This is a genomic window from Gammaproteobacteria bacterium (genome assembly GCA_013151035.1).
GTDB lineage: Bacteria > Pseudomonadota > Gammaproteobacteria > JAADJB01 > JAADJB01 > JAADJB01.
On sequence record JAADJB010000010.1, the window covers coordinates 1 to 92,238 of the forward strand.

Annotated in this window: 97 protein-coding genes; 48 read left to right on the top strand and 49 right to left on the bottom strand. The window is 46.7% G+C overall.

Annotated features, from left to right (window positions below; translation table 11 throughout):
* Positions 1–9: 9 nt before the first annotated feature.
* The 7 genes from GXP22_01810 to mnmA form a co-directional block, all read right to left on the bottom strand.
* Complete coding sequence (locus GXP22_01810; protein NOX08220.1) at positions 10–870, bottom strand: hypothetical protein; 861 nt, start codon at positions 868–870, stop codon at positions 10–12.
* Positions 840–3,812 carry a hypothetical protein gene (locus GXP22_01815; protein NOX08221.1) on the bottom strand — a complete coding sequence of 991 codons (2,973 nt, stop codon included), beginning with the start codon at positions 3,810–3,812 and terminating at the stop codon, positions 840–842. The genes GXP22_01810 and GXP22_01815 overlap by 31 nt, the downstream gene beginning before the upstream one ends.
* A 115-nt stretch (positions 3,813–3,927) precedes the next feature.
* The gene (locus tag GXP22_01820) at positions 3,928–4,353 is read right to left on the bottom strand and encodes a transposase (protein ID NOX08222.1); all 426 of its coding nucleotides are present in this window, start codon (positions 4,351–4,353) and stop codon (positions 3,928–3,930) included.
* A gap of 173 nt (positions 4,354–4,526) precedes the next feature.
* The gene (locus GXP22_01825) at positions 4,527–5,627 is read right to left on the bottom strand and encodes a hypothetical protein (protein NOX08223.1); all 1,101 of its coding nucleotides are present in this window, start codon (positions 5,625–5,627) and stop codon (positions 4,527–4,529) included.
* Positions 5,628–5,766: 139 nt separating this feature from the next.
* Positions 5,767–7,134, bottom strand: coding sequence for an adenylosuccinate lyase (purB, locus tag GXP22_01830; GenBank protein ID NOX08224.1), 1,368 nt, complete (start codon positions 7,132–7,134; stop codon positions 5,767–5,769).
* A 30-nt stretch (positions 7,135–7,164) separates the two neighbouring features.
* Positions 7,165–9,834, bottom strand: a complete 2,670-nt coding sequence (gene acnA / locus GXP22_01835; GenBank protein NOX08225.1) for an aconitate hydratase AcnA — start codon at positions 9,832–9,834, stop codon at positions 7,165–7,167.
* Positions 9,835–9,961: 127 nt separating this feature from the next.
* Complete coding sequence (gene mnmA, locus GXP22_01840) at positions 9,962–11,056, bottom strand: tRNA 2-thiouridine(34) synthase MnmA (protein ID NOX08226.1); 1,095 nt, start codon at positions 11,054–11,056, stop codon at positions 9,962–9,964.
* A 307-nt stretch (positions 11,057–11,363) separates the two neighbouring features.
* On the opposite strand from mnmA, the gene GXP22_01845 reads away from it, so the two are divergent.
* From GXP22_01845 to GXP22_01855, 3 genes are all read left to right on the top strand, one after another.
* On the top strand, positions 11,364–12,407 hold the full coding sequence (locus GXP22_01845) for a hypothetical protein (protein ID NOX08227.1): 1,044 nt from the start codon (positions 11,364–11,366) through the stop codon (positions 12,405–12,407).
* A gap of 147 nt (positions 12,408–12,554) precedes the next feature.
* A complete protein-coding gene (locus GXP22_01850) occupies positions 12,555–12,707 on the top strand; it encodes a hypothetical protein (protein ID NOX08228.1) in 153 nt (50 codons plus the stop codon).
* Entirely contained in the window at positions 12,700–12,993 is a 294-nt protein-coding gene (locus GXP22_01855) for a hypothetical protein (GenBank protein NOX08229.1), read from the top strand. Before GXP22_01850 ends, GXP22_01855 begins: the two co-directional genes overlap by 8 nt.
* A gap of 88 nt (positions 12,994–13,081) precedes the next feature.
* Here GXP22_01855 and GXP22_01860 read toward each other — a convergent pair whose 3' ends face one another.
* Positions 13,082–13,285, bottom strand: coding sequence for a cold-shock protein (locus tag GXP22_01860; protein ID NOX08230.1), 204 nt, complete (start codon positions 13,283–13,285; stop codon positions 13,082–13,084).
* Positions 13,286–13,522: 237 nt separating this feature from the next.
* Here GXP22_01860 and clpS point away from each other — a divergent pair, with 237 nt between their 5' ends.
* Entirely contained in the window at positions 13,523–13,849 is a 327-nt protein-coding gene (clpS, locus tag GXP22_01865; GenBank protein NOX08231.1) for an ATP-dependent Clp protease adapter ClpS, read from the top strand.
* A gap of 24 nt (positions 13,850–13,873) precedes the next feature.
* Positions 13,874–16,129, top strand: a complete 2,256-nt coding sequence (gene clpA, locus GXP22_01870) for an ATP-dependent Clp protease ATP-binding subunit ClpA (protein NOX08232.1) — start codon at positions 13,874–13,876, stop codon at positions 16,127–16,129.
* A 57-nt stretch (positions 16,130–16,186) separates the two neighbouring features.
* Here the strand turns inward: clpA and infA are convergent, their stop codons facing one another.
* The 3 genes from infA to GXP22_01885 all read right to left on the bottom strand — a co-directional run bounded on the left by infA (position 16,187) and on the right by GXP22_01885 (position 17,833).
* The gene (infA, locus tag GXP22_01875) at positions 16,187–16,405 is read right to left on the bottom strand and encodes a translation initiation factor IF-1 (GenBank protein NOX08233.1); all 219 of its coding nucleotides are present in this window, start codon (positions 16,403–16,405) and stop codon (positions 16,187–16,189) included.
* 191 nt (positions 16,406–16,596) lie between these two features.
* Positions 16,597–17,196 (bottom strand): hypothetical protein, encoded by a 600-nt coding sequence (locus GXP22_01880; GenBank protein NOX08234.1) that lies wholly within the window; start codon positions 17,194–17,196, stop codon positions 16,597–16,599.
* 406 nt (positions 17,197–17,602) lie between these two features.
* Positions 17,603–17,833 (bottom strand): hypothetical protein, encoded by a 231-nt coding sequence (locus GXP22_01885; GenBank protein ID NOX08235.1) that lies wholly within the window; start codon positions 17,831–17,833, stop codon positions 17,603–17,605.
* Between the two features lie 222 nt (positions 17,834–18,055).
* On the opposite strand from GXP22_01885, the gene GXP22_01890 reads away from it, so the two are divergent.
* Complete coding sequence (locus tag GXP22_01890) at positions 18,056–18,862, top strand: ABC transporter ATP-binding protein (protein ID NOX08236.1); 807 nt, start codon at positions 18,056–18,058, stop codon at positions 18,860–18,862.
* 29 nt (positions 18,863–18,891) lie between these two features.
* Here the strand turns inward: GXP22_01890 and GXP22_01895 are convergent, their stop codons facing one another.
* The 17 genes from GXP22_01895 to ccmB form a co-directional block, all read right to left on the bottom strand.
* Positions 18,892–19,491 carry an ABC transporter substrate-binding protein gene (locus GXP22_01895; GenBank protein ID NOX08237.1) on the bottom strand — a complete coding sequence of 200 codons (600 nt, stop codon included), beginning with the start codon at positions 19,489–19,491 and terminating at the stop codon, positions 18,892–18,894.
* Positions 19,492–19,494: 3 nt separating this feature from the next.
* On the bottom strand, positions 19,495–20,208 hold the full coding sequence (locus GXP22_01900; protein ID NOX08238.1) for a VacJ family lipoprotein: 714 nt from the start codon (positions 20,206–20,208) through the stop codon (positions 19,495–19,497).
* Positions 20,209–20,218: 10 nt separating this feature from the next.
* The gene (mlaD, locus tag GXP22_01905) at positions 20,219–20,665 is read right to left on the bottom strand and encodes an outer membrane lipid asymmetry maintenance protein MlaD (protein NOX08239.1); all 447 of its coding nucleotides are present in this window, start codon (positions 20,663–20,665) and stop codon (positions 20,219–20,221) included.
* A gap of 14 nt (positions 20,666–20,679) precedes the next feature.
* Positions 20,680–21,465 carry an ABC transporter permease gene (locus GXP22_01910; protein ID NOX08240.1) on the bottom strand — a complete coding sequence of 262 codons (786 nt, stop codon included), beginning with the start codon at positions 21,463–21,465 and terminating at the stop codon, positions 20,680–20,682.
* Positions 21,466–21,468: 3 nt separating this feature from the next.
* Positions 21,469–21,795: an STAS domain-containing protein gene (locus GXP22_01915; GenBank protein ID NOX08241.1), complete on the bottom strand. Its 327-nt coding sequence runs from the start codon at positions 21,793–21,795 to the stop codon at positions 21,469–21,471.
* Positions 21,773–22,234 carry an ATP-binding protein gene (locus GXP22_01920; protein NOX08242.1) on the bottom strand — a complete coding sequence of 154 codons (462 nt, stop codon included), beginning with the start codon at positions 22,232–22,234 and terminating at the stop codon, positions 21,773–21,775. Before GXP22_01920 ends, GXP22_01915 begins: the two co-directional genes overlap by 23 nt.
* Positions 22,224–23,534, bottom strand: a complete 1,311-nt coding sequence (locus GXP22_01925) for a SpoIIE family protein phosphatase (protein NOX08243.1) — start codon at positions 23,532–23,534, stop codon at positions 22,224–22,226. Before GXP22_01925 ends, GXP22_01920 begins: the two co-directional genes overlap by 11 nt.
* 41 nt (positions 23,535–23,575) lie before the next feature.
* On the bottom strand, positions 23,576–24,220 hold the full coding sequence (locus GXP22_01930; protein ID NOX08244.1) for a leucyl/phenylalanyl-tRNA--protein transferase: 645 nt from the start codon (positions 24,218–24,220) through the stop codon (positions 23,576–23,578).
* Between the two features lie 70 nt (positions 24,221–24,290).
* On the bottom strand, positions 24,291–25,247 hold the full coding sequence (gene trxB, locus GXP22_01935) for a thioredoxin-disulfide reductase (protein ID NOX08245.1): 957 nt from the start codon (positions 25,245–25,247) through the stop codon (positions 24,291–24,293).
* Positions 25,248–25,404: 157 nt separating this feature from the next.
* The gene (ccmI, locus tag GXP22_01940; protein NOX08246.1) at positions 25,405–26,661 is read right to left on the bottom strand and encodes a c-type cytochrome biogenesis protein CcmI; all 1,257 of its coding nucleotides are present in this window, start codon (positions 26,659–26,661) and stop codon (positions 25,405–25,407) included.
* Positions 26,658–27,095: a cytochrome c-type biogenesis protein CcmH gene (locus GXP22_01945; GenBank protein ID NOX08247.1), complete on the bottom strand. Its 438-nt coding sequence runs from the start codon at positions 27,093–27,095 to the stop codon at positions 26,658–26,660. Before GXP22_01945 ends, ccmI begins: the two co-directional genes overlap by 4 nt.
* Positions 27,096–27,139: 44 nt before the next feature.
* Positions 27,140–27,676, bottom strand: a complete 537-nt coding sequence (locus tag GXP22_01950; GenBank protein NOX08248.1) for a DsbE family thiol:disulfide interchange protein — start codon at positions 27,674–27,676, stop codon at positions 27,140–27,142.
* Positions 27,676–29,613 (bottom strand): heme lyase CcmF/NrfE family subunit, encoded by a 1,938-nt coding sequence (locus GXP22_01955; protein ID NOX08249.1) that lies wholly within the window; start codon positions 29,611–29,613, stop codon positions 27,676–27,678. Before GXP22_01955 ends, GXP22_01950 begins: the two co-directional genes overlap by 1 nt.
* Positions 29,610–30,047, bottom strand: a complete 438-nt coding sequence (ccmE, locus tag GXP22_01960) for a cytochrome c maturation protein CcmE (GenBank protein NOX08250.1) — start codon at positions 30,045–30,047, stop codon at positions 29,610–29,612. The genes GXP22_01955 and ccmE overlap by 4 nt, the downstream gene beginning before the upstream one ends.
* A 20-nt stretch (positions 30,048–30,067) precedes the next feature.
* The gene (gene ccmD / locus GXP22_01965; protein ID NOX08251.1) at positions 30,068–30,244 is read right to left on the bottom strand and encodes a heme exporter protein CcmD; all 177 of its coding nucleotides are present in this window, start codon (positions 30,242–30,244) and stop codon (positions 30,068–30,070) included.
* Positions 30,241–30,921: a cytochrome c biogenesis protein CcsA gene (gene ccsA, locus GXP22_01970; protein ID NOX08252.1), complete on the bottom strand. Its 681-nt coding sequence runs from the start codon at positions 30,919–30,921 to the stop codon at positions 30,241–30,243. The genes ccmD and ccsA overlap by 4 nt, the downstream gene beginning before the upstream one ends.
* A 79-nt stretch (positions 30,922–31,000) precedes the next feature.
* Positions 31,001–31,669 (bottom strand): heme exporter protein CcmB, encoded by a 669-nt coding sequence (gene ccmB, locus GXP22_01975; GenBank protein NOX08253.1) that lies wholly within the window; start codon positions 31,667–31,669, stop codon positions 31,001–31,003.
* A gap of 151 nt (positions 31,670–31,820) precedes the next feature.
* Between ccmB and GXP22_01980 the strand changes: the two genes are divergently transcribed.
* Complete coding sequence (locus GXP22_01980) at positions 31,821–32,627, top strand: EAL domain-containing protein (protein NOX08254.1); 807 nt, start codon at positions 31,821–31,823, stop codon at positions 32,625–32,627.
* A 5-nt stretch (positions 32,628–32,632) separates the two neighbouring features.
* On the opposite strand, the gene ccmA is transcribed toward GXP22_01980, so the two are convergent.
* The 10 genes from ccmA to dapD form a co-directional block, all read right to left on the bottom strand.
* The gene (gene ccmA / locus GXP22_01985) at positions 32,633–33,274 is read right to left on the bottom strand and encodes a cytochrome c biogenesis heme-transporting ATPase CcmA (protein NOX08255.1); all 642 of its coding nucleotides are present in this window, start codon (positions 33,272–33,274) and stop codon (positions 32,633–32,635) included.
* Positions 33,275–33,281: 7 nt separating this feature from the next.
* A complete protein-coding gene (locus tag GXP22_01990; protein NOX08256.1) occupies positions 33,282–34,544 on the bottom strand; it encodes a TRAP transporter large permease subunit in 1,263 nt (420 codons plus the stop codon).
* Positions 34,541–35,059 carry a TRAP transporter small permease gene (locus GXP22_01995; GenBank protein NOX08257.1) on the bottom strand — a complete coding sequence of 173 codons (519 nt, stop codon included), beginning with the start codon at positions 35,057–35,059 and terminating at the stop codon, positions 34,541–34,543. The genes GXP22_01990 and GXP22_01995 overlap by 4 nt, the downstream gene beginning before the upstream one ends.
* Entirely contained in the window at positions 35,056–36,099 is a 1,044-nt protein-coding gene (locus GXP22_02000; GenBank protein ID NOX08258.1) for an ABC transporter substrate-binding protein, read from the bottom strand. Before GXP22_02000 ends, GXP22_01995 begins: the two co-directional genes overlap by 4 nt.
* On the bottom strand, positions 36,099–36,983 hold the full coding sequence (locus GXP22_02005; GenBank protein NOX08259.1) for a hypothetical protein: 885 nt from the start codon (positions 36,981–36,983) through the stop codon (positions 36,099–36,101). The genes GXP22_02000 and GXP22_02005 overlap by 1 nt, the downstream gene beginning before the upstream one ends.
* 110 nt (positions 36,984–37,093) lie before the next feature.
* On the bottom strand, positions 37,094–37,810 hold the full coding sequence (locus GXP22_02010) for an SIMPL domain-containing protein (protein ID NOX08260.1): 717 nt from the start codon (positions 37,808–37,810) through the stop codon (positions 37,094–37,096).
* A complete protein-coding gene (locus GXP22_02015) occupies positions 37,797–38,261 on the bottom strand; it encodes a hypothetical protein (GenBank protein NOX08261.1) in 465 nt (154 codons plus the stop codon). Before GXP22_02015 ends, GXP22_02010 begins: the two co-directional genes overlap by 14 nt.
* A gap of 12 nt (positions 38,262–38,273) precedes the next feature.
* On the bottom strand, positions 38,274–39,401 hold the full coding sequence (gene dapE / locus GXP22_02020; protein NOX08262.1) for a succinyl-diaminopimelate desuccinylase: 1,128 nt from the start codon (positions 39,399–39,401) through the stop codon (positions 38,274–38,276).
* 2 nt (positions 39,402–39,403) lie between these two features.
* Positions 39,404–39,748: an arsenate reductase gene (locus GXP22_02025; GenBank protein NOX08263.1), complete on the bottom strand. Its 345-nt coding sequence runs from the start codon at positions 39,746–39,748 to the stop codon at positions 39,404–39,406.
* Positions 39,749–39,768: 20 nt separating this feature from the next.
* A complete protein-coding gene (gene dapD, locus GXP22_02030) occupies positions 39,769–40,590 on the bottom strand; it encodes a 2,3,4,5-tetrahydropyridine-2,6-dicarboxylate N-succinyltransferase (GenBank protein ID NOX08264.1) in 822 nt (273 codons plus the stop codon).
* 268 nt (positions 40,591–40,858) lie between these two features.
* On the opposite strand from dapD, the gene GXP22_02035 reads away from it, so the two are divergent.
* Positions 40,859–41,593, top strand: coding sequence for a serine/threonine-protein phosphatase (locus tag GXP22_02035; GenBank protein ID NOX08265.1), 735 nt, complete (start codon positions 40,859–40,861; stop codon positions 41,591–41,593).
* A gap of 47 nt (positions 41,594–41,640) precedes the next feature.
* Here the strand turns inward: GXP22_02035 and GXP22_02040 are convergent, their stop codons facing one another.
* The 5 genes from GXP22_02040 to map all read right to left on the bottom strand — a co-directional run bounded on the left by GXP22_02040 (position 41,641) and on the right by map (position 47,044).
* Positions 41,641–42,048, bottom strand: a complete 408-nt coding sequence (locus GXP22_02040) for a DUF1566 domain-containing protein (protein ID NOX08266.1) — start codon at positions 42,046–42,048, stop codon at positions 41,641–41,643.
* Positions 42,038–42,202, bottom strand: coding sequence for a hypothetical protein (locus GXP22_02045; protein ID NOX08267.1), 165 nt, complete (start codon positions 42,200–42,202; stop codon positions 42,038–42,040). Before GXP22_02045 ends, GXP22_02040 begins: the two co-directional genes overlap by 11 nt.
* 133 nt (positions 42,203–42,335) lie before the next feature.
* Positions 42,336–43,541: a succinyldiaminopimelate transaminase gene (gene dapC / locus GXP22_02050; protein ID NOX08268.1), complete on the bottom strand. Its 1,206-nt coding sequence runs from the start codon at positions 43,539–43,541 to the stop codon at positions 42,336–42,338.
* Positions 43,538–46,171, bottom strand: a complete 2,634-nt coding sequence (gene glnD / locus GXP22_02055; protein ID NOX08269.1) for a [protein-PII] uridylyltransferase — start codon at positions 46,169–46,171, stop codon at positions 43,538–43,540. Before glnD ends, dapC begins: the two co-directional genes overlap by 4 nt.
* A gap of 90 nt (positions 46,172–46,261) precedes the next feature.
* On the bottom strand, positions 46,262–47,044 hold the full coding sequence (gene map, locus GXP22_02060) for a type I methionyl aminopeptidase (protein ID NOX08270.1): 783 nt from the start codon (positions 47,042–47,044) through the stop codon (positions 46,262–46,264).
* A gap of 205 nt (positions 47,045–47,249) precedes the next feature.
* On the opposite strand from map, the gene rpsB reads away from it, so the two are divergent.
* From rpsB to rnhB, 15 genes are all read left to right on the top strand, one after another.
* A complete protein-coding gene (gene rpsB / locus GXP22_02065) occupies positions 47,250–48,086 on the top strand; it encodes a 30S ribosomal protein S2 (GenBank protein NOX08271.1) in 837 nt (278 codons plus the stop codon).
* 38 nt (positions 48,087–48,124) lie between these two features.
* Positions 48,125–48,994, top strand: coding sequence for an elongation factor Ts (locus GXP22_02070; protein ID NOX08272.1), 870 nt, complete (start codon positions 48,125–48,127; stop codon positions 48,992–48,994).
* A 116-nt stretch (positions 48,995–49,110) separates the two neighbouring features.
* The gene (gene pyrH, locus GXP22_02075; protein ID NOX08273.1) at positions 49,111–49,845 is read left to right on the top strand and encodes a UMP kinase; all 735 of its coding nucleotides are present in this window, start codon (positions 49,111–49,113) and stop codon (positions 49,843–49,845) included.
* The gene (frr, locus tag GXP22_02080) at positions 49,842–50,399 is read left to right on the top strand and encodes a ribosome recycling factor (protein NOX08274.1); all 558 of its coding nucleotides are present in this window, start codon (positions 49,842–49,844) and stop codon (positions 50,397–50,399) included. Before pyrH ends, frr begins: the two co-directional genes overlap by 4 nt.
* 62 nt (positions 50,400–50,461) lie before the next feature.
* The gene (gene uppS / locus GXP22_02085; GenBank protein NOX08275.1) at positions 50,462–51,184 is read left to right on the top strand and encodes a di-trans,poly-cis-decaprenylcistransferase; all 723 of its coding nucleotides are present in this window, start codon (positions 50,462–50,464) and stop codon (positions 51,182–51,184) included.
* The gene (locus GXP22_02090) at positions 51,177–51,998 is read left to right on the top strand and encodes a phosphatidate cytidylyltransferase (GenBank protein ID NOX08276.1); all 822 of its coding nucleotides are present in this window, start codon (positions 51,177–51,179) and stop codon (positions 51,996–51,998) included. The genes uppS and GXP22_02090 overlap by 8 nt, the downstream gene beginning before the upstream one ends.
* The gene (locus GXP22_02095) at positions 51,998–53,200 is read left to right on the top strand and encodes a 1-deoxy-D-xylulose-5-phosphate reductoisomerase (GenBank protein NOX08277.1); all 1,203 of its coding nucleotides are present in this window, start codon (positions 51,998–52,000) and stop codon (positions 53,198–53,200) included. The genes GXP22_02090 and GXP22_02095 overlap by 1 nt, the downstream gene beginning before the upstream one ends.
* Positions 53,201–53,205: 5 nt before the next feature.
* Positions 53,206–54,564 carry an RIP metalloprotease RseP gene (gene rseP / locus GXP22_02100; GenBank protein NOX08278.1) on the top strand — a complete coding sequence of 453 codons (1,359 nt, stop codon included), beginning with the start codon at positions 53,206–53,208 and terminating at the stop codon, positions 54,562–54,564.
* Between the two features lie 20 nt (positions 54,565–54,584).
* Positions 54,585–56,912: an outer membrane protein assembly factor BamA gene (gene bamA / locus GXP22_02105; protein ID NOX08279.1), complete on the top strand. Its 2,328-nt coding sequence runs from the start codon at positions 54,585–54,587 to the stop codon at positions 56,910–56,912.
* A gap of 38 nt (positions 56,913–56,950) precedes the next feature.
* Positions 56,951–57,469 carry an OmpH family outer membrane protein gene (locus tag GXP22_02110; protein ID NOX08280.1) on the top strand — a complete coding sequence of 173 codons (519 nt, stop codon included), beginning with the start codon at positions 56,951–56,953 and terminating at the stop codon, positions 57,467–57,469.
* Between the two features lie 11 nt (positions 57,470–57,480).
* Complete coding sequence (gene lpxD / locus GXP22_02115; protein ID NOX08281.1) at positions 57,481–58,485, top strand: UDP-3-O-(3-hydroxymyristoyl)glucosamine N-acyltransferase; 1,005 nt, start codon at positions 57,481–57,483, stop codon at positions 58,483–58,485.
* Positions 58,486–58,507: 22 nt separating this feature from the next.
* Positions 58,508–58,960 carry a 3-hydroxyacyl-ACP dehydratase FabZ gene (gene fabZ, locus GXP22_02120; protein NOX08282.1) on the top strand — a complete coding sequence of 151 codons (453 nt, stop codon included), beginning with the start codon at positions 58,508–58,510 and terminating at the stop codon, positions 58,958–58,960.
* On the top strand, positions 58,957–59,724 hold the full coding sequence (gene lpxA, locus GXP22_02125) for an acyl-ACP--UDP-N-acetylglucosamine O-acyltransferase (GenBank protein NOX08283.1): 768 nt from the start codon (positions 58,957–58,959) through the stop codon (positions 59,722–59,724). The genes fabZ and lpxA overlap by 4 nt, the downstream gene beginning before the upstream one ends.
* A gap of 152 nt (positions 59,725–59,876) precedes the next feature.
* A complete protein-coding gene (lpxB, locus tag GXP22_02130; GenBank protein NOX08284.1) occupies positions 59,877–61,016 on the top strand; it encodes a lipid-A-disaccharide synthase in 1,140 nt (379 codons plus the stop codon).
* A 77-nt stretch (positions 61,017–61,093) separates the two neighbouring features.
* A complete protein-coding gene (rnhB, locus tag GXP22_02135; GenBank protein ID NOX08285.1) occupies positions 61,094–61,693 on the top strand; it encodes a ribonuclease HII in 600 nt (199 codons plus the stop codon).
* Here rnhB and GXP22_02140 read toward each other — a convergent pair.
* From GXP22_02140 to GXP22_02150, 3 genes are read right to left on the bottom strand one after another with little or no spacing between them, the layout of a single operon-like run.
* A complete protein-coding gene (locus tag GXP22_02140) occupies positions 61,687–62,418 on the bottom strand; it encodes a hypothetical protein (GenBank protein ID NOX08286.1) in 732 nt (243 codons plus the stop codon). The two genes, rnhB and GXP22_02140, sit on opposite strands and share 7 nt — an antisense overlap.
* A 20-nt stretch (positions 62,419–62,438) precedes the next feature.
* Positions 62,439–62,900 carry a cyclic nucleotide-binding domain-containing protein gene (locus tag GXP22_02145; GenBank protein ID NOX08287.1) on the bottom strand — a complete coding sequence of 154 codons (462 nt, stop codon included), beginning with the start codon at positions 62,898–62,900 and terminating at the stop codon, positions 62,439–62,441.
* Positions 62,893–65,574 (bottom strand): hypothetical protein, encoded by a 2,682-nt coding sequence (locus GXP22_02150; GenBank protein ID NOX08288.1) that lies wholly within the window; start codon positions 65,572–65,574, stop codon positions 62,893–62,895. The genes GXP22_02145 and GXP22_02150 overlap by 8 nt, the downstream gene beginning before the upstream one ends.
* 108 nt (positions 65,575–65,682) lie before the next feature.
* Here GXP22_02150 and dnaE point away from each other — a divergent pair, with 108 nt between their 5' ends.
* The 9 genes from dnaE to ispD all read left to right on the top strand — a co-directional run bounded on the left by dnaE (position 65,683) and on the right by ispD (position 78,490).
* Positions 65,683–69,180 (top strand): DNA polymerase III subunit alpha, encoded by a 3,498-nt coding sequence (gene dnaE, locus GXP22_02155; GenBank protein NOX08289.1) that lies wholly within the window; start codon positions 65,683–65,685, stop codon positions 69,178–69,180.
* A 44-nt stretch (positions 69,181–69,224) separates the two neighbouring features.
* Positions 69,225–70,184 (top strand): acetyl-CoA carboxylase carboxyl transferase subunit alpha, encoded by a 960-nt coding sequence (gene accA / locus GXP22_02160; GenBank protein NOX08290.1) that lies wholly within the window; start codon positions 69,225–69,227, stop codon positions 70,182–70,184.
* Positions 70,185–70,195: 11 nt separating this feature from the next.
* Complete coding sequence (gene tilS, locus GXP22_02165) at positions 70,196–71,509, top strand: tRNA lysidine(34) synthetase TilS (protein NOX08291.1); 1,314 nt, start codon at positions 70,196–70,198, stop codon at positions 71,507–71,509.
* A gap of 155 nt (positions 71,510–71,664) precedes the next feature.
* Positions 71,665–73,245: a methyl-accepting chemotaxis protein gene (locus tag GXP22_02170; protein NOX08292.1), complete on the top strand. Its 1,581-nt coding sequence runs from the start codon at positions 71,665–71,667 to the stop codon at positions 73,243–73,245.
* 201 nt (positions 73,246–73,446) lie between these two features.
* Positions 73,447–75,075, top strand: a complete 1,629-nt coding sequence (locus GXP22_02175; protein NOX08293.1) for a CTP synthase — start codon at positions 73,447–73,449, stop codon at positions 75,073–75,075.
* Between the two features lie 26 nt (positions 75,076–75,101).
* Positions 75,102–75,935, top strand: a complete 834-nt coding sequence (gene kdsA, locus GXP22_02180) for a 3-deoxy-8-phosphooctulonate synthase (protein NOX08294.1) — start codon at positions 75,102–75,104, stop codon at positions 75,933–75,935.
* A 56-nt stretch (positions 75,936–75,991) separates the two neighbouring features.
* Positions 75,992–77,275: a phosphopyruvate hydratase gene (gene eno / locus GXP22_02185; GenBank protein NOX08295.1), complete on the top strand. Its 1,284-nt coding sequence runs from the start codon at positions 75,992–75,994 to the stop codon at positions 77,273–77,275.
* Between the two features lie 12 nt (positions 77,276–77,287).
* Complete coding sequence (gene ftsB / locus GXP22_02190) at positions 77,288–77,572, top strand: cell division protein FtsB (protein NOX08296.1); 285 nt, start codon at positions 77,288–77,290, stop codon at positions 77,570–77,572.
* Positions 77,573–77,764: 192 nt separating this feature from the next.
* Positions 77,765–78,490, top strand: coding sequence for a 2-C-methyl-D-erythritol 4-phosphate cytidylyltransferase (gene ispD, locus GXP22_02195; GenBank protein ID NOX08297.1), 726 nt, complete (start codon positions 77,765–77,767; stop codon positions 78,488–78,490).
* A 35-nt stretch (positions 78,491–78,525) separates the two neighbouring features.
* Here the strand turns inward: ispD and GXP22_02200 are convergent, their stop codons facing one another.
* Both GXP22_02200 and GXP22_02205 read right to left on the bottom strand, forming a co-directional pair.
* A complete protein-coding gene (locus GXP22_02200) occupies positions 78,526–78,915 on the bottom strand; it encodes a type II toxin-antitoxin system VapC family toxin (GenBank protein NOX08298.1) in 390 nt (129 codons plus the stop codon).
* On the bottom strand, positions 78,912–79,166 hold the full coding sequence (locus tag GXP22_02205; GenBank protein NOX08299.1) for an AbrB/MazE/SpoVT family DNA-binding domain-containing protein: 255 nt from the start codon (positions 79,164–79,166) through the stop codon (positions 78,912–78,914). Before GXP22_02205 ends, GXP22_02200 begins: the two co-directional genes overlap by 4 nt.
* A gap of 111 nt (positions 79,167–79,277) precedes the next feature.
* Here GXP22_02205 and GXP22_02210 point away from each other — a divergent pair, with 111 nt between their 5' ends.
* The 16 genes from GXP22_02210 (at position 79,278) to GXP22_02285 (ending at position 91,312) form a co-directional block, all read left to right on the top strand.
* On the top strand, positions 79,278–79,433 hold the full coding sequence (locus tag GXP22_02210) for a hypothetical protein (GenBank protein ID NOX08300.1): 156 nt from the start codon (positions 79,278–79,280) through the stop codon (positions 79,431–79,433).
* Positions 79,434–79,438: 5 nt separating this feature from the next.
* Positions 79,439–79,918 (top strand): 2-C-methyl-D-erythritol 2,4-cyclodiphosphate synthase, encoded by a 480-nt coding sequence (ispF, locus tag GXP22_02215; protein NOX08301.1) that lies wholly within the window; start codon positions 79,439–79,441, stop codon positions 79,916–79,918.
* The gene (truD, locus tag GXP22_02220; protein ID NOX08302.1) at positions 79,918–80,940 is read left to right on the top strand and encodes a tRNA pseudouridine(13) synthase TruD; all 1,023 of its coding nucleotides are present in this window, start codon (positions 79,918–79,920) and stop codon (positions 80,938–80,940) included. The genes ispF and truD overlap by 1 nt, the downstream gene beginning before the upstream one ends.
* A gap of 173 nt (positions 80,941–81,113) precedes the next feature.
* Positions 81,114–81,638: a hypothetical protein gene (locus GXP22_02225; protein NOX08303.1), complete on the top strand. Its 525-nt coding sequence runs from the start codon at positions 81,114–81,116 to the stop codon at positions 81,636–81,638.
* A 25-nt stretch (positions 81,639–81,663) separates the two neighbouring features.
* Positions 81,664–81,843: a 50S ribosomal protein L32 gene (gene rpmF / locus GXP22_02230; GenBank protein NOX08304.1), complete on the top strand. Its 180-nt coding sequence runs from the start codon at positions 81,664–81,666 to the stop codon at positions 81,841–81,843.
* Between the two features lie 66 nt (positions 81,844–81,909).
* The gene (gene plsX, locus GXP22_02235) at positions 81,910–82,941 is read left to right on the top strand and encodes a phosphate acyltransferase PlsX (GenBank protein NOX08305.1); all 1,032 of its coding nucleotides are present in this window, start codon (positions 81,910–81,912) and stop codon (positions 82,939–82,941) included.
* Positions 82,942–82,944: 3 nt separating this feature from the next.
* Entirely contained in the window at positions 82,945–83,910 is a 966-nt protein-coding gene (locus GXP22_02240; GenBank protein NOX08306.1) for a ketoacyl-ACP synthase III, read from the top strand.
* Positions 83,911–84,047: 137 nt separating this feature from the next.
* Positions 84,048–85,010, top strand: a complete 963-nt coding sequence (fabD, locus tag GXP22_02245; GenBank protein NOX08307.1) for an ACP S-malonyltransferase — start codon at positions 84,048–84,050, stop codon at positions 85,008–85,010.
* On the top strand, positions 85,007–85,750 hold the full coding sequence (gene fabG / locus GXP22_02250) for a 3-oxoacyl-ACP reductase FabG (GenBank protein ID NOX08308.1): 744 nt from the start codon (positions 85,007–85,009) through the stop codon (positions 85,748–85,750). Before fabD ends, fabG begins: the two co-directional genes overlap by 4 nt.
* 215 nt (positions 85,751–85,965) lie before the next feature.
* Positions 85,966–86,202 (top strand): acyl carrier protein, encoded by a 237-nt coding sequence (acpP, locus tag GXP22_02255; GenBank protein ID NOX08309.1) that lies wholly within the window; start codon positions 85,966–85,968, stop codon positions 86,200–86,202.
* Positions 86,203–86,290: 88 nt separating this feature from the next.
* Positions 86,291–87,544 carry a beta-ketoacyl-ACP synthase II gene (gene fabF / locus GXP22_02260; protein ID NOX08310.1) on the top strand — a complete coding sequence of 418 codons (1,254 nt, stop codon included), beginning with the start codon at positions 86,291–86,293 and terminating at the stop codon, positions 87,542–87,544.
* A gap of 10 nt (positions 87,545–87,554) precedes the next feature.
* Positions 87,555–88,943: an aminodeoxychorismate synthase component I gene (locus GXP22_02265; protein NOX08311.1), complete on the top strand. Its 1,389-nt coding sequence runs from the start codon at positions 87,555–87,557 to the stop codon at positions 88,941–88,943.
* A gap of 97 nt (positions 88,944–89,040) precedes the next feature.
* The gene (locus GXP22_02270) at positions 89,041–89,226 is read left to right on the top strand and encodes a DUF1778 domain-containing protein (GenBank protein NOX08312.1); all 186 of its coding nucleotides are present in this window, start codon (positions 89,041–89,043) and stop codon (positions 89,224–89,226) included.
* Positions 89,223–89,849: a GNAT family N-acetyltransferase gene (locus GXP22_02275; GenBank protein ID NOX08313.1), complete on the top strand. Its 627-nt coding sequence runs from the start codon at positions 89,223–89,225 to the stop codon at positions 89,847–89,849. The genes GXP22_02270 and GXP22_02275 overlap by 4 nt, the downstream gene beginning before the upstream one ends.
* Before the next feature lie 27 nt (positions 89,850–89,876).
* Positions 89,877–90,836: a paraslipin gene (locus tag GXP22_02280; protein NOX08314.1), complete on the top strand. Its 960-nt coding sequence runs from the start codon at positions 89,877–89,879 to the stop codon at positions 90,834–90,836.
* Positions 90,837–90,838: 2 nt separating this feature from the next.
* On the top strand, positions 90,839–91,312 hold the full coding sequence (locus GXP22_02285; GenBank protein NOX08315.1) for a hypothetical protein: 474 nt from the start codon (positions 90,839–90,841) through the stop codon (positions 91,310–91,312).
* A 121-nt stretch (positions 91,313–91,433) separates the two neighbouring features.
* Here the strand turns inward: GXP22_02285 and GXP22_02290 are convergent, their stop codons facing one another.
* Positions 91,434–92,123, bottom strand: coding sequence for a DUF1566 domain-containing protein (locus GXP22_02290; protein ID NOX08316.1), 690 nt, complete (start codon positions 92,121–92,123; stop codon positions 91,434–91,436).
* Positions 92,124–92,238: the final 115 nt, after the last annotated feature.

Consider the following 92,238-nt stretch of genomic DNA (forward strand, 5'->3'; position numbering starts at 1 on the left):
CCAAAAAAATCATTTCAAGAGTATTTTGAAGTCTGGGTCATTCTTTCGGAAAAAATGGTTTCCTCCCTTGTGGATAATCCCGCCATCTGAAATCGGGATGTTTTTTACGAGTTGGCGTGATTGGGAGATAGACCCCGAAAGATTGACCTGTCGAGTTTTCATGCCAAGCATTGCTTTACGGTTATAGCTCACCATTTCATCTGTAAATCGTTCCTTGTATGCGGGGATTCCAGTATCCATTTTGAGATCGTTAAACGCATTTAATCCATGACATCCAAAACAGTTTTTTCTAACAAGAATTGGAATGATTTTTTTGGCAAAAAACTTTTCATTTGATGTTAAAGGGCGTGGGGGTGTTTCTCTTCTGAATTCAATTTCTTCTTTAACCCAGGACAGCATTTTTTTGAAATCAGGATCATTTACAGAGGAAAATATTTCAGGATGTCGAACTCCTGAAAAGTTATTTGCCAGTGGCACCCTCAGAATGGGGCTGGCGAGATGGTCATTCCTGAATCCGAGAGGGGAGAATTTTCTCGATGATTTTTTATTCGTATATGTGAAGCGAGTATATGCGATTCTTTGTTGCGGTAATGTTTCGAGATCACCGCTGGCATTGACTTCCCATTTTGCAAAGGGAATTGTGTCCAGGTTTTTTTCGACTTGCTTGTATTTTTTCGTCTCAAGTGCATGGCAATTATTACATCGAACATTTAAAACAGGCACTATTTCGGAGCTAAATTGATTGAACAGGCGCTCTGTCCGGGTAATGGTTTTTTGTGGTGTACTATCATTGAAAAATAAATAGTTCCCGGCCACAAAAGTGAGTAATAAAATAGTGACTAGATAGACTGTATGAATTTTATAAGGCATTCGATTTCCCATACTGATAGATGTGAGGTTACTCCATGAATATCCGGTACTCCATTGAGTTCATTTAGCCCTGTCTCCATATTTCCCGGTCTGGACACATCCTTTCGTTCTGTAGCAAAATGTCTTAATGCGATGTGTTTAGGTGTGGTTATAACTTCGCGTAAACTTACTGCATGTCCATGGTGTAAAAATCGAGGGGGTCTTGCCCAGATGCCGCGTAAGGATGGGGCTACATAGAATCCTTCATGTTCCTCAACCCTGCCTTTATCCTGTTTATCCCACTCTCGAATATAACCATTTAAATAGTCAATTCGGTCGGCGCTTATGAGGGTGTGAATATTGTCACGCTTTGCAGGCGTAACAAGGGGAGGAAATGATTTATTCTGGTTGTAGACATTAATTTTATCTGTAAATGCTGGCGCAGGATGACAACCCGCACAACCAACCTTTGGGGAGTTAAATAATTCCTTGCCAATTTGAACCATTAAATCATTCTTATCCATGGGATTGGGTAAAAGGCGAGATGCGCCTGCTTGATAAACACCGATAAATTTTTGAAAATCACGAAATGAATAGGATGTTCCAAAATATTTTTTAGAGAGGGTTTCAAAGAATATCTCCCGTCGCTTTATAAGATCAGATAGATTTATTCCATTGAGTTTGAGAGCCGCAGTTGTGGCGACAACAATACTGTCAGCAGATTTCTGGTTTGTCGTGTCAGAAAATATATCCGTAAGGTCAGCAACAGGTGTTTTTTCTGAAAAATCGATTAATGGATTGTGTTCCATCATCATTGTTAATGGTTCATCAATAGAGAGTATGCCTTCCAGAAATAAGGGTATTTTTTGTGTCAGAATGCGAATATCGGGGATTTCACGACTACCGCCGGTTCGTTCTTTACCGTTGCGGGTTTGCCCCATTACCTGACTTACACTCCATGCCTTGCCATCTGATGTATCACGATAATGACAATGAACACAGCTTTGATCCTGATCAGCAGAAAAAATACTGGTTTGAACGAAAAATTCTCCCCGTTCAAACTCATTAGAGGGGAATTCGGGTGCGTCTTCTCTTAAAGAAATATTTGTTGATTCCCCGCTTTCCAGGTTAATAAATGTAATGGAGTCACTAAGTTGATTTAATACAATCAGATGACCATTAGCAAAGCTTATTCCGCCTGGTTTGAATTCGGTCTTGAAAATTCTTAGTGGATGGAGGTGTGAAGCTGTTTTTTCACTTCGATCGACTTCCCATTCCTGAACCTCAAACGTTCCGGACATTGATACGTAAATCCTGTTTTTTACGTTAACAATTTGTTCAGGAAATGCCCCTACGACTTTCATCAACTCTTTGTCGACATCTCCTTTTGTATCTCCCGCCATGGATTCAAATGAATCGGATGTATAGCGAGTAAACAATCTTGTTGTTTTATAGCTTGCGACATTGTCTGCATCTGGATGCAGGATAACCAGGTCATTTGTAATATCCCTGAATTTTTCCTGAGCCGTTCCATCAATATCATCAAATTCACCGAGTGGGACTTGCTGTTCTAAAGGGAGTGGTTTTCCGGTGTTCTTGTCTCGAAAAATAGAAAACTCCGTTTGTGGGTTATTTCGATCCAGGCTCTCACGTCCTGAATCATGTTGTTTTGGATGTCCTGAACCTACGCCAAGCGTGGCAATAATGATTCGTCCATCGACCCAAACCAGATCGTTAACCGGTGAGCGAGTAAAAATTCTTTTTGTTTCGCTCATTGTTTTAATATCAATCACTGAAATATCCAAAGATCCGGTATTCGCAACATAGAGCGTACTTCCGTCTGGAGATAACAGTAAATCCCGTGGTTTATTTCCGACTGCAATGCCTGGCCCTTCATCTCCATTTGCAATCCAGTCGGCTATCCTTTTGTAATCGGAATTATTTTCCAGATCCTCGAAAATAACGCCTTTTGGATGGTGGCGACCATCAACACCATCAGCCCATCCTCCATCTTTTGTGGAAATAACCGAAGCAAGAAGAGTAGCAGAATGAATAGCGGCGCTACGAAATGATTCCTCTTTATCATTACCCGCATAAAATCCGGCAGTGCGGTACATATGGCACTGCGTTGTCCCGCATGAGGCGCGTAAAATACTTCCGACGCCGGTTTTTTCGTGGATAATGGTTTCAATATCCTGGCTAACCATTTTATGGCCACACTGTTTACACTTTGTTTCGGTTTTGCTTCTCCATCCGCAGATTTCACAGACATGCCATTGTTCGGATTTTATTTTTTGCGATCCGAAAAAATCCACTCTATCGAAACCGAGGTGCCTGAGTTTTCCTGTTAATTTTTGATTTGATACATTTATATCAACAACGATAACCTGGTTTTTCCAGAAATTTGAAATGAATAGCATTTTGCCATTTTTTGAGAATACAAGATCATCGCAATAAAATGGCACAGGGATTTCAGCTTCTACCGTTTGATTTTCTGTATTGATGACTGAAAGGAAATTTGAAAACCGATTTGTTACGACCACCCATTTTCCAGAGGGATGAGACGCGATTCCATAAGGGGCAATGCCCACTTTTATTTTCGTCTCTATTGTTCTGGTTTTAGTATCAAGAAGGGCAACCTTTGATCCAGGGTAATTTTCAGTTCCAGGAAGTGTGATGTAGGCTTTTGTAGTGCCCTGAATATTAGCTATCCGATAAGGACGATTGCGAAAAGGGCGCGAAGATGTTCCGGGGTTATGGTCAACGACAGGCGTAAGGTTTTTACGTTCCCAGCTTTTTTCCAAACTTATTTCCTTTGGTGTTACTGTTGACTCAAGGGGATACTTTGTTTCCTTCATAATTGTTGTTGGAGAGAGAAACAAGCTAAGCGCGATAATGGTGATTGGCACAAAAAAAACAGCAGCATTCCTGATTTTCAGAAAATACCTTGTGATATGTTTCATTATGATAACCTGCATGTTAAAAGTGTGGATCCCATTACTGACACAATCAATTGCTTTTCTTAAGTGGTATCCCTGACATCTATTTCATGCAGCAATCGGTAGTCCCGAAGGTAGATCATAATATACCTGATCGGGTGTCATTCTGCCAAGGCCTGCATCCAGGGTATTTCTCAATCGCCATGACGCACCTTCCTGGAATTCCAGTCCATGATCGCGACCAGATATAGAAAATTTTTACGCATGGGGCACTATAAGTCAAATCGGTGCACCATACCTGATTCACCCGGTTAATATCCAGATCCCGCAACAAATAGGGGTAAACCTTATGCTGAAGGTTTGGCCGCGTTGTCTTCGCACCGGGATACAGTGCACGTATACCCATTATCCTCATCAACCGTTGTACACGCTTACGATTGATACACAGGTCATAAGTATCCCATAGATCGTCACATAAACGGCTGATATTCAGCACTTTACACTGCCGACTGATCGGTAGTTCATGTGATCGATTAATCTTTGTTTTGCGCTCAGCCGTATTCAACGCCCGAGCACTTTTGCTAAAAAATCATTCTCCAGCGTCAGCTCACCAATTTTAGCATGTAAATCCTTTAACTGACTTTCTTCCGCAGACTTGCGTTCCTGTTATCGTGGGGGAAAAGGGCGAGGCTCTGGGCTGATCAGGGATAAACTGGAAAACAGTATTCAATGGGCTGTTTAGAAGAGATCAATCTCGCCGCTATTTTCCTTGTTGGAGTTAGCCTGGGATCCATTCGACAGAATCTCCAGTTGCTCTCCCAATTTACCTAATTCCATACTCGATGCCTCCATCTGTTCTATATGGTCAACGGTTCGTTGACTGATATCCTTGATTTGTTCAAGTGTGTTGACGGTGTGGCTCGCTGTGTCCTGCTCGTTATGAGTGGATGAGGCCAGTGTTGTTCCCAGACGACTGACCTCGGACATGTAACCGACAATCTCGGAGTAGGAAATAATTACATTTTCTATCATCTCATCAGAGCTTCTGGCCAGATCAACACTGCTTTTAATTGCCTTAACAGCGATACTTACGTGTTCATGCAGGGTGTCAATGATAACTCTGATTTCTTCTGTTGAGTCATGGGTTTTATTGGCCAGTCCGCGTACCTCGTCAGCGACCACGGCAAAACCACGTCCATGCTCACCTGCCCGTGCTGCCTCAATGGCAGCATTCAGTGCCAGCAGGTTGGTTTGATCAGAGACATTACGGATGACGTTGACGATACCATTGATGGCCTCGCTATCCTCTCCCAGATGCTGGATAATCCTTTCCATACCATTGACCTCATCTGAAAGATTACTGATTTCACTCATTGCCTGGGTCATTACCAGTTTGCCACTATTGCCTTCCTGTTCGGAATTATTGGCTACCCTGACTGTTTCATCGGCGGTATTGCTGGCATGTTTAAACACATTATTTAAACCATCCAGTTGTTGTTTGGCAACCTGGATCATCTTGTCCTGCAAGGACATCTGCAAATGAATCTCTTCGGCATTTTTGGATAACTCATGGGCGTGGGATGCCAGTTGTTGTGATACATTGACAAATAATGATTTGTTAGCTGATACAGCATTAATTGTTTGATTAAAGAGATTGATGAATTCATTCGACGCATGGTCTGTACTAACCGCTTGATGGGGCGATTCTTTTGATTGTTGAATATCTTGCAGGCTGATAGTTATTTCTTCGATAAGTCGAATCTTGTTTTTCTTTTGGCTATAAAAAAGATAGGAAAAACACAGTAACAGAAGCACCTGGGCGATGAAGAACAGGGTCATTTGAGTGCTATTCAGATGTGTTTGAACTAATATCCCGCTGCCAATCATGATGACAAGGATAGTCGTCCATAATATATTATCGATGGATAAATATTTTTTGATAGCATCAACTCCTTAAATCTAAAACATCCGTGGTTTATTAAATGGATTTTGCCTGTTCTACGGCATTACCAATATAACTGGCGGGACTTAAATTGGCGAGCGCCTGTTTAGCCTCATCAGGTATCTCCAGGGTCTGGATAAACTGAGCCAGTTGTTCCTTATCAATACGGTGTCCACGCGTGAGATCCTTGAGCTTCTCGTAGGGGTTTTCGATACCATAGCGCCGCATTACGGTTTGTATTGCTTCAGCTAGAACCTCCTGATTGTTGTCCAGATCCTCCAATGTGCGTTGTGGATTAGCCTCTAGCTTGCTAATGCCGCGCAGGCAGGAGTTATAGGCAATGATGCTGTGACCAACGCCAGTGCCAAGATTGCGTAATACCGTTGAATCACTTAGATCCCGTTGCCAGCGTGAGATCGGTAGTTTGCTACCCAGGTGTGAGAATATAGCATTGGCAATACCAAGATTGCCTTCTGCATTTTCAAAATCAATCGGGTTGACCTTGTGCGGCATGGTCGATGAGCCGATCTCGCCCTTGACGGTTTTTTGTTTGAAATAACCTATTGAGATATAGCTCCAGATATCACGACAAAAATCGATAACGATGGTGTTGAAGCGAGCCGTGGTATCAAATAATTCAGCAATATAATCGTGTGGTTCTATCTGGGTGGTATAACGATTCCATTCCACGCCCAGACCTTCGACAAAGTTCTTTGCCACCTGCGGCCAGTCGATCTCCGGGTAGGCGATTAGATGGGCGTTATAGTTGCCTACCGCACCATTGATCTTGCCCAGTATGCTGACCTGTGCCAGTTGATCGCGTTGGCGTTGTAGACGATAGACGACATTAGCCATCTCTTTCCCCAGGGTGCTGGGGGATGCTGGTTGTCCATGCGTGCGTGATAGTAACGGGGTCTCTGCCTGCTCAATAGCGAGTTCACGGATGGCATTGATAACAGCATCCATATCGGGTAGTAGGGCTTGTTTACGCGCTTTGTCCAGCATCAGTGCATGGGATAGGTTATTAATGTCCTCAGAGGTGCAGGCAAAGTGAATAAACTCGCTAATGGCCTCAAGTTCCTTGTTGCCCTCAATCTTTTCCTTGAGGAAATACTCGACCGCCTTAACATCATGATTGGTCGTGGCCTCGATATTCTTGACCCGTTGTGCATCCTGTTCGTTAAAATTCTCAATAATCTCATTGAGGATTTTGTTGGCATGATCACTAAAGGCGGGCACCTCAGTGATCTGCTCATGTTGTGCCAACATCTGTAACCAGCGTATCTCAACGATGACACGATGATGGATCAGACCATATTCACTAAAGATGGGGCGCAGGGCACGGGTCTTGCTACCATAACGTCCGTCAATGGGGGATACTGCGGTGAGTGCTGTTAACTCCATGAGGTTTTCCTTTGTTATTCGAACGATTGTCTAGGCTGCTAGTTGGCGTAGCACATACTGCAGGATACCACCATGACGATAGTATTCAATTTCTTGCGGTGTGTCGATGCGGACGCGTACTGTTAACTTGATTTCAGTGCCATCAGCCTTGACTGCGCGGACTTCCAGACTCTTGACCGAGCCATCACCCAGGCCTTCAATGTGGAATACCTCGCTACCGTTGAGCCCCAGGCTAGCGGCTGAGTCACCTTTATTGAACTCTAACGGCAGGATACCCATACAGACCAGATTGGTGCGATGGATGCGTTCGTAGCTTTCGGCAATAACAGCGCGCACACCTAACAGGCGGGGGCCCTTAGCGGCCCAGTCGCGGGATGAACCGGAACCATATTCCTTTCCTGCCAGCACCACCAGTGGCGTATTGTCATCACGATATTTCATTGCCGCATCATAGATCGGCATCTCTTCATCCGATGGCTGGTGACGGGTAATGCCACCCTCTGTACCGGGCGCCATTAGATTGCGCAGACGAATGTTGGCAAAGGTACCGCGCATCATGACTTCATGGTTGCCACGGCGTGATCCCAGTGAATTAAAATCCTTTTGCTCGACACCTTGTTGTTGCAAATAAATGCCTGCCGGGCTATCAGGTTTGATGGCACCCGCCGGTGAGATATGGTCGGTGGTCACGGAGTCACCGAGCACAGCGAGTACCCGTGCATGGGTGATATCGGTGATGGTATCCGGCTCTTTGGGCATGTCATCAAAATAAGGGGGATACTGGATATAGGTTGAATCTGCATTCCAGCCAAATAGCTGACCCTCAGGGGCGTTTAATTCCTGCCAGCGTTTTTCACCTTGATAGATATCCTTATAGACCGTGGTAAAGTTGTCACGCTTCAGGGCACTATCAATGGCATTGTTGATCTCTGCCTGAGTGGGCCAGATGTCCTTGAGGAAGACATCCTTTCCATCCTGATCCTGTGCAATAGCATCGCTTGCCAGATCAATATCCATGGTGCCAGCGATGGCATAAGCGACGACCAGTGGTGGTGAGGCAAGATAATTCATGCGTACCTCAGCATGGACGCGCCCCTCAAAATTACGGTTGCCGGATAATACGGCACAAGCCGATAGATTGCCTTCAGCAATGGCAGCGGATACGGGTTCAGGTAGTGGGCCTGAGTTGCCGATACAGGTAGCGCAGCCATAGCCGACAACATTAAAGCCCATTGCCTCCAGTGCGGGCATCAGTCCGGCATTATTCAAATATTCGGTAACAACTAATGAGCCAGGGGCCAGTGAGGTCTTGACCCAGGGTTTAACCTTAAGGCCTTTTTCTATTGCCTTTTTTGCCACCAGTCCGGCACCTAACATGACGGAGGGGTTAGAAGTGTTGGTACAGGAAGTGATGGAGGCAATAACAATGCAGCCATCATTAAGGGTAATGGATTGACCATTAATTTCGCTACTGACAGGCTGACTAACCAGTTTGCGTTCTGCCTTCATCTCGCTCAGAGCCTGAGCAAAGTTATTCTTGCTCTGGCTTAACAGGATGCGATCCTGTGGGCGTTTAGGGCCGGAGATGCAAGGTTCAATGCTGGAAATGTCCAGTTCAACCATACTGGAGTATTCTGCCTCGGGCTGATCGTCCAGTAGGAACATACCCTGCGTCCTGGCGTAGGCCTCAACCAGGGCAATCTGTTCTTCGGCACGGCCTGACAGATTGAGGTAACGCAGGGTCTCTTCGTCAATCGGGAAGATGCCACAGGTGGCACCATATTCAGGTGCCATATTGGCCAGGGTGGCACGATCGGCCAGTGACAGGTGTTTAATGCCTTCACCACAAAACTCGACAAACTTGCCAACCACACCGTGTTTGCGCAGCACCTCAACAATAGTCAATACCAGATCGGTTGCGGTGGCACCTTCGGGTAATTCGCCATTCAGCCGACAGCCAACGACCTGTGGAATTAACATGGAGACCGGTTGTCCCAGCATGGCGGCCTCGGCTTCGATACCACCAACGCCCCAACCTAATACACCGAGCCCGTTGACCATCGTGGTATGAGAATCGGTGCCCACCAGGGTGTCGGGGTAAGCTTGTAATACACCGTTGTTTTCCTGAGCAAATACAGTGCGAGCCAGAAACTCCAGATTGATCTGATGGATGATGCCGGTATCCGGTGGAACCACGCGGAAATTGGAGAAGGCATTTTGTCCCCATTTGAGAAAGCTGTAACGTTCCTGGTTGCGCTGATATTCCATATTGGCATTGATGTCAGCAGCATCATTGTTACCAAAGGAGTCAATTTGCACCGAATGATCAATCACCAGTTCAGCCGGTTGCAATGGATTGATCTTGTCCGGGTCACCACCGAGTTTCTTCATGGCGTCACGCATGGCGGCCAGATCAACCAGTGCGGGTACCCCGGTAAAGTCCTGCATTAAGACACGGGCAGGGCGGTAGGCAATCTCTTTGCTCGGGGTTGCCTTGGGATCCCATTCAGCACAGGCGCGAATATCATCGGCAGTAACGGTGATGCCATCTTCATAACGTAACAGGTTTTCCAGCAGTATCTTTATAGAGTAGGGTAACCTGGATATGTGGTATTGTTCTTCCAGTGCATCCAGACGAAAGATTTCATATTGTTGTTGACCAACAGTTAATTGGCTACGTGAGGAAAAGCTATCGTTCATAGGTGCTCCGCTGATGATTTAATTCGATGACATACGATTATACGGATTCAGTCACCCATAGGCTACACCGAACCCGGGGTCAGAGCCGGTTTTTGGCTCTGGCCCCACGATAGAATGTACCACAAACCTAGCGGGTCGCATTAATAACCCCACCCCCCAGACACTCATCACCATCATAAAAGACAATAGACTGTCCGGCGGTAATCGCGCGTTGTGCCTGTGTAAATTCAACTTTACAGCTATCCCTATGTAAAGACACAATAGTACAGGCCTGATCCGCCTGTCGATGCCTGATTTTTGCCTGTAGTCTACAGGGGGCAGCGGGTGGATTACCACAGCTCCAGCGGAGTTGGCTGGCAGTTAAATGTCGGGTAAACAGCTCTGGATGATCGTGACCCTGGGCAACGCGCAATATATTATTCTCCTGTTCTTTACCAATAACATACCAGGGTTGACCTGAGCTTCCTTGTTGACCACCAATGCCCAACCCCTGACGTTGTCCGATAGTGTGATACATAAGCCCTTGATGTTGACCCATTAGTTGATTGTTACTGTCACGAATATCACCCGGTTGTGCGGGCAGATAACGTGACAGAAAGTCCTTGAACTTGCGTTCGCCGATAAAACAGATGCCAGTGCTATCCTTTTTATCCTTAACCGGGAGATTGATGTCGTGAGCAATTTCACGAACCTGTGTCTTGTGCAGGCCCCCAATGGGAAACAGAGTCTTGCTGAGAGGGTGCTGACCCAAAGTGTAGAGAAAATAGGTTTGATCTTTGCCATCATCGATGCCTTTTAACAGACGGTATTTTCCCTCCTGTCGCTTGATGCGGGCATAGTGTCCGGTAGCAATGCAATCGGCTCCTTGATCCAGTGCGTAATCAAGGAAGGCCTTGAATTTTATTTCCTGATTACAAAGGATGTCGGGGTTAGGAGTGCGTCCGGCACGGTATTCGTTGAGAAAATGCTCAAATACACGATCCCAGTATTCTGCGGAGAAGTTGATTGAGTGCAGGGGGATATCAAGCTGTTCGCAAACCGCTTGGGCATCCGCTAAATCCTCGGCAGCATGGCAGTATTCTTCGGTATCCTCTTCATCCCAGTTTTTCATAAACAGGGCCTCGACATGGTGTCCTTGTTGCTTTAACAGGTGGGCTGAAACTGCGGAATCAACACCGCCCGAGAGACCGATAGTAATCTTTAGCTTATTCTTTTTAGACATTTATTTCTTTATTTACCTTTGTTTTACAATCAATTAAATGATTATGTTAATGTGGTTGTTTATGTTAATCAGTACCCTGATGATAATGAATTTATAAAATTTATGCGAAAAGTTTGATTGATCTATCTTCTTGTTTCAATAGAAATAATACACGAATATGCCGTAATATTTATGATGAAATTAGTGGCTGATTTCTCTTCAGGGGTGGTACTTGCGTTCAATTTGGATATAATCACACTATTCATGGAGATGAATGTTTTTAGTTTTACTATTTTTATAAAAAAATCCAGTGTTGGAGGAGTATTAAATGAGAAGTCTATTGAAGAGCGCCCTAGTGGCGTGGGTGTTTCTGTTTGCCATGAGCTCGGCTCATGCAGATCAGGAATATGGTATTTTTGAACGTATCCTGGCAGCATCCGGTGATTATACCAGCACTGTTGCTGCTTTTGAAAAAGCTCTAGCGGCATCAAGTCTGACGTTGCATGCTAAACGTGACATCTATGTTCCTGAAGGCAAGCAGAGAGCGAAGATTTACATCGTTACCTCGCCTGCTTACATGGCAGCGGCAGCGGGTGAAGAAGCGAACACCGCTTCTGCTCAGATCCTGCGTATTGGTATCTACGAATATGGTCCAGGTAAGAAGACCTTTATCAATATGGCCAATCCGGTTGCTCATGCCCACGTATTCTATAGTGAAGGTGACAACCTTAACAAGATGTTAGCTGCGGCTAACAAGGTTGCTGCCGAGATTCGTGCTATTGCTGCACAGGTTCCTGGTACACCGGAACGTAAGCAGTTAGAGCCTATTCGTGAAGTGGATGCGCTGGAAGGCTTCAATGGTGATGGCCCTGCCAAGATGATGACTGGTTTCTCTGATTTTGAAGGCAATCAGAACCCAATGGTTGAAGACGAAGAAAACTTTGCTGAAGTTGTGGCCAAGGTTGAGAAGGCAATCAAGGCAGCGCCTGAGTCAGGTGATGTGGATGAGTCTTCAGGTTGGACATTGTTGACCAAGATTCAGGTTAATCCTAATGCCGTTTATTTTGGTATTATCAATGATTACACTCAGGATCGTACTCTGCGTATTAACTCTGATTTCCGTAGCGATGGCAAGACTGATGACGCTCCGATTCCTGGTGTTGATCACATCACAGCAATGCCTATGGAAGTATTGGTGCTGAATATGGATGGCGAAGTATCCGTTATTCAATATGGTGAGATGTGGCGTATGCAGTTGTATTTTTGGGATTCAGGTTACTTAGCCTTTACCAAGAATGCAATTATCCCTGCAATTATCGAGAGCGCAATCGAAGAAGCGGTTGGTGAAGATAGTGGTTTGTGGGATATGTAATGTTGGATAGCAAGGTGTGCTATGCATCTTGATACAGGAAACCCCGGCCTTGGTCGGGGTTTTTTTATGTCTGAAGAAGTAAATCTAAATCCGAGGCAGGGGTTACTCCTTTTTTCTGGGAACCTTGCTTCCGGTAAAGTTCGAGACATGCATCACTCTTCTCTAACAGAGACACGCCGTGAATACATCCGTGTAGGCTCCATGCCCGCGTCCATGCGGGCAAGGGTCTCTGTTAGAGAAGAGCAATTCCTGTCTCTTGAGTTAATTGTGTTGCAATGTGTGGGAATATATAATGTCTGAATCGACGGCGATTACTATGATCGAGTTATCTCCAACTCAGTCGGTGGTTGATTATAAGGAGGCGATGCAGTTGGCTGCTAATGAGGCTGAGGCACGATTGGGTGAATGTATGTTGATATCCTGGTATGACCGGGATCGGGATTTTGAATCACCACAGCATTCATCAGAATGTCATCAGGATAGTGCCATTCCGGGCTATGTTGATTATGCTATTAGTCATGGTGCTACCTTGAAGATTGATATTGAACAGGGGCGGTTTGTATTTTTTTATATGGATATTGCCTAGGTTCTCTGGCGAACTTAAATAAAAAGAGGCCAGCAATTATGCGGGCCTCTTTTTATTTGCGAGGTTTCCGTTAGAAAACCCAGACCACTTAACCTTCGGTTATCTTACTGGCCTGAAGCCCTTTAGGACCATCTTCAACTTCAAACTGAACCTTTTGCCCTTCAGTTAAAGAGCGGTATCCATCCATTTCAATCGCAGAAAAGTGTGCAAATACATCTTCTCCACCGTCATCGGGAGCGATGAAACCATAACCTTTGCTATTACTAAACCATTTTACCGTACCAGTGGCCATACTTCGTATACCTCTATTTCCCCGGGTTATCCCGGCTGTTATATCTTTACTGCCTCCCCCGGATGCCCTTTAACCGAGCGGGTGAAAACAAACCTTAATCAAATCAGATTTGATTAGTACCTAATTAGAATTCATCTTACAGAGCGAGTCAAGCTATTGGCTATAATTTAGGTGATATTCATGCCCGTGCGGGTTACTATTATGGTTGTTAAGTCTTTAGTGTGTGGATGTAGGTGTATGAACAGGTTTGAGGATCATTCAGGAGGAGATGAAGGGCTTGCCTTGCAGGAAGCACCGACGACCTTGAAACAACCGCCGCAGTATCAAGTGCTACTGTTGAATGATGATTACACACCAATGGAATTCGTGGTGGAGATACTGGAGCGTTTCTTTTCCATGAGCAGGGAACAGGCGACCCGTGTTATGTTGCAGGTGCATACCGAGGGTAAGGCGGTATGTGGGGTTTTTACTCGGGAGATTGCCGAGACTAAGGTCTCTCGTGTTAATGAATATGCACGTGGCTACCAGCATCCATTGTTGTGTAGTATGGATGTTATTGATTGATGTATGTATGGAGTAATGTGATTCATGTTGAGTAAAGAACTGGAGTTTACCCTGAACCTGGCATTCAGGAATGCGCGTGAGGATCGTCATGAGTTTATGACGGTTGAACATCTGTTGTTGGCGTTGCTTGATAATCCGGCTGCGGCACAGGCATTGAGAGCCTGTGGTGCGAATCTTGTGCAACTACGCGATGAGCTGATTCGGTTTCTTGATGAGTCCAGTCCACGTCTGTCATCGGATGATGACCGTGAAACACAGCCTACGTTGGCCTTTCAACGTGTATTGCAGCGCGCGGTATTTCAGGCGCAGTCCTCGGGTATCAAGGAGGTTAGCGGGGCGAATGTGTTGGTGGCAGTTTTTAGTGAGCAGGATTCACAATGCACCTATTTTTTGCAGAAACAGAATGTCAGTCGACTGGATATGACGAATTATATCTCACACGGTATTGAAAAGGATGAGCCGGAACTGAGTGAATCAGTCACACCTGGGACGGGGGTTGAGGCTGCTGAGGATAGTGCCGAACAGGCCTTGCATAACTTTTCCAGAAATCTGAATATAATGGCAAAAGAGGGTCGGATTGATCCTCTGATTGGTCGGGATCATGAGATTCAGCGCACCATACAAATTCTGTGTCGACGGCGTAAAAATAATCCCCTGTATGTTGGTGAGGCGGGTGTTGGTAAGACTGCGCTGGCCGAGGGTCTGGCCAAAATGATTGTCGATGAAGAGGTTCCTGAAGTGTTAAAGGATGCAGTGATTTATTCATTGGATATGGGCGCACTGGTTGCCGGCACCAAGTATCGGGGTGATTTTGAGAAACGCCTGAAACTGGTGCTGAAGCAGATTCATAAAGAACCGGGTGCGATACTCTTCATCGATGAGATTCATACTATTATTGGTGCCGGAGCAACCTCGGGTGGGGTGATGGATGCCTCTAACCTGATTAAACCTGTGCTAGCTTCGGGTGAGTTAAAATGTATCGGTTCGACCACCTATCAGGAATATCGCGGGGTCTTTGAAAAGGATCATGCCCTGGCTCGACGTTTTCAGAAGATTGATGTCGCCGAACCTAGTGTTGAACAGACGATAAAGATTCTGAAGGGTTTGAAGACGCGTTTTGAGGACCATCATCACATCAAGTATTCGCCTCGCGCTTTGCGTGTCGCTGCAGAGCTTTCAGAGCGTTATATTACCGACCGTCATTTACCGGATAAGGCCATTGATGTCATTGATGAGGCGGGAGCCAGTCAACAGTTATTACCGGCCTCCAAACGTAAAAAAACAGTGGGTGTGGCGGATATTGAACGCATCATATCCAATATTGCCCGTATCCCGGAAAGAAGTGTGTCATCCACGGACAAGGACAAGCTACGTACCCTGGAGCGCGATCTTAAATTAACGGTGTTTGGTCAGGAGGAGGCGATTATCTCTCTCGCCTCTGCCATTAAGATGTCACGCTCGGGTTTGAGGGATGAACGCAAACCTATTGGTTCATTCCTGTTTGCCGGGCCAACCGGTGTCGGCAAAACCGAGATTACGCGTCAATTGGCACTATCATTAGGGATTGAGCTGATTCGATTGGATATGTCCGAGTATATGGAGCGTCACACCGCCTCACGGCTGATTGGTGCGCCCCCCGGCTATGTTGGCTACGATCAGGGCGGTTTGTTAACAGAAGAGGTACTCAAGCATCCTCATGCAGTATTGTTGCTGGATGAGATAGAGAAGGCACATGCGGATGTCTTTAATCTCCTGTTGCAGGTGATGGATAATGGCACCCTGACCGATAGCAATGGTCGTAAGGTTGATTTTAGAAATGTCATCCTGGTCATGACGACTAATGCCGGTGCCCAGGAAATGGGTCGTGCTTCAATTGGCTTTTCGCAGCAGGATCATTCCTCCGATGGTATGGAGGCCATTAAACGCCTGTTTACTCCTGAGTTCCGTAACCGACTGGATGCCATTATTCAATTCAATGCGCTCGATTCTTCTGGTATTGCTCAGGTGGTTAACAAGTTTATTGATGAGTTGGAGTTGCAACTACAGGAAAAACATGTGGCATTGAAGGTTGATGATGAGGCGCGTCTATGGATTGCCGAGCATGGCTATGATAGCAAAATGGGTGCAAGACCGATGGCGCGTACGATACAGGAATATATCAAGAAGCCACTGGCGGACGAATTACTATTTGGCGATCTATCCAGTGGTGGCGAGGTTAGTGTGTTTGTGAATGAAGATAAGAAACTGGACTTTGAGGTGAAGGCTCTGGTCAAAGCCTAAGGGGTAAATACCGCACGATGCATTTGAGACGGTAGGTGCCCGCACTGCGCACCATAATTAACGCTCGCGATAAGTAATACGACCCTTGCTCAAATCATAAGGAGTCATCTCTACCGTTACTGTGTCACCGGTCAGGATGCGGATGTAATGCTTTCTCATCTTGCCTGATATGTGGGCGGTAACCACATGGTCATTTTCAAGCTTTACGCGAAACATAGTATTGGGTAATGTTTCCATTACGGTTCCACTCATCTCGATCTGATCTTCTTTTGCCATTGAAACTATCCTGCCTGTAAATAATATCCGGACAATTATACCCTATTTAAGTTCCGTTGTGCGAAACTATTTATCACAATGCAGGGGATGTATAGTCATCCTCGCGTATGCGGGGAGCTTTATTGACGTTTGCTTAATCGTAACAGTGCAATCAGACCACCAATCCCGCTTTTGGAACCGAAGAGCTATTATCACCTTTGGAACATATTACTTTTTCTGGCAAAACCAAACAACACAAGTAAGCCAGACCCCGTAAGGAAAAAGGTTGGCGGGAGTGGAACAGTTGATATTGTTCCCTGATATTCCCAATTATTAACAAAAGGAGGAAAAGAACCGCTACCACCGTAACCAACGGTAGTACTGATGCCAAAAATGTCATTCAATGGAGTATAATCAGTTAGAAGCGCAATACCCGGCGTCCAACCAAAAGTAAAATCAGTATCTCTAATCTCAATACCATTTATAGCCAACGAACCTGAAAAAAAACTAATATTTTCGGCTGGTGAAAACAAGCCAGGAACACTAAAAGCTCCTGCTTGCGGGCTACTGATTTCAAAAAAACTAACTATCGAAGAGTCATAGTTCCCCGACAATATATCTGTTTCTGTGGTATCCAGAACAAGACGTCCCTCCCAGTTGGTTATATATTGGAAAGGAAGATTACCGTTCGCAGGCGGCTGCGAAGCACGAGACCATGTGCCAGTATAGCTGTATAAAAGAGCGGCACTGGCGGTATTGATAGTAAAAAACATAAGAGCAAGCATTAAAAACATTGATTGAAGTGCTTTCATGAGAAACCTCCCTAACTTTGAGCACAATTAAAATATCAATTTGCGACTTATATGGCAATATGGAGAGCCACTAACAATTTAGACAAGCAATTTTCAGGCCAACATGATGATACTGTGAAATTAGTGGGCGTGGTCTGAAGCAATTAATAGAGGAGCTCTTAAGTGTAAGATTATCCGATGTAATAAAATCCTAGGGCAATAATGATATGCTATTTAACTATTTGTTAAACAATTGATTTTTATGTATTTTTCCGAGGGGATGGTGGGCAACTACTTTAATGTAAAAAAAGCCGGCATATTTTTATGTGATTAGCTCAGGTAATGCGGGAATTTATGGTGTTTATATAATGTTTACAAGGAGGTACACGCACCTGCGAATACAGAAAAAGTGTAAGGATTAAGGTATTTAGCTCGCAATGGAATGCTTCAATGGATTCCAGCCGACATGTGGATGTACCACAGTTCGATCCAGTAAAAGATCCATATCCAGATGTTTCAGGATACATGCGATATCCATATTCTGATCAAATGAGTCTTGTAGTTGTTGCAGATGTTGGGGGCTAAGATACAGTGTGTTGGGAAGGAAGCCATGATTCTTTTCAAAACTTTGATTTAGATTGTATATGAAACTTAGCATAATAAACTCCTTGATAAGGCTCGTTGCCTGGGTGCTGAGAAATAGCTTGTTTCCGATACTTGAATACGCTAACGACCTTGTTGGATTATTCTTTAATCTTGTTAAATGGTGCGCAGTGCGCACCCTACCGTGATCCGGGCGTGGGTGCATACCCTTCGGTAGGGTGCGCATTACGCACCATTGACATATAATCAAGCGAATAAAATAATTGCAGGATTGGACATGTCTGAAAACAAGCAAGACACAGTGATTGAAGTTCGTAATCTGGTGACGCATTACGGCGACAGAGAGATCCTGAGCGGGGTTGATCTGGATATTAATCGTGGTGAGATCCGGGTTATTATGGGCGGTAGTGGTTCGGGTAAAACAACATTGTTTCGGCATCTACTCGGTTTAAACAGACCCAGTTCCGGGGTTATTAAACTGTTAGGAAAAGATATTAATGCGATTAAGCGGTCTGAACTTTATCAGCTACGCAAGGAACTGGGCGTTGCTTTTCAGAATGGTGCCTTATTAGGTTCCTTATCGGTGGGTGAAAATATCCGCTTGCCATTAAAGCAACATACCGATCTGGATGACAACATCACGAATATTATGATGCGTCTGAAGCTAGAGTTGGTCAGCCTGTCCGGGTTTGAAGATCTGATGCCTTCAGAACTCTCAGGAGGTATGTTGAAACGTACGGCGCTGGCACGGGCGGTGATTATGGATCCGCAGTTATTGTTCTTTGACGAACCCTCAGCCGGGCTTGATCCGGTGGTATCAGCGGAGCTTGATGAGTTGATTCTGCGCCTGCGTGATTCTCTCAATATGACTATTGTGGTGGTGACGCATGAGCTGGATAGCGCATTCAAGATTGCCGACCGCATCACGGTTCTTGGTGCAGGTAAGGTGTTGACGACAGGAACTGTCGATGAGGTTAAAAATAGTGACAATGAACATATACAGAATATGCTGAACCGCCGACCAGGCGATGATGTGGTGAATGCCGAAGAATACTTACAGCGCCTGACCGGCGGTAAATGCTAATGGTAGGGTGCGTATCACGCACCACATAATCAGGGGTTTAACTCATTCACCTTATCGCGCATAGTGGCGAGCAGGCCATCAAAACCATTCTTTTTAATCAGTGACTGATAGGTGCTGCGATAGTTACTGATCAAGCTGATCTTTTCGATCTCCACATCATAAACCAGCCAGTTTCCATTCTTCTGTATCAATTTATACTTGATTGGAATATCAGCGCTCTTGGTAACGATCATAGTCTTGATGATGGCCTTTCTGCCCTTGGTCTTACTTTTTAGATAACGGACTTTTTCATCGGTATAGGCCTCAAGCCTGCCGATATAGGTGTTTTGTATCAGCTGCTGAAATAATTCAGTGAAATCTTTTTTCTGTTGCGGGTTGGCCTTTCTCCAATTGGTTGCCAGGGCGCGTTGTGACATGCCGGTAAAATCAAATGACTGGCTGATCCTGTCTATGATGACCTTACGTTTTTCCTGCTTGCTGATGGAATCATCTTTAAGGGTGGTGAGAATATGATCAATAGTGCCTCTGACCTGTTCCATCGGGGCTGATTCATTTGCCGCAAGAGGGCTGCTAATGCTGGCAATAATCAGGCTCAAAGAAAGTAGTATGTTTTTTAATAATAGAGTCATGTCTTACTCCTCAACCTTGCCCTGGCGATGTTGAGCATAGGCATCACGGATGAATAGATATGGATCCAGTTGTTCCTTTTTAATGGATTCGTAGGTGTCCTTGTCCAGCGATACTTCATTGATGATGATGCCTGTTTGAGCGATATAATAGTCTCTCTCTGGTGACAACAGGGATAATGGATCCATATAGTAATTAGCAACCAGACCAATACTATCCCTAAGGCTGGAAGGGCCAATAAAGGGAATCACTAGATAGAAGCCTTGTCCTACGCCATAATAGCCAAGGGTTTGACCGCTATCCTCATCCTTCTTGTAGATGTCCATCTCTCTGGCGGGATCAAAAAGCCCGAGGATACCAATGATGCTATTGATGGCAAAACGGCCACCTTCGGTGCCAGCATCACTGAATTTCCCCTGTAATAATGAATTAATGAAGCGTATCGGAGTGGTCAGGTTGGAGACGAAATTCTTGAGTGCGATGCGGGCGGGTTCCGGGATATAACGAACGGCTTTAGCAACAGGTTTCAGTGCGTAGGAATACAGTATGTCATTAAAGCCAAAAAAGGCGCGATTGATCGGCTCCAGAGGGTCGGCGATCTCGATGATCTCTTCATCATCAAATTCATCATCGAGGATACTTTGTTCCATGTTGGCTGCGAGCGACAGGGCAGGGAAGAGCATAAATAGTGGCAGCAGGATGTGGTATATTTTTTTCATGGGATGTCCTTTATTTGCTTTCAAAGATATATTTGCTAATGAGTTCTTCCAGACTAATGGCGGATTCTGTCTCTGTTATTTCGTCATTATTCGATAGATAGATATCTGAGCCCCCGGGTTTAATCACAATGTAACGATCACCAATAATGCCTGCGGTACGGATGGCAGCGATGCTGTCCTCCTGTAATTTCACCTGCTTACTAATGGACAGGGTAACAACGGCTTCATATTCCTCATTATCAAGAATAATGTCGGAGACCTTACCGATGTTGACACCCGCCAGTTCAATATTGGCACCTTCCTTTAATCCTGATATGGAGGTGAATCGACTCTGTAACTGGTAACTGTCATTATTAAGCAGGGCAATGTCCCCCATCTTGACAGCTAGATAGGCGAAACTTAAAAGCCCAACAATAATGAATAGGCCGACATTGAGTTCGATATTTTTTTTGTTCATGGTGTTGTATAACCTTATAACAGAAGGGTGCCAATGATGTAATCAAATATTAATACGGATATGGATGACATAACAACAGCATCGGTGGTCACTTGACTGACACCCTCGGCACCAAAGACATTCTTGTTGAGGTGTAAAAAGAAGCCCTTGTAGGTGGCAATCAAGGCGATCAATAAGCCGAAAAAGGCTGACTTATAGATACCAAGAAGGATATCAGACATCATCACACTATCGTACATGCCCTGAAAAAAAGCACCTTCACTGACACCTTCGAGTATCACCCCAACAAAATAGCCGCCCCATATCCCAAGGATATCGAAAATAAAGGTGAGTAGAGGAAGCGAGATAATGGCGGCAATGAATTTGGGTGCGATGAGGTATTTATAAGGGTCAATAGCCATGCATTCCAGTGCGTCGATCTGTTCAGAATGACGCATAATGCCGATCTCGGCACAGATGGCTGATCCGGCACGTCCAATCACCATTAATGCCGTTAATACCGGGCCGAGTTCCTGAATTAGGCTCAGGGCTACGGCTGAACCTAGTAGCTCTTCAGAACCAAATTTCGCCAGATTATGATGACCTTGCAGACCGAGCACCATGCCCGTGAACAGACCGGTAACAATAATGACAAAACTGGATCGGGAACCAATAAAGTAGATCTGCCGAATAATCGGTCGCCACTCATAAGGCGGATGCACAATACTGCTGAGGATGGCTGTTAGAAACAGACCCAAACGTCCGATATTGGTTGTAAAGTCAAGGAAGCGACGCCCCGTCTGTTCAATAAAAAGACGCATTTTTTAGCCCTGTAGCGCCTCATCAAGGGAAAGAAACATACTGAACACCTTGTCCAGACGTGAGAGTTCCAGTACACGCAGAGCGGCATCACTGGTGGCAATTAGAGAGAAGGGTTGTTGTTTCTTTCTTGATTCCTGTAACGCCTCAACCAGGGTGGCAATGCCTGAGCTATCGATATAACTGACATCCTGCAGGTTAACCAGTACCTGGGTGGATTGTTGGACGGAATCCAGCAGGATCTTGCGTGATTGAGGCGAGTTTGACAGATCGATGTCTCCGCTAAAAGACACCAGAATGTAATCGTTCTCAATCTGTGTTGTATAATTCATAGATTCCCTTGTTAATCTTTTTGGATAAAAAAAGTATATTCCCCGTATTATCCGGTACGGGAAGATATTTGACTACATCCATGATTTTCTGGATCAGTAGAATGCCCAGACCACCTGGACTCAGTTTTTCTTTTTCTGTTGGCACTAGTATAGCCGGATCCACTTTTTTTGCATAATCCCGAATCCTGATCTCTATGGATGAGTCATGGTACTGGATGTCGATATCGATTATACCTGATTCATTATCGTTGTAGGCATAACGGACAATATTCTGGCAGCTTTCATCAACCGCGATGATAATATCATGGGTGTCTCTTGCTGTGCAGGCAAAGGCGGCGCAGGCACGATTGACCAGTTCACGAATGGATTTAAGCTGGTCAGCCCGAGCGGGGATCTGTGATCGACGATAGACCTGTGGCTGAGGGATATCAGCGTTCATCCTTAAGACTCATGATGGTTATGTCATCGTGTAGTTCGGTATTGGATTGTTGTAACAGAGAACAGACATGGGCAATCTGTTCACGATTTGAAACATGTTGCTGATCAATGAGTTCCTGCTTCAGTCGGTCAATGCCCAAACGGGTACTGGTATCAATTCGGCCTTCAGTAACACCATCACTGAATATATACAGGCAACCGCCATCAAGCATGATTTCCTGTTCAGCAATGGTTTCATCCTGCGTTAGGGGCGGGACAATGCCTAGTGGTGGCGCACTGGCCTCAATACTGGTGTATTGCATGGCCTGATTGAGGAAAAGTGCGGGTTCGTGACCCGCATTGGCCAATATTGTCCTGCCTGTTGCAGGATCATAGGTGCCACAGAGCATGGTGACAAACATACCCCGGGTAGCCGTCTCACAGATCTCAACATTAATCTTGGCAAGTAGCTTGCCAGGCTGGTGAATATTCTTGCCCAGGCAACGAAACAGGCTGGCGGTCTTTGCCATTAACAAGGCAGCATTCATGCCCTTGCCCGAGACATCACCCAGGCTAAAATAGATACGCCCATCATCTAAGACAAAATAATCGTAGAAATCACCGGATATTGTTCTGGCGGGGATGTTGATACCAAAAATGGGTAGTTTGTCATCGGCAACGGGTAGCAGGCTACGCTGGATCTCGGCAGCCATATCGATTTCTTGCTGTACACGTTGTTGTTCCATTAATCTTTCAGCCATGCGTGTATTGGCAATGGCCATTGAGGTGGCAGATGCCAATGTTTGCAACATAAGCAGGTCGGACTCGGTAAAACGCGTATCTTTTTCTCGTCGATTAACCAGTTCGATGGCGCCGATTTTTTCATCATGGGTCACCAACGGGGCGCACAGGATAGATTCGGTCTTGAAGCCGGATTCTTCATCCACCTCAGTGATAAAATCAGGATCTTGACTAACATCGCGTACGATTTTGCCCTGGCCGGTGGTAACACAGTGACCAATAATGCCCTGATCGGCATCAATTTTGATCCCGGTAATATCAATCGGGCCGACCGATGCCTTACAGGTGAGACGGCTGGCATCATCCTCCAGGATGAACAATGAGCCGGCCTGGGCATTGACATAATGGGCAATCAATACCAGTGCGCGCTCAATAGTGTCGGTCACATTGCTATTACTAGAGGCAAGATGACTACTCATCTCGGCAAGTAATTGCAGGTGCCCGGACAGTTGGTTACGTGTCCTACGATCGGATTGATCCGGGTTTCTGCGTTCGTGTTGGCTTATAGTGTTTTCTAACATGTCCTAATGGTAGCGAAAAAAGGGGGTGGAGTCTCATTTTTTCAACAATATTGCTCCAGATATTGAATAAACCGACTACGTGGAATAACGCTAGCACCTAAACGACTCAGATGCGCTGACCCCACCTGGCAATCAATTAGCTCAAGTTCCCCTTGATTAAAGTACCGAACCAGATGCACCAGGGCAATCTTGGAGGCATCGGATTGTCGGCTAAACATGGATTCACCAAAGAATACTTGTCCAATATGAATGCCATAGAGCCCACCGATGAGTTGTCCTTGCTGCCACACCTCAACCGAGTGCGCATGACCAAGTTTATGGAGCTGGGCGTAGGCCTCGATCATCGCGCTATTGATCCAGGTGCCATTTTGTCCGGGTCGGGGTTCGCTACAGGCCTGGATGACGGCATTAAAGGACTGATTAAAACTGATTTCAATGACCTTGTTGCGTAGGCTCTTGCCAAGACTGCGAGAGACCTTTAGCTGATTGGGAAATAACACTGTGCGCGGATCAGGTGACCACCAGAGTATCGGTTCACCCTCGTTATACCAGGGGAAGATACCCTGACGATAGGCACTTAACAGACGTTCAGGGCTGAGATCGCCACCAAAGGCCAATAGGCCATCGGGTTCCTGTAATGCCTGTGTAACAGCAGGGAAACACAGGGTGTCATCTAACAGGGTAATCGGTAACGGACTCACCAGCGGGAACCTCTCAGGGGTTGGGATACCCGGGGACAGACTTCAAGTCTGTCTCCTATTGGTCCAGGTTATCCAGATAGCGTTCGGCATCCAGTGCTGCCATACAGCCTGCACCGGCTGAGGTGATCGCCTGACGATAGATGTGATCCGCGACATCACCGGCGGCAAATACACCCTTGACGCTGGTGGCTGTGGCATCACCCTGGCTGCCGCCTTGTATCTTGAGGTAGCCATGTTCCATATCGACCTGTCCATCAAAGATATCGGTATTGGGCTTGTGGCCAATCGCGATAAAGACACCGGTGACCGTAATCTTTTTCGTGCTGCCATCACGAGCATGAGCCAGACGCAGACCGGTTACGCCCTGTGCATCACCCAGTACCTCATCCAGATTGTGATTCCATTCGACAGTAATAATGCCTTCCTCAACTTTTTTGAATAAACGATCTTGCAGGATTTTTTCACACTTCAAGCTGTCGCGACGATGCACCAGGGTAACGTGTGAGGCGATATTAGCCAGATAAAGCGCCTCTTCAACCGCAGTATTACCACCGCCAATAACCGCGACGGCTTGTTGTTTATAGAAAAACCCATCACAGGTGGCACAGGCAGAAACACCCCGTCCTTTGAAGGCCTCTTCTGAATCCAGCCCCAGGTAACGGGCGGATGCACCAGTGGCAATAATGAGTGCATCACAGGTATAGATAGCGCTGTCACCTTCAAGACGATAGGGTGCCTGTTGCAGGTCTGTGGTGTGAATATGATCAAAGATAATCTCGGTGTCAAAGCGTTCCGCATGTTCCCGCATGCTATCCATCAGTTGGGGACCCTGTAGATCCGGCGCACCTGCGGGCCAGTTTTCAACCTCAGTAGTAGTGGTTAACTGCCCGCCCTGTTGCATACCCGTGATAATAACTGGATTAAGATTCGCGCGTGCCGCATAGATTGCAGCGGTATAGCCCGCAGGCCCTGATCCAAGGATCAATAAACGGTGGTGTTGGATATTACTCATGTGATGACTCCAAAGAATGTTTTGATATGATTTTACGCATAAAGGAGAAGGGAGTCATTAAGAATAATAGAGACCGCCCCACCCCGCACCACTCCGAAGTGGGGACATAGCTGGTTTTTAGCTGTGTCCCCTCAAGCGCGTACCACAGACCTTTATTTTAAGGTGACACCCGATCAATAATAATCGTAACCGCTTCCTGCCCTACAGTGATGTCCTGCACCTCACCAATCAAATCCCCGCTATGGGTGATAGCATCACCCGAGTAGGAGATCCTTGCACCAACGCGTATCTGTTTAAAGTTGGATAATTTTGCTGTAGCCATAACGGCATTAGAGTCATCCAGTGTGATCGTTAGCGGTAGATCCTTTACCTGATAGCGGGCAGCAGCAAGCGGGAAACGTGGGCCTTGCATGGCCTTGGCATAGATGAATAGAGTCTCTTCACCCTTTACCTTACCAGCGAGAACCTTATCAATCTGTATGCTGAGTTTGATGCTGGCTCCAATATTGCCGGTATTGTTCGGATTGGCGGATGTGGTTGTCAGTAACTGTGATACATCCTTATTGAGTTTCCCGGCAACACGTTTAATTAAACGGTCGAGTGCTTCGACTTCTTCAGGCATCGCACTTAGCAGCGGACGTAGACGTAGCCATAAATCGAGTGCCTTTTCATTTTCGCCCTGTTCCTCTGCAATCATCCCTGCCATCCATAATCCAGTGCTATGGTTCGGGTCTATGGCAATGGCAGCAAATACCAGTTCGCTCGGCCTACCTGTCATATCGCCGCCCTGAGCCATGGTTATGGCATCGGCCAGTGCCAACATTACGGTGGGTTCATTGGCGGCGAGGCGGTTGGTCTTTTCATAGGCATCAACTGCACCGGTATATTTCTTCATCGACATCAGGGTGCGTCCCATCAGATACCAGCCTTGAGCATTGTCGGGATCTTGTTCCAGTTTTCGTTGCAGATTGGCAACCATTTGTTCAAGGCTGGGGAGTGGGGAGCCGCTGTGTTGTGCTGGCATCGTGGTGGTGCTGGCATCGATGAATTGCGGTGTACCAATCTGTTGGTAAAGCAGTATGGTTAACAGCGGAATTGCAATTAAAACAGCAATGAATCCCATTTTTCCAGCACGGGAATGCTTGTTTGCTTGAGCTATTGTCCCTTGCTCCTCCAGGTCGAATAGCAGGGTTTGTTCGATCTCCAGCTTTGACTGATCGTAGAGTGCGGGTGTCAGCGTGCCATTGGCCAGTTCCTCATCAAGGTCATGCAGGTGTTCACGCGCGATAGCGACATTCTGTCCATCACGGTATTCCTTGCCTTCACTCTGTTGTTGTTTGCGCAGCAGGGCCGGTGCAATAAAGGCGATGGCTAATGCGATCATTATGGCGCTGATTATCCAGAAAGTCATCATGGTTGTTTGGTGTCCTGATCTTCGCCAAGCAGACGTTTGGCACGTTCGAGATCTTCTTTACTGATCTCAGGGTCGGTGACCTGATTACGTCCACGGATATATTTGAGTAGACCCAGTAAGGCCAGGGCAAGGATGATAAAGGGGCCTAACCAAAGTAGCAGGGTGGAACTTTGAAAGGGTGGGCGATAGAGCACGAAATCGCCATAGCGTTGAACCATGTAGTCGATAACGTCGGCCTTTGATGCACCCGCTTGTACCATCTCATAAGTCTGCTGACGCAGGTCGATGGCGAGCTTAGCATTAGAGTCTGCCAGATTTTGATTTTGACAAACCAGGCAACGTAGCTCACTAACGAGTTCTTTGTAGAGCCCTTCCTTGTTGCTGTCATCAAAGTTGTGGGTCTCAATACCGGCCTGAGCCGTTGAGCCAAACATTAAGAACAGCAGGACAAAACATCTAAATGCTTGCCTGAGCTGAATCATGATGCCCCCGATTTTAGCTTGCGAATCAGCGGCAGGATGATCTCGGCAACGGCCTGGTCGGTGACCGGGCCAATCTGTTTGTAGCGAATAATACCGTGTTGGTCGATAACAAAGGTTTCCGGTACACCATAGACCCCGTAGTCGATACCGGTGCGTCCCTTCAGATCAGAGACGGATGCGGCGTAAGGGTTACCGAACTGTTGTAGCCAGCGCAGAGCATCGACACGTTCATCCTTATAATTGAGACCGATAATATTGACCTCACGGGTGTTGGCAAGGGCGGTAATGACCCGATGTTCAGCACGACATGAGACACACCATGAGGCCCACACATTGAGTAACCAGACCTGACCTTTCATATCCTTGGGAGTGAGCCTGAGGGTGTTATCGTATAACTGTGGTAGATCAAAGGCGGGAGCCGGTTTATCGATAAAGGGCGAGGGTACCTTGCGTGGATCAAGGGTCAGCCCAATGCCGAGCAGGACGACCAAAGCCAGAAAAATGGCCAGTGGAATCAGGTGGCGTGACTTCATTAGCGCGTCCTCTGCCTTGAACGGAAATAACGCTTGTCACTGGCACCGAGCAGTCCGCCGAGTGCCATTAATATACCGCCCATCCAAATCCAGCGAATATAAGGTTTGTGGTAGATGCGCAGACTCCAGGCACCCTCATCACCCAGGGGTTCACCGAGGGCAACAAAGAGGTCGCGGGTAATCCCGGCATCAATGCCGGCTTCAGTCATCGGCATACCGGAAAGATAATTTCTCTTTTCCGCGTGCAAGGTTGCAATATGTTGCTTATCACGGCTAACAACGATTTCTCCCATAGCCCCGCTGTAGTTAGGGCCCTGGAAGTCAGTGGCACCATTAAACTGGAAGTCAAAACCACCGAGTTGATAGTGTTCCCCCGGGGCAAGACGGACATCTTTTTCGGTACTGTAAACCGAGACCAGGGTGACACCAATGATAAAGACAGCAATACCTGTGTGCCCGCTGATCATGCCCCAACCACCGCGTGAAATGCTACTCAGGGCATGTCCCCAGCCTTTTCTTTCACTACGTTGTTGAATCCATACCAATGTGGTAAACATTACCCAGAACGCGAGCACCATACCCAGTGCCGCAGACGCGCTATAGTATGGCATGGTGAATGGGAACAGCAGTCCCAGGGCGATTGCCAAGATTGCCTGTAGACGTAGCTTTTTGGCGATGACCGAGACCTTGTCCTGCTTCCAGCGTAACAGGGCGCCGATACCGACTAATAGTGCCAACGGTATGGTAAGCGGGATAAAGACACTATTGAAATAAGGTGGGCCGACCGAAATCTTGCCAATACCGAGGGCATCAATAATAAGCGGATAGAGGGTGCCCAGCAGGATGCTTGCCGCTGCCACCACCAGCAGAACATTATTAATAAGCAGACCACTCTCGCGTGAAAACAGGGCAAATTTGACGGTGGAACGAATCTGGCTGGCACGCCATGAATAAAGCACCAACGAACCGCCGATCACCACCACCAGGAAGATCAGGATAAAGATCCCGCGTTCGGGATCTGTAGCAAAGGCATGTACCGAGGTGAGTACACCGGAACGCACTAAGAAGGTGCCGAGTAGACTCAATGAAAAGGTGAGAATAGCCAACAGCACTGTCCACGCCTTGAATGCTCCGCGTTTCTCGGTGACTGCCAGCGAATGAATCAGCGCTGTACCGACCAGCCAGGGCATGAATGAGGCATTCTCCACCGGATCCCAGAACCACCAGCCACCCCAGCCCAATTCGTAGTACGCCCACCAGCTACCGAGCACAATGCCCAGGGTCATAAAGACCCAGGCGATATTGGTCCAGGGGCGTGACCAGCGTGCCCATGCCGAGTCGAGACGACCACCGAGCATGGCAGCAATAGCAAAGGCAAAGGCCACTGAGAAACCCACATAACCCATGTAGAGCATGGGTGGATGAATCGCCAGACCGGGGTCTTGCAATAATGGATTAAGATCACGACCTTCTAGCGGCACCGTGAGCAGCCGATCAAAGGGGTTGGAAGTGAGCAGCATAAAGAGCAGGAAGCCGACGCTGACCATGCCCATGACACCGACCACGCGAGCGACCATCAATACGGGAACACTGCGACTGAAAAAGGTGACTGCGGCTGTCCAGACCGAGAGAATAACAGCCCATAACAGCAGTGAACCTTCGTGCCCACCCCAGACACCTGAGACCAGGTAGAGCGTGGGTAATAAGCTGTTGGAATTGGCAGTGACATATTTAACTGAAAAATCATGTACCAGAAAGGCATAGACAAGCAGGCCAAAGGCAAACAGCATAAAGACGACCTGTGCCTGTGCTGCCGGTTTGGCAACCGCAATCCATGAGTCGATTCCCTTATGTGCGCCAATGGTGGGTAGAATCGCCTGGATCAGTGCCATGCACAGGGCCAGGATGAGGGCTATTTGTCCAAGCTCCGGGATCATTGCGGGTTCCCCTGCTGCCGTCCCTTTTCCAGTGCCTCGGCAACTTCGGGTGGCATATAGTTTTCATCATGTTTGGCGAGCACTTCTTCGGCGATAAAGATGCCATCAGTCCCCATTTTGCCCTGAGCAATAACCCCCTGACCCTCAGCGAAGAGGTCGGGCAGGATGCCAGTATAAGCGACGGATACCTGGTTGGCATTATCGGTTACGTTGAAACGAACGGTGAGTTCCTTGCCACGTTGCAGTGAGCCGGATTCCACCAGACCACCCAGTCGAAACAGATGCCCCTTAGGTGCCTTTCCTTCTGTCACCTCGGTCGGTGAGAAGAAGTAAGACATATTGTTGCCCAGAGCGTTGAATACCAGCCAAGTGGCTAATATAATCACCACAACACCGATGGAGAGGAGGATAAATCGTTTTTGTCTAGCTTTCATACAGTGGATTCTATGTGGGCTTATTGTTTCTGTCGGACATGCAGTGTGGCTATTCGTTTCATTCTTTTTTCAGTGGCTATCTTTCGTTTTTTCAGGATGACGGGTTCAGCAATCATCATCAGCGCGGTAACACCAAAAGATCCCCAGACATAGAGAGCATACCCTCCCATATAAAAAAACTCAGCCACACTATTCATGATGGATCTCCAAACAGATTGCGTACCCATGAGGTATTACGTTCTCGTTCAAGAATAATAAGGCGTACCCGCATCAAGGATACGGCAATGGTGTAGGCCCAGAAGCCGAGTGCCATAATCAGCATGGTCATAAGCATGACCTCATCCATAGAAGTGCCTGATTGCGCCGCGATGGATGAGCCTTGATGCAGAGTATTCCACCACTGCACCGAGTAATAGATAATCGGGATATTAACCGCGCCGACAATGGCTAGTAAGGCTCCGGCACGGTCGGCACGGCGTGGATCATCAATCGCTGATTTCAGGGCAATAAAGCCGATGTAGAGGAATAACAGGATCAGTTCAGAGGTGAGTCGGGCATCCCAGACCCACCATGCGCCCCACATCGGTTTACCCCAGAAGGCGCCTGTCCACAGGGCTAAAAAGGTAAACATAGCACCGGTCGGGGCAAGTGCTGAGGCCATCATTGCTGACAAACGGGTATTAAAGACCAGACCGAGGAAGGACCAACCCGCCATAATCAGATAGATAAACATCGACATCCAGGCAGCACCGACATGAATGAATATGATGCGATAGCCTTCACCTTGTTTGTAATCTGTTGGCGCGACAAAAAAGCTGAGGTAGAGCCCGATAGCCAGCAGAATAATGGCTATCCAGCCAAACCAGGGGATCATCCTGCCTGCCAGGGTATAGAATGTGGCAGGGGAAGCGAATTTGAACCAGTGTGTTAATTGCGATTTCACGATGTATCAGTTACTCGGTCGATATTCTGAGTGCAATGGCCGCGACCAAGGGCGCGAAAAACAGTGATATTAGCATAATTGCGCCCAGCATGTAGAGATGTCCCGTTCCTCCCAACCCCGAGACACTCGCCTCAACCGCACCCGCACCAAAGATCAGTACCGGAATGGTTAATGGGAGTACCAGTAGTGAGATCAATACACCACCGCCCCTCAGCCCCAAAGTAAGGGCTGCCCCGATAGCCCCGATCAGGCTTAACACGGGGGTGCCGAGTAGCAGGGTGATGATCAACATCGCCAGAGCATCCAGCGAGAGATCGTATTGCAGCCCCAGAACCGGAGACATCAGTACCAGTGGTAGCCCCGTGAGTAGCCAATGGGCAATAATCTTGCCCAGCACCAGGATATAGAGAGGCTGTGGCGTTAACAGCAATTGTTCCAGCGTACCATCGGCAAAATCAATGGAAAACAGTCGTTCCAGCGCCAGCATCGAGGCGAGTAGAGCCGCCACCCAGACAATGCCCGGCGCAATCAGACGCAGGGTATCACTCTCGGGGCCAATACCCAACGGAAACAGGCTCACCACGATGACAAAAAAGAACAAGGTAGAGAAGACATCCGATGGATGACGTAGAGCCAGGGTGAGATCACGACGAATGATGGTGGTAAAGGCGTTAAGCATGGGGGGATTTTATAGGATTCAAGCGAATGCTGCACTTCTGAGTGCGGTTAAATAAAATTGCCTAATGTGTTTTCTATGATAAAGTGATGATCGTTAAGCGAATTAAATTTTAAAGTATTTATCTTTGTGAAATGGGAAAACGAAAGAATATATGTCAAATTTAAAAAATATAATTGATGTGGATAAATTATTAATACATGCACAACCAATCATTAATTTGAAAAGTAATGACGCAAATCTACAATATTTTGAGATCTTGAGTCGATTTTTAAATAACGAAGGTAATATGTTATATCCTGACGAGGTATTCCCTAAATTAAACAGTGATAGTTTAATTGAATTAGATATATTGATTTTGGAAACCACCTATAAAAAATTAAATCAAATGTCTTCTATATTAAATAAAGATTATATGGCGACAATAAATATTTCTGCTGAAACCATTAAAAATAAACTTGATTTTTTTGATTATTTAAAACAATTAGAAGAAAAACACGCTATTAATTCTGAAAATATAACCTTAGAAATTAATGAAAAATCGAATGAAGGTTTAACTGATTTTGTAATAAAAACATTAACTAATAATTATTCTTTGGCTATTGATGATTTTGGAACCAAGAATTTCCCCATTCAAAAGTTGAGGTACGATGTTTTAGTTGAAGTTGAAAAAGAAAGCCCTGCCTTATTAAAAAAAGTAAAAGTGAAACTAGATCAGTCTTTCATTAAAAACCTGGATATAGATAACGCACTGGATAATGCTATTGATCATGCCTTCATAGATATGATTTTAACGGTGAAAAATAGATTCAAAGGCATTGAAATAGTTGCGGAAGGTGTTGAGACATTAAATATTGCAAATTTACTCAGCAACAAAGGGATTGATTTTGGACAGGGTTATTTTTGGAAAAAACCTGCATTATTAGATGAAAGTTATTCCCAGCCTTTGTTTGAAAGGTGATGAATTCAAAAAGACTGGTTATCATTGACCTTTCTTCCTAGATGTAACTGTTTAACCTCACCACGGGTAAGTGTCACCTCTTGGTGTGTAGTCAGGATCACCATGCCCTTATTGCCAATATGTTCGCGGATGATTTGTTGTAGATCGGTTACTGCGTCTTTATCGAGCGCAACAAAGGGTTCATCAAGAATCCATAGCGTTGCTGCGCTGAGCAGTAGTTGTGCCAGGGCAACGCGTCGTTTTTGCCCTTGTGACAGGAGTTTAACGGGTAGATCCTCAAATCCTGTTAGCCCCATTCTTGCGAGGGCATTTGAGGCCTGTTCTTCATTAATCGGTGTACCATTGAGGGATAAGGCTATCGTCAGGTTTTCTATCGCGCTGAGGTCGTCCTTGATGCCTCCTTTGTGGCCAATATAGAGTAGGTTTTCAGCGAATTCTTCTCTTAGTTCATGGATGCTTTGGCCCTTCCATAAAATATCACCCTCGGTGGGCTGGAAGAGGCCACAGAGCATGCGTAACAATGTTGTCTTACCCGAACCGTTCTCACCGTGAACATGTAGCAGTTCCCCTTCGTTGAGTTCGAGTGATATATTGCTAAAGAGATGACGGTCGCCACGTTCGGCACTGAGTTTTTTAAGTGTTAGCATGCTGCTTTTAATCTCTCCACCACAAAGACAGGACTGGGAAATAGGTGATCAGGAACAACCACAACAGCATGATACCAAGGAACGGAATGGCGGCGGCAAATAATGATAATACCGGTCGGTTAAAACGTTGGCTGGCAATAAACAGATTAATGCCCACCGGGGGTGTGGTGTAACCAATCTCCAGGTTGGCCAGAAACAGGATGCCGAGGTGAACCGGATCAATACCAAAGCGTTGTGCCAAGGGTAAAATCAGTGGCACGACAACAACGGTAGCAGAGAAGATATCCATCATACAACCGACGACGAGTAAAAACAGATTGAGCAGGATCAGGAACTGTAACTGGGTGTCTACCCGTTGTTCCATCCATGCCAGCAGGCGCATGGGGATCTCGGCATCAATCAGCAAGTTGGTTAGCCCCATGGCAACGCCGAGGATGATGAGAATACTACCGACTAAGGTGCTGGTGTCACGCAGGATCGGGATCAGTTGTTGGCGTGGGTCGATATTTTTGTGAATGACGATCTCTAATATGAGCACATAGATGGCAGCAAAGGCGGATGCCTCACTTACCGTGACATAGCCGCCGAATATGCCAGCGATGATGCCGGTGGGTAACAGGATATCCCAGATGCCTTCACGCAACGCCTTCTTTAAGGACTCCGATGAGAAGGTGTGGCGCGGCATATCCTGATTATTGCCAGTATAGATACTGTAGGTTGCCAGCATGACTAACAGGATGACACCGGGTACGATACCGGCCAGAAATAGTTCATCAATATTAACCCCGGCAACGATGCCGTATAACAGGATGGCGAGACTGGGGGGGAATAATAGACCGAGGGAACCGGATGAGGTGAGCAGCCCCAGAGAGAAACGTTCGTTATAACCTTGTTTGGTGAGCATCGGGAACAGCAGTCCACCGAGTGCCAGGATGGTGACACCGGATGCCCCGGAGAAGGCGGTGAAAAAGGCACATACGCACAGGGCAACGACAGCCAGCCCACCGGGTAGCCAGCCAAATAGGTTGTTAAACAGTGTTACCAGTCGTTTAGGTGCGCCACCCGCGGCGAGAACCACGCCCGCCAGGGTGAACAAGGGGATAGCCGACAGATTTGGGGAAGATGCCAGACGGTTGAGTTCAATAATCAATACCGCAGGATCAAGCTCAGATATCTGAACCGATAGCAGCCCACCAGCCCCTAGTACGACAAACAAGGGTAGACCGAGGGTGGCCAGTAGCACCAGAATAAGGATGAAAATACTAGTCATTGATGATTGAGGTCGGACAGGTTGGCGCTGTCTTTTGTCTTGGGCCCGAGTATCGCTGCCAATAGAAAATGTAATGTCAGCAGACCGAATCCGAGTGGGATGATGAGGTTCATTGCCGCAATCCATTCAGCCCCTGGCGCGGCATAGTTCCATCCGTCATACCAGAAATCAATGGCGGCGAGGGTGAACAGATAGCAAATGATACTGCCTATCAGGTGTAGTGGTCGGAATAATCGAGCCTTCCATGGTGATGATAACCAGGCGGCAAGTACATCAATCTTGATGTGACGTTGATCTTCTGTTGCCAGTATCGCGCCAAAGAAGGCAATATAAATCACCATATGTCGGCTGATGGTGTCGGCCATGGGGAAGCCGGTGGCAAATAGATTGCGGGCGATAATCTGTGCCAGTGAAAGACCGAGCAGCAATAGTAACGCGGATGAGGCTAATATGATCTCGCTTTTTGTCAGGTACTTCTGCAATGATCTCAACGTAACATTGAGCTGCTTAATCATGGCATCCCCGGGTTGTTGGCTGTCATCTCACGGTGATGTTTGAGTAATACGCGGGTGGTATCAAAGAAGGATTGTGGGAGATAGTTATCCTTAATGAGTTCTTTGGCTGCGTTATCCCTGATCTCGATCATTGCCTGTTTATCAATATCCTCAGGATCAAGCACAAACTTTAGTCCTTCTTGTTTGAGGATGTCGATACTGGTCTCATTATCAATACGGGTTGCTTTGATTAGACGCTCACCAATAATCTTACCGCTGTCTTTGAGTATCTTTTGCAGGTCTGTGGGTAGCTTGTTGAAGAAGCGGTTGGATACCACGATGGCACCCATGGCATTAAGCATGGGAACATTAGTGACATATTTGGTCTTGGTATACCACTGCATGGCAATCGAGGCGAGGGGGGTGGAGTACACCGTATCGAGCAGACCGGTTGATAGTGAGGTGAAGACATCAATAATGGACAGTGGCACCGGAGCCAGACCACTGGCCTTGAAGAACGCCTCGCCTAAACGGTCACCTTGCCATAGCCAGATGCGTCGATTCTTCAGGTCATCCATGTTGTAGATGGGTTCCTTGGAGAAAAAACGGACAAAGCCAATTTCCATCCAGCCGAGTAATTCATAACCGTTTTTACGGAAGCCACGTTCAAAGTCGGGCATAAAATGATGACGTACCATGTCGATCTCGGCATGATCATCAAACAGGAACGGAATCTCCATGATGCGAGCAGGTGAATAAATGTTGCCGATACCATAGCCGGAGAAGGCAGCACCCTGAAGTTGCCCAAAGCGTATCTTTCTGAGTACATCCGGTTCATCACCTTGCACACCACCCGGATAAAATTTGAAGATAATTTGACCGTGGGTCTTTTCTTTGACCTCGGCGGCCCATTCCTCCAACAAGTTCATCCAGGTGGTGCCACTAGGTGCGAGGGTGGCAAATTTCAGGGTATAGGTTTTAGTCTCGGTGGCATGAGCGGGCAACATAGTGAACAGGCTCATGCACAGAAAAATAATGCTCGATTTAATAATAGAACGCATCAGAACCACTCCTCTTCATATTGCAGGAGCTTATGCGCCCGTTCGCGTGCAATCTGGTTGGCTAACGCCATCTCCGGGAAGTATCCCTGGGGAGTATTGATGACTGCCATCAGGCGATTATGGAAGGCCTGTTTATCCAGTTTTTGTCGTGCGAGATATTCGGCATAGAATACATCGACGATCAATAAGCGACCCTGAGTTGTCTTTTTTGCCCGTTCGAAGTATTGCTCCGAGAGTTCAAAATTACCCCCGAACATGGGCGCGCGTGCGCCATAATAAATGGCAAAGAACAGATTGGGGCCACCATAGTAATAGTCTTCATTCAGTTCCACTACGCGGCGCATTAGTTTAGCGGCGCGTGTGATTTGGGCAATGGCCTCAGGCTTGTCACGACTCATGTCACTCCATTTGGCCCAGCAGGATGCGGTCCAGAACAGGGCGGGGATAGCGCTTTCATCAAGCTTGTCCAGACTGCTGCGGAGTTCTTCTAATGAGGTGTTGTAGATGTCGACATCCAGGCCTGAGAGCCTTAATGCAATACTGGCATGTTTTAGTCCGCGTTGATAAAGACGGGCAGCACGTTTGAAATTTTGCATTTCGACAAAACCAAAGGCATAACCATAGAAGGCTTGTGCAACATAAATGCGAACATCAATGTTGTCCGGGTCAGCCTCCAACATGCCTTCCATCATCTTGATGGTAGCGGGGATTGCGCTATGGGCGAGTTCAAGATCGGTTTCCTGATTCATGGCTACTAAACCACCATCCATGATGGGGGCAGAGCCACGGACAACCACTTGTCCCATAGAGCAACCATAGCTACCGATGGTGAGTGATAACAAGAGCAAAATGAGACGATAAGAGCGCTTAATAAAGTTATTCATTATTGAATCCAGAAAATAGTGCCTGATGAGTTAGAGAAGAACAATCCCTGTCTCTGGAGTTAACGGAACAGGAGTTAACACTATAACAAAGAATGATTAAGTACGCTTCCTTAATATGGGGCTGATTTTTTCAGTAAAAAAATGGCATCAATACGCTCTGTTATTTCAATCAGGCCCGGTTCAAATGCGGTGTTATTGGCTATCTCCTGCACCGAGATCCTGGCTACAGGTCGGATTGCCTGACTGGATAAGGCATTAATCGAGTAAACTCCATCCAGTGCCTGGGAGATGCTGGCAGCAATGAGTTCCGCCTTATCTTTGGCATCCTGTATGGCTCCCTTGAGTGCCTGTTTTCTCAATTCTTCTTGTTTAGAATTGAAGAGTTGTGTGTTATTAATTCTACCTACTCTGGCATCCAGTATGAGCTGGATTAATTGATTGTAATTATCCAGATTACGCAGGGTTAGTTTAATGATTCGCGTGACCTCGGTGCCGGTTAAAATCTGTTCCTGGTTTTGCCACTTGTAGCGAGGGGTGATACGAAGTTCTGTTGCCTGTATATCTTCAGGCTTAATGCCTATGCCTTTAACACGAGTGATTAGCTTTATTGAACGAGTCTCAACCGATTGGCTGGCGCGCGCCAGTTCGAGCTGGGTATCACTGATATTGAGACTGAGCTGTAATTGATCCGGTTCTACCCGTAAGGTATGACTACCGCTGACGATAATATGAGGCTGATCAGGATACTCACCGGCCTGTGATGTATTGATTAGACAGAACGAAGCAAGTAGCAAGAGGTAATGTAGCGGTGATTTAATCATTTTCATCGTTTTTCCTTGAACGGCGTTTGCGCCTTTTACTTTGCAGGATATAACGTACGATTTCACTATAAGGCAGTTTGTCCAGATCACCAAATGTATCTATGGCCTGCGTGTATATCTCATGGATATCCGGCTTATTAACATCCTTGTGATGATTCAGCATCATGGCAATACCTCTGATACCACCGATCTGTACCTGAATCTCCTTGTTGTGAGGCAGGGTGCCGGCAATATCGGGCATGTGCAGGACAAATTGTGCGGCTGTGCGGAGCTTTTTTATCAGCGCAGTGCAGTGTTGATGATCATTGGCATTACTGCAATTGAGTGCAATACGGTCGGCAATCTGTATCTTTCTGACCTGTTGGCAGGAGCAACTTGTTGAGTTAATAGCCTTAGCGAATACACAAGGGTAATCGACCAGTTTATTGTAGCTTGAACGGTATTCGTTTTCTTCCATTTTCGCAGGCCACTAGAACAACAGACGTTCCATAATGCGCTGATAGATGCGTGACAGGCGATCTAACTCATCGACGGATACACATTCATTAACTTTGTGTATGGTGCTGTTAACCGGGCCTAGTTCGATAACCTGTGCCCCGGTGGGTGCAATGAAACGACCATCGGAGGTACCACCACTGGTGGATAATTCGGTCTCTATCTCGGCAACATCACGAATAGCCGCGCATGTGGCATCGATCAGTTCGCCTCTTGTGGTTAGAAAGGGTTTGCCGGAATGAAACCATTCGATGTTGTAATCAATGTGGTGTTTATCCAGTAGTTGCTCAACCCGGTTCATTATTTCTTGCTGATTGGTTTCGGTTGAATAACGCAGGTTAAATTCTATTAGCAATTCACCTGGAATAACATTGCCGACACCGGTGCCAGCATTGATATTAGATATCTGGAAGCTGGTGGGTGGAAACGATTCATTGCCTTTATCCCATTCACAGGCACACAGCTCGGTCAGGGCAGGGGCGAAATGATGTACCGGGTTATTCGCTAGATGAGGGTAGGCAACATGGCCTTGTATGCCGTTGATGCATAAACTGGCACTGAGTGAACCACGACGACCATTTTTGATGATGTCACCAACCCAGCCGGTGCTGGTCGGTTCACCGACCACACACCAGTCGATGGATTCCTGACGTTTTGACAAGTGCTCAATAACCTTTACCGTACCATCACGGGCCGGGCCTTCCTCATCACTGGTAATGAGAAATCCGAGTGAACCTTTGAGTGCCGGGTTCTTGGATAACATCCGTTCACAGGCAGTAATCATGGCGGCAATACTGCCTTTCATATCGGCAGCACCTCGACCATAGAGATAACCGTTGTGAACAGTAGGTTCAAAGGGGGGGAAGTCCCATTGATCGGCAGGGCCGGGGGGGACGACATCGGTATGACCGGCAAACACCAGTAATTCACCTTGTTGATTCAGGCGTGCCCACAGATTATCAACCTCGCCATAACGCAGTTTTTCAATATGAAAACCCATCGCTTGCAGGCGTTCGGCAATCAGTTGCTGGCAACCTTGATCATCCGGGGTGATGGAAGGACGGGCAATCAGTTGCTGTGCAAGTTCGAGTGTTGCTGACATGATCAGAGTTTTCCCAATTGTTGTTGATAGATTGATTCGTTAAAACCAATCAGTAACTGTTGCTGATGTGATAATACCGGACGCTTGATCAGGGTGGGGTGTTGTAGCAGTAAAGCACCGACATTGGTTTTATCCACGCTATTACGTTCATCGGCACTGAGTTGTCGCCAGCTTGTGCTGCGTCGATTGAGTAATTGTTCCCAGTCCACCTGTTGTAGCCAGCCCTCGATCTGTTTATTGCTCAAGGGTTGTTTGCGTATATCCACGAACGCATACTCAATGGCTTGCTGTTGCAACCAGTTTCTGGCCTTGCGTACCGTGTCACAGTTACTGATACCGTATAGAATAACCTTGTTCAAAACGGGGCTTAGATATCACGTAATAATTCATTAATGCCTACTTTGGAACGTGTCTTCTCATCCACACGCTTCACGATAACGGCACAATAGAGGCTGTATTTGCCATCCTTTGATGGCAGCGAGCCAGATACCACAACGGCACCGGCAGGGACACGACCATAGATAATCTCATCATTTTCCCGGTCATAGATGCGTGTGCTTTGCCCGATGTAAACGCCCATTGATATAACAGCACCTTCCTCAACAATCACGCCTTCGACAACCTCGGAGCGCGCACCGATGAAGCAGTTATCTTCAATAATGGTCGGGCGACCTTGTACCGGTTCCAGCACACCACCAATACCGACACCCCCCGAGAGGTGAACGTTTTTGCCAATCTGGGCACAGGAGCCCACGGTAGACCAAGTATCAACCATGGTGCCTGAATCGACATAGGCACCAATATTAATGTAAGAGGGCATCAAGATAGCGCCAGGTGCGATGTAAGAACCCTTTCTTGCCGTTGCTGGCGGCACGATACGAACGCCCGCTTCACGGAAGTCACGCGAGTTAAAATCAGCGTATTTTGACTGCACCTTATCGTAGTAGTTGGTGAATCCACCCTTGAGGAATTCATTGTCTTCGATACGGAATGATAGTAATACCGCCTTTTTGAGCCAGTCATTCACCACCCATTCACCGTCTTTTTTCTCAGCAACACGCATCTTGCCGGAATCGAGGAGGTTGATTGCCTCATGTACGGCCTCTTTCACATGGGTATCGACACTACGCGGGGTTATTTCTGCACGACGTTCAAAAGCTTCGTCGATAATTGTCTGGAGATCACTCATTAATACAAGATCCTTAATTTAAACGGTTAAACAGGCGGAATAGCCCAATGGGGTGATTATTTCATAAATTGCTGAAAACTGCGATTCTTAAATCGAGATTGAGGCAAGGTGCGTATTACGCATTAAAGAGCGTTGGTGCGCAATGCGCACCCTACCGGGTGTTCTCGACACTAAAACTGGAACCTTGTTTGTTTTGCGTATGGGAGTACGATAGTATTCTGATGATTCTGTAAGGTATACGTGGTCAAGCGGTGACTCAGGAGGCCCCTTGAATAATCAGGAGTTAACAGAGGCGGCAGAAATCCACTATGGTTTTTTACCGGAAAACTACCTCGACGATAATATTGATATAGCGATAACTGTCAAGCCACACGGTTATGTCGGTGGTGACTATTGCAGTGTGATACCACTGCCCAGTGACAATGTCTTTGTCTGTATGTGTGATGTCGCGGGACATGGCATAAGTTCAGCATTATTTGCAGCGAGAATTAATGCCTTTGTTGCGGCACAAACGCATATCAGCCTGTGTCCCTGTGAATTAACCATTCGGTTAAATGCGCTGGTATGCGAACACATTCTATCAGCACGTATATTAACCACCTTTTATACCGCTATATTTAATTTCAAGACCCATCAGGTTTCCTATGTTGGCGCAGGTCATCCGCCCATGCTTCATTATCAGAATAGAACACAACAGATTAATCAACTGGCATCGACGACGACTCCAATAGGGATTGAACACCCCTTGCCGATACAATGTCAGACGGGACAATTAACATTTGAATCCGGGGATCAGTTTTTTCTGTATACCGATGGTGTGCACGAGTCTCGTAATGCGGATAAAGAACAGTTTGGGTTAACACGTTTATCTGAGTTTATACTTGCCAATACACACTTATCCACCCATGAATATAATGCGGCATTACTAAAAGAGTTAACCGGCTTTGGTGGTGATGAATTCGACGATGACCTTTTATTGATGTCGATGCATATTCGTGTATAAAAAAGAAGTCTCCGGTGATGCGAGACCTCTTTTTTAATCCGTATGGGTTAACTGATTTTACGTCTTGTGAAACAAAGTAGCCCCAAAAGACCTGAGCTAAACAGCCACACAGCAGCAGGAACAGGAACGACACCTGTACCGACATCACCTGAGTGTACGGCCCACGCATAGATAAGAAAGTTTTTATAATTGGTGGTCTGTTCTCCATTACCTATTTTGAAGTACCAGGCGGTGCTACCGCCAGGCACATATTCTGTAGCCGACCAATAAGAGTGCATGATATTGCTAAATGGCGATGTGTTCGTTAATGAACCCGCACTATTTCCTAGTATATTGTAAAACAAATCACCCATCTCACTACCTGTGCAGTTGTTACCCGAACAGGTGTCTGAGTTGGGTAAACGCCAACCTGTAACACCTAAAATATCTAGATTTCCTGCCCAGCTATTGGCTATATCCCAGGTTAATTTTCCTGGTCAGGTCTGCAATATCATCGTAGAATGCCAGTCCGCCCAAACGCGAAGCCAATGAGGATGTATTCACTATTGATGAAACCACTGTCGCAATAATCAATAAGCCAGTCGTTGCTAATTTCGTTAGTATCTTCATTTTTTCTCTCCTCAAACGATTAGTTAATAAACACAACTTATTTATTATGGTTAAGGGAAGTGAAAAAGCAATGTGATATTTATGTGGGTAGGTATAGCACGAGGCTAAAGACCCCACTTCTGAAAAATGAAATTTATAGCCGGGTGTTTTTGATAATATAGTCACGAATGCGATGGGCGGCCTCAATACATTCATCAATCCCGGCAACCAGTGCGATACGAATGTAGTTTTTACCAGGATTTCCACTGGCAGTGTTGCGTGACAGATAACTGCCGGGCACCACGGTGACGTGTTGTTGTTCAAATAACTGCTGACAGAATATCTCATCATCAATTGGGGTCTTAAGCCATAGATAAAACCCGGCATTTGGGGCATTGACATCGATGGCTGCTGACAGAATCTTGATAACAGCGGTAAATTTCTCACGGTATTGATCCCGATTTTTCTTAACGTGTCCCTCATCCTGCCATGTCAGGGTACTGGCCTTTTGTGTCGCTAAGGACATGGCACATCCCTGATAGGTACGATAGAGATGGAACACCTGCATGACCTCGGCATCGCCTGCGACAAAGCCGGAACGCAGGCCGGGCAGGTTGGATCGTTTGGACAGGCTGTGGAAAACCAGGCAACGAGAAAAGTTTTTATTACCCATCGTCTGTGAGGCTGTCAACAAGCCACTGGGCGGGTTGTTCTCATCGGGATAAATTTCGGAGTAACACTCATCGGAGGCGATAATAAAATCATGTTGATGAGCCAATCTAATTAGTCGCTGCAAACATTCCAGGCTTAGCACCTGTCCGGTGGGATTGCCCGGTGAACAGATATAGAGTAACTGACATTGATCCCATACCGAATCACTAATGCTGTTAAATAGATCAATATCTTTTTTAGTCAGATCTGAATTAATAAAGAAGGGCTGGGCACCCGCTAATAGACAGGCCCCTTCATAGATCTGATAAAAGGGATTGGGCATGGCAACAATGCTGTCCTTACCAGGGTTTATCAGACACTGAGCAATCGCAAACAGAGCTTCGCGGGTGCCAGTGACCGGGAGTATATGCTGGTTAGCATCAAGGCTCCCGGTGGGTAGTTGAAACCGTTTAGATAACCATTTAACAATGCTGGTGCGTAACTCAATACTACCGCGTGTCACCGGATATTTACCCAGATCCTGACGTTGTGCGTACATTTCTTCGGCAACAAACTCAGGTGGTTGATGGCGCGGTTCACCAATGGATAGATTGATGTGGGAGAGTGTGTCAGGTGGTTGCACCCCATCCTTCAGCCTTGCCAGACGTTCAAACGGATAGGGTTGTAAGCGGTCAAGATCCGGGTTCATTGTTTAGCTTGTTCCTGTTCAGATTCCAGAGACTGTATGAGTTGTTGATGCAGTTTATCGAGCCTGTCTTGATCGTTAATGGGTCTGTTACCATGATCTGTAATATAAAAGACATCCTCTGCCTTTGAACCAAAGGTGGCAATCTTGGCATTATGTAGCCGTATATCCGATTGTATAAAGACCTGCCCAATCTGTGATAACAGACCAGGATGATCGCCGGTTATAATTTCAACGATGGTGTATTTTTCAGCCGCCTTGTTAATGATATCAATTCGAGTCGATATTCTGAAATGCTTGAATTGTCTTGGATTGTTGCGTGATATTTCACTAAAACTATTGTTAATATCAAGTAGACGTTGTTTGACACTGGCTTGAATTTGCTCAAGACGATGTTGATCCCGGATGTCTTCTCCTGAACTTTCCAATACCACAAAAATCTCCATTGCATAGCCGTTCTTCAATGTGACGGTACGTGCATCAGCAATGGTTAAGCAGAGTTGATCAAGTTGGTGCGCGGTTATGGTAAACAGGCCATCGCGGTTCTTTGTGTAGATAAAAATCTCGGTGCCACCACGTTCTGAATCATGACGAAAATCAACCAGCGGTTCATTGCTACCCTTATGTTTAATCAAAGTCATGGTTTGCCAACAGATCTGTTCAGCGGTGTTTCTGACGAAATACTCATCATTTAACCACTGCCATTGTTCATCAATGGCCTGATCAGTCACCTGCCTTTCGGATAGCAATGATCGCGCATCGGTCTTGATGGCATCAATGTGTTGTTGATGGTCAACCGGATTATCCAGGCCGATACGCAAGGCGCGGGTGGTTGCTATGTGCAATTCCTGTAACAGTGATCCCTTCCATGATGTCCATAGCTTGGCATTGGTTGCGCGGATATCGGCAACGGTTAGCAGATACAGATAATTCAGGCGTTGAGGATTCTCGACCAGGGCAGCAAATTCACGAATAACATCAGGGTCACTGATATCTCTACGTTGCGCCGTTGTCGACATTAATAAATGGCTCTGTACCAGCCATGCAATCAGATTAGTATCATAACTACTGAGGCTATGTTGCTGACAAAAACGGGTCACTTCAATGGCACCCAGTTCGGAGTGATTACCTCCTCTGCCTTTGGCGATGTCATGAAAGATACCGGCAATAATCAGTAACTCCAGTTTAGGTATGCGTTTGATAATGTCACTGCAATAGGGGAGTTCTTCGGAGAATTCATCAATGGTTAGACGACGGATATTTCTTACCACAAAAAGGGTGTGTTCATCGACGGTATAGGCATGAAACAAATCGTATTGCATCTGTCCGACAATATGGTTGAATTCCGGTAGATAAGCAGCCAATACACCATATCGATTCATCCGTCGGAGTTCATGGGTAACACCTAGTGGCTGACGGATAATCTCCATAAACAGACTGCGCGAGCGTAGATCCTGACGAAAATCATCATTAATCAAGTGTAGATGAGCGCGAATCAGTCGAATAGTCGATGCCCGTACGCCCTTAATCTCAGGATGTTGTGCCATCAACAGGAAGATCTCCAGCAAGGCAAAAGGGTAGCGTGCGAATACTTGATCATCACTGACCTCAAGAAACCCGTGGATAACATGAAATCTGCGATTAAGGATATGTGCCGGACACTGATTGCCAGTGTATAGAATCGCCTCCTGGAAGTGTTGTAATAACATATCATTCAGGCGTTCCAGTTCCATCACCGTGCAATAATACTGTTTCATCAGGCCTTCGATGGCCTTGTTGCCCTCACCGCTATAGCCTAGCTTTTCTGCCAGGTTGCGCTGGTAATCAAATAATAGCCTGTCTTCCCGTCTGCCGGTCTGCTGGTGCAGGGCGTAGCGCACCTGCCACAGGAAACACTGTCCCTGCCACAGGGCGTGATATTCATCCTCGGTGAGAAAATCGTGTGAGATCAGTTCTTTTAATGTCTCGGCACCAAAATGGCGTTTGGCAACCCAGCCAATCATCTGTATATCACGTAGTCCTCCAGGACCTTCCTTGATATTGGGCTCAAGGTTGTAAGCGGTATCGTGATATTTGGCATGACGCAGTTGTTGTTCCTTGCTTTTTGCCTCAAAAAAATCACGGCTGGTCCATATATCATCACTGGTGGCGATCTGTTTTAATTCCTTATACAGCGTTTGATCACCATAGATGAGGCGTGATTCCATAATGTTGGTGGCAATGGTGATGTCTTGCCGGGATTGCTCGATACAGTCCTGCAAGGTACGGACACTATGTCCCACTTCCAGACCAATATCCCATAGAAATTGCAGGAAGGAGGCCATGGCTGCATTCGGGATATTCTCTTCCGATGGCAACAGGATCATTAGATCAATATCCGAACCGGGTAGTAGCTCTGAACGGCCATAGCCGCCAACGGCAAGTAAGGCTAGATTATTGGCATCATTCTGTAGCCAGTACGCCCATATCCGGCGTAGAATTTCATCAATAAAAAAACTACGGCAATGAACCAGGTTCTCAATCGCATCACCTTGATCAAAGTGCTGGTGAAGATGCTTGTTGGCAAGTGTTAACGCATCACGAAAAGATGAAATCAGCGTGGCTTGATCCTGTGGTCTATCGATAACAGGGATCTCACACAGGTCGATTAATGCTTGAGGAATAATCGGGTAATCATTGGCCGATAAATTTTTAGCTGTCATATTAAATTCCACTGTTCTCTGTTAAATGATCAGATCTTCCAGGTTGTGACCTTCAGCTAGTGTCAATACCTCACAGCCATCATCGGTAACCACCAGAGTGTGTTCCCATTGTGCTGACAGGCTATGATCTTTGGTCACTACCGTCCAGCCATCATTGAGGAGTTTGATGTTGCGCTTACCGGCATTCACCATCGGTTCGATGGTGAATGTCATACCGGCTTCTATCCATAGACCTTCACCGGGGATACCATAATGGAGTACCTGAGGGGCCTCATGAAAAACCTTGCCGATACCATGACCGCAATACTCTCGTACGATAGAGAAATTGTTCTTTTCGGCATGGCTTTGAATGGCGTGTCCGATGTCACCCATGCGTATCCCTGGTTTAACGATTTGTATCCCTTTAACCATGCATTCATGGCTGATCTTGATGAGCCGTTTAGCAAGCACTGAGGGTTCCCCGATCACAAACATCATGCTGGTATCACCATGATACTCATCCTTGATAACGGTGATATCAATATTAACAATATCACCATTTTTTAATTGTCGTTCACCGGGTATGCCATGACAGACCTGATGATTGAGGGAGGTGCATATTGATTTGGGGAAACCATGATAATCAAGCGGGGCCGGGATGGCCTGTTGCACCTCGGTGATGTATTGATGGCAGATTTGATCCAGTCGATCGGTGGTGATACCGGCCTTAACATGGGGTCGGAGCATGCTTAATACATCAGCGGCAAGCCGCCCGGCTACACGCATTTTTTCAATTTCTTCTTCAGTTTTCAAAGTGATACTCATTGATTTATGGGTCCCGTATTGGCGATAATTGTTGTTGATGGGGCTATTTTATGGTATAAAGTGCGGCTTGTTAAGGTTGATAACCCCTTGTTATCTGCTTTTATTTCAAACATGCACCAAAAAATGTAGAGTTGGGTGCCTTGGCATTGTCCGGGTTGACTCTATCAGGTGCATGAGGATTAACCCTAAATACTGGAGTATTTTTATGTCAAACATGACCATGCGTCAAATGTTGGAAGCTGGTGTGCATTTCGGCCATCAGACCCGTTTCTGGAACCCAAAGATGGCACCTTATATCTTTGGCGAACGTAGCAAAATTCATATCATCAACCTGGAAAAGACCCTTCCTTTATATAAGGATGCTGCCAATTTTATTGGTAAGCTGGCCGCTAAGGGTGGCACTGTTCTTTTCGTAGGCACTAAACGTGCCGCACGTAATGTGATTCGTGAAGAGGCAGAACGTTGTGGTATGCCTTATGTTAACCATCGCTGGTTGGGCGGTATGTTGACCAATTATAAGACGGTACGTCAGTCTATCAATCGTCTGAAAGATCTTGAAAAGATGTCCGAGACCGGTAATTTCGAGGTAGCTAACAAGAAAGAAGGCTTGATGTTGCAACGCGAGATGGCGAAGTTGAATCTGAGTCTTGGTGGTATCAAGAACATGAAGGGCATCCCTGATGCAATGTTTGTTATTGATGTGGGTTATGAGAATATTGCTATTGCTGAGGCACGTAAACTCCAGATACCGGTTATAGGTGTTGTGGATACCAATAACAAACCTGATTATATCGATTACGTTATTCCCGGCAATGATGATGCGATTCGTTCTATTCAGCTGTATGTCAGTGGCATCGCTGATGCAGTACTGGATGCACGTTCAGCGAGCGTTACTGCGGTAGTGGATAGCGGTGATGACTTCATGGAAGTGGATGAATCTGCTGTTGCTGATGAGGTTGTAGCACCTGCACCGGCGGCACCTGAACCTGCTGCACCTACAGAAGATGCTGCAAAACCTGCAGAAAATCAGGATGCTTCCTAATCTCGATTTAATTTAATGTTGTAAGAGGAATTATTGTAATGGCAATTACTGCTGCACAAGTAAAAGAACTGCGTCAACGCACCGGTTCAGGCATGATGGAGTGCAAAAAGGCACTAGTTGAGGCTGATGGGGATGTGGATACTGCCATCGAGTCGCTGCGTAAGACGGGGCTGGCCAAGGCCGACAAGAAGGCAGGGCGCGTGGCTGCTGAAGGTCTTATCGTTATGAAAAAGAGTGATGATGGCAAGGGTGCTGTTATTGTTGAAGTGAATTCCGAGACAGATTTTGTTGCCAAGAAAGAAGAGTTTCAGACCTTTGCGAACAAGGTTGCTGAAAAGGCGCTTGCTGCTTTAACTGATGATGTTGCAGCATTGATGTCTGCCGATGGTGATGACCTGGAAAATGATCGTAAAGAACTGATCGCCAAGCTGGGTGAGAACATTAATGTACGTCGCTTTGCCAGGATTTCATCTTCTGCCAATATTGCTGATTATCTGCATGGTGTCCGCATTGGTGTGCTGGCGGAGGTTGAGGGCGGTGACGAAGATCTGGCACGTGATGTTGCCATGCATATTGCGGCCAGTAATCCGGCATTTATTTCAGAGAAGGATGTTGATCCGGCCGTTCTTGATAAAGAGAAGGCTATCCTGGTGGCTCAGGCTGCCGAGAGTGGTAAGCCTGATAATATCATCGAGAAGATGGTTGAAGGTCGGATCAAGAAGTTCCTTGCCGAGATTACCTTGCTGGGGCAACCCTTTGTTAAGGATCCTGATGTAACCGTGGGTCAATTACTGGAGAAGGCCGGGGCAACTATGCTTGCTTTTAATCGTATCGAATTAGGTGAGGGTATCGAGAAAAAGGAAGAAAACTTTGCCGAAGAGGTGATGGCTCAGGTCAGGGGCGAATAAAGACAAGATTCGTTATTAAATCTGTAATACAATGGGGTCGCTATGCGGCCCCATTGTATATCTGCAGTATAAATAATGTGCGTAGTTAGTTGATAACATACAATAAAAAGGTGTTTATGAGTAATAAAGACAATATGTATCAGCGTATTCTGTTAAAACTGAGCGGTGAGGCTCTGAGTGGCACACTGGATTCCGGTATTGATCCTCAGGTGCTGGCAGCATTTACCAGTGAGATTAAACAGTTGGTCGATGATGGCGTGCAGGTTGGTCTGGTTATTGGTGGTGGAAATATCTTTCGTGGTGAACAATTAGCCGCAGCAGGAATGGATCGTGTGGCAGGTGATCATATGGGTATGCTGGCGACGGTAATGAATGCTATTGCCATGGGTGATGCTTTCCGACGCATCGGGATTGATGCACGGGTTATGTCCGCTTTTCCCATTGGCTCGGTTTGCGAAACCTATCGACGTGATGATGCGGTGCGTCATCTCAACAAGAATCGGGTAGTGATTTTTTCTGCGGGTACTGGCAACCCCTTCTTTACCACAGATTCTGCTGCCAGTTTACGCGCTATTGAGATTGGTGCCGACTTGATGTGTAAAGGAACCCAGGTCGATGGTATTTATAGTAGTGACCCAAAGATCGACCCCACTGCAACGCGCTATACCCGTCTGAGTTATGATGAGGCCATTACCCGTAATCTTAAGGTGATGGATACGACAGCCATTGTGTTATGTCGCGATCATGCTATGCCGTTACGTGTATTTGATATTCATGAGAAGGGTAATTTGAAGCGTGTTGTCAATGGTGAAGATGTGGGCACCTTGGTCGAGTGTGGAGATGATTCATGATAGATGAGATTAAAACAGATGCCGGAGATCGTATGCAAAAGAGCCTTGCTGCCTTGCGTAATGATCTGCAAAAAATTAGAACCGGTCGAGCACATACCAGTCTGCTCGATCATATTCAGGTTGAGTATTATGGCAGTAATGTGCCCTTGAGTCAGGTCGCCAATGTTGCTGTTGAGGATTCAAGAACCTTATCGGTAACTCCCTGGGAAAAACCAATGGTGCAGGCTATAGAGAAGGCGATTATGCGTTCGGACCTGGGCTTGAATCCTTCTTCTGTAGGAACGGTTATTCGTATCCCGTTACCGGCATTAACAGAAGAACGTCGTAAGGACATGATTCGAGTGGTAAGAGGCGAGGCCGAGGGTGCCCGTGTGGCTATTCGTAATATTCGTCGAGATGCGAATAGTGATTTTAAATCCCTGCTTAAGGAAAAAGATATCTCGGAGGATGATGATCATCATGCACATGAGGCCGTTCAACAACTGACAAATACTGCAATTAAGCAGGTTGAAAAGGTGTTGGAAGAAAAAGAAAAAGAATTAATGGAAATTTGATTAACGCTATCACCATGTCACTGGACTTTTTTAAACAAAAACAGACCCCGATTGTTGCCGATATGCCACGGCATGTTGCGATCATTATGGATGGCAATGGTCGCTGGGCAAAGGCTCGTCATCTACCGCGTCCATTCGGTCACAGGGAAGGGGTGAAGGTTGTTAAGCAGATTATTACTGCCAGTCGCGACTGTGGTATTGAGGCATTAACCTTATTTGCCTTTAGTAGCGAAAACTGGCGCAGGCCGCGTAAAGAAGTTGAAATGTTGATGGACCTTTTTATATCGACATTGCGTAAGGAAATTGATGAATTGCATAAAAAACAAGTGCGTATTCATTTTATCGGGGAACGTAGCCAATTTAGCGCAAAGATGCGTGACATGATGGATTCAACCGAACAATTAACCGCTGATAATAAAGGTATGCATCTGACCATTGCTGCTAATTATGGAGGGCGTTGGGATATCCTGGATGCCACACGTAAATTGGTAAAAAAGGCACTGGATGGTGAGATTACAATGCAGGGGATTGATGAAGAGGCCTTTGTCGCAGAGTTAAGCGGTCCTCAATTACCCGAGCCGGATCTTTTTATACGCACCGGTGGAGAACAACGCATCAGTAATTTTCTGTTATGGCAACTAGCCTATACCGAACTCTATTTTACCGATACCCTGTGGCCAGATTTTGATGAGGCCTGTTTTAATGATGCACTGATATCCTTTGCGGGTAGGCAACGTCGTTTTGGGCAAACGGGTGATCAGGTGGAGAGCGCAAAAGGTGCTTAAACAGCGGATCATTACCGCTTTTATTCTTATTCCATTGGTTGTCTGGGGTGTTCTGGGGCTACCCTCCTTGTGGTTAGCCTTTTTGTTTGCGCCATTCGTCTTTATCGGAGCGTGGGAGTGGAGTCGCCTTATCCCGTTAAACAGTCACTCAGCACGGCTGTGTTATCTGTTGCTCATGCTTTTATTGTTAATGGCAGTAGGGTATTTCATGCAAAATAGCCTGATTTCAACCGGGTTTCCTATGCTGGCTAGTCTCTTTTGGGCGCTGTCGATTTTCTGGTTGGGTGCGGTTCATATCGGCAGAGAGACCTCCGCTAAATGGGTTATGATCAAGTCCCTGTTGGGCCTTCTAATCCTGAGCAGTTGCTGGCTTAGTGTCTTATTAATTCATGCCATGCCAGCCAATGGTCCGAGTTTATTATTGACCTTGCTCATCGTGATATGGGCAACCGATAGTGGTGCCTATTTTTCAGGTCGACAATGGGGACGTCATAAACTGGCACCGCAAGTGAGTCCTAAAAAAACCTGGGAAGGTTTCTGGGGGGGCTGTTTCTCCGGTCTGCTGGTGGCACTGGTTTCTGCAACCATCCTTGGTTGGGAGAATGAGCGATTGCTACAGTTTGTCTTGTTAGCCCTGTTTGTGATTATTGCCTCCGTTATTGGTGACTTGTTTGAGAGCTTGTTAAAACGGCACCAGAATATCAAGGATAGCGGTAACATTTTCCCCGGACATGGCGGTGTGCTGGATCGTATTGATAGTCTAACGGCGGCTGCCCCTGTTTATCTGTTGGGTCTCTACTGGATTGGTGCATGATGGTTAACGCAACGGGAAGCTCCCGGCAAGGTGTTTGCCTATTGGGAGCAACAGGTTCAATTGGTGGCAGTACACTGGATGTTTTGCGGCAGCACAGTGATTCCTATCAGCTCATTGCTGTGACCGCTAATCGCGATGTGGAAGGGCTGTTTTTAATCTGTCAGCATTTTCAACCACATTATGCTGTGCTTGCAGATGAACGCTGTGGTGAACTATTCAGACAACGGATTAACGCAGCAGGTCTCACTACTGAGGTGTTGATTGGTCGTCAGGCATTGCTTGAGGTTACTGTGCTGGATGATGTGGATGTCGTGGTATCCGCTATTGTTGGTGCGGCAGGTTTGTTGCCAACACTTGAGGCGGTAAAACACGGTAAGCGTGTTCTATTGGCAAACAAAGAGGCATTGGTGATGTCGGGGCACCTGTTTATCGAAGCCGCACAGCAGTCTGGTGCTCAATTATTACCTGTTGATAGTGAACACAATGCGATTTTTCAGTGTATGCCTGCGGATTATATTGTGGGTAACCGGGCAGCAGGGGTGCGGCGGATACTACTGACGGCCTCTGGTGGACCTTTTCGTACCTATGCACTGGATGAGCTGCGCGATATTACCCCGGATCAGGCCTGTGCCCATCCTAACTGGGAGATGGGTCGAAAGATTTCGGTTGATTCAGCCACTATGATGAATAAAGGTCTGGAACTGATCGAGGCCTGTTGGCTATTTGGTATGGGAGTCGATGATATCGATATTATTATCCATCCCCAAAGCGTTATTCATTCAATGGTTGATTATGATGATGGCTCGGTATTGGCTCAATTAGGTAATCCTGATATGCGTACGCCGATTGCGAATGCCTTGTCCTGGCCTGAGCGTATTCATTCCGGCGTTGAGCCACTTGATCTGCCCAAGCTGGCTATGCTGAATTTTGAGAAGCCGGATTTTGAGCGTTTCCGCTGTTTGCAATTGGCACATGATGCATGGAATGCCGGGGGTACTGCACCGGCAATATTAAATGCTGCTAATGAACTGGCAGTGGATGCCTTTTTATCGGAACGCATCAGCTTTCTGGCAATTGCAGATATGGTTGATGCAGCAATGGGTGCCTGTGAGGTTCATGCGGCATCCGATCTTGATCAAATCCTTGATGATGATCGTCTGGCAAGAAACTATGTTGAACAATATATTGGCGGTAAAAGATAACACTAATGGATATTCTTTTTTCAATACTTTCTTTTGTTGTTGCTATTGGCCTGTTGATTACGGTGCATGAATTTGGTCATTTCTGGGTGGCAAGAAAAGCAGGGGTACGTGTTTTACGCTTTTCGGTGGGTTTTGGCCAGCCGTTATGGCGTAAAAAAATCTATGGGGGCGAGACAGAGTTGGTGTTGGCTGCAATCCCATTAGGTGGCTATGTCAAGATGCTGGATGAACGTGAAGGTGAGGTCTCCAGTGCCGATCTGAAATATGCCTTTAATCGCAAGCCATTGTCATCCAGAATGGCCATTGTTGCTGCGGGTCCAATCTTTAATTTGTTGTTTGCGGTGTTGTTATATTGGGCGATGTATATCATCGGGGTGTCTGGTTTGCGTCCGGTTATTGGTGAGGTGCATCCCGATACCATTGCAGCACAGGCTGGAATGACTGCCGGTGATGAAATTGTTTCCGTTAATGGACGGGAAATAAGGATATGGGATACATTGATCCCGTTGTTACTGGATGCGGGTATTGAAAAAGAACGCTTAATCGTTGATTTGCTGGATAAAAATAATGGCTTGCGACAGGTGTCTCTGGATTTCACTCAAATAAACTCGATTCTGGATAAGACGGATCTGCTGGAATCAATCGGGCTGGAGCCCTGGTCGCCGACGCTTCCTGCGCTAATACGTGATGTTGTGGCAGCAGGTGCGGCAGAAAAGGCAGGACTAAAAAGTGGTGATCTGGTTGTGCAGGCGAACGGTAAGACTATTGACGATTGGTCCGGGTTTGTCGATGAGATCAAGACACATCCCGGGCAACAGATGGATGTTGTGATTGAACGAAATGGTCAACAACTGAATATTAATCTGATACCAGAATCAATCATTGATGGCGAACAGACACAAGGTCGGATTGGAGCCTATGTTGATGTGCCTGATAATCTGTATAACGAGATGATCGAGATGGTGCGTTATCCTGTGTTAGAGGCCTTTCCTATGGCATTGAAAAAGACCTGGATAATGAGCAGTCTGACATTAAGAACTTTCGGGCAGATGCTGATGGGGCAGGCCTCATTAAAGAATATCAGTGGTCCGATCACGATTGCTCGTTATGCGGGTAAAAGTGCAGATAGAGGATTGAGTAGTTTTCTTTCCTTTTTGGCTATTATCAGTCTCAGTTTGGGGATATTAAATTTATTGCCAATACCTGTGCTGGATGGTGGTCATTTGCTTTATAATCTTATCGAGATGGTTAAGGGGAGCCCGGTATCTGATTCAATTCAGGCCTGGGGGCAACAACTGGGAATATCCCTGTTGCTGTTGTTGATGGGGCTGGCTGTATATAATGATCTGCAACGATTGTTTTAGTTAATTAATAGAGATTTTTTATGAATACCGGATTTTGTAGTATTGTCCCAGTGAGGGGTCGAATATCATTGGTTTTTATATTGTTGTTGGCAATAAGCATGAAGGTCTGGGCTGTTGGCAATTTTGTGGTTAAGGATATTCGTGTTGAAGGGCTGCAAAGAATATCGGTAGGTACTGTTTTCACCTATTTACCGATACGGGTCAATGACTACTTTAATGCGGATTCATCCAAAGAGGCAGTACGATCATTATTTCGCACTGGGTTTTTCAAGGATGTCAGCTTAGAAAGAGATGGCGGAGTGCTGGTGGTGGTGGTGCGTGAACGCCCGGCAATATCAGCGATTAGTCTTAATGGTAATGATGATATTGATACAGAGGCCTTACTGTCATCTTTGAAAGAGGTTGGTTTTGCTGAAGGTCGTGTGTTCAAACGCGCAATGCTGGAACGGGTTGAACAGGAAATGCGCCAGCAATATTTCAGTCAGGGCAAGTACGCAGTTAAGATTGAGAGCACCGTAACACCTCTGGAGCGTAATCGAGTGAGTATTCATATTGAGGTGGTGGAAGGTCAGGCTGCCAAGATAAAACATATTAATATTATTGGTAATACGGCCTTTAATGATGAAGTATTACAGGACAATTTTGAATTAAGTGAGCCAACAACTTTTTCCTTCCTGACAGATGTCGATGATTATTCAAAACAGAAACTGGCTGCTGATATCGAGACACTGCGCTCCTATTATCTGAATCGTGGTTATGTGAAATTCAGTGTCACCTCAACACAGGTAACAATATCACCGGATAAACGCGATATCTATGTCACTATTAATATAAAGGAAGGTGCTAAGTACCATATTAGTAGTGTTACGTTGGCGGGAGAGTTGGTGGTTCATGCAGAAGAGCTTTTCCCCTATGTTCTGATCAATGAAGGGGATGTTTTTTCACGTAGTAATATTGCTAAAAGTATTGAGAAAATCAGTGCGTTTCTGGGTACTAAGGGTTATGCCTTTGCCAATGTTAATACGATACCTGAAATGGATGATGATAAGGCAGAAATAGCGGTCACCCTGTTTATCGATCCAGGTAAGCGTGTTTATGTGCGTCGAATTAATATGCAGGGCAATACCCGTACTCGGGATGAGGTGCTAAGACGCGAACTCAGACAGATGGAAGGGGCCTGGTTTTCGGCAGATAAGGTGGAACGATCCAAGGTTCGAATTGATCGTTTGGGGTATTTTGATAGTGTCAGCGTTGAGATGCCTGCGGTTCCGGGTGCAACCGATGAAGTGGATGTAAACTATACCGTGTCTGAACGTTCTTCTGGCAATCTATCCTTGGGCTTTGGTTTCTCGCAATCGGCAGGTTTTCTACTTAATGCTAGTGTGAGTCAGAATAATTTCCTCGGTAGCGGTAAACGGGTGGGCTTCGAATTTAACAATAGTCAATACAATACCGTTTATAGTTTCTCCTACTTAAATCCCTATTATACGGTTGATGGTGTTAGTCGAGGGTTTGGTGCTTATTTGAGAGAGACTAATCTTAGCACTATATCGCTATCAGCCTATACCACTAACAGTATGGGTGGCAACGTCAGTTTTGGTCTACCCATTAATGAATATGATCGAATCAACCTTGATATGAGCTTTGAAAATCTGGAGGTTATAGCGGGTAGCGGTTCACCTCTGGAGGTTACTGGTTTTATTGCCAAACATGGCGGCCTATTCAACACCTTCCGTTTAAATGCCAGTTGGGCGCATGATACCCGTAATCGTCGTATCTTTGCTTCACGCGGTATGTTACAACGGGCTAGTGCGGAGTTTACGGTGCCAGGTATAGGCTTGCAGTATTATAAAATGACTTACCGTCACCTGCTTTATGTGCCAGTAACCAATGACATTACGCTGTCATTGAATGGTGATGTCGGCGTTGGTAATGGTTATGGAACCTTCGATAACATGCCCTTTATCAAGAACTTTTATGCCGGTGGTGTGCGTTCGGTGCGTGGTTTTCAGGATTATTCACTGGGCCCCAAAAACACACCGGCTCCTGGTTGGGGTGCAACCCCTTATGGCGGTAGCTTCAAGGTTGTGGGTAATGCAGAACTGATATTTCCTATTCCATTTTTCCCCGAGGTTAGATCCTTTCGTGTAAGTGCGTTTCTGGATGCGGGTAATGTGTATAAGGATGTGAGTTCTTTTGATGCGGGGGAAATACGTTATTCTACCGGACTTTCTGCGATTTGGTTATCACCAATGGGAGCATTGCAATTTAGTTTTGCCAACCCTTTGAATGATAAACCGGGTGATAATGTGCAGGTGTTCCAGTTTACCATGGGTTCCGCATTTTAATTTAAGGAACCTTTGATTAGTTATATTAAGGAGATCTAATGAAAATATTTAATAAAAGTTTATTGGTTATTGCTGCCTTTCTGTTAAGTACGCATTTGGTATCGGCTGATACCCGTATTGGCTATGTTGATTTTGCGCGTCTTATGGAACAGGCACCGCAGGTCAAGGTTGCTCAAAGCAAGATGGAAAATGAGTTTAGTCCGAGAGAGAAAGAACTGGTTTCCCTGCAAAGAAGCCTGAAGGAAATGGAAGACCAGTTGGCGCGAGATGGTGCGGTAATGGGTGAGTCTGAGCGTGCTAAACTTGAGCGGGGTATATTGACCAGTAAACGTGAATTAAAACGTGCGGGTGAAGAATTTCGTGAGGATCTTACTCTGCGACGTAATGACGTATTATCCCGCTTACAGAAAAACCTGTATGAGACGGTCGTTGATTTTGCTGAGGGTAATAAATTCGATTTGATCGTTGGGGATGGTGTCTTTTATGCCAGTAAACAAATTAATATTACCGATCAGGTGCTCAAGGCGCTGGAAAAGGATTTTAAGGTACGTAAGTAAACTTCGGGGAAATGACTTTGATTCTTTCTGAATTAGCTCAGGCGATTGGTGCTGAATTGCATACCGATGATGGGGCTGTTGATATTGAATCGGTGGTAAGCCTGAAACAGGCAACAAGCAAGGATATTAGTTTTTTATCCAATGCGTATTATAAATCACTGCTGGCAGAGACCCAGGCTGCTGCCATTATATTATCAGAAGAGTTTTTGGCAGATTGTCCGGTGTCTGCACTGGTGGTAAAAGACCCCTATGTGGCTTATGCCCGGGTTGTTGAATTAATTAATCCTCGCAGCAAGAGTTCGGCCGGGGTTCATGCGTCAACCATTATGGGTGAGTCCGTTGATATTGCTGCCGATGTCAGCATTGCGGCGAACTGTGTTATTGGTTCAAATGTTCGTATTGGTGCGGGTGTTGAGATTGGCCCATCCTGTGTTATTAGCGATCATGTCAGCATTGATGATAATAGTCGCTTAGTGGCGAATGTGACGATATGCTCGAATGTTCGCATTGGTGTACGGGCGATTATTCACCCCGGTGTGGTTATTGGTGCAGATGGCTTTGGTCTGGCATGGGATAAGGATCATTGGCTAAAGGTTCCCCAGATTGGCGGGGTGTCTATTGGTGATGATGTTGAGATTGGTGCTAATACCACGATAGATCGAGGCGCATTGGATGATACTATCCTGGGTGATGATGTAAAACTGGATAATCAAATTCAGGTTGCTCATAACGTAGTGATTGGTGATCATAGCGCGATTGCGGGTTGTGTCGGAATTGCAGGTAGTGCACACATAGGAAAACACTGCCGCATTGGTGGTGGTGCGGGTATACTCGGACATCTGGAGATTGTTGACCACGTTACCGTAACGGCGATGTCATTGGTGAGTCGATCCATTACTCAGGCTGGAGAATACTCATCCAGTATGCCGGTACAAAGCAAGGAACTCTGGCAAAGGAATAATGCACGATTACGTCGACTGGATAAAATGATACGCAAAGGTCGTCTGAATAATTAATTAACATATTAGGTGAAATAGCATGGATAAGGTATTGGATATTAACGAGATTATGGAGCATCTTCCTCATCGTTATCCTTTTTTATTAATCGACCGTGTACTGGAATTTGTACCCCATGAATCATTAAAAGGCTATAAAAATGTAACCTATAATGAACCCTTCTTTAGCGGGCATTTTCCACAAAAACCTATTATGCCGGGGGTCTTGATTATTGAGGCACTGGCTCAAGCCACAGGCTTACTCGCCTTTCGTACCATGGAAAAGCATGCAGACAAGAATAGTCTGTATTATCTGGTGGGTATCGATAAGGTGCGGTTCAAAAATATTGTAGAACCGGGTGATCGTCTGGATCTAGACGTTACAGTGACCAAGGTTAAACGTGGCATTTGGTTATTCAAAGGTATTGCCTCGGTAGAAGGTAAGATCGTGACGACTGCGGATCTTATGTGTACTGAACGGGAAGTCGAAGCTTGATTGATGCCCGTGCGGTTATTGATTCATCCGCAATAATCGGAGAGGGGGTTAGTATTGGCCCTTTTTCGGTTATTGGTGCTGATGTTGAACTGGGTGATGGCACCTGGGTTGGTCCGCATGTTGTCATTCAAGGGCCCACCCGAATTGGCAGAGATAATCGTATCTTTCAGTTTTCATCTATTGGTGATGAGCCGCAGGATAAAAAATATGCAGGAGAGAACACCCGCCTGGAGATTGGTGATCGCAATACCATTCGTGAATATGTCACCATTAGTCGTGGCACGATACAGGACGAGGGCGTAACACGCATTGGTGATGATAACTGGATTATGACCTCGGTTCATATTGCCCATGATTGCATCATTGGTAATCAGACTATATTTGCAAATAATGCCACCCTGGCGGGACATGTCACTATTGCTGATCATGTCATTCTGGGTGGGTTTACCCTGGTGCATCAGTTTTGTGCGATTGGTGAATATGCCTTTACTGCAATGGGTACGGCGATTGGTAAGGATGTGCCGCCCTATATGATGGTATCAGGTAATCCGGCAAGGACTCATGGCTTGAATAGTGAAGGGCTGAAACGCAGTGGGGTATCGATTGAAGTGCTTTCGGAATTAAAACAGGCTTATAAGATTCTGTACCGTTCCAAACAGAACCTGGATAAGGCTATTGAGGCGTTGGAGCAGCAGGCATCTTGTGATGAGAGTCAGCAGCTTATTTGTTTTTTGAAAAAAACATCCCGAAGTATTGTTCGTTAGGTTCGAGACATGAATCGCTTCTCCTTAACAGAGACACGCCGTAAATACATCCCTGTAGGCTCGATGCCCGCGTCCATGCGGGCAACGATCTCTGTTAAGGAGGAGCGATTCATCTCTCTTGAGTGTAGGTAGGGGATGGTCGTGTTTTTTCTATGATGCGTATAGGTGTGGTTGCGGGAGAGGCATCAGGTGATCTTTTAGGTGCGGGGCTTGTTAAAGCCTTGAAACAGCGTTTTCCTGATGCTGAGATCACCGGTATTGCCGGGCCAAAGATGATGGCGGCGGGTTGTAAAACACTATTCCCGATGGAACAGTTGTCTGTAATGGGGCTGGTGGAGGTATTGGCTCATTTGCCGCAATTACTTTCTATCCGTAGCAAACTGTTCCAGTATTTTAAGATGAATCCCCCCGATGTGTTTATTGGTATTGATGCGCCGGATTTTAATCTGGGGCTTGAACGTCGCTTGAAGTCAATAGGTATACCCACAGTTCATTATGTCAGTCCCTCGGTGTGGGCATGGCGACAATATCGCGTTAAAAAAATTGCGCGCAGTGTTGATCTGATGCTAACGCTGTTCCCATTTGAGGTGGATTTTTACCGTAAACATAATGTAGACGCTTGTTTTATCGGGCATCCACTTGCTGATGAAATCCCTGAGTCCAGTGATCAGAATGAGGCAAAGAGATTATTATCAATCAACTCCGAGGCGAAAGTGTTGGCTTTATTGCCGGGTAGTCGCATGAGTGAAATTGAGGCGCTGGCAGCCGATTTTATTGCAGCTGCGGAGTGTTGTATTCAACATCACCCTGATTTAAAAATTGTGGTGCCGTTCACTAATGAGAAGACACGCCGTTGTTTTCAGGAAAAATTATCGGGATCAGAAAATCAATCCCGTTTTATTCTTCTTGATGGGCAATCACAGTTGGCGATGACGGCAGCTGATGCGGTATTGATTGCATCGGGGACGGCAACCCTGGAGTGCTTGTTGATTGGCCGTCCGATGGTGATTGCCTATCGTCTGGCTCCTTTTACTTATTGGCTGGCACGTCGGCTTATTCGTACAAACTTTTATTCATTACCCAATTTGTTGGCAGGTCGAATGATTGTGCAGGAAATTACTCAGGATGAGGTGTGTGCGGAAACGCTGGCTGAAGCATTAATGCCTTATCTTGATTCGTCACAACGACGCATTGAATTGCAGCAGGTGTTTTTAGGAATTCATGCGGCTTTGCGTAATAATGCGAGTGAGGCGGCAGTTAACAGAATTGTTGAGCTGTTAAGAAACCGCTGACCATCTTGATCAGTAGGGTGAGTATCACGCACCATTTTCACAGTTCATTTTTTATGTGTTTAGTAAGGAGAGTTACAATGGAATTTGAACCCGTTGAGTACCCAGAGGGGCTACATGTCGCCGGGGTTGATGAGGTCGGGCGTGGGCCATTGGCGGGGCCGGTGGTTGCGGCTGCGGTGATTCTTGACCCGAATAATCCAATTGCCGGGCTCAATGATTCCAAGCGTTTGACTGAACGACGACGGGAACAGTTGAATATCAAGATCAGGGAGAAAGCACTGGCATGGTCGATTGCACGAGCTGAGGTGGAGGAGATTGATGACATCAATATACTGCAGGCTAGCCTGTTAGCCATGCAGCGTGCGATGAATAGTCTATCAGTGGTTGCGGAGTATGCCCTGATTGATGGTAATAAGGCACCGGAGTTGAATTGCCCGTTACAGACAGTGGTAAAAGGGGATGCGCGTGTGAACTGTATCAGTGCGGCTTCTATTATTGCCAAGGTAGAACGTGATCATGAGATGGTGGCAATGGATGAAAAATATCCGGGTTACGGTTTTGCCAGCCATAAAGGTTATCCTACTAAACAACACCTACAGGCCTTGCAAGTGCTTGGGGTTACTGTAATACATCGTCGGTCATTTGCACCGGTCAGGCGCTGTTTGGAGGGTTACTGATTTGCCGTTGTAAATTGATGGACAGAGGATAATGAACCATGATTAAAATCGCCGAGTAACGGGTCTTCATTAACATCGCGTGCGTGCACCTTCCATTCATACCAACCATCGGCCTGGATAAGTCCAAAGGGCAATTCGGCATAGGGTTTATCAAGTAAGTCTGATGTGAATATCAATCGTTCTTCATCCCATAAATCGCGGATAAACACCTGGTAATACAGTGCTCCATCAACCGCTGACCAACTGAGATGAGAAACCGGAGCGGTAAGCTCAGTACCATGAGCCGGTTGCAGGTCTTTCGGTTTGTCCATGCGTTTGATAATAACGTAGTCGCGAGTCTCATCAACAACCCCGTTTTTGAGTGTGACGAGTGTCTTGTACCAGCCATTTAATGGCTTTTTAGATAGCTCTACCTGCTTCATGAATACACGCTTATCGGCGTGTTTGTTATCTTTGATAATTCTGTATCGTTCCATGCCAATTATTGTCAGCAATCGATCATCAGGGGCATAGACCTGGATGGATTCAATATCCTGATAATGAGTAGTCGAGAAAAGGGTGAGCAGAAATAAAGGGCGATTGGGCCAGTGGCAGACATGAATATCAAAAAAACCAACAGGGGAATAATGTTTATCGTTATCCTCAGCAAGGCTGTTTGTGTTTATTGATAGTAGGCTAATCAGCAAAAAAAATATTGTTATGTGTGATTTATAGGTTGCGTTCATGGGTGAATCCATAGATCCCTTTAAGACTTAATAAGTTTGTTTGCCTCTCTAAGACGCAAACTCATACTTCGTAGTATACCTAATGCCAGTTCAGGAAAACGGGAGATCAAGGCGCGCAGGCAGGCCTTTTCCAGAACCAGTAGATGCGATTTCTCAATGACATGAGCGGTGGCAGAACGTGGCAAATCATCCAGCATCCCCATTTCACCGAAGCATTCACCAGCCTCAAGTATTGCGAGGAAATCTTTGATCGCAGGGTCGGGATTGATTGAGATACCAATCTTGCCGGATTCAATAATATACATCTGGTCGCCCTGATCATCGATATCACATACTCGTTCACCCGGTATATAAGTCTCTTCAAGTAATTCTCTGGCGACAATGCGCAGAGTATCAGTGTTAACCTCGGAGAATACCGCGGAACGTTTAAGCATTAAAACACGTTCGAATAAATCCGGAATGGTCTCAATAATATCAGGCATGACTTGCAGGCTCCTGGGTCTTTATCTTGTTTGCACAATGAAATAACCATGGGTCATCAAATGTCTGACACCACTGAATGATATCATGCAGGTTGGTGAATAGAGGATGCTCTTTGTTAGAGTCCATACTGTTATCGTGCTTCATATTATTTAGAATTGATAGCAATAGTTGGCTTAAAGACTGGTCTGAAAAGCACTCCAGCACCTCCAGTGCATTCGCGTAGTGTTGTTGGTCATTGCTGATTAAACCTGCGCGGATGACTGCAACAGCTGTTGGATCTTCACAAAGAGAGACGGCATAGAGAGATAAGTCGAGTAATTGTGAGGCTCTTTCATCCAGCAATAATTGCAGCACGCGAGTGGCATAGTCACTCGGGTGTGTATTTGTTAGTGTATGTTTCGCGGCAAAGAAAGCGGCGGCATCCTTTGCTTTTTTATAGGCAATCCGGCGCAGAACAGGAAGCTCGGGTTCTCTTTGTATCAAGGTGTTTAATACCGATGACTGAGCGCGAGGTGAGGCCTGTGAGCTTAATAGCCAGTCGACAATATTGATATTGCAGTATGCGGGGCTGAAGAAGGTGCTGACTGCTGCCGTACGGACATCCGGGTGTTCATCCTCGAAGGCCGCTCTTACAATTTGTCGACTACTATTGGCATTAATTTTACCTAATATCGTCATTGTGATTTTACGGATCTCCGGGGCGGAATGTTGGGCAAGCCCCTGGAGTGATAATAAAAACGGCTCTATCTCATGTTCTGGCCACAGTGATAGTGCGTTAACACACAATAACTGGATACGATAATTATCAACCAGGATCAGGCTTTTTAGTTGTTGGCTAAATTCTGTGCGTGGATAGAATGTCAACAGGTCCAGTCCGGCAAGGATCTCGTGCTTATTCTCACTTTCGAGTAATTCTTTCCACTCATCAAGGGCCGTCTGTTGCAATGATTCGATGGGGTAGTGCAAGGCACCAAAGATTCCTGCAGTACGAATGCGTGAACTATTGCTGCGTATGGATGAACGAATCATTGATTTGGCAGTGTTATCTTTCAGGTTAAATAATGCCCGCAGGGATGTTGATCTCAGGTGTTCATCGCCATCTCTGATCTCGGACCATAATTGTTTGCGGATGGTTTTTATCCGTAAAGGCATCATATATTTAATCAACTGATCACGTTGCGCCATATCCATGCCAGTCAGGGATTCGAGAACGGTTGAGATGGCACGTTGTGGGTTAATTTTGAGTAGCTTGATTGCTGCACTAAAACGGATGTCCGGTTCCGCATGCTGGGTTGCTCGACACAGGATATCAAAGGTCTTGTTGCTATCATCATCACTTAATTGATGAATCTCGCGATCCGGGATGAAGAGTTTATTGCGTAGACTGGAAATTAGTGCGGAGGCATAGTTTTTATTCATTTTCAGGGCAAACAGGAAATAGGCTGAGGAGGTAAGCAGACCAATAATTAAATAAGACTGTGCCGATAAACCTTGTTGTGTCAGGTACAGAAAAAGACCCGCACAGATTAGTGCCAGAGGCAATATTAGCCCTGTTCCCAATGCCCTTGATCGACCCTGCAGGCGGGCAGGGAGCGCATTGTAAAATAGATTGTGTACCGGATTTCTGAAGCCGGGCATGATGCTGTCCTTGCTGAAACTGGCAAATAGGGCAGCGGGCAGGGCGTAGCTGAAATTAAACAGTAAAAAACTGAGTGTAATAAAGACAGGAAATATTAGGTTAACTAGCCGAATACCCTTGCGGTGAATCAGTTTGTTGGTGATAAACAACTGAAAGAACAGGGCGATGATACCGGTAATGGCAGAGAGTCCACCATAAAACGAGGTCAGGGAAGCCTCATCTGTGAAGTAGTCAATATAGATTCGATTGCTGGCATAGTGCAGGATATAAAAACTGATCACCATAAAAAACAGGGCCAGCAGGATGAATTTCAGCAAGGTAGAGTAACGGGCAAATGAAAGCCCTTCACTAATTTGTTGCAGTGCCTGACTGAAGGCACCACGACCTCTGCGCAAGGGTCTGAAATAGGGCGATGTACCGTGGTTTGTGTGGTAGCGCTGTACCTGTTGTCTGGTGATAATGAGTGTTATGACCCATAACAGCAGGATATGTTCTACCGCAATAAACTGGGCACTAATGGCCAGTAAAGAGCCGCCTAATATGGCACCTAACTGCATCCCCCCCAGTATTATCGGGATTAGACGTTTGATTTGTCGGGAATCAAGGTTCTGACTTAGATAGAGTGTGCTATGGATAAGTATGATCTCGGAGGTAATTTCATACAACAGGTAATAAATCGGATAAATGCCCTCATGGGGTGCGAATGATATGACTAGCCAACATAGAAGTAATACCGCAAGCAATATGTTAATAATATTTTTGAGCAGTTTTTCAGAACTGATGCGGTCAACAATGCTGGCATAGATCAGGCATACAACGAACAGAGCCAAGCCTAACAGGACATAGGTATAAGGTAGATTTTCGATACCAAAGCGTTTAAAAAACATAGCCTCAGCCGAGCCACGACCCAGTGACATGCCGCAACCTAACAGCGTGAAGATGAGTAAAAAGTGTGAAAACCTTTCACGTTCCCCCGCCTCGATCATGAAGAAACGATAAATGCGTTCAATCATTGCCTTGTTTGCTAGCCCCATTTTTTATTTTCTATTTATTCAGGTGCTTATTCTACTGATTTATAGCAAGTCTTGTATACAATAAATTATCTGCTTGAATATCACGCGACAATACATGAAAATTCGCGCATGAAACCTCGTTTTATCCATTTACGTTTGCATTCAGAGTATTCCCTTGTTGATGGTGTGGTGCGGATACCTGATCTGGTCGCCACCCTTGCTGATACGGGAATGCCTGCCTGTGCGATAACTGATCAAAATAATCTGTTTGCGTTGGTTAAATATTACCGTGCCTGTATCAACAAGGGGATCAAGCCGATCATTGGTGTGGATCTCTGGTTACATAATGAGCAGGATATCAGGCACCCCCACCGGTTGGTGTTGTTGTGTAAGGATCGTGGTGGCTATATACACCTTTCCGAGCTGATTTCACGCGCCTATCTTGAGGGACAGCATAATGGCATCCCGATTATCGAGCAGGCCTGGCTACAGGACGGGAATAGTGATGGCTTGATTGCGCTCTCCGGTGGACGTGAAGGGGATGTCGGTCGTGCCTTGCTGGCAGGTAATCAGGAACTCGCCGGGCACTTGTTGCAAAAATGGCAACAACTATTCCCTGATGCCTATTATCTTGAACTACAGCGCACGGGTCGAGTCAATGAAGAAGAATACATTCATGCCGCTGTTACACTGGCGGGGCAACAACGGATACCCGTAGTTGCGACCAATGATGTTCACTTTATCCATGTCGATGATTTTGAAGCACATGAGGCTCGCGTCTGTATCCATGATGGACGCACTCTGGATGATACCCATCGGCCACATAACTACACCAGTCAGCAGTATTTACGCAGTGAAGAGGAGATGCTGGCATTATTTGATGATCTGCCAGAAGCTCTTGAAAACACCGTTGAGATTGCCCTGCGTTGTAATCTGGAACTGACTCTGGGCAAGAATTATCTGCCTGATTTTCCTGTCCCGGAAGGTTTGACGATGGATGCGTTCTTTCGTGCCGAGGCCTGGGCCGGGTTAGAAAAACGGCTTGCTGTCCTGTTCGATCCTTCCAGTGAGGGATTTACAGAGCAGCGTAAACCTTATGATGAACGCTTGGAGATTGAGCTTGGGGTTATTATCGAGATGGGCTTCCCCGGTTATTTCCTGATTGTGGCTGATTTTATTCGCTGGGCAAAGAACAATGCCATCCCGGTTGGGCCAGGACGTGGCTCGGGTGCGGGCTCGCTGGTCGCCTATGTGTTGACCATTACCAATCTGGATCCACTTGAATTTGATCTTTTGTTTGAACGTTTCCTTAACCCTGAGCGTGTCTCGATGCCAGATTTTGATATCGATTTCTGTATGGAAGGTCGAGATCGTGTGATTGAGTATGTGGCACAAACATATGGCCGGGAAAAGGTGTCCCAGATAATAACCTATGGCTCAATGGCGGCTAAGGCAGTGGTGCGTGATGTAGGACGTGTGTTGGGGAAACCCTATGGTTTTGTCGATACCATCGCTAAGCTGATCCCATTTGAGATCGGTATAACACTGGATAAGGCGCTGGAGCAGGAACCTCAGTTGGCTGAGAAGTACAACGATGAGGAAGAGGTGCGCGAACTGATTGACCTGGCAAAGTCATTGGAAGGTCTGTCAAGGAATGCCGGTAAACACGCCGGTGGTGTCGTTATTGCGCCGTCTAAACTTACAGATTTTACCCCATTATACTGTGAACAGGGATCAACTAGTATTGTCAGCCAGTTTGATAAGGATGATGTTGAGGCGGTGGGTCTGGTCAAGTTTGATTTTCTGGGTCTGCGTACCCTGACCATTATCGACTGGGCGTTACAGACAATTAATCGACAACGTGCAGAGCAGGGGCTGGATGCCATTGATATCGATCTGATCCCGACCGATGACAAGGCCTCATTCGATCTGTTAAAGGCGTGTAATACGACGGCGGTATTCCAGCTTGAATCCAGTGGTATGAAGGATCTGATTCGCCGCCTGCAACCGGATAATTTTGAGGATGTTGTGGCATTGGTTGCTCTGTTCCGACCGGGGCCGTTGCAATCAGGCATGGTAGATGATTTTGTTGAACGTAAACATGGTCGTGCCAGGATTGTTTATCCGCATCCTGATCTGGAAGATATATTAAAACCAACCTACGGCGTTATTCTGTATCAGGAACAGGTGATGCAGATCGCCCAGGTGCTCGCCAACTACAGCCTGGGTGGTGCGGATATTCTGCGCCGCGCCATGGGTAAAAAGAAGGCCTCGGAGATGGCGAAACAACGCACCATCTTTACCGAGGGTGCCACGGCGCGTGGTGTGGAAGAGAGTGTCGCCACCTATATCTTCGATTTGATGGAAAAGTTTGCCGGTTACGGTTTTAATAAATCACATTCTGCCGCCTATGCACTGGTTGCCTATCAAACGGCCTGGATGAAGGCGCATTATCCGGCGGAATTCATGGCGGCAGTCTTATCGGCGGATATGGATAATACCGATAAGGTGGTCACCCTGATTGATGATTGTGCCAGTATGGATATTGACGTGGTACCACCGGATGTTAATCGTTCTTACTACGCATTTACCGTGAATAAAGCAGACGACAAGGATCAGGTGATTTATGGTCTGGGTGCTATCAAGGGTGTGGGTCAGGCGGCTATTGAAGGCTTGATCAAGGAACGCGAGGAGAATGGGTCGTTTGGTAGTTTGTTTGATTTATGTCAGCGCGTTGATCTGAAAAAATTAAATCGACGTGTGTTGGATGCCCTGATTCGTGCTTGTGCCCTGGATGGTATTGGCCCCAATCGTGCCAGTTTGATGCAGCAATTACCCTCCTCGTTACGCCTGGCTGAACAACGAAGTCGGGATGATCTGGCAGGTCAGAATGATCTGTTTGGTGGTGGTGATGTGGATGAGACTGTTGAGGAAGAAGAACAAACGCTTGAGATTGATGAGTGGGATGAAACCATTCGTCTGCAAGGTGAGCGGGATACCCTGGGGCTGTATCTAACGGGACATCCTGTTTCCTGTTATCAGGATGAACTGGCTCAATTCATCTCTGGACGGATCGTTGATCTGATGACTGGCGCACGGGAGGGTAGTATCGCTCTGGTTGCCGGTCTAGTGATTGATATGCGTGTGATTAATCCAAAGAATAATCGGGGTAGGTTGGCCTTTTTGACCCTGGATGATCGTAGCGGGCGTATCGAGGTTCGGGTTCAAAGCAAGATGTATGAGCAATACCAGGCAATTCTGGCACGGGACAAGATTCTGGTCATCAGTGGAAAACTGGATCGAAATGACTATTCAGGTGGTAATTATCAGGTTAGTGCAGAACAGATTATGGAGTTAAGTGAGGCACGGGAAATTTATGCTGAGTGTCTTTCTTTCTCTTTCACCTCGATTAGTATGGATGCTACCTTTGTCTCTCGCTTAGTCGAGGTGTTGCAACCCTATCGTGAGGGGAAATGTCGAATCTGTGTCGATTACCAGAATACACAGGCGGCCGCACGTCTTCAGTTGGGTGGCGATTGGTTGGTGCATCCATCGGATGAGTTGATTACCCGTCTAAGGGCAATGCCCGAACTGGATCAGGTGCTTATGGAGTATAAATCTGACTAACAACCCTGTAGAATGCTTATTATTGATATATTTGGATCGAAAAAATGAACCTGAATTTCCTTGATTTTGAACAACCTATCGCTGAACTCGAAGCTAAAATAGAGGAGCTGCGTTATGTCGGTGATGATGCTGAGATCAATATCAGTGAAGAGATTGCTCACCTGCAAGATAAAAGTAAAAGCCTGACGCGCTCTATTTTTTCGTCACTTACGGCTTGGCAGGTCTCACAGTTGTCACGGCATCCACAACGCCCGTATACCCTGGACTATATCCAACGTATATTCACTGATTTTGAAGAACTACACGGTGACCGAGCCTATTCGGATGATCACGCTATTGTAGGCGGTCTTGCACGCATTGATGGCCGCCCGGTGATGGTGATTGGTCAGCAAAAGGGGCGCGATACCAAACAAAAGATACTGCGTAACTTTGGTATGCCACGTCCAGAGGGTTACCGTAAAGCCCTGCGTTTAATGAAGATGGCGGAGCGTTTTAATCTGCCGATACTCACCTTTATTGACACCCCGGGAGCTTATCCGGGTGTCGGTGCCGAAGAACGCAATCAGAGTGAGGCGATTGCGCGTAACCTGTTTGTTATGGCTGAACTCAAGGTGCCGGTTATCTGCACGGTTATTGGTGAAGGCGGCTCGGGTGGTGCGCTGGCGATTGGCGTTGGGGATCGTATGTTGATGCTGGAACACAGCACCTATTCGGTGATTTCTCCCGAGGGTTGTGCCACCATCCTTTGGCGTAGTGCAGAAAAAGCCGAGGAAGCTGCTGAGGCACTGGGTATTACCTCGGGTCGGCTCAAGGAATTAGGCCTCATCGATGAAATCATTCAAGAACCCTTAGGCGGAGCTCACCGTGATGTTGAATCAATGGCAAACACATTGAAACAGGCCTTGTTATTGCAACTCAATAAGCTGGCACGTACCCCGGTTGATCAGTTGTTATCTTCGCGCTACCAACGACTCATGGGCTACGGTCACTACAACGACCGCTAGTTCTTTCTGGTATGCCCTTTGATGCACAAACACTGCTGGGTAATCTGTCCGGGCATGAACAGGCCCCACACATCTGGATTGCCTATAGTGGTGGCATGGATTCTCATGTCTTACTGCATGCTTTGTCTTGTATCAGGGGACAATTAGCAAGCGAACTAAAGGCTATTCACATCAACCATGACCTGCATGTCGATGCCACACAGTGGGATAGGCATTGTGCCCGCATCTGCGAACAGTTAGACATCCCCTATCAATCGACTACCGTGAGTCTTGATACTGTCGCCGAAGAAGGTATCGAAGCGGCGGCGCGTAGCGCACGTTATCAGGCCTTATCAGGCTATATGGCAGAAGGCGATATCCTGCTCACTGCACAACATGCCGATGATCAGGCCGAGACCCTGATGCTACAGCTATTACGGGGTAGTGGTGTACCAGGTCTGGCAGCAATGCCGGCACAAAGCCGTTTTTCCAAAGGCTGGCATCTACGTCCGCTATTGACAAACACGCGCGATGAATTGCTGGACTATGCCACCGTTCATCAGCTCCAGTGGATTGAAGACCCCAGTAATAGCGATACCCGATTTGATCGAAATTATTTACGCCATACAGTAATGCCCCAGCTAAGAGCGCGTTGGCCAGCAATGCCTCATTTATTATCGCGTTCCGCACGTCACATGGCCGAGGCCAACGAACTGCTAGAGAATCAAGGGGTCAGAGCTCTTGAAAATATGAATATAGGTTCCCGCCTGAGAATCAAGAGCTCTGACCCCTTGATTTTATCCATTGGCGAATTATGTGCCTTATCGCCTGCGCAACAACGAAATCTATTACGTCACTGGATTAAACAACAGGGCATGCCTGTTCCGAGTGCTGCGATACTAGATCAGCTGCAATATTCTGTCGTTCAGGCAAGTATTGATAGTCAGCCCCTGTTACAGTGGCGCGGTGTCGAAGTCAGGCGTTATCAGGATGATCTCTATATTATGCAGGTTTTGTCACCACATGATGTGACGCAGGTCATCTGTTGGGATGGTCATAGCCGTGTTGAACTGGCTAATGGTACCCTCTTGCAATTAGCTGAATTATCACAACAGGGGCTGGATCTGGATAAATTGAAAGGCACCGTTCTGGAAATTCGTTATCGTCAGGGTGGGGAACGTTGCCGTGTGGCCGGGGCAGGGTGCAGCAAGTCGCTTAAACATCTATTCCAGGAAGGGAATGTCCCGCCCTGGCAACGTAGCCGTATTCCCTTGCTCTATGTGAATAATCAACTGGCACTGATTGTTGGTCTAGGTGTATGCGAAGGGTTTGGGAAATCAGGGTAGGGTGCGTATTACGCACCATAGGATCAAGTCCTGACTCCTTAACCCCTTTAATTTACAAGCTTAATCGGTTAACCTCTCAAGATAATAAAGGTTTTGAGCGATTTGCCGAAGATTAAGGTGAATTTTGTGGATATTAAATTAATCAGGAGTGTTTAATGAAGAGTAATCTTCCCGTGACTAATAACGAGATAAAGCTGAATGAATCAGACGTTATTATATCAACCACTGACCTTAAAGGGCAGATTACCTACGTCAATGAAAAATTTCATAATATTAGTGGCTTTGAAGAAGATGAGTTGCTCAACAAAAGTCACAATGTAGTCCGCCACCCGGATATGCCTCCGGCTGCCTTTGAGGATCTCTGGAAAACACTCAAGGCAGAAAAACCTTGGATGGGTATTGTTAAAAATCGTTGTAAGAATGGTGATTTTTACTGGGTTAGTGCCTATGTCATGCCGATCAAGAAAAATGGAAAGGTCCATGAATATCAGTCGGTGCGTGGTCGCCCGGATGAAGCGGTTGTCAAACGTGCAGAAAAACTCTATCAGGATCTGAATGCGGGAAAATTACCTTGGCATCTGCGTTTTCCGCAACCGGGAATACAACAAAAAATAATGGTAACCTTGCTGGCGGCCCTTCTTCCATGGCTGGTCGCTGCGTTACTTGTCAGCAGTTTCTCCTTGATGATGATTGCTGTACTGACGGCTGTTTCATTTGGTTTGGGTTATGCCGGGGTTTATTTTTCCTTATCCAGCTTACGTTCAACGCTTACTCAGGCGCGTGCGATTGTGCAAAACCCGGTGGCTCAAGAGGTCTTTGTCGGTGTTCAGGACGAGGGGGCAGAGATTGCCCTGGCGTTGGAGATGCTAAAGAACCAGAATCGAGCCATTGCCGGACGTATGCTGGATTCGTCAGGACACTTGGCTGGAACCGCAAAGGATTTGGCCGATTCTGTTATGTTGACTAACAATGGTGTTGTGCATCAACGCAATGAGATTAATTCACTTACCCGTTCAATAGATGATTTGCGTAATAGTGCCACCCAGGTTGATGAACATGCCAACCTGGTTGTGGGTGCAGTTGATGGTGCTACCGAAAATGCAGAACAAGGACGTCGGATCGTGAGTGGAACGATTGATTCTATTCAGGCACTAGCTTCACAGATCACCCAATCGGCGGCAATTATTAACACTCTTGATGAGGAATCACAGCGCATTGGTGGCATTCTGGATGCGATCAAGTCGATTGCTAATCAAACCAACCTGCTGGCACTCAACGCAGCAATTGAGGCGGCACGCGCCGGTGAGCAGGGTCGAGGCTTTGCTGTGGTTGCTGATGAGGTTCGTTTGCTGGCGACTCGCACCCATGATTCTACTCAGGAAATTGAAGGCATGATTTCCACCCTGCAAACAGAGGCACGCAAGGCCGTCGATATTATGAATGTGGGTTGTGAACGTGCCGATCTGGCGGTGGGACAGGCGGGTGAGACCAGTACTGCTCTGGAGTCCATTTTGACTTCAGTCAAGGAAATCCACGCAATGAGTTCCCGTATTAGCCAGGTAACCAGCGAACAGACCTCTCTGGTGAACAATATCGGCGGCAGTGTTGAATCCGTGGATGAAATCAGCGAACTGACGGTGGATACCCTTGAAGGACAGGGGCGAATCAGTCAGACGTTGGATGAGCTCTCTAGTTCGCTTAATGGCCTTTCAAAAGAATTTGTGCACCTGCATTGAATAAAATAGGTAAACCGGGGACAGACCACGATTAATTACCTAAATCTGATTAATTGTATCAATTAATCGTGGTCTGTCCCCGGTTTTAAATCGTGGTCTGTCCCCGGTTTATTAGCTTCTCCCATTCCATTACGTCCTCTGATCTGTTAATCTTTACCCCCGTCTTGTGGTGCTTTTACCATTCTCTGGAATCCAATTTCAATGACTCGATTCATCTTTGTTACAGGCGGTGTAGTTTCTTCTTTAGGCAAGGGTATTGCTGCGGCATCGTTGGCCGCCTTGCTCGAATCTCGTGGTCTTAAAGTTACCCTATTAAAGCTCGATCCTTACATCAATGTCGATCCGGGCACAATGAGTCCATTCCAGCATGGTGAGGTGTTTGTCACCAATGACGGTGCCGAGACTGACCTGGATCTGGGGCATTATGAACGCTTTGTAAACACCACCATGAGCCAGGCCAATAATTTTACTACCGGCCAGATCTACGAAAATGTGATCCGCAAGGAACGCCGGGGCGAATACCTGGGGGCAACGGTGCAGGTGATTCCGCATATCACCGATGAGATCAAACGTAGCGTTATCAAGGGTGCGGGCGATGCCGATATCGCGATGATCGAGATCGGCGGTACCGTTGGTGATATTGAATCCCTGCCATTTCTTGAGGCGATCCGCCAGATGGGTGTGGAATGCGGCCATGATAAGGCCTTGTTCATGCATCTAACCCTGGTGCCTTATATCGCTGCATCGGGTGAGATTAAGACTAAACCCACCCAGCACTCGGTCAAGGAGTTACGATCCATCGGTATTCAGCCGGACATCCTGTTATGTCGCGGTGATCGCCCCTTACCGGATGATGAACGCCGTAAGATTGCCTTATTTACCAATGTCGAAGAACGTTCGGTAATTTCAGCGGTGGATGTTGATAGCATCTACAAGATCCCGTTGTTATTACATGCACAGGAACTGGATCAGATCGTAGTGGATAAGTTTGGTCTGGATGTGCCTGATGCCAATCTCTCTGAATGGGAGCATGTGATCCATAACAAGGAAAACCCTGAATCCGAAATCAAGATAGCGATAGTGGGTAAGTATGTGGATCTTACTGAGTCTTACAAATCGCTCTCTGAGGCACTGATTCATGCTGGCATTCATACCCTAACCCAGGTCGATATCACCTATATTGATTCCGAAGAAATTGAACAGCAAGGTACCGCTATGCTGGATGGGATGGATGCCATCCTGGTTCCTGGTGGTTTTGGTGAACGGGGCGTTGAAGGTAAGATTGAAGCGGTACGCTATGCACGTGAAAACAAGGTGCCTTATCTGGGTATATGCTTAGGCATGCAGGTTGCTGTGATTGAATATGCGCGTAATGTGCTTGGTCTTAAAGGTGCGCATAGTTCTGAATTCAAGGCCGACACCCCCGATCCTGTGATTGCACTTATTACCGAGTGGCAAGATGAGGCGGGTACGTTGATCAAACGTGATAAGGATTCTGATCTCGGTGGCACCATGCGTCTTGGTGGTCAGAAGTGCCAGTTGCAAGAAGGTAGCTTGGCTAGAAACACCTATGGGGAAGAGGTTATTGAGGAACGTCATCGCCATCGTTATGAGTTTAATAACAGTTATCGAGACACCTTGAGTCAAGCCGGGTTAACGCTATCGGGAACCTCGATGGATGATAATCTGGTCGAGATGGTGGAGATCAAGGCGCACCCCTGGTTTCTTGCCTGTCAATTTCACCCCGAGTTCACCTCGACCCCACGCCGTGGGCACCCCTTGTTTACCGGCTTCATTAATGCCGCCAAACAACATAACAAAAATGCCTGAGTACAGCCTAATAGGAGGATTATTGAATGAATCTATGCGGTAAAGAGGTGGGGCTGGATCAGCCTTTATTCCTGTTGGCTGGCCCCTGTGTGATCGAAAGCGAAGCACTGGCAATGGAGACGGCTGCGGAGCTCAAGACCATCACCGACAAACTGGGTATTCATTTTATCTATAAATCCTCTTTTGATAAAGCCAATCGTTCCTCGGTGGATAGTTATCGTGGCCCGGGTGTCGAAGAGGGTCTGCGTATCCTGGAAAAGGTACGGACGGAGATCGGTGTACCTGTGATTACCGATGTGCATGAGGATAGCCCACTGGATGAGATCGCCTCGGTGGTTGATATTCTACAAACCCCGGCCTTTCTCTGTCGTCAGACTAATTTTATCCAGGCGGTTGCGCGTCAGGGCAAACCGGTCAATATCAAGAAGGGACAGTTTCTCGCACCCTGGGATATGAAACACGTCGTTAACAAGGCACTGGCAACGGGTAATAAACAGATCATGGTATGTGAGCGTGGGGTATCTTTTGGCTATAATAACCTGGTCTCGGATATGCGTTCGCTGGCAGTCATGCGTGAGACCCACTGCCCGGTAGTATTTGATGGCACCCATTCGGTACAATTGCCCGGTGGGCAGGGCACAAAATCCGGTGGTCAACGTGAACATGTGCCGGTATTGGCTCGCGCTGCTGTTGCCGCAGGGGTCGCCGGTCTGTTTATGGAAACGCATCCAAACCCTGAGGTGGCACTGAGTGATGGCCCGAATGCCTGGCCACTAGGACAGATGGAAGTCTTGTTACAGACCTTGATCGAGATTGATCGCACGGTTAAGGCCGCAGGCTTTATTGAAACAACCCTGTAAATATTGTGGTATTTACATTAACAATGTTTTGTAATTAATTGTAATACGGAGTAATAATGAGTCAGATTAAGGCAATTCGCGCACGAGAGATCATTGATTCTCGTGGTAATCCAACGGTTGAAGCCGATGTAGAATTAAGCTCCGGGGTCTGCGCTACCGCAGCTGTTCCCTCCGGTGCATCCACCGGTGTACGTGAGGCAGTTGAATTGCGTGATGAAGATGGTTCTCGTTACGGTGGTAAAGGGGTATTAACGGCGGTTGCCAATGCCAATGGCCCAATCCAGGCTAAGTTGCTAGGGATGGATGCCAATGATCAAGCGGCTATCGATCAGGCGATGATTGATCTGGATGGTACGGATAATAAATCCAACCTCGGTGCCAATGCCTTGTTGGCGGTTTCACTCGCCACAGCACAGGTAGCAGCCAAAGATAATCAACAGGATCTTTATCAGTACCTGGGTAACAAGGATGCCTATGAGTTGCCGGTGCCGATGATGAATATCATCAATGGTGGTGCCCATGCTGATAACAGTGTTGATCTACAGGAATTTATGATCCTGCCAGTGGGCGCAGATAACTTCCGTGAGGCGGTTCGCTATGGTGCCGAGGTGTTTCATGCACTGAAATCGGTATTAAAGAAGGGGGGTATGAATACCTCCGTGGGTGATGAGGGTGGCTTTGCCCCTAATCTGTCATCCAATGAAGCGGCAATTGAGGTGATTCTTGAGGCAATTAATCTGGCGGGCTTTAGTGCCGGTAAGGATATCTTCCTCGGACTGGATGCCGCGAGTTCAGAATTCTATAAGGATGGTCAATATGTACTCGCCTCTGAAGGTCGTTCATTCGATGCCGCAGGCTTTGTTGATTATCTGGCAGATTGGGTAAACAAATATCCTATCCTGACCATTGAAGATGCGATGGATGAGGGTGACTGGGATGGCTGGAAGATTCTGACCGACAAACTGGCCGACAAGATACAACTGGTGGGTGATGATCTATTTGTCACCAACACGACCATCTTGCAGGAAGGCATCGACAAAAAGATTGCTAATTCTATCCTGATTAAACCGAATCAGATCGGCACTATGACCGAGACCCTGGCAGCGATTGATATGGCAGTTAAGGCAGGATACACCGCCGTGGTTTCTCATCGCTCGGGTGAGACCGAGGATGTTACGATTGCGGATATTGCAGTGGCAACGGCTGCTAACCAAATCAAGACCGGGTCACTCTCTCGCTCGGATCGGGTGGCTAAATATAACCGCCTGATTCGTATAGAAGAGGCACTGGGTAGTGCAGCAAGCTATGCCGGTCGCGGTGCCTTTGCACAGATCAGCTAGGTTTTTATTATAGTGCGGTGGCTGATTACAATTCTTATCGTGCTATTAGGTCTCTTGCAGTATTCTCTATGGACGGGTGAAGGTAGCATGGAAGAGGTCTGGCGCCTCAAGCGTTCGGTTGAGGCGCAACAGGCCGAGAACAAGCGTCTACGTGAACGTAATCAGGCATTAACTGCCGAGGTGCAGGATCTAAAGCAAGGACAGGAAGCGATTGAGGAAAGGGCGCGTTCCGAACTGGGGATGATCAAGCAAGGCGAAGAGTTTTATCAGATTATTCGACCGGTGCAGGAGCCGTAGGGTGCGTACTACGCACCATATTGCCAAAAGCCAGAGACTGCTAAGGACGAGACAGGAGGCACTCTTCTTTAACAGAGACACGCTGTGAATACATCCATGTAAGCTCGACAGCCGCGTCCATGCGGCTGACGGTCTCTGTTAAAGAAGAGCACATCCTGTCTCTTGAGTGAACTTTTCAACGATACTGGTACGATGTCATTAAATAATTCATCAACAAAACTATGGGCCATCATACCTGCCGCCGGAGCAGGCAGACGCATGGGCGCAGGCACACCAAAACAATATCTTACCCTGGGTAACAAAACGGTACTCCAGCATAGTCTGGATGCCATTAGTGCTGACCCACGCATAGCAGGTATCATGGTGGCGATCTCGGCACAGGATGAATACTGGCAAGCCTCGGAGCTTAATATCCCGGTCTATACCACTGAGGGAGGTAACGAGCGCTGTGATTCAGTCCTTAATGCCTTGCATGCACTAACACCTTATGCCGATAATAATGATTGGGTACTGGTACACGATGCCGCCCGCCCTTGTCTGCGCAGTGAGGATCTTTCCTTGTTGATTGATCAGTTAATTAATGATCCCGTCGGTGGCATCCTCGCACTCCCGGTACGTGACACGATTAAACAGTCCAGCAGCCAATCCAGCGCCGGGCATCAGCCTATCGACAAGACCATTGATCGTTCCCACTTATGGCATGCACTGACCCCACAGATGTTCCCCTATGGTTTGTTAAAGGCGGCCTTGCAACAGGCAATAGATGCTGAGGTGGTGATTACCGATGATGCCTCAGCGATGGAGTATTGTGGTTATCAGCCCAGACTCATTAGTGGGCATGGTGATAACCTAAAGATCACCCGCAATGAAGATCTCGAACTGGCAAGCTATTATCTGCAACAACAGGGACGGATATAACGCATGTAGGGTGCGTACTACGCACCAATACCAACTCAAGGCAAATCAACCTGACAGTTTGTTAAACCTTGTGCCCTGGAAGAAAAGTCCTTATCAAAGGTGTAGAGTTTTGTATGTTGCTGACACTGACTTAAATGCAGGGCATCAGAAAAATCCAGACCCTGTTGGTGCCACTCAAGTGCCTGAGCAATAAAGACAGGGTTGGATAGATGAACATTTTTTAATCCCGATAAATTTATTAGTGCATTGCAGATATTATCCGGTGAAAATTGGTAGGCATATCTTAAAACCCATTCGGTTTCCAGGATAACGGTATCTGGTATGAACACCTCCTGGGTATTAAAGATAGCAAATGCCTTTTTGTATTGCCGCTCGTCGTCATGGGTCAGGAATCGAATAATGATATTAGTGTCAACAGCAATCATTGATGTTGTTCCTGAATCCCTTTGGCAATCGCGGCCTCCATATCCTTTAGAGTCCGAGCCTTACCCTTGAATTGTAAACAGGATGCGACCTCATTAATATGTGTTTCCACAAAGGGTGCCTTGGGTTTGAGTAAAATCCCATCACCGGTATCAATCACAAGTAGTTCCTGTCCTGTATCCCAATGATGTGCGCTACGTAGGGGTTTAGGTATAATGACCTGGCCTTTGCTGGAGAGTCTGGTGGTTTTCATTGCTTGATTATTCCAAAAAGTAAGATATATGTAAGAAATATAGTCCTTACATAAGGATCTGTCAATTTGATTTCAAGGGGCAGAGTTATTGAAATTTGGTGGATATTGAATATGCAACTTCATGAAAAAAAAGAAAGACTGGAATCAGCCGAATTGCGACAGGCTATTTTAAATGGCTATCAGGATGCAATTACCGGGCATGTCGACGTGTTTTCAGGGGATTTAAGAAAGGATATGAAAGCCTTTCAGGAAAAGGATCAGGATTAATCAACATGAGAATAGGACAAGGTTTTGATGCTCATGCCTTTGCAGATGATGCGGGCGATTTGATTATCGGCGGGGTGATGATACCGTATAAACGGGGTTTGCGTGCTCACTCGGATGGTGACGTATTACTACATGCGCTGTGTGATGCCCTGTTAGGGGCGGCAGGGGCGGGGGATATTGGTCAGCACTTCCCGGATACGGATCCTGCCTTTTCCAATGTGGATAGTCGCGAGTTATTGCGTAATGTTAATGACACCATTCAGCAAGAAGGTTATCGGGTGCATAATCTGGACCTAACCATTATTGCCCAGGCACCGAAGATGGCACCTTATCTTGAAACGATGTCGCAGCATATTGCCAACGATCTGAATATCGATAGCGCACAGACCAATATTAAGGCGACTACGACTGAACAGATGGGCTTTACCGGCAGGAAAGAGGGTATTGCTGCTCTCGCGGTTGTGTTACTGGAAGAAAACGTCTGATGTCAGCCTTTCCGATGCAATGGCCAACGGCCCATGGTGGCCCTTTTATACAAGGGGTGATTCGACAACAACCGGAGGACTTTCATGTTACTGAAATACCACGGTATGAACCGGAGGGTGAGGGTGATTTTCTCTGGTTAAAAATTCGCAAACGTAATCAGAATACGGACTGGATTGCACAGCAATTAATCAAGATCGCAGGCATCAAGAATAATGATGTGCAGTATGCCGGCAAGAAGGATCGCAATGCGGTAACAGAACAGTGGTTTTCCATTCATTTGCACGGACAGGCTGAACCGGATTTACAGGCATTGTTATCGGATGATGTGCAAATCCTGGAGTCTGTGCGTGATCGTTCCGGGCTGCGCCGGGGTAATCTGAAGGGGAATGATTTTACTATCTGTGTGCGTAAACTTGAGGGTGATATCCCGGCACTGGAAACAGTGTTGGAGACGATTCAGCAACAGGGTATCCCTAATTATTTTGGCGAACAGCGCTTTGGTCATGACGGTAATAACCTGCTTTGTGCACAACAATTATTTACTGACTCATCCTTTAGACCGGCTAAAAATCTACGCGGCATCTATCTGTCCGCTGCACGTTCTTACCTGTTCAACAAGGTATTAAGCTACCGGGTCTATCATGGCCACTGGAATCAGGCAATGGATGGTGAGTGGTTGCAATCACCTGCGAGCAAGAGTCGCTTTATTATCGGACGTATGGATGATGCAACACGCGCCCGCATTGACAAAATGGAGATCAATCCAACAGGGCCGTTATGGGGTAAGGGGCAACCAGAAAGTAAGCGTGAATGCCTGCAGATGGAGCAGCGTTTACTGAATAGTCTTGAGACCTTTAGAACGGGCCTGGAAAAGGCCGGGCTACAACAGGATCGTCGTTCTCTGCGTCTGCGGGTTGAGAATTTGTCCTGGGATATTGAAGGGGATGTATTACAGATGACATTCTTTCTACCCGCAGGGTGTTATGCGACCTCATTGTTGCGTGAGATTGTTTGTTATTGATTGGGTTATTAATGTCTTTGCAGTTAGTTTTGTACATATTTGTCTGAAGTGAGGCGATGGTTGCGTTGATTATCATGGTTTTGGTGTGCAGTGCGCACGCTATTACGCCACCTCGTTTATTTATAACGCTTTTCTTTTGACAGCGTAGCCTCATCGCTATAAAATGGCCGGCTATGTTAGATCGTCTTCCAATACGCTTTGATCCGGTTTCGTATACAGGCTCCAAGCGCTTGATTAATGGGACACTTGGGCTTAAGGGTATGGATCGCCTGGGGGCTCTATTGGCAAACAGGGAAGGCGGGGTTGAACTTGAGCTGGAATTTGGCGTCGACACGGAAGGGGTGCGTTTTGCTCACGGTTATGTGCGTGGTGAGGTGCAGCCGATTTGTCAGCGTTGTTTGTCGGCGATGGCGACTCACATTGATGTGAGCTTGTGTGTTGCCTTTGTTACCACTGAGGCGGAGATCAAGTTATTACCGGAACGATATGATCCATACGTGAGTGGCAAGGAAGAAGTGGATTTGAAGACCTTGGTTGAAGATGAGATTATTCTCGCCTTACCCGATGTCCCGTTGCATGCAGCTGGTGAAGATTGCGTGCAGATTGAAAAAGGGATAGAAACTAATTTAGAGCCAGAACTGGAGACAGAGGAAAGAGTGAATCCGTTTGCAGCGCTGGCGCAATTGAAACAAAAGTGATTATTTAGAGTATCAGGAGTTCGTCATGGCAGTACAAAAGAGTCGTAAAACCCCATCAAGACGTGGAATGCGTCGTTCACACGATAGTTTAACCGCAAAGACACTATCTATTGAGCCCACTACCGGTGAAACTCATCTGCGTCATCATATCAGTCCGGATGGTTACTACCGTGGCCGCAAGATCATTGATACCGATAACGATTGAACGCCTGCAATAACAAATGGATCCCCGCCTGCGCGGGGATGACATCTCCTCTCAGTGATGTCTTTTATGACTGAACACATTACAATCTCCCTTGATGCAATGGGGGGCGATTATGGCCCTGATGTGGTTATACCGGCTGCATTAGCGGTTCTCAAAAAGAATCCAACTATCCATATTATCCTGGTCGGCGATCAGGTCTCTTTGCAACAGCGTGTCGATGCCTTGTGTGGGGATACCTTTGCCTCGCGTTTAAGCATACAACATGCCTCTGAGAAAGTAGAGATGGATGAGTCACCTTCAAAGGCGTTGCGTTTCAAAAAAGATTCATCCATGCGTATCGCGCTCAACCTGGTCAAGGATGAGCTTGCGGATGCCTGTGTCAGTGCCGGAAATACCGGCGCTTTGATGGCGACTGCGCGTTATGTGTTAAAAACCTTACCGGGTATTGATCGCCCAGCCATTGTCTCTGCCTTGCCCTCGACCACCGGGCATACCTGGGTGCTGGATCTGGGTGCTAATGTGGATTCCACTGCGGAACAACTGTTTCAGTTTGCGGTGATGGGTTCGGTGCTGGCAAGTGATATTGATGGCATTGATAATCCGCGTGTGGGTCTGCTCAATATCGGTGAAGAAGAGATCAAGGGTAATGAACAAGTTAAGGATGCGGCAAAATTGTTGCAGCAGAGTTCACTCAACTATATCGGTTTTGTTGAAGGGGATGATATCTATCGGGGTGATGTCGATGTCGTGGTCTGTGATGGCTTCGTTGGCAACATATTATTAAAGACCAGTGAAGGTCTGGCGAGTATGATCAGCTTTTATATGAAGCAGAGCTTTATGCGTAATATCCTGACACGCCTGGTAGCTCTGGCTTCAATTCCGGTATTAAAAGCTTTTAAACGTAAGATTGATCCACGCCGTTATAACGGTGCCAGTTTTCTGGGTTTAAGAGGGATCGCCATCAAAAGCCATGGCGGTGCCGATGTATTTGCTTTTGAGAATGCGATCAATGTTGCTATCCATGAGGTTGAAAAAGCCGTCCCGGAACACATCAAGAGTGAGTTGAAACGCTTACTCACAGAACGCTTGGAAGACTAGCTTATGTATTCACGTATCACGGGTACCGGCGGATATCTGCCAGAAAAAATCTTAACCAATCACGATCTGGAAGAAATTGTAGAGACATCGGATCAATGGATTCGTGAGCGCACCGGCATTGAGAAACGTCATATCGCTGCGGAGCATGAAACGACTTGTGATCTGGCCGAACAAGCAGCCATCAGGGCGATGGAAGCGGCGAATAAAAATGCCGATGATATTGATCTGATTATTGTCGCGACAACCACCCCGGATCGAATTTTCCCCAGTACTGCCTGTTTGTTACAGCAACGTCTGGGTGTTAGTGGTGGCGCTGCCTTTGATATACAGGCGGTTTGTACTGGCTTTGTTTATGCGCTGGGGATTGCCGATAAATTCATTAAGACCGGTGCGGCACGTTGTGCATTAGTGCTGGGTGCAGAGACGCTTTCCAATATTGTTGACTGGAACGACAGAGGCACCTGTATCCTGTTTGGCGATGGTGCGGGTGCGGTTATCCTTGAGGCAAGTGAAGAGCCGGGTATCCTATCCACGCATCTGCATGCCGATGGTCAATATGAAAGTCTGCTAACAGTCTCGGGGGGTATCTCCGATGACTATGACTCATTAAAGAATGGTGAGGCCTTTATTCGTATGAAGGGCAATGAGGTATTCAAGATGGCAGTGAATACCCTGGGACGTATTGTTGACGAAACCCTGGCGGCGAATAATCTTGAAAAATCGGATATTGATTGGTTGATACCGCATCAGGCGAATACCCGGATCATTAATGCGACAGCAAAAAAGCTAAAGATGTCGATGGATCATGTGGTGGTGACGGTGGATCAGCATGGTAATACCTCGGCTGCCTCGGTGCCTTTGGCATTGGATGTTGCGGTGCGTGATGGGCGTATTCAACGTGGTGAAATGCTGTTGTTGGAGGCCTTTGGTGGAGGGTTCACCTGGGGTTCGGCGTTGATTCGGTATTGATACTCTCGGATTTATTATATTGTTACCGCATAAGTTGGGGTAGGGTGCGTATCACGCACCAGGGTTTTGGTGCGTAGTACGCACCCTACCGTTTGAGATAGGTAGGGTGCGTACTACGCACCAATGGTGGAATTATTATGACAACAGAAAATAGACGTTTCGATTTGATCGCTGTTTTTCCAGGTCAGGGTTCTCAGTCTATTGGTATGCTGGCGGATCTGGCGCAGACCTTTCCACGGGTGCAGGCAACCTTTGCTGATGCCTCGGATGTATTGGGTTATGATCTGTGGGATCTGGTGCAAAATGGCGATAAGACAAAACTCAATCAGACTGAATATACTCAGCCAGCAATGTTGGTCGCCGGGGTTGCGGTGTGGAATGTATGGCGTTCATTAAATGGGGTGATGCCTATCGCAATGGCGGGGCATAGCCTGGGGGAATACACGGCATTGGTTTGTGCCGGTGCCTTGCCCTTTGAACAGGCGGTGGCATTGGTGGCAGAACGTGCCCATTGTATGCAACAAGCAGTTCCAGAAGGGGTGGGTGCGATGGCGGCTATCCTGGGGCTGGATGATGACAAGGTGCGTCAGGTCTGTGCTGATATGGCACAGGATGAGGTGGTTGAGGCGGTTAATTTTAATGCGCCGGGTCAGGTTGTTATTGCGGGTAACACGGCAGCGGTTGAACGCGCTATGATTGCAATGAAAGAGGCGGGTGCCAAACGTGCCTTGCCATTACCGGTGAGTGTACCTTCACATTGCGCTTTGATGCAGGAAGCCGCACAGCGTTTTTCCGATGCGGTTAACAAGGTGGATATGGTTCAACCCATGGTGCCGATAATACAGAATGTGGATGCGGCTCAGCATACGAGTCCTGATGAAATACGTGCCTTGTTGATTGAGCAATTATATAAGCCGGTGCGTTGGGTCGATACCATTCAATCCATGGCGAACAATGGTGTTAATAAATTGATTGAGGCGGGGCCGGGTAAGGTATTAACCGGTCTGAATAAACGTATTGATAAGGCCATGCTGGCCATGCCGGTACTGGATTCCGCTAGTCTGAATCAGGCACTTGAAAAACTGGGAGAACAGGCATGACATTAACAGGACAGGTTGCATTGGTGACGGGGGCTAGTCGGGGTATTGGACAAGCGATTGCTATGGAATTAGGTAAGCGCGGTGCCTATGTCGTCGGTACGGCAACATCAGACAAGGGCGCACAAGCCATTAGTGCCTATATGAAAGAGGCGAGCATTGAGGGGCAGGGGCAGCAGCTTAATGTCACCGATCAGGCCTCGATTGATGCCTTGTTGAAGGGCATGAAAGATGATAGCGGTATGCCGGCTATCCTGGTAAACAATGCCGGAATTACGCGAGATAATCTACTGATGCGTATGAAGGATGATGAGTGGGATGATATTATTAATACTAATCTGAGTTCAGTTTATCGTCTGAGCAAGGCCTGTCTACGACCTATGATGAAGGCAAAATCGGGTAAGATTATTAATATTGCCTCGGTGGTGGGTGTCAGCGGTAACCCTGGACAGACCAATTATTCAGCCGCCAAGGCAGGTATTATTGGCTTCTCCAAATCGCTGGCGCGTGAGATTGGTTCACGTGGTATTACCGTTAACACGGTGGCACCAGGGTTTATTGATACGGATATGACGCGTGCCTTACCTGAAGATCAGAAGGCCGCGTTATTAACCCAGATTCCCTTGGGTAAATTAGGTGCTGCCAGTGATATCGCCAATGCAGTGGCCTTTCTGGCCTCGGATGAGGCGGCTTATATTAGCGGAATCACCTTGCATGTGAATGGTGGTATGTACATGGCTTAAGGCCTCGTATTACGCTGTAATGAGAGTTTATCTATAAAATAATCAAGATTAACTACATTGCGTAACTTATTAATTTTAATTAACTTTAACCAGAGTAAGGGTTTTTTCCCATGATAAAAATGATGTAAATCACTTGCATATTGCATCACCTTTATCGAAAATATCGCCCGCAGCCGTTAATATCGGTTACTTCTAAAACACAGGATGAAAAAATCATGAGCAACATTGAAGAACGCGTTAAGAGTATCGTTGTAGAGCAATTAGGTGTAGATGCCGATGCGGTGACCAACAGCTCCTCTTTTGTAGACGATCTGGGCGCAGATTCTCTGGACACAGTAGAATTAGTAATGGCACTTGAAGAAGAATTTGAAACCGAGATCCCTGATGACAAGGCCGAAACGATTACCACCGTTCAGTTGGCTATTGATTACATCAACGCTAATCTGGGTTAATTTAATCCGATCAAGGTCGCACACGGATGTTCCGCGTGCGGCCTTTTTTGCATTTGTTTTTTGCATTCATCTTTTAAGGTAATCAGTGATGAAACCAGCTTCTTCTCATAGACGTGTCGTGATTACAGGTCTGGGTATTATCTCTCCCGTGGGTTTATCGGTTGAGGAATCCTGGCGTAATATTCTTGCCGGTAACAGTGGCATTGAGAATATCACCGCATTTGATGTGACTGATTTTTCAGTGCGCTTTGGTGGCACCATCAAGAATTTTGAAGTCACTGACTATATGTCAAAGAAAGAAGCCCGCAAGATGGATGCCTTTATCCAGTACGGTATTGCTGCCGGTTGTCAGGCGATCAAGGATTCAGGACTTGAAGTGACAGAAGAGAATGCCGAGCGTATCGGTGTTGCCATTGGTTCGGGTATCGGTGGCCTGGGTGCGATTGAAAAAAACTATGATCTCTACCTGAAGGGTGGGCCACGCAAGGTCTCGCCTTTCTTTGTGCCCAGCACCATCATCAATATGATCTCGGGTAACCTGTCGATCATGTATGGTATGAAGGGTCCTAATATCGCCATCGTAACAGCCTGCACCACGGGCACCCATAGTATTGGTGATGCCGCACGTATGATCGCTTACGGTGATGCCGATGTGATGATTGCTGGCGGTGCCGAGCGTGCCACGACACGCGCCGGTCTGGCCGGTTTTGCTGCGGCAAGGGCATTATCGACACGCAATGATGACCCGCTGCATGCCAGTCGTCCGTGGGACAAGGATCGCGATGGTTTTGTGCTTGGCGATGGTGCGGGTGTGTTGGTGCTGGAAGAGTATGAACATGCGAAAAAACGCGGTGCGAAAATCTATGCCGAGGTCAGTGGTTACGGCATGAGTGGTGATGCCTATCACATGACCTTGCCATCGGTCGGTGGTGATGGTGCTAAACGTTGTATGCAAAGTGCGATGCGTGATGCCGAGATCAATGCGGATCAGGTGGATTATGTTAATGCCCACGGTACCTCAACCCCGGCGGGTGATGCCGTTGAAACGCAGGCACTTAAAGGTGCTTTAGGGGATGCGGCTTATCACACTGCCATTAGTTCAACTAAGTCCATGACCGGACATCTGCTGGGGGCAGCAGGGGGCATCGAAGCCGTGTTTACCGCTCTGTCGATTCGTGATCAGGTAGCACCACCGACGATTAACCTGACTAACCCTGATCCTGAGTGTGATCTGGATTTTGTACCCGGCAGTGCGCGTGAGATGAAGATTGATCATGCCATCTCCAATTCCTTTGGCTTTGGTGGCACCAATGGTTCGATTGTTTTGAGTCGTCTACGCTAAGCCTGAACGCATGCCGACCCCGTCTTCTGTCAACCAATACGCGGTGACTATTCGCCGCATTGATGTTGCAGTCGACCTGCTCAAGCTGCATCATCAAGATCCTCAGCGTTATCCCCATCTATTAGAAAGCGTGAGTGCCGGCCCTCAAGGTCAGTACGATATTCTGTTTGCCTTTCCACAAGAAACCTTAACCCTGAATGCCCAAGGCGATTTAACCGGTGAGTCATCAGCAACCGAAGGCAATGATTTTCTAACAGCGTTTGATCAATGGTGGCAAGGTCAATATGCGCAACCCTCTATAGACTCTGAACTTCCATTTCTCGGGGGCTGGTTTGTTTATCTGGGCTATGAATTAGCCGCCCAGATTGAACCCGGTCTATCCTTACCTGCACCGTCAATGGTTATGCCCACAGCATTTGCTACCCGTTTTCCGTGTGCGATCCTGCATGATCGACAACGCCATCAGAGCTGGTTGATGGCGGAACAGAAAGAGGGTAGTGATAATATTCATCTGATGGAGCAGGATGTGCTGCGGGCAGGCGAACAGGCACTAGAGATACCTGCGCTGTCTATTCAGCTCCATGAGGATAATGGCAACTCTTATTGTACGGCTGTTGAGACCATCCTGGAATATATCCGGGCAGGGGATGTCTTTCAGGTTAATCTGTCCAGGCAATGGAATGCTGTTATTGATGAAGCAATTTCTAATACTGCCCTATATGATTATTTACGTAAGAATAATCCTGGCCCCTTTAATGGGCTGGCAACGGGAGATTGGGGCGCGGTCATCAGTTCCTCACCCGAACGTCTGGTTCGGGTCAAAGGGGATTTGATCGAGACCCGTCCTATCGCGGGTACTCGTCCCAGAAATGCACAGGGAACAATCGACCAGGCCTTGTCAGAGGAGTTATTAAACCACCCCAAGGAACAGGCAGAACATATTATGTTGCTTGACCTGGAGCGCAATGACCTAGGGCGTGTCTGTCGTCCTGGCAGTATTGAAGTGGATGAGATGATGGTGTTGGAGAGCTATGCCCATGTGCATCATATTGTGTCAAATGTGCGCGGCCATTTGCGCCCCGGCATCAGTCCAGCGGATAGTTTTCGTGCGGTGTTTCCTGGTGGCACCATTACCGGTTGTCCCAAGGTGCGCTGTATGGAGATTATTGCAGAGCTGGAGCAAGAAGGCAGGGGGGCTTATACCGGCTCAATGGGGTATGTTAACCGCAATGGGGATATGGATCTGAATATCCTGATACGCAGCCTGTCACGACAGCAGCAACAACTCAGTCTGCGGGCAGGAGCGGGGATTGTTGCAGATTCCATTGCTGTGCGTGAGCTGGAGGAGACGCGCAGTAAGGCGAAAGGGTTATTGTGGGCATTGGGATCCGAGACATGAATCACCCCTTATAGGCATACGCCACATTGACAAAGGCACCATTTTGACGTACATATATTCATATATCAATGAGTAACAATCTAATGAGGTACTGATCATGAGTTCAGCTGCGCAACCCAAAGATGAACGGATTAACCTCCGTCTTAAGCACAATGCAAAACTAGTGCTTGAACGTGCTGCAAGCTTTGAAGGTCAGACCGTCAGTAAATTTGTTCTAAATAGTGCGTTGTCTCAAGCAGAGAAAACCATTCAGGAACATGAGCAGCGTATACTGTCTAAATGACCGCCCCCCTGCCTTGGGTCATAGAGCCCCTTAAAACAACGCATGATCGACAAGGATTTACCTGTGGTTCCGAGCCGCTCGATACCTATTTAAAGAAACAATCGAAGCAAGATGTAAAGCGCAGGATCAGCAGGGTTTTTATAGCGACCACACACGATTCACCCAGTACTATCGTTGGTTATTACACCTTGAGTATATTATCAATTGAACTCAATGAGCTTCCCAAAAATATAGTTCGTAAATTACCCAAACATCCTGTGCCAGCTGCATTAATGGGCAGACTGGCCGTTTCTGAAAAGGCACAAGGTGCTGGTGTAGGAAAAATGCTGCTGATGGATGCCATTAAACGCACACTTGGTGTAAGCAATGAAATTGCCATCTATGCAATGGTTGTTGATCCTATTAGTGAACAGGCAAAAGACTTCTACCAACAATATGGCTTTTCAATAATAGGGGACAGACCACGGTTTTCTGGAAAATGTTATATCGCAATAATAGGGGACAGACCACGGTTTTCTGGAAAATGTTATATCACATCAATAAAAACCGTGGTCTGCCCCCTATTATTACCTATTATTAAACTTGAAACTTTGATGGATAGTGGTCATTATCAATCAAGCTAAATTTTAGCCTTAAATAAGGGGGTTTTCATGACTGATATTTTCGACCTGATCTTTAACTTCTGGGTAGGTTTTTCCGTACTGAGTATCGTACTGGTGAAGTCTTCGATTAGATTTGTGCCGCAGAATCGCGCTTTTGTGGTCGAGCGTTTCGGTAAATTCAATAAAACCATGATAGCCGGTCTGAATTTTCTGATGCCCTTTATCGACAAGGTGGCTTATGACCGCTCATTAAAAGAGCAGGCAGTCGATGTGCCTAGTCAGGGGGCTATTACCAAAGACAATATAACCCTGGTGGTTGATGGCGTTTTATATTTAAAAGTTCTGGATCCCTACAAGGCTTCTTACGGTGTCGATAATTATGTGTATGCGGTGATGCAGCTGGCGCAGACCACCATGCGCAGCGAGATCGGCAAGATGGAACTGGATAAAACCTTTGAAGAGCGTGAGTCGTTGAACGTTAATATCGTGCAGCAGATTAATGAAGCGGCTGGTCCATGGGGCGTGCAGGTTTTACGCTATGAGATCAAAGATATCGAACCGCCTCGAACCGTGCTGGAAGCCATGGAAAGACAGATGAAAGCCGAGCGTGAAAAACGTGCGTCTATTCTCGAATCGGAAGGTGAGCGCCAGTCAGCAATTAATGTCGCCGAAGGTCAGAAGCGTTCTATTGTGCTAGCGGCGGAAGCTGATAGAGAAGAGCAGATATTACGCGCCGAAGGTGAAGCGCAGGCGATAATTGCAGTCGCCGATGCGCGTGCAAAAGCACTGGAAGTTGTCGGCGCAATCGCTATGGAAGAGAAAGGGCAAAAAGCGATTCAGCTGGATTTGGCAGAGAGTGCTATTCAGGCGAAAGCAGCAATTGCCAGAGAGTCATCGGTGGTATTGCTCAGCGATGATAAAACCAGCGCTTCAAATATCGTCGCTGAAGCGATGACCATCATCAATTCCATCAACAGGAATAAAGATAACAATACCGGAGCAAATTAATAATGCTGGAGTATATTAATGAAAATATGTCCGGTTTCTGGATCACTCTGGGTTTCGCCATGTTGGCCGCCGAAGTTCTGTTGTTTGGTTTTACCACCATTATCTTTTTATTTGCCGGTCTGGGTGCGTTAATCTCCGGCCTGCTGATGAGCGCCGGCGTGATACCTGAAACTTGGATTGCTGGTACTGCCAGTTTCGGTATTGCCACCGGTATCTGCAGTACTGTTTTGTGGAAACCGTTGATGGCGATGCAGAACAAAAAAGCACCGCCGCGAAAACCCAGTAGTGACATTATCGATCTGGAATTTGTTTTGATGGAAGATATAACGACAACGGCACAGGGCAGTTACCGTTATTCAGGTATCGACTGGAAGGTCGAAATCGACAGTGGCAGTGATGTGAATACAATCGCGAAAGGTGAGCGTGTGGTGGTGAAAACGGTAGAAGTCGGTTTGTTGCGTGTGGTTAAAAAATGACAACTAAATAATAGGGGACAGACCACGGTTTTCTGGAAAATGTTATATCACATCAAAAAAAACCGAATAATAGGGGACAGACCACGGTTTTCTGTAAAAACCGTGGTCTGTCCCCTATTATTTATTTTTTTCGTTTGGCTATGCCGATTAATCCAATAAGACCCGAACCGAATAACCATACTGCTGCTGGTACAGGTACGGCACCAACATCGCCAGACTGCACAGCCCATCCATAGTAGGGAGCTGAGATAGTGTTAATGGTTTGCATACCAAAGGGCATAATGAAGTTCCACGCGCTACCATTATTAGGCGCATATACCGTGGCTGACCAATAGTAGCCATTGATAAGATTGCTAAATGGTCCCGTATTAATCAGGCCACCCGGCTGTGAATTACCGCCAGTATCAACAATCGCCGTATTACCCAATACATTGTAAAACATGTTTGATAACTCACTATGTGTCGTGATGTTGTAACCATAATCGACACCTTCATAAGGATTGGTATAAGTAGTACCATCGTTACCTACATCAATCGTATTTGGCAGTCGCCAACCCGTCACGCCAGCAACACTAAGATTTGCTGCCCAGGCATTAGCGTCAGCCCAGCTCATCTGACCAGTACTTGGACTGTAAGTGTCATAGGTAGAATTGACAGCTGCATTCGCATCGGCCAACCAGGTTAAATTGGCTACGGTATCGTAATAAGCCAAGCCACCCAAGCGTGGGACTAAGGATGCATTAGCAAGGGTTGAAAAACCTATGGCGGTGAGTAACAGGGCGCTGAGTGCCCAACGGTTGAATAACTTCATAACATTTCTCCCAAACAAGTTGTTATTTATTGTTTCAGTACGCTAGTCAAAACTATGCACTTTAGTGCAAGGCTTTAGCTGCTACACAGATATGCTACGCTATGGATTATGAAAG

Coding starts and splice junctions, on each gene's coding strand:
- GXP22_01810 (NOX08220.1), bottom strand. CDS start 870: ATGCCTTATAAAATTCATACAGTCTATCTAGTCACTATTTTATTACTC.
- GXP22_01815 (NOX08221.1), bottom strand. CDS start 3,812: ATGAAACATATCACAAGGTATTTTCTGAAAATCAGGAATGCTGCTGTT.
- GXP22_01825 (NOX08223.1), bottom strand. CDS start 5,627: ATGACCCTGTTCTTCATCGCCCAGGTGCTTCTGTTACTGTGTTTTTCC.
- purB (NOX08224.1), bottom strand. CDS start 7,134: ATGGAGTTAACAGCACTCACCGCAGTATCCCCCATTGACGGACGTTAT.
- acnA (NOX08225.1), bottom strand. CDS start 9,834: ATGAACGATAGCTTTTCCTCACGTAGCCAATTAACTGTTGGTCAACAA.
- mnmA (NOX08226.1), bottom strand. CDS start 11,056: ATGTCTAAAAAGAATAAGCTAAAGATTACTATCGGTCTCTCGGGCGGT.
- GXP22_01845 (NOX08227.1), top strand. CDS start 11,364: ATGAGAAGTCTATTGAAGAGCGCCCTAGTGGCGTGGGTGTTTCTGTTT.
- GXP22_01850 (NOX08228.1), top strand. CDS start 12,555: ATGCATCACTCTTCTCTAACAGAGACACGCCGTGAATACATCCGTGTA.
- GXP22_01855 (NOX08229.1), top strand. CDS start 12,700: ATGTCTGAATCGACGGCGATTACTATGATCGAGTTATCTCCAACTCAG.
- GXP22_01860 (NOX08230.1), bottom strand. CDS start 13,285: ATGGCCACTGGTACGGTAAAATGGTTTAGTAATAGCAAAGGTTATGGT.
- clpS (NOX08231.1), top strand. CDS start 13,523: ATGAACAGGTTTGAGGATCATTCAGGAGGAGATGAAGGGCTTGCCTTG.
- clpA (NOX08232.1), top strand. CDS start 13,874: ATGTTGAGTAAAGAACTGGAGTTTACCCTGAACCTGGCATTCAGGAAT.
- infA (NOX08233.1), bottom strand. CDS start 16,405: ATGGCAAAAGAAGATCAGATCGAGATGAGTGGAACCGTAATGGAAACA.
- GXP22_01880 (NOX08234.1), bottom strand. CDS start 17,196: ATGAAAGCACTTCAATCAATGTTTTTAATGCTTGCTCTTATGTTTTTT.
- GXP22_01885 (NOX08235.1), bottom strand. CDS start 17,833: ATGCTAAGTTTCATATACAATCTAAATCAAAGTTTTGAAAAGAATCAT.
- GXP22_01890 (NOX08236.1), top strand. CDS start 18,056: ATGTCTGAAAACAAGCAAGACACAGTGATTGAAGTTCGTAATCTGGTG.
- GXP22_01895 (NOX08237.1), bottom strand. CDS start 19,491: ATGACTCTATTATTAAAAAACATACTACTTTCTTTGAGCCTGATTATT.
- GXP22_01900 (NOX08238.1), bottom strand. CDS start 20,208: ATGAAAAAAATATACCACATCCTGCTGCCACTATTTATGCTCTTCCCT.
- mlaD (NOX08239.1), bottom strand. CDS start 20,665: ATGAACAAAAAAAATATCGAACTCAATGTCGGCCTATTCATTATTGTT.
- GXP22_01910 (NOX08240.1), bottom strand. CDS start 21,465: ATGCGTCTTTTTATTGAACAGACGGGGCGTCGCTTCCTTGACTTTACA.
- GXP22_01915 (NOX08241.1), bottom strand. CDS start 21,795: ATGAATTATACAACACAGATTGAGAACGATTACATTCTGGTGTCTTTT.
- GXP22_01920 (NOX08242.1), bottom strand. CDS start 22,234: ATGAACGCTGATATCCCTCAGCCACAGGTCTATCGTCGATCACAGATC.
- GXP22_01925 (NOX08243.1), bottom strand. CDS start 23,534: ATGTTAGAAAACACTATAAGCCAACACGAACGCAGAAACCCGGATCAA.
- trxB (NOX08245.1), bottom strand. CDS start 25,247: ATGAGTAATATCCAACACCACCGTTTATTGATCCTTGGATCAGGGCCT.
- ccmI (NOX08246.1), bottom strand. CDS start 26,661: ATGATGACTTTCTGGATAATCAGCGCCATAATGATCGCATTAGCCATC.
- GXP22_01945 (NOX08247.1), bottom strand. CDS start 27,095: ATGTTTGGCTCAACGGCTCAGGCCGGTATTGAGACCCACAACTTTGAT.
- GXP22_01950 (NOX08248.1), bottom strand. CDS start 27,676: ATGAAGTCACGCCACCTGATTCCACTGGCCATTTTTCTGGCTTTGGTC.
- GXP22_01955 (NOX08249.1), bottom strand. CDS start 29,613: ATGATCCCGGAGCTTGGACAAATAGCCCTCATCCTGGCCCTGTGCATG.
- ccmE (NOX08250.1), bottom strand. CDS start 30,047: ATGAAAGCTAGACAAAAACGATTTATCCTCCTCTCCATCGGTGTTGTG.
- ccmD (NOX08251.1), bottom strand. CDS start 30,244: ATGAATAGTGTGGCTGAGTTTTTTTATATGGGAGGGTATGCTCTCTAT.
- ccsA (NOX08252.1), bottom strand. CDS start 30,921: ATGATCCCCTGGTTTGGCTGGATAGCCATTATTCTGCTGGCTATCGGG.
- ccmB (NOX08253.1), bottom strand. CDS start 31,669: ATGCTTAACGCCTTTACCACCATCATTCGTCGTGATCTCACCCTGGCT.
- GXP22_01980 (NOX08254.1), top strand. CDS start 31,821: ATGTCAAATTTAAAAAATATAATTGATGTGGATAAATTATTAATACAT.
- ccmA (NOX08255.1), bottom strand. CDS start 33,274: ATGCTAACACTTAAAAAACTCAGTGCCGAACGTGGCGACCGTCATCTC.
- GXP22_01990 (NOX08256.1), bottom strand. CDS start 34,544: ATGACTAGTATTTTCATCCTTATTCTGGTGCTACTGGCCACCCTCGGT.
- GXP22_01995 (NOX08257.1), bottom strand. CDS start 35,059: ATGATTAAGCAGCTCAATGTTACGTTGAGATCATTGCAGAAGTACCTG.
- GXP22_02000 (NOX08258.1), bottom strand. CDS start 36,099: ATGCGTTCTATTATTAAATCGAGCATTATTTTTCTGTGCATGAGCCTG.
- GXP22_02005 (NOX08259.1), bottom strand. CDS start 36,983: ATGAATAACTTTATTAAGCGCTCTTATCGTCTCATTTTGCTCTTGTTA.
- GXP22_02010 (NOX08260.1), bottom strand. CDS start 37,810: ATGAAAATGATTAAATCACCGCTACATTACCTCTTGCTACTTGCTTCG.
- GXP22_02015 (NOX08261.1), bottom strand. CDS start 38,261: ATGGAAGAAAACGAATACCGTTCAAGCTACAATAAACTGGTCGATTAC.
- dapE (NOX08262.1), bottom strand. CDS start 39,401: ATGTCAGCAACACTCGAACTTGCACAGCAACTGATTGCCCGTCCTTCC.
- dapD (NOX08264.1), bottom strand. CDS start 40,590: ATGAGTGATCTCCAGACAATTATCGACGAAGCTTTTGAACGTCGTGCA.
- GXP22_02045 (NOX08267.1), bottom strand. CDS start 42,202: ATGAAGATACTAACGAAATTAGCAACGACTGGCTTATTGATTATTGCG.
- dapC (NOX08268.1), bottom strand. CDS start 43,541: ATGAACCCGGATCTTGACCGCTTACAACCCTATCCGTTTGAACGTCTG.
- map (NOX08270.1), bottom strand. CDS start 47,044: ATGAGTATCACTTTGAAAACTGAAGAAGAAATTGAAAAAATGCGTGTA.
- rpsB (NOX08271.1), top strand. CDS start 47,250: ATGTCAAACATGACCATGCGTCAAATGTTGGAAGCTGGTGTGCATTTC.
- GXP22_02070 (NOX08272.1), top strand. CDS start 48,125: ATGGCAATTACTGCTGCACAAGTAAAAGAACTGCGTCAACGCACCGGT.
- pyrH (NOX08273.1), top strand. CDS start 49,111: ATGAGTAATAAAGACAATATGTATCAGCGTATTCTGTTAAAACTGAGC.
- frr (NOX08274.1), top strand. CDS start 49,842: ATGATAGATGAGATTAAAACAGATGCCGGAGATCGTATGCAAAAGAGC.
- uppS (NOX08275.1), top strand. CDS start 50,462: ATGCCACGGCATGTTGCGATCATTATGGATGGCAATGGTCGCTGGGCA.
- GXP22_02095 (NOX08277.1), top strand. CDS start 51,998: ATGGTTAACGCAACGGGAAGCTCCCGGCAAGGTGTTTGCCTATTGGGA.
- rseP (NOX08278.1), top strand. CDS start 53,206: ATGGATATTCTTTTTTCAATACTTTCTTTTGTTGTTGCTATTGGCCTG.
- bamA (NOX08279.1), top strand. CDS start 54,585: ATGAATACCGGATTTTGTAGTATTGTCCCAGTGAGGGGTCGAATATCA.
- GXP22_02110 (NOX08280.1), top strand. CDS start 56,951: ATGAAAATATTTAATAAAAGTTTATTGGTTATTGCTGCCTTTCTGTTA.
- lpxD (NOX08281.1), top strand. CDS start 57,481: ATGACTTTGATTCTTTCTGAATTAGCTCAGGCGATTGGTGCTGAATTG.
- fabZ (NOX08282.1), top strand. CDS start 58,508: ATGGATAAGGTATTGGATATTAACGAGATTATGGAGCATCTTCCTCAT.
- lpxB (NOX08284.1), top strand. CDS start 59,877: ATGATGCGTATAGGTGTGGTTGCGGGAGAGGCATCAGGTGATCTTTTA.
- rnhB (NOX08285.1), top strand. CDS start 61,094: ATGGAATTTGAACCCGTTGAGTACCCAGAGGGGCTACATGTCGCCGGG.
- GXP22_02140 (NOX08286.1), bottom strand. CDS start 62,418: ATGAACGCAACCTATAAATCACACATAACAATATTTTTTTTGCTGATT.
- GXP22_02145 (NOX08287.1), bottom strand. CDS start 62,900: ATGCCTGATATTATTGAGACCATTCCGGATTTATTCGAACGTGTTTTA.
- GXP22_02150 (NOX08288.1), bottom strand. CDS start 65,574: ATGGGGCTAGCAAACAAGGCAATGATTGAACGCATTTATCGTTTCTTC.
- dnaE (NOX08289.1), top strand. CDS start 65,683: ATGAAACCTCGTTTTATCCATTTACGTTTGCATTCAGAGTATTCCCTT.
- accA (NOX08290.1), top strand. CDS start 69,225: ATGAACCTGAATTTCCTTGATTTTGAACAACCTATCGCTGAACTCGAA.
- tilS (NOX08291.1), top strand. CDS start 70,196: ATGCCCTTTGATGCACAAACACTGCTGGGTAATCTGTCCGGGCATGAA.
- GXP22_02170 (NOX08292.1), top strand. CDS start 71,665: ATGAAGAGTAATCTTCCCGTGACTAATAACGAGATAAAGCTGAATGAA.
- GXP22_02175 (NOX08293.1), top strand. CDS start 73,447: ATGACTCGATTCATCTTTGTTACAGGCGGTGTAGTTTCTTCTTTAGGC.
- kdsA (NOX08294.1), top strand. CDS start 75,102: ATGAATCTATGCGGTAAAGAGGTGGGGCTGGATCAGCCTTTATTCCTG.
- eno (NOX08295.1), top strand. CDS start 75,992: ATGAGTCAGATTAAGGCAATTCGCGCACGAGAGATCATTGATTCTCGT.
- ispD (NOX08297.1), top strand. CDS start 77,765: ATGTCATTAAATAATTCATCAACAAAACTATGGGCCATCATACCTGCC.
- GXP22_02200 (NOX08298.1), bottom strand. CDS start 78,915: ATGATTGCTGTTGACACTAATATCATTATTCGATTCCTGACCCATGAC.
- GXP22_02205 (NOX08299.1), bottom strand. CDS start 79,166: ATGAAAACCACCAGACTCTCCAGCAAAGGCCAGGTCATTATACCTAAA.
- GXP22_02210 (NOX08300.1), top strand. CDS start 79,278: ATGCAACTTCATGAAAAAAAAGAAAGACTGGAATCAGCCGAATTGCGA.
- ispF (NOX08301.1), top strand. CDS start 79,439: ATGAGAATAGGACAAGGTTTTGATGCTCATGCCTTTGCAGATGATGCG.
- truD (NOX08302.1), top strand. CDS start 79,918: ATGTCAGCCTTTCCGATGCAATGGCCAACGGCCCATGGTGGCCCTTTT.
- GXP22_02225 (NOX08303.1), top strand. CDS start 81,114: ATGTTAGATCGTCTTCCAATACGCTTTGATCCGGTTTCGTATACAGGC.
- rpmF (NOX08304.1), top strand. CDS start 81,664: ATGGCAGTACAAAAGAGTCGTAAAACCCCATCAAGACGTGGAATGCGT.
- plsX (NOX08305.1), top strand. CDS start 81,910: ATGACTGAACACATTACAATCTCCCTTGATGCAATGGGGGGCGATTAT.
- GXP22_02240 (NOX08306.1), top strand. CDS start 82,945: ATGTATTCACGTATCACGGGTACCGGCGGATATCTGCCAGAAAAAATC.
- fabD (NOX08307.1), top strand. CDS start 84,048: ATGACAACAGAAAATAGACGTTTCGATTTGATCGCTGTTTTTCCAGGT.
- fabG (NOX08308.1), top strand. CDS start 85,007: ATGACATTAACAGGACAGGTTGCATTGGTGACGGGGGCTAGTCGGGGT.
- acpP (NOX08309.1), top strand. CDS start 85,966: ATGAGCAACATTGAAGAACGCGTTAAGAGTATCGTTGTAGAGCAATTA.
- fabF (NOX08310.1), top strand. CDS start 86,291: ATGAAACCAGCTTCTTCTCATAGACGTGTCGTGATTACAGGTCTGGGT.
- GXP22_02265 (NOX08311.1), top strand. CDS start 87,555: ATGCCGACCCCGTCTTCTGTCAACCAATACGCGGTGACTATTCGCCGC.
- GXP22_02270 (NOX08312.1), top strand. CDS start 89,041: ATGAGTTCAGCTGCGCAACCCAAAGATGAACGGATTAACCTCCGTCTT.
- GXP22_02275 (NOX08313.1), top strand. CDS start 89,223: ATGACCGCCCCCCTGCCTTGGGTCATAGAGCCCCTTAAAACAACGCAT.
- GXP22_02280 (NOX08314.1), top strand. CDS start 89,877: ATGACTGATATTTTCGACCTGATCTTTAACTTCTGGGTAGGTTTTTCC.
- GXP22_02285 (NOX08315.1), top strand. CDS start 90,839: ATGCTGGAGTATATTAATGAAAATATGTCCGGTTTCTGGATCACTCTG.
- GXP22_02290 (NOX08316.1), bottom strand. CDS start 92,123: ATGAAGTTATTCAACCGTTGGGCACTCAGCGCCCTGTTACTCACCGCC.